This is a genomic window from Balneola sp. (genome assembly GCA_003712055.1).
GTDB lineage: Bacteria > Bacteroidota > Rhodothermia > Balneolales > Balneolaceae > RHLJ01.
In genome coordinates this window covers 1-115,343 of sequence record RHLJ01000004.1, presented here as the reverse complement: position 1 = coordinate 115,343, position 115,343 = coordinate 1, and the positions used below count along the sequence as shown (strand labels likewise).

Below are 115,343 nucleotides of genomic sequence, written 5' to 3'. Positions count from 1 at the left end.
TGCCCAAGCTCATTCTTTCCGAGAACATAAATTTCCCCTCCTATTATTCGAATCCCACTACTTGACTCCTGATCTTTCCCATCCAAAAAGATAATATCAAATGTCTCATTATTAGTTTGTTCCGATGACGATACTTTTATATCGAACGTAGTTCTATAAGATGCGAATGGAAGTGAGCCTAAAAATGGACCAAAAATAGTTTTTGACCCTCCAGTTCCTGTGCTTAAAAGTCGTAAATGCTGATCTGCTTGAGATGCAAACTCATTAGATATTGTAATATCTGTTCCTCCAAACGTTCTCCAGGAACTAATTGCTTCAAAGCTGGATAAGAAAAAGCCTACCCCGCTTTCAAAGCCTGTCCCAAAAAGTCGGGTATTAGCCGCAGAAGGAACGTTTGATGATGTACTTAATGCCTGCTTTGAAAGAATGTTTCTTCCCATTTCAAAATCCACATCATATTCCAACAAAGAAGCTCCTGTATTTTCAATCGTTACCGAAATATTTGCTGTTTCCTCCGGAGATAAATTAACCTCAATGCTATTTGTTGAGACCGAGCTTGTAGGGGCATCAATTGTAGTTTTTCGATAGGAGGCTATCGCATTTTTTATCCTCTTTAAACTTAATGAGGCATCTGTTATGAGTACCGTACTATTTATCCCTAGGGGGGTGGTTCCTACTGAGCGCGTAGAGCTTGAGAAATAAGGGATTCTTGTTAATCCTCCTGTTGTATAAGCCATAACTGTAGCAACACTATCAACCAAATCTTGATAACCAACCGACTCCTGAAAAACGCCCCCTGTAACAGGTGCTGTTTGAACTGCTTGGGTTCTTGAATGAAAGTTCCCCATGTTATGCCCAAGCTCATGAACCACTGTATAAGAATTGTGCGCTTGCCTCACTCGATTTAAAGAAAAGCCGAAATCAGGTGACCCATTCCTGTTGGTGCCAACCCATGCAATTCCTCCAGTATCACTTACGTCAGCATATAGGGTAACAAGGTCGGCCCCATACTGATCTCTTAATGTATGTACCTCATCAAGTATACCATCCTGAATTCCAAAAGGATTGAATGTCGGGGAAGCCGTTAATAACCGTAATTGATCCCCGGAAGACTGGGTAACATTTTCCTCTGTTTTATAGGTGTGAACTAATCTTAGCGTAATAGGAATACCGCTGTTATCTAGAGCTGTCTGTGACAAATTCATTGATTGTGCGATTACAAATTCAATTCCTTCTGATTCCAGAAATGCAGCAACTTCTGCATTTGCGGTATAGACAATCATAACGTCAATGGTAGTAGAAGACCCCGTAGTCCCGGCCACAAAATTCACTACATCAGATTGGGCCTTATTCTTTTTTTCGAGTGTTTCCTGTCCATTATAATGGTTCCCGAATTCATCATGATCAACAGTACATACATAAGCTTCGGGTTCTGCCTTAGTGAAATAATTGGATTTCTGCTTACTTGAATAATCGAAATGTGTATTGTCTCCAAGAGATTCATGCAAAAGACCAATAAGCCTTCCCTCTTTATAGGTAAAGCTAAATACATTTCCGGGATCGTTTTCAGAAGTAGCGCTGACTGAAATTAAGCCAGGCATATATTCGCTAACCCTGTTAATGGTAACTACACTTTGTTGGGTATGAGTGTTAACCTGAAGCTGGGTTCCTACTTTTAGGTTTTCTTCTGAGAAAATCTCTTCATTAATGCTAATAAATGTTACCGGGGTGCTGGCCTTGCTCTTTTCATCAGGAAGCTCACCATCAACTGTAATAGTATTAAAAGCAATGGGAGTTTGTGCATGCACATCGATACTTACAATGACAACAAAAAGTGCTGCAAATATTCTTCTCTTCATAATTGTATTAATAAGTCACAAAAGGTTTATTTCAGGCGAAGCGATCAGCCAATCTGTTAATCAGATAGCCGGATTCAGTAAGAGCCTGGGTAGCGAATTTACCAAAGAAATCGGTAACACCCTCAAATTCTTTAATAAAGCCATTACGATCATTATTCTTAACGAGCTCCGCGAGTTTTTTATGGTGTTCAAAGAAATTTAAAAGCAATTCTCTCCTTTCTTCGTTCGAAAAAACTATATCTGCATACAGCTCTGCGCTTTGTGCAAATATTCTGCCTGTCATCATGAGCTCTGCTCTATAAATTGGCGAAGAATAGTCCAGCATATCAATCGGCTTTAAATCATAATGCTCCATAAAAGAACCATGAAGAAGTGCAACGAAATGCCTCAATCCCTGAACCAAATGCATAACATGATCATGGTTTTGTGGCTCGGCTGAAATAATACGCATTCCCCATAACCTGCACTGGTCAACAAACCACTCGGCTTTTTCTGATTCCCTAACCGGACATACAACCATTAACTGCTTTGATAAATTCTCAACATCAGGGCCATGCATTGGGTGCAAGCCTACTACAGGTCCATCATGGTACTCCGTCATTGCATGAATTGGCTTCACCTTATTGCTTGTGAAATCAGCAAGAATTGTATTCTTAGATAGCCTTCCCTCCAGTCTTTTGATAACCTGTTCGGTAACATTAATTGGAACTGTAACAACAACCAGATCAAGGCTTTCGCTTAGTTCTTCCAGTTCATGCCAGTTACCTTTGTCAATAGAATACGCTTTATGGCCGGTCTGCTCTGAAATCCTCTTGTAGAGTTTCCCCATCCCGCCTTCTCCTCCGATATAGAGAATGTGCTTCGGCTCCTCTGTGGCCATGGGAAACTTCTCCTGGGATTGACTTGCACGGGATGAGCTCATTATTAAGCGTAAGAAATCTTCTGCCCAGTCCGGATCAATTCCTCGCTCAGTGGCTTTTGCCTTGAAGGATTTACTTTTTTCGATTTCGCGCTCCGGAACAAAAACCGGAAGCTGATTTTCTACCTTAGTTTTGATTACCTCCTGAACTATTTTAGCGCGCTCGGCCAGTAAATCCAGAATCTGTTCATCTATTTCATCAATACGTTGCCTGGAACCTTGTAGCTCCTTATGTCTGTGTGGCATTCCTCGAAAATTTGTGAGTAAGAGCGTGTTAAAATACCTAAAGTTGAATCAAAGTTATTTCTGATTTTTAAGTTCCTTACAATATTCTTTGGTGTTGTTTTATATCTTACTTCTGTTAAATCGTCTATCATGATGTCAAAAAAAACTCTTTCTCTTTCCGTTCTTATACTTTCCCTTTTTTCCCAGTCATTAATAGCACAGCAGATTCTCATTGATGAAGACTTTACAGACTGGGGTAATATTAGTGCTTTATATCAGGACGAGACCAACGATAATGAAGGTATAGACTTCGCATCGATAAAAATGGCCAATGATGACCAATTTCTATACATGTACATGGAAGTAGGTGATGAGATCAACCTTCAGGACCTTAATAGTATTACCCTCTATTTGGATACGGATAACGATCCCGAAACAGGTGTTTCTAATTTTGGCATTGGTTATGAATTTGAATTTTCTTTTGGGAACAGAGGTGGCACTTTTCACGGAGATCAAAACACTTCTTTTGGGCCTTATGATGTTGGATTAATCTCTGCACCCACTATTACTTCAACCATTTTTGAATTTAAGATGGATCTGGATGCTCAGCTTAATGGGCAGCTTGTTTTTCCTTCCCAGTCGATTGGCGTTGTACTTAAGTCAGATGGTGACTCCGGAGATAGTGTCCCTGAAAACGGCGAAACTCTTACATATACCTTTAGTCAACATATTTTTGCTGCGCCCTCCTTTCGAATACGCAAAGAAGATAACTCCGATATACGAGTTCTTTCTTACAATGTGCTTCGGGATAATCTCTTTGATCCTGAGGTTCAGGATGAATTTAGAAGAATTTTCCAGGCCATCCGTCCAGACATAATCGGCCTTTCTGAAGTCTATGAAAATAGCGGCGAGCAGGCAGCAGCTTTGATTGAAACTTTTCTTCCTTCCCAGGAAGGTGAGCAGTGGTATTCCGGAGATACAGGTAATGATAACCTTATGGTTAGTCGATACCCGGTAATAGACCAAAGCTCTATAGATGCAAACGCGGCCTTTTTACTTGATCTTGGAGATCGGGAAATGTTCACTATTGTTGCTCATCCTCCTTGTTGTGCAAACAATGATAGCCGTCAAAACGAATTTGATGCTATGATGGCTTTTTTACGCGATTCGAAAGACGGTCAGGAATTCGATATCGAGGAAATTACTCCAATTATAATTATGGGGGATATGAATCTCGTTGGATTTGCACGCCAACAAACTACTTTGCTGACTGGTGATATTGATGATGAGCAAACTTATGGAAGTGACTTCAACCCGGACTGGGATGACTCTGCTCTGGAAGATTCAAAACCCTCAAATCCCGGCTACCCTACATCATTTACATGGTATAGCCCCAATAGTTCCTTCGGTGCTGGACGGCTGGATTATATAGTGTATTCTGGTTCTGCAATGGAACTTGCCAATAGCTTCTCGTTATTTACTCCTTCTTTACACGCTGATACTCTTGCGGCTTATGGTCTTCAAAGTGATGACACAATTATTGCCTCCGATCACATTCCGGTTGTTGCTGATTTCCGCTTACCAATAATTAACTCAAATGAGGGTGGTTCCGAATCCCCTCAAAAGATTGAGCTGGACCAAAACTATCCCAATCCATTTAATCCTTCTACATCCATTAGCTTTTCTTTGTCAAAACCCACATTGGCTACCTTAACCGTTCACTCTATCTCCGGAAGAAAGGTGGCTACGCTTTTTGAGGATAAAATGCATGCTTCAGGGAATTTTTCCCTCAACTTTGATGCTGGAAACCTGGCTACCGGAGTGTATATTTACAGGTTCACGACCGATACAGAAATCATCACCAAAAAAATGATGTTAGTAAAATAGCTAACCATCAATGTATGTCAGAATTTAAGCTTCACTCCCCTTTTGATCCTGCCGGAGACCAACCAACTGCCATCAAGGAATTAACCGAGGGAGTGCAAGCCGGGGACCAGTTTCAAACCTTACTAGGAATTACCGGATCTGGTAAGACCAGAACAATCGCTAACGTACTAGAAAATGTTCAGAAGCCAACATTGGTGATGAGTCACAACAAAACCTTGGCCGCTCAGCTATTTCGAGAATTAAGTGATTTCTTCCCAGATAACCGGGTTGAGTTCTTTATCTCCTACTATGATTACTATCAGCCCGAGGCTTATATCTCATCCCAGGATAAATACATTGAAAAAGACCTTTCCATAAATGATGAGATTCAACGTCTTCGATTGCGAGCTACCAGCTCGCTTCTTTCTGGTCGTCGTGATGTGGTTATTGTTTCTTCCGTGAGTTGTATCTACGGGATTGGATCGCCTTCTGAGTATGCAAAGCTAATCGTACAGTTAAAGACGGGTATGGAGATTCCCCGGAATAAGCTGCTCTATGATATGGTGGACCTTCACTATACTCGTAATGATCATGATTTTAGACGAGGCGTCTTTAGGGTTCGTGGAGATGTGATAGATGTATATCCGGCCTACTCAGATGAGGGCCTTCGCATTACAATGTGGGGGGATGAAATTGAAACACTCCAGCTCTTTGATACAGATTCGGGAAATGTAATAGAGCAAGTTCAGGAGTTTACGATCTACCCTGCCTCCCATTATGTGACTTCAAAATCTCGCCTGGAGGAATCCATTCAGCAAATCCGGGACGAGCTAACATGGAGAACCCAGGTTCTGATAGATGAGGAGAAATTTTTGGAAGCCAAACGACTTGAGCAACGTACATTGTTTGATCTGGAGATGATCCAGGAGATTGGCTATTGCTCCGGAATTGAAAACTATTCGAGATATCTAAGTGCCCGAAAACCCGGGGAGCGGCCCTTCTGCCTGATCGATTATTTCCCGGATGATTTCATGATTGTTGTGGATGAAAGTCATCAAACCATTCCGCAAATATCCGCTATGTATGGGGGAGACAGGTCTCGAAAAGTACAACTGGTAGAGCATGGGTTTAGATTGCCATCGGCTTTGGATAACCGCCCGCTCACTTTTGATGAATGGGAAACTCTGGTTAACCAGGCTATTTTTGTTAGTGCAACTCCCGGAGATTATGAACTTGAGAAAAGTGGTGGAGTCTACACCGAACAGATTATTCGGCCAACCGGACTCATGGAGCCCGAAGTGGAAGTCCGTCCTCTTTCTAACCAGGTGGATGACTTGCTTGAGGAAATCCGGATTCGAATTGCCAAAAAAGAGCGGGTTCTGGTAATTACACTCACCAAGCGTTTAAGTGAAGAACTAAGTGAGTATCTCAAGAACCTGGGGATTTCAGCTGCCTATATGCACAGTGAATTAGATGCCCTGGAGCGGATTGAAGTAATCTATAAGTATCGACGTGGCGATTTCGACGTATTGGTGGGTATTAACTTACTTCGCGAAGGGATTGATATCCCTGAATTGAGCCTAGTGGCCATTATGGACGCAGATAAAGAGGGCTTCCTGCGATCTGAAACCTCCCTTTTCCAGATTGTGGGGAGGGCAGCACGAAACGTGGAAGGAAAAGCTATTCTCTATGCCGATAAAATCACTGATAGTATGAGAAAAGTGCTGGACGAAACTAACCGGCGCCAGGAGATTCAGGAAGACTACAATCGTCAAAATGGGATTACTCCACAAACCGTACAAAAGGAATTAAAACCATTAGTTGATCCTTCGCTGATCTCTAACCAGAAATTCGATTATCAGAAAGAAGCTGAAAAACAGGCCGAACAGGATTACCTGGAATCCATTAAAGTGGCTGAAGATGGCATTCAATACAAGGCCAGTCCAGCTATGAACGAAGTTACCTTCGAAAGCAAGGATAAACTGATAGAACATCTTAGAGAAACCATGCTCCAGGCCGCAAGAAATATGGAATTTGAAGAGGCTGCCAGGATCAGAGACCAGATTGATAAACTAGAGAAGGAATTATAGCAAATAGTTTTCATGGAGAATACAGATGATCTGATCGTTGTTATTTCTGAGCTAATAAGAGAGCAATTTCCAAATGTGAGCTTTAGTCTCGAAAACGATAATCTAATGGTAATTGAACAGGAGCTTAAAAACGGTTTCAAAATCATAATTGCACAAGGAGAGATAGAAAACACCCTTTATTTAGGGTCATGGCATATGCACTTCGAAAAGGATATCGACGGAAAAAATGAACTTGTAGACTACCTTCATTTTGGAATGTCTCGGTTAGGACGAGTAAAAGCTTTCGCTAGAAAGGGTAAAGAGTATAAATGGGTTTTCGAAACTAAAAATATTGAAGATGGTTTGTGGTATCCAGTGGGTACAATGGGGTTAATAAACCTTAAATTTTGGCAAAAGACTCAAATAGAGTATTACCAAAATGACTTTATTCCATTAGAACAAAACTAATAACTGGCGATAAACCGATGAATTTAAACCAGGTAACTATCCCATCCCTAGATCTGGAAAAATCTGTTCCCTTTTACGAGAAACTTGGATTAAAACCCATCGTGAAGGCACTGCCCCATTATGCCAGATTCGAATGCCCGGATGGTGATTCCACCTTTTCAATTCATCAAGTAAGTGAACTGCCCACGGGAGAAGGCATATTTATCTATTTTGAATGTGAAGAACTTGACGATTTTGTAGAGGAAATAAAGAAAAAGGGAATCTTGTTCACTCTTGAGCCCATTGACCAACCCTGGTTATGGAGGGAAGCAAGACTCAATGATTTAGATGGAAACCAATTGATTCTTTACACCGCAGGCGAAAACAGAAAAAACCCACCCTGGAAAGTCGATGAGTAAAACCCTATCGATCCTTGTCTTTATAGTTATTCCCTATTTACTGGCCATTGACTGTGAAGATGATTGCATGGTCATAGAAAATGTGTATTTAGAAGAGTCCGTCTCGATAATCTCCTTAAGCCCTTTGCAGGGAGCTTATGAAGCCGGTGATGACGTAACGCTTTCCATAAGCGTCCCGTCCTCCAACAACTATTTCGGCGAGTCTGTTAATCTCTTTGAAGAAACGGGAGAAGAATCAGCCACCGTCATAATATCTTTACAGATAATGATTTGAGCTTTGTTACAGGTAGTCAGGGCGAGCATTCTAACTGGGTTATCGCGCCTTATAATCCTCAAACCGGTATGTATGAGGTAGAAATTAATGTCACATTAAATAGAACCGGCGCCTATTCCCACTATAATGGCGGTAAAGTACAATTTGGCGCTTCCGATTGCCCGGATTACGAGCTGAATGTTCTTTTTGATGGAGTGGATGTTGATTTTATTCAGTTTACTGTAAGTGAGTAAACACCCAATCTTTCTCTTTTACTCGTCATCCTGAGCATACTTGCGAAGGATCATCGAAATGCTCAGAAAACAAGCTTAATCTAGAATCGAAACAAGTTTGGAGGCATCGCGTCCACTGCGTGGTATTATATACTGCCAGCCTTGGAAACGTAATTTTTATCACCTCTGCAATAATGAATAGATCAATAATCTCCGCTTTCTTGATCATTATGGTATCATTCTCTTTTGGTTGTAATGATTCTAAAAAGACCGACAACACATTCGAATGGAACTTAGACAGAGAGAGGGAACACAACGCAAACAGAAATGACTCAACAAAGATAAGTCAGGGAAGTTGGGAAGCAGATATTGGGAACATAACTATTTCCGGAGAGCCCTTAATAAATGGCATTTTTCCTGTCCCGGAATATAGCCTTCTTGATAGTACTTTTAATGGAATGGGAAGCTGGGGTGACTGGACGGGTATTGATTTAGAGAGTAAGAAAATCGTTTATCACTCTATATATGTTAATAGAAATAATCTTAACAAAGCGTTTATTGAGGACAAAGAAAACGAAGTGTTCTTTGCCATTGCTGTGCTGACGGATAGTGTTGACCAACAATGGTTCTCTCATACAAGCCTTTCTGTATCATCAAGAAATTATCCCCATTTTGCCGGGCAGGGCTTCGTAAAAACTAAAACCAATAAAGTTGATTTCGTTTCCTTCTTAACCGCCGACAGAAATGCCTATGCGATTGTTAATATGCGGTTATTCGACTTGAGGATTGGGCGTCTTGTACTTATTGCTCCTCAAAAGGATGGAACGTTACGGTCGTTACAACTAGATAGCCCGGTAATGTCTTATGAAGAAATGGATGCGCATATAAAATTGCTGCTAAAACAAGATGAAGAAGTAATTCGGTTTTTTACCCAGGCGAATAATATTTGAATCTCACTTCGCATAAAATCCTCGGGAGATTTTTAAGGTTTATTGTTAGTAATGAACACCTACTCTTTTATCTGTCATCCTGAGGCTACTGCCGAAGGATCAACACAAACTCAAATAATTCGGGTTTTCTGTTGATTCTTCGCTTCGCTCAGAATGACAATGGAAAGGATTGTAGCTTGGAAGCAAAAAGGGGGTAAGCGATCAAGCCCACCCCCTGAGGGATTTATGGAGTTTCATAAATACCGACTAATAACCACCAGCTAAGGCTTTTATTTTTCGGGATTACCAACTTTTTTGGCCAATCGGCCTAACTCCATCAATTCCTCAGAGGAAAGGACTTCAAATTCATTCACTATATGCTGCAAGTGTTTAGGGAAATATTCGGTTATGAATTTCTCCCCTTTTTCCGATAGGGAAATGATTACCGCCCTGCCATCCCTGGGGTCTTTCTCCTTCTTCACATAACCCTGCTTCTCAAGGTTGTCAATTACCAGGGTAATGTTACCTCCGCTTTTTAAGATTCGGGAGCCCAGCTCTTTTTGGCTTTGGGGTCCGATATGCAGCAAGGCTTCAAGAATACCAAACTGGCTGACTGTAAGGTTTACACAGGCCAGGCAGCGGCTTAACCGGTTGTTAATGCTTTCAGAAGCACGAGTCAGCTTGATGAATGCATTCAGGGTTTCTATTTCTCTTTTTGAGCCTTGGTACTTAGTGGGCATAGGTAAAAGAATTTTTTATCTGAATTCGAGATTAAGAAAATGCTGTAGGGCACCTAAATGATATCACTTCATTCCCGTGAAAGCGGGAATCTAACTTTAGAAAAAGAAGATTGCTCTTAGCATCAATTTAGATTCCGGCTTTCGCTGCGGAATGACCTTGTATTATCTAATCTAAGGGTTCTTTTTAATTCGAATTCCTAATTTGTTTAATGTTAAACAAACTTAGTCAGACGCTCAACCGTTCGTTATAACTCATATTCAATCGTTACGGGAGCGTGGTCGGAGATATCCCATTTCTTTTCGATGGTAGCTGTTGTCGCCTTCTCCGCTAGTTCAGGCGAAGCAAAATGATAGTCAATTCTCCAGCCTTTATTTCTCTCTTTGGATGCTGCCCTATAACTCCACCAGGAGTACAAATCCTTTTCTCCGGGACGTAGTTTCCGGAATACATCTACGTATCCCTGTTCTATAAAACTACTAATCCAAGCCCTTTCTTCGGGTAAAAACCCAGAGTTCTTATGTTGTTGACTGGGATTATGAATATCGATTTCCTCATGACAAATGTTGAAATCTCCACAAATCAGGATGGGCTTGTTATTGTTCAGCCTCTCTTTTCCATAAACCATAAAGTCATCCAGGAAGCTCATTTTCATATCCTGGCGAATATCTCCTGTGGTACCACTTGGCACATATACAGATACCAAATTGAACGCGTCAAACTCTGTTAGCAACACTCGCGCTTCACTATCTATCCAATCAATCCCTATTCCCTGAGAAATATTGAGGGGTTCTTCTTTACTGAATATTGCTACCCCGGAGTAGCCTTTCTTTTCTGCCAGATAATAGGATTGATGGTAATCTAACTCTTTAAGTTCCTCAGGGACCTGATCTATGTCTGCTCTTATTTCCTGAAAACAAACGATATCAGGATCGGATTCGCTTAGCCAATCAAGAATCCCTTTTCTGTGAGCTGCCCTTACCCCGTTAATATTGTATGAGCTGATTTTGAGCATCAAACCCCTTTCAGTATAGCGTACTTTCGCTTACCCACTTTGAGAACTTTTTCGTCTCCGGCTTCAAGAACAACCTCAAGGCCAAAATCCTGCACTTTTTCATCATCAATACTTACACCGCCTTGTTTAATGAGGCGCTTTGACTCGCCATTGCTTGGAGAAAAATTAAGCTCAGAAATGATTTCAAGAATACGCTTGGCTTCTCCAGTAGTAATTTCAAATTCGGGCACATCATCAGGGACCTGCTTGTTGATCACTGTTTTTTCGAAGTGTTCTCTTGCTGATGAAGCCTCTTCCTCTCCGTGATATAGCTTTGTGATAGCAAATGCCAAATCATGCTTAGCATTACGCGGATCAGATTCTGCTTTTGCCTTCATCGCAGGTAAATCATCCACAGAAACATCGGTTACCAATTCAAAATAAGTATAGATCAAATCATCAGGTATGGAAAGCGACTTCCCATACATGTCATTTGGCGATTCGTCAATTCCGATATAGTTATCATAGGATTTAGACATCTTCGCAGAACCGTCCGTCCCTACAAGTAGAGGCATCATCAAACAAATTTGTGGCTCAATCCCGCTGTCCTTTTGAAGCTGGCGTCCTACTAATAAATTGAACTTTTGATCGGTTCCTCCAAGCTCTACATCATTTTCGAGATGTACTGAATCCTGGCCTTGAGCTAGTGGATATAGAAACTCATGAAGAGAAATAGGCTCATTGTTCTGAAATCTTTTGGAGAAATCATCCCGTTCGATCATTCGGGCAACAGTGGTTTTTGAGCTTAAGCGAATCACATCGATAAAACTCATAGAGCCAAGCCAATCATTGTTATTCACAATGGAAAGTCGGTCGGTATCCAAAATCTTTTTTGCCTGATCGATATACGACTGGGCATTGTCCATTACTTCTTCTGCAGTAAGTGGGGGTCTAGTTGAGTTTTGGCCTGTAGGGTCTCCAATCATTGCAGTAAATCCGCCTATAATTAGTACTGCTTCATGACCCAGGTCCTGGAACTGGCGCATTTTTCGAAGTACTACCGAATGGCCCAGATGCAAATCTGGACGGGTAGGATCAACTCCTAGCTTAATCCTTAGTGGCGTATTCTTTTTATAAGATCTTTCAAGTTTTTCCTTTAACTCATTTAGAGGAACTATTTCTGTTGTTCCTCTTTGAATAATTTTGAGTTGCTCGTCTACAGGCAAAAACGACATTTAATTATCAGATGTATCTTCGTTGTTGTTATTTAGAAAAGGCAGGTTCTCTACCGGGTTGTACTTGCTTAAGTTCTCTTTTACCGTTTCGGTATATCCCTCAGCACCGGGATAAATTACAGCGACAGCTTCATAAGTCCATGGGCCTAAATAGATAATGTACGGGTACAAGATAGAGGAGTCTCGCACTTCTTCTTTCGGAACATTAAAACCCGCCAGCAATAAAAGAATGGTGCTAACTATAATGCCACTTTTAAGGATCCCAAAAACGGCCCCTAAGATCCTGTTCACCAAACTAAGTTTGGCAGCTTTCAGCAGCTCTTTTGTTAGATAAGCGACTATCGCCACTACAGTAAGTGTACCCAGGAAAAGAAGTGCAGCTGAAAGAAACGGTATGTACGCAGCAGCAGAATCTTCAAAGAATGGAGCGATAATGATGCTCAGCGCGTCCATATATTTGAAGGTCAAAAATACCGCGAGGGTTATTCCAACAATATTCAGGATCTCTTTAACTATTCCATTTACTGCACCTTTGTATGCAAAGTACAATAAAGGAACGGCTATGATGAGATCCAGAATATCCATTTTAGCCCACTAACTCCTCTTTCACTATTCGGCTTACCAGACTTCCATCGGCTTTACCTTTGAGCTTCCCCATAATAGGGCCCATAACCTTGCCCATGTCTTGCGGCTCGGAAGCGCCCATTGCTGAAATTTTCTCCTTAACAATGGCGCGAACTTCTTCTTCGCTCATCATTTCAGGTAGATAAGCCTCAATGATCCCAAGCTCTAGCTTTTCGTTCTCGGCAAGATCATTTCTTCCACCTTCTTCAAACTGAGTAATGGATTCCTTTCTTTGTTTGGCCGCTTTGGTCAAAACCTGGAGAGCTTGCTCATCAGACAGTTCGGCTTCTCCTCCTTGTCTTTCCGAGATCTCTTTTTCCATAAGCTTTGCCTTTATTGACCGGAGAACCCTGAGTCGGTCTTGGTCTTTGGCCTTCATGGCATCTTTTAAATCTGAGAAAATTTGGTCTTTAATTGACATGCTAAATCCTAATTGGGTGAAATTTAAGCAAAAAAAAAGGTTACGCAATCAGCTTGCATAACCTTTAATTCCTTGTAGGTTCTTATCAAGCCTTATTCTTCTGAATAAAATCTTTAACCTGATCCTGATCAACCATTGCTTCGCGATAAGAATACTTGCCGCTATCATTTTTGGTTGAAATAATCACTTTAGCCATCCTTCTTTGAGAGGCTCTCGCTTGTAATGCTTCTGAACCGAATACTTGTTTCTTAGCCATTGCTCAACCTTATTTGATTTCTTTGTGAACGGTGTGTTTACGAAGAACAGGATTATATTTTTTGAGCTCCATGCGCTCAGTATGTGTTCTTCTGTTTTTTGTAGTTACGTATCGAGAAGAACCTGGCTTCTCGGTGCATTCTAAAATAACTTGAACTCTATTGCCTTTAGCCATTTACTTATACCTTTTTTAGCAGGGTTCCTTTACGACGAGCATCTTTAAGCACTTCAGTAATCCCTTTCTTATTGATGGTTCTAAGTGTTTTAGCAGACACTTTTAGTGTAATCCATTCATCTTGTTCAGGAATATAAAATCGTCGTTTTTGTAAATTCAGATGAAAGCGATGCTTTGTCTTATTATTCGACTTAGAAGAACGATAACCGTTCATCGCCTTTCTTCCTGTAATATCGTCTCTTCGCGACATTGGTCTTCTGATTATTTCGATTTTGAGATAGACTCCAAAGATAGGGGTATCGCGTTCAAAATACAATGTTCAGAAAGCCAAAAATTCTACAAAAAGTTAGTTTTCCACGAAATCTGAAATTATCCACATTAGAAACAGGAGTTAAACTCTCCCAAATTTTCCCGCTAACCCCCGATCTCACTTTTTTTCGATATTAACCTTGCCTTTTTTTGTTTTTGCCCCTAATAGCTCTATTTTCTGGCGTTAAAAAACTCATCTAACTTAGCTATTACCCATATTTATGGCGAAAAAACAAAATTCCGACTACAAGGCATCAAATATACAAGTTTTAGAGGGTCTTGAAGCGGTAAGAAAGCGCCCTGCGATGTACATCGGAGATACCGGGCAACGGGGACTTCACCACCTTATTAACGAAGTAGTTGACAATTCCATTGATGAAGCGCTGGCAGGACACTGTGATCACATTGTAGTACAGATTAATACGGACGGATCCATGACCATTGAAGATAATGGTCGGGGCATTCCGGTAGACATGCACCCTAAGCTTGGGCTTCCTGCGGTAGAGGTAGTACTTACTAAACTTCATGCCGGAGGTAAGTTTGATAAAGATACTTATAAAGTATCTGGAGGCCTTCATGGTGTGGGTGTAAGTTGTGTAAACGCATTATCAACGGTCTTTAAGGCTGAAATTCATCGCGGAGGAAAAATCCATACGATGAGTTTTGAGCAGGGAATTACTAAAGACAAACTAAAATCAGAAGGAAAAACGGATCGCACGGGTACCATTATCACCTTCCTTCCTGATCCTACCATTTTTACTCAAACCGTCGAGTTCAAATTTAACATCATTGCAGAAAGGATGAGGGAACTAGCCTTCCTGAATCCCGAAGTAACTATCGAACTTATTGACCAGCGCGAGGAAGACGAAGAGCTTGGTAAAGAAGTGTATCACTATGAAGGTGGTGTAAAAGATTTTGTCCAATATTTGGATGCGTCAAGGGATTCGGCTATGCCGATTCCTATATATATAAGGGGAGAAGTTGAAGGAGTGCCTGTTGAACTGGCGATGCAATACAACAGCTCTTATGCCGAGAATGTGCATTCGTATGTGAACAACATCAATACCCGAGAGGGTGGAACTCATGTTTCCGGATTTAGAAGAGCACTTACCCGATCTCTGAAAAATTATGCGGACAAGAATAACCTCATCAAGTCGAATAGCAAGGTGAGTATTTCCGGGGAAGACTTTAGAGAAGGCCTAACCGCAGTGTTAAGTGTGAAGGTAGCTGAGCCTCAATTTGAAGGTCAGACTAAAACAAAACTGGGTAACTCAGAAGTTCAAAGTGCTGTTGAGATTACGGTTTATGATCAGCTGAACGAATACCTGGAGCAAAATCCAAAGATTGCTAAAAAGGTAATCGAAAAGGTTGTGTTGGCGGCTGAAGCCCGAGAAGCTGCCAGAAAAGCAAAGCAATTGGTTCAGCGAAAAAGCGTGATGAGCGGTGGCGGACTTCCTGGTAAACTGGCTGATTGCTCCATCAAAGATCCTGAGCATTGCGAAATATACTTAGTGGAGGGTGATTCTGCGGGTGGTTCTGCTAAAATGGGCCGAAACAGAAGCTTCCAAGCTATTCTTCCTCTTCGTGGTAAGATTTTGAATGTGGAGAAAGCAAAGATCAACAAGATCCTGGAGAACAAAGAAATCCAGGCGATGATTACAGCTTTTGGTTCCGGCATTGGCCATAGTGAAGAAGAATTTGAGTTAGAAAAACTTCGATATCATAAAATCATCATTATGACAGATGCAGATATCGATGGATCTCATATTCGCACATTGCTGCTCACTTTCTTCTACAGATATATGAGGCCACTTATCGAAAGTGGGTACGTGTACATCGCGACCCCCCCTCTTTATAGAGTTACAGCCGGTAAAAATATCGAATATGCCTGGGATGACGACACCAGGGATAAGCTCATCAAAGAGTTTAAAAAAGGTAAGAGAAAATTTGATGTATCAAGGTATAAGGGTCTGGGTGAGATGAACCCGGAACAGCTATGGGAAACTACGATGGATCCGGAAACCCGAACTTTGCAGCAGGTTTCTATTGAAAGTGCTGCCGGTGCTGATAAAATGTTCTCCATGCTGATGGGAGACGATGTTGCACCAAGAAGGGAATTCATCGAGCGCAATGCCAAGTACGCAAAACTTGATATCTAACAACACCTCATTTTTTACAAAACTAATTCATGGCTAGAGAAAAGATTATACCTATTACCATAGAAGACGAAATGCAGTCATCGTACATCGATTATTCGATGTCGGTAATTGTCTCTCGTGCACTTCCGGATGTTCGTGATGGATTGAAGCCGGTTCACCGAAGAGCACTTTATGGTATGAGCGAACTGGGAATGCTTCATAACCGTGGGTACAAGAAAAGTGCCCGTATTGTGGGTGAAGTACTTGGTAAGTATCACCCTCACGGTGATTCTGCCGTTTATGATACCATTGTAAGAATGGTTCAGACCTTCTCATTGAGATATCCTTTGGTGGATGGACAAGGAAACTTTGGTTCGGTTGATGGCGACTCTGCTGCCGCAATGCGATATACCGAAGTCCGCATGGACCGAATTGCTGAAGAACTGCTAACGGATATCAACAAAGAGACGGTTGATTACCAGCCCAACTTCGATGACACCCTCCAGGAACCAACGGTCCTTCCGGGCGCTCTTCCAAACCTATTGGTTAATGGGTCTTCAGGTATTGCTGTAGGTATGGCCACGAATATGGCTCCTCATAACCTCACTGAGGTTATTAATGGTATCACCGAGTTTATTGACAATCCTGATATAGAAATTCCGGAATTGATGAAGCTCATCACTGCTCCTGATTTCCCAACTGGTGGTATTATCTATGGGTATGAAGGAGTTAAAGATGCTTACGAAACGGGTCGCGGTAAAGTAGTGCTCCGCGCACGAGCCAGTACAGAGGAGCTTCGTGGTGGAAGGGAGCAGATTGTGGTTACAGAAATCCCTTATCAGGTAAATAAAAGTTCGCTCATCGAAAAAATTGCTGAGCTGGTTTCTAATGAGAAAATCACCGAGATCTCTGAGGTTCGGGACGAATCGGATCGAGAGGGAATGAGAGTTGTGATCATCCTGAAAAGATCAGCAAATGCTGGCGTGGTACTGAACCAGCTTTATAAGTACACCCAGATGCAGAACACCTTCGGTATCATCAACCTGGCACTTGTCCAGGGCCGACCTAAGATTATGAATTTAAAAGAGTTGATCTATCACTATGTAGAGCATAGAATTGAGATCATTATCCGAAGAACGATCCATGATCTTGAAGCTGCTGAAGCTCGTGCCCACATTCTTGAGGGGCTGAAGATCGCTCTTGATAACCTTGACGAAGTGATTAAAACAATCCGGGCTTCTAAGAATCCTCAGATTGCTAATGTTGAGCTTCGTAAGAAATTTGCGTTAACCGACATCCAGGCTAAAGCAATTCTTGAAATGAGATTGCAAAAACTGACTGGTCTTGAGCGTGATAAGATCGATACTGAATACAATGAGATTGTTGGAAAAATCGCTGAGTTCAGAGTTATTCTTTCAGATAGAGATCGACAAACGAGCATTATTAAGGAAGAGCTTGAGGATTTAAAAGCTCGTTATGGTGATGAGCGTCGATCTCAGATCGTGTATTCTGCAGAGGACTTCAATGTGGAAGACATGATCGCGGATGAGGATGTGGTGGTAACCATTTCCAACAAAGGCTTCATCAAGCGAATGCCCGTGAGTGGATATCGAAGACAGCGTCGTGGCGGTAAAGGAATGAAGGGGACCACCACTCGTGACGAGGAATATGTAGAACATTTGTTTGTAGCCACCAATCATAACTACATCCTCTTCTTTACCGAGAAGGGACAATGTTACTGGTTGAAGGTATATGAGATTCCTGAAGGTGGCCGACTCGCAAGAGGGCGAGCGATTGTCAACCTTATTGAAATCGATAAGGATGATGCTATTAAAGCCTTTGTTCCGGTTAAAACACTTAGTGATGAAGAGTATGTAAAAGCACAATCCATCGTGATGTGTACAAAAGAAGGTCAAATCAAAAAGACCTCTTTGGAAGCATACAGCCGCCCACGAAGAGATGGTATCATCGCCATCAATATTAAAGAAGGTGATAGCCTGCTTGGCGCTGAGCTTACCGATGGTGATTGCAATATCATTCTGGCAAACAGAAATGGTAGAGCCATTCGCTTCCACGAGAGCGATGTTCGTGAGATGGGCCGAAACACTTCTGGTGTTCGCGGAATGACGGTTGCCAAGGAAGACGAAATCGTTGACATGGTAGTCATCAAAAATGCACACGAAGCAACCGTTTTGGCTATCTCAGAAAATGGTTACGGCAAGCGCTCACTGGTTGATGACTACAGGGAGCAATCTCGTGGCGGAAAGGGAGTCATTACTCTTAAGGTTACTCCAAAAACGGGCCAACTAATTGCCCTAAAAGAAGTAACCGACCAGGATGATCTCATGATCATTACCGAGCGTGGAAAAGTCATTCGAATGAGCTGTGGCGGAATCCGAACCATGGGAAGAAATACCCAGGGCGTTCGAATTATGCGACTAGATTCCGATGGGGCCATTGCTGCAGTTACACGAGTTGTTAATGAAGATGAGGAAGAGGAGATTTAGATTAACATTCCTTATTTAGGAATTGAAACCCTGATTAGTTTACTGATCAGGGTTTTTTATTTTCACTTATTCCTTTTCTATTAATCCTTTATTAGTATAGGCATATCATCTCACAAATTTTACTCAAGAAGAATATTACATGACGCGGGCATCAATAATCTTACTAGTTTCAGCTGGGCTTTTATTAAGTATATCGGCTAATGCTCAAGAAGCTATTAACAACACTAAGTCAGACGATCACAAACAAGTAATTGGAACTGGATTTTTTTTGGTCCCTCCTCCGGGTTTTAGTTCAGCCACTAATTTTCAGGGCTTTCAACAAGAGTCAAGTGGGGGATCTATAATTCTTACTGTACTTCCAGCTCCTTTTTCAGAAATCTCTGGTACTCTAACGGCAGAAGCTTTTTTAGCTGGGGGTATGGAGCTACAAACTTCGGAAGATGTTAAAGTTAATGGGGATCAGGGATATTTTATTACCCTAAAGCAGAATGCATACGGAATTACATTTTCAAAATATATGCTCGTTTTTGGTGATGAAGAAACTATTTATATGGTTACTGGGAGTTTTCCACTTGAGGCTGAAGAAACGGGCAAAAATATTCGTAGATCAATGTTTTCTGTAGTTTATGAAAAAGACTTGATGGTTGACCCTCTTGCTTCTGCTCCGTTTTCAATAAATACGGACAATACTAAATTAAAATTTGCTCAAAATATGTCCGGGAGCTTTCTATATACAGTCGATGGTAAAGTTCCAACAGAATCAAATGATAAAACAAGTCTGTTTATTGGAATGTCGTATTCAAAAATTCAGCCATTGAATATGAAAGCGACTGCTCTTCAGAGGATTAATACTTTGCCCTATGATAAAATTGATGTTGATGAAAGCTCTATTAATAAAATTGAAATCGGGGGTATTTCTGGTTATGAAATTATAGGAGAAGGTTTAGATAATACAACAGGAGAATCTGAGCTAATTTATCAAGCAATGCTATTTTCCAACGACGATTACTTCATTATCCTTGGAACAACAAACAATGACCAAGAAGAAAATCTTGACTTGTTTAAAAGAATAACTAATACTTTTAGAAAGAATTGAATAGAACTCTAATTCCTATTCTTTCTAATTTTGGGTCCGGAGCATTTAATTGATCCGTAGTTTTTATTAGGAAAGCCTTTGTTATAACTATACATCAAATGCGTGGTTATCTTCAATCAGAGATGAATATTTCGGAGGAGGTTTATCAAATTTTACAGGAAAATTCCAGGAAAAAGGAATTAGGTAAGAATAAACTATTATTTCAACCGCCTTCATCTGCTCGCAAAATTTTATTCCTGGAAACAGGATTAATGCGCGGCTACAAAATTGCTGACGGTAAAGATTATACTCATCATTTCTTCACTCCGAATTGGTTCGCTACAGATTTTGAAAGTTTTCTGACCAGTAGTCCTGGCTCGCTTTTTATAGAATCATTAACCCCGGTCAGCTACCTTGAAATCGATAAAGAAGTTCTTTATAGGTTGTATGAAGAACACCATCAGCTTGAGAAGCTCGGGCGTGAAATTGCAGAAATAGCTTATTTGATAACTGTAGAAAAAGTGTCGGATTTACAGATGCTGAATCTGAAAGAGCGATACAAGAGCTTAATCAGGAAAAACCCTCAACTATTTATTAATGTACCTCAGAAATATATCGCATCATATCTGGGTGTTTCTGAACAAAGTTTAAGTAGAATTAAAGGGAAGTAAGTTCTTAACAAATGTGAATGCCTTAAGGTTTTCATTTCTGTTATTTACCTGCTGAACTAACAAGTACAAATGAAGTTTATTTTTTCAGTTGGATTGATGCTGATTTCTTCTGTTGCTTTCGGACAAGACCACCGGGGCTTTGTTCCAAAATTTACAGTTTCAGAAAAAACTACCCACAAGATTCCAAATGGGCAGGAATTCACCTTCGGATATTTAGAAGTCCTTGAAAACAGGAACTCTCCCAATAGCCGCACTATTCAAATTCCCGTTTATGTTTTTAAAAGCAGAAGCCCCAATCCTAAGCAAGACCCGATAGTTTATACTGTTGGGGGCCCTGGTTCAACCACTATGCCGTCAGCCCAATACATGAACTACTATAAATACTTGGATGACAGGGATTTCATTTTAGTTGAGCAAAGAGGAACCCTCTATGCCAAACCCCACTTGGATTGTCCTGAATGGTCAAATGCTACTCATAAGGCAATCCTTACAAATCTTGACACTGAAACCTCAAAAAGTCTGTTTGAAGAAGCTGCCCAGGCTTGTAAATCGCGCCTGGAAAAAAGTGGTATTGATTTGGATAGCTATAATACACTAGAAAGTGCAGCAGATATACATGAATTAGTAGATGTCTTAGGTATTGAAGAATATAATTTGCTCACAATTTCATACAGCACAAAAATAGCCCAGGTACTTTTGAGGGATTACCCTGAGAAAATCAGAAGTGTTGTGATGGACTCGCCGCTACCTTTAGAGGCCAATTACGATGAGGAAAGTGTCATAAACCTTTTGACAGTCTTGTACAAACTACTTTCTGATTGTGAAGATCAGGAGCCTTGTAACAATGCTTTTCCAGATATAAAAAATCATTTTCGAAATTATCTTATCAGTAAAACTGAATCTCCTGTTGAAATAACTATAACCGATCCGGCTACAGGTAATCCCAGAACCTTCCGGCTTTCGGGAAAAGATTTGATAGCGGTTTTTACCTTGGCGTCTTCAGGGGCTATTAGGAATGTTCCATTTGAGATAAATAAGCTCATAAATGGTGATTTGAGTTCAGTAGAAAAACAGTTGTCCTATTTGTTTGAGGAACCGGCAACCGGAGCAGGTATTGGAATGCGCCTTTCCGTTTGGTGTTCAGAAGAATCTCCTTTTGTCGATCCCCTTATTGTTGAAAAGGAAAAATCTATACATCCGGAGGTAAAAGGTTTATCTCCTGCTGTTTTCGAATCCTCCATTTGTAATATTTGGGACGTTTCAGGCATGCCCATAGAAGAAAATGAAGCTATAGAAAGTGCCACTCCTGTATTATTGATTAGCGGAGAATATGATAACGAAACCCCTACTAAATGGGCTGAACAAATGAGTGAAAACCTGAGTAATAGTTTTCATTTCGTATTTAAAGGCTGGAAACATACTCCGACCACCAACTGGGCTAATCGATGTGCAATGAATGTGGCTAACGATTTTTTCAATAATCCGAACGTTAGACCAAATCCAGATTGTCTTAAGGAAATTGAAAGTCCTATTTTTAAAACTAATAGTCCTTAACATTAGTCCATACTTAGCAAGGTAGCCCGATCTTTGGGCAGTAGTAGGCAAAAAAGAACGCTAAAATGAAATGTATCAATTGCGGGTTCGAGCACGGCGATAAATTTTGTCCTAATTGTGGAGAAAGGTCAGAGCTACGTAAAATTACTTTTAATTCCGTTTTTTGCGAATCTTTCTCAACACTAACAAATATGGATCGAGGATTCTTATTCAATGTTAAGAATCTATTTTTAAATCCTAGTGGAACAGTACATGATTATATAAATGGGAAAAGGAAAAATATATTTAACCCGCTTTCATTTCTGATCATAGCAATATCAATTTACCTGTTAATCGACTCTCTCTTTGTAACGGAATCAGTCAGTGATGGGGATGATTCAAAATTTTATTCTATAGGATATGAAGCGGGGCGGTTTATCGCACTCTATTATAAATACTTCTGGATCTCTTCCATTTTATGGCTGAGTATTTCAACAAGGTTACTCTTCCGGAAATACAATTTTGCTGAACACCTGGCGATAAACTCTTTTGTAGTTGGCCAGTCTACGCTGGTAGGGATAATTAGCTTTCTGATTTTTAGAAACGAATTGATATTCGATCCCCTGGTCTATATTTCAATTTTTTGGATTACTTATGAAATATTTAAGGAGAGGAAACGAGATTCTAGTGCGTTTGTTCTTGTGCTAATTTCGATGTTCTTTTTTTTCGTTCAGATGATTATAGTTATTACTCTTATAGGAGTAATCAGAAGCTGGGAATACATCAGCTGAGAACAATATGAATTCCTTCTAGATTCTTTTGTTGTTTCGATTGTAGAAATGAAATAAAGCGAAACACTTATAGCATCTTTGCGATAATACCTCCTTGCTGATTGTCCTTTAACCTATGCTTATATACTTAGTGCCATGACGAAAATATTTAGATCAACTTTGCTCATCATCACGCTGATGAGTTTATCTCATACGTCTTTTTCCCAACAATCAGGAGAGCTTTATGATGAAATTGTAAGAATGGATAGCTTGTATTTCTCAGCTCAGAATGAATGTAACCTGGACAAATATGCTTCTTTTTTATCCGAAGACTTTGAATTCTTCCATGACAAGGGTGGCTTTACCGCCTCTAAGGATGATGAAATGAAAGGTATGGCTATTTTTTGTGGGGATGAACAGCGCTCCAGGCAGCCCTTAAGAAGAGAGTTGATTGAAGGAACGCTTAAGGTTTTTCCGATGAATAATTACGGAGCCCTGGAGTTTTGTGATCACATCTTCTATTTGCAGATTAATGATGGTACGGAAAAGGTCGTTGGTTCGAGTAGGATGACTGCTCTATGGAAATTGATAGATGATGAATGGAAACTTACCAGGGTTATAAGCTATGATCATCAACCCTTAGCAGAAATTGAATTGCCCGGAGAAACCCTGGATCAATATGTGGGGGATTATATTCTTCCCGACAGAGTCGTCAACATTGTTAGAGAAGGAAAGCTGCTCAGAGCCACTGACATTACCAACGGCGTTCCAGGATGGAATACAGAACTTTTCCCGGAATCAGAGAACTAATTTTACTTCAAGTACGAAAATGTGGTCTATGAATTTGTAAAGAATGGCCCATCCGTTTCAATGCTTAACATCTATGAAAACGGTGAGCTTATTGAAGAGGCAAAACGGACAAACTAAATGCAGAGTAACAGCGCTGACTAAAATTTACTTCCCCAACATTTCTTCCAGGAGTTTCTTTCTCTTCGAAACTAATTCCCCCGGTCCCAAAACTTCTACTCCTTTGCCAAATTGGAGCAGCCACTCATTAATGAAATCCAAATTATCGAAGTAAAAGCTGACACTAATTTTATTAGGATTTTTTTCTCCCTTCCTAAAAATTTTAGCCGGTAAATTTGCCCGGAAACGCTCTAAATATTTTTTTTCAATTAATAGCTCGACCAATTCTGATCGTTCGCTATTTCTAAAAATAAGTGCCTCTACGTTCAAATTTGATTTTTTTGAAATCTGTTCATCCAAAATTCGGATCTCCCTCATACTTTCGAGGATAAAATTCCGGACTTCACCTCTTCGATGAGATTTTCCGATCACATTCCAATGGTCTTCATAAAAAACCAATAAGTAGGGGTCAATTTTTCGCCGGGATTCTTCTCCACTTTTTGTTCGATATATAAAATCCATTCTCTTGTTTTGAGAAATCGCGCTGCTAATCAAATACCAATCGCCGCCCTCCTTTTTCTCTGCTCCAAATTTTAAATAGGGATCTACAATAGTCTTTGTTTCAAGGGAAGCCATGAACTCTTTCAATTCTACCGGGAGCACATTTTTGATCTTAATTTCCACCCCTTCCGCGTCTTCTACCAGCTGCTTGTCTACTTGTGATTTCACAAAGTTCAAGCCAACCATGACCGTAGCTAGTTCTTTGGAGGTAAACATCAATGGAGGAATTTTATATCCTGGCATTACTCCATAGCCGGCATATCTATCCCAGGTTATAGGCACATTTATTTCTTGTAAAGTATTGAAATCTCTGAAGATAGTTCGTCTGCTTACTCCAAATTTTTCAGCTAGCTGATCTACGGTAAGCTTATTCCCTGGCTGCTGGAGAATAAGCATTAGTTTCAATCTTCGTTCCGAACTATTCATGAGCCTCCGCCATTCTTTTGACCCTTACGATAGCCTTTCCTTGGTAAAACTCATCCGTTATTACTTTATCCAGGCTTATGACTTCTGCCTTCAGGGGTAGCGAAGTTTTACTTAATTCTCCCCCCACTTCTTCTTCCCCTTTTAGAAAAAGGATTTCTGCCCATGGTTTTCCTTCCAGAAAACCAACCAGGTCAGAAATTTTAAACGCATGCTTTGTAATAACCAACTCTCCTATATCCATCTTTTCATTGGCAATTGACCCTGCACCAAATGAGGTATTGTCCAATCCTAGAGTCTTACTCATTTGCTTCACCGCCATGATCTTCTTCTGAACAATGTCATTAAAATGAAAAGTAATAGCTGGCATACAAACCGCCAAGGGTAGCCCAGGTAATCCTCCTCCTGTTCCTGTGTCTATTACTTTCTTTGGAGATAATCGTTCAATAAGAGGATATAAAAGGAGAGAATGGTGAACATGACTCATCAATGTTTCATGTGAAACATCTCTACTAACAAGGTTTATTTTCTCATTCCACCACAGAAGTCGCTCAGTATATTTACCTAAAACTTCGTTGTTCGATTGAATAATAGTTTCAGTACTCTTTAAGTCTTCGACTGAATAGATGATATGTGAAATAGAATGTTTCACATGAAACATTATCGCTTAAGGTAAACCATAAGCACGGAAAGATCGCTGGCGGAGACACCGCTAATTCTGCTGGCCTGACCAATAGTTTCTGGCCTTATTTTGGAGAGTTTTTGGCGACCTTCGGTAGAAAGGCTTCTTATGAGATCATAATTAAGGCTTTCCGGAATAGAGGTGTTCTCCTTCGTTGAAAGCTCTTCAACCATCTCGAATTCCTTTTTTATATATCCAGAGTACTTTATTTGTATCTCCACCTCCTCGATTACCAGGTCGTTCTGAGTAATCTCCTGCACTTTTGCCTTTAGCTTTTCATCTGCTTCAATAATATCGATGGCAGATATTTGTGGTCTGGACAACACTGTATGAGCTTTTACTGGTTGAGAAAGTGTATTAGTCCCCTTTTCCAACAGCATCGGGTCCATTTGCTCAGGGCGTACAGTGTAGCTCATTAAAAGATCATGGAGCTGATCAATTTCTTCCTTTTTTTTCTCAAATAGCTTCATTCTCTCTTCGGAAACAAGACCAATTTTATGCCCTAGCTCTGTGAGCCTTAAATCAGCATTGTCCTGGCGAAGCAGAATTCGATGCTCAGCCCTTGAAGTAAACATTCGATACGGTTCTTCTGTGCCTTTATTAATTAAGTCATCAATTAAGACCCCAATGTATGCCTCTGATCTTTTTAAAATAAACGGCTCTTTATCCTGAACCTTCAACCCGGCATTAATCCCTGCCATCAGGCCCTGGCATGCTGCTTCTTCATAACCTGTTGTTCCGTTAATTTGACCTGCAAAGTAAAGTCCATCTACCAACTTGGTTTCCAGCGTTCTCTTAATTTGATGGGGAGGGAAATAGTCATACTCAATCGCATATCCCGGCCGAATCATAACTACATTTTCAAAACCAGGAATAGTTTTTAGTGCTTCGTATTGTGTTTCTTCAGGAAGTGAGGTTGAGAAACCGTTCAAATACATTTCATAAGTATTCCAGCCCTCAGGCTCCAGAAACAGCTGATGCCGGTCTTTATCAGCAAATCGATTGATTTTGTCCTCTATACTAGGACAATACCTTGGACCAATGGATTTGATCCTCCCATTAAACATGGGGCTTCTATCAAAGCCGGTTTTAAGAACTTCATGCACTTCTTCATTAGTGTACCCAATCCAGCAGGTAAGTTGTTTATCAGCTTTGGGCAATTCCTTTGGGTTTGTAAGAAATGAGAACGGAGTTGCATCATCATCACCATACTGAATCTCGAGCTTGGAATAATCTATAGACCTTCCATCTACTCGAGGAGGTGTTCCCGTCTTAAGCCTTCCAATCTCAAATCCCAGTTCCTCAAGCGCTGCTGAGATACCTACTGATGCCCTTTCTCCAGATCGCCCTCCGCCATATTGGTTTTCACCTATATGGATTAAGCCATTCAAAAAGGTTCCGCTTGTAAGTACTACGGCTTTGGAGTAAAAAACCTGGCCGGTTTGAGTGACTACTCCTTTTATTTTTCCACCTTCAGTTACCAGGTCAACCACATTGTCCTGGCGAAACGTAAGATTTTGTTTTTCCTCAAGATACTCTCTCATTTTCTGCGCGTAAAGCATCCGATCGCTTTGGCACCTCGGACTCCACATTGCCGGGCCTTTACTTCTGTTTAGCATCCTAAACTGCACACCACTTTCATCACTTACAATCCCCGAAAGCCCGCCTAATGCATCAATTTCTCTAACAAGCTGGCCTTTAGCTACTCCTCCCATCGCTGGGTTGCAGGACATTTTTGCTATCGCCTCAAGGTTCATTGTAATAAGCAGCGTATTTGCGCCCAGTTGGGCTGCAGCCCCTGCAGCTTCGCTACCCGCGTGGCCTGCTCCAACAACAATTACATCATATGAAGGATAAATAGATGACATTTCTTTAGAAAAGGATTTTAAAATCGATCGGCAAAAGATATAAAAAGAAAAAGCCCCGCACACCATGTAGTGTTGTGCGGGGCTTTGCGATCCGGAAGGGACTCGAACCCTCGACCTCCTGCGTGACAGGCAGGCGTTCTAACCAACTGAACTACCGGACCTTTTTGAGAGCCTCAAATATAAAGAGGCTCTTCAAAGGAAGTCAATAGCTTCCAATAATAATAATTTTGTTCTTAGAGCAGCTCCTTAATAGCAGAAGTAAGCTCTGCACTTTCAGGCTTAACCTTGCTTCTGAATCTTCTAATAAGGTTTCCTTCCTTATCAACAAGAAATTTCTCAAAATTCCACTTAATCTCACCTTCAAAGTCTTCGTTTGGCAATGAGGTTAGATAAGTAAAAAGCGGAGCCTGATCTTCTCCTTTAACCGAAACCTTTGAAGACATCGGAAAAGTAACTCCATAGTTGAGCGAGCAAAACTGCTTTATATCCTCTTCTGTGCCCGGCTCCTGCCCGTTAAAGTTGTTAGCCGGAAAACCTACAATCTCGAGACCCTGATCCTTATACTCTTCGTAAATAGCCTGAAGGCCTTCGTACTGTGGAGTATAACCACATTTTGAGGCGACATTTACAATAAGTAATACCTTGCCCTTATATTGATCCATTGATAATTCATTCCCGTCAATATCTTTAAACGGGAAATCGTAAATCGAATCATTCTTTTCTATACTAGTGCCCATGATAAATAGACTTAAAATTGCTGTAAATAGTATCTTCATAACAATGAGTTTAAAATTTGCGTTAGTGTTGAAACCGTAACCTATCAGTATTTCATTTCATGAAAAGATATTTAGCCCTTTTCTTTATTGCATCACCTTTACTTTTTTTCACACCCCTTCATGCACAGATGTTTTCGGTAGGTGAGGTGAACAGAACTACTCCCATCCCAAACTCCTATCTAAGAATTGGCTTGGCCCCTACTGAGTTTGAGTTCATGGGGGACCGAACAGCTAACCCCAATTCTGTAGGACTTGAATCATCTTCAACCGCTTTTGTACTGCACCTAGACACACCAAGCCTTAACCTGAATCTGTTGCTTGCAAATTCTATCACCGGCCTTGATGACAAAAGCCTTCTGGATCTTAGCCTTAGCTTATCCAATCAGTTTACGCTAATACGGAGGCCCAGAATATCTGCAGGAATACCTCTTCAGCTGTCTAGCGTTTTGACTAATGCTAATAATGATCAGGATCAGGAAAACTTCAACCAGGGTAGTTTTGCTATAGGCGCTGGCGCTTTTACCAGTCTTCGATTTGCAAGAAGAGCCGGGTTTGTAGCGGAATTTATACCAAGCTATGGATTTAGTAATTCCAGCGGTGGGTTTTTTGGTGGATCTGTTTTTATGATGAACGGAAAAGCTAAATTTGATATTCACAATGTAATCAGGGGGCGCTCTTTAAGCTTTGGCTATGATTTTATGTATCGCTCATTTGATGTTGATGATGATTTCCTGGATTTCGATCTTACTTCACATCAAATAACCCTTGGAATTTCTTTTTGAAACCGGAAAAAGTCCTTTTAGAGCTTGAGCATTTACTTGAACAAAACGGATATCGTTTAAGAAAAGAGCGGGGCGCATTCAGAGGAGCCGATTGTGTTATAGAAGGAGATCGCCTTGTTATGATCAACAAAAACAAACCCGTTGAATCACAGCTTGGAACTATTGCCCGGGTACTTAGCCAAATAGAGCTTGAAGAAACGTATATAAAACCGGCCGTTAGAAAAGAATTGGAGAAGCTTTGGGACCGACTTGAAGTTAGTCCAATAGAAGAACAAGACTGGGATACTGATTAAAATGAAAGTAACCTTCCTTGGAACCGGTACTTCAATGGGCGTACCCGTAGCTGGTGGGTTTAAAAGGAAGGACTTAGCTCATGACCCCAGAAATGAGCGAACCCGGTGCTCTGTCTGGATAAAAACAAATGAAACCTCTCTTCTTATTGATGTAGGGCCTGAGTTTCGTATTCAAAGTATTCGGTCTGAGATAGAGATGGTTGATTATGTGCTTCTAACTCATGAGCACATGGATCACGTGGCTGGACTTGATGATCTGAGGATGTATTCCTATTTGAAAAAAGGCCCGCTTCCGTTGTACTCTACTTCCTCGGCTTTGGAGTCCATTAAAAAGCGATTTGATTATCTTTTTGGGCCTGATAAATATCCGGGGTCTGCCTCGATAGATTTAAGAATAGCAGATGAGCCCTTTCTTTTAAACGACCTTTCCATCACCCCGCTGCCTGTAATGCATGGGGATCTTGAGATTTTGGGGTTTAGGGTTAACGATTTTTCTTATCTAACGGATGTAAAGGAAATACCTTCTTCTACAAAAGAGCTTATAAAAGGGAGTAAGGCCATTGTTATTAGTGCGCTTAGATGGGAGCCCTCACATCCAACTCATCTCACCATTCCTGAAGCAGTAGATATTATCAATGATTTGGGTGTTCCTGAGGCTTACCTAATACATATGAATAGCTACGTGGATCATGAGCCGACAAATAAACGGCTTCCCAAGCACATAAGGCTAGCTTATGATCTGCTGACTATTGAGATGTAGATTTAATCACGATCTAGATAAGCTCATTTCTTGTCATTTCGAACCTGTCTGCCGATGCAGACAGTGTGAGAAATCTAAAACTCCCCTCAAAAGCTATTCCTAGATTTCTCGGTCGCTCACTCTCTTGAAATGACAAGCAAAGAACTAGAGAAACTTCTCGAAATCTGATGTAGATTTAAGCTGTTCTACGATTTCCTTTACTCCTTGCGCTTTCTCCAGATTGCAGATAAGGATTGCATCATCTGTTTCAACAACGGCTACGTTATCCAAGCCTACGACAGAAATCATCTTTTCTCCCTTACTAAGAATCAGATTATTCTCAGAGTCAGCAAATGTTGTATTCAGAGCCTGAACTGAATTTCCTGCTCTGTCTTTTTCTGCAAGTTCATAAACAGCAGTCCAGCTTCCTACATCATTCCAGCCAAACTCTCCTGGGACTACAAATACTGATTGAGCCTTCTCCATGATTCCATAGTCAATAGAAATAGATTCACAGGCGTGGTAAAAATCATTAATCGCCAACTCATGATTGCTTGTGTACAATTCTTCAGAGGCTTCTTTAACCTCCTCATACATATCGGGAAGGTGACTTTTAATTTCATTTAAGACGGTTTCTGCCTTCCATATGAACATTCCTGAATTCCAGAAATACTCTCCAGATTCTAAAAACCTTTGCGCAGTAATACTGTCCGGCTTTTCTGTAAAAGCCTTAACAGGATGAACGCTCTTGCCTGCAAACTCTTCGTCAGAACTCGTGTCTCCATATATATATCCAAAGCCTGTTTCAGGTCTGCTTGGGTTTATCCCAATAGTAACCAGGTTTTCTCCCGTTTTAGCCTTCTCAACTGCTGAGCTTAATATGTTTCTGAACTCCTCTGGGTTTGTAATATGATGATCTGCTGGGAGTACAACCATAACAGCATCAGGATCTTTTTTATGAAGAAGCTCAGCTGCAATAGCAACACAAGGGGCGGTATTTTTAGCCACGGGCTCGCCTACAATATTCTCAGCAGGAACTCTTGGTAATTGCTCCTGAACTATGGAAACATAGCTACTATTAGTAACTACCAAGATCCTTTCTTGAGGAATTATTTCCTTAATTCGATCTGCTGTATTTTGAATCATAGTCCCATCACCAAAAAGGTTATGGAACTGCTTCGGGAATGATTTTGTGCTTTTTGGCCAAAATCGTGTGCCGGAGCCCCCGGCCATAATTACTGCATAAACCATGTAAAGCTAATACTTAGTTATTCTAGGATTTCAGGAACATTTACAAGGGTAAGTGTAAAGCTAAATGTAGAGCCTCTATTTGGCTCACTCTTAATCTTTAGTTGTTCTCCGTGGGCTTCAATAATATGCTTAACTATAGCCAAACCCAACCCTGTGCCTCCTCTTTCTCTTGATCTGGATTTATCTACTCTAAAAAAACGTTCTGTAACCCGTGGTAGGTCTGCCTGATCAATCCCCATTCCGGTATCGGTTACATAAAGCCTTACTTTAGATGGTTCTTTCGATAGATCTTTTAATCCGATTTCTACATTTCCACCTTTACTATTGTACTTGATCCCGTTTTCGATAAGATTTATAAGAACCTGCCTGATCTGGTTCTTATCTACTCTCACCTGGAGGTTCTTATCAAAATCAATAACCGTTAGGCTAACCTCTTCTTTATCTGCTTTGTAATTGAGGCTTTCTACCGTTTCCTGAACAACCTCATACAAATAAATATCTTCCACCTCCGATTTCAGCTCTCCGGTTTCCAGCTTAGATATTTCCATCAAATCTTTGGTGAGATAAATAAGTCGGTTTACATTCCTCATTGCTTTCTGCAGGAAAGATCGATTTACCTCTTCATCTTCTAAGGCTCCGTTAAGGAGCGTTTCTATAAAGCCCTGAATTGCGAAAATGGGAGTTTTTAATTCATGTGAGATATCACCGATAAACTCTTTACGATAATTCTCAATACGATTTAGCCGTTGAATTTCACGCTCTACGGTTCGGCTTGATTTAATCAGGTGTTTAATGATGTAATCGAGTTCGTCATCATAAAGAGTTCGAACATCCTCTATTTCTTCGAAACGCTTTTTAGAGATATTCTTCGATACCTGCTCTAAAACCTGAATGCGCCTAAACTCCAGAGAAAAAATAACACCATAGGAAACTAAAAAGGTGCCAACTAAAGCGATTACAGATGTTGTGGCTGCAGTTGTAAGTTCAATCTCGCTTACCAACCATAACAACAAAAAGATCACTACCGCTGAAGCAGCGGAGGTATATAATGCTACGCGAAGCCCAAGTCTGAATATCCTGGACTTCCTTCGATTTTTACTCATTCTTTAAATCTATACCCTACACCTTTTACTGTCTCGATGTAGTGGTCTCCCAGTTTTTCTCGGATTTTTCGCACGTGTACATCAACCGTTCTATCAACTACGTAAATATTGTCTCCCCAAACTTTATTTAGCAAGGTTTGGCGATCGAGTACTTTTCCTTTTCTGCTCGCCAGAAAGAATAAGAGCTCAAATTCTTTTCTTGGCAATTGAAACTCTTGATCCCCCCTCTTAACAATGTACCTATCCTTATCAACTTCCAAATCGTGAACATCCAATTTGTTCTGTGCTTCCTGGGTTTCATCAAATCGGCGCATTACGGCCTTAATTCTTGAAATCAGCTTGGTGGTACTAATTGGCTTGGTAATATAATCGTCCCCACCTTTGTTTAAGCCCTCAACCTCCGTTTTCTCATCGCTTCGGGCAGTGAGAAAAATAATAGGAATACGCTTTAGTTCGTCATCTTTCCGCATTATTTCAACTGCTTCCAGACCGTCCATTTTGGGCATCATGATATCCAGCAGAACCAAATCCGGCTTACTTTCTTTGGCCAAGTTAATTCCTTGTTCTCCGTTTTCTGCTTTTAAGACCTGGAATCCTTCCTTTTTAAGATTGTACTCGATGAGATCCAATAAATCCTTTTCATCATCTACAACCAGAATGGTTTTCTTTGCCACGAGACTTTAATTTAGTTATATGCTTACAATTTTATAATGGTACTAATGTAACCGGCCAATAAAAAATGAACAAATTGTTACCTATCGGTTCAGAATAGCGAGACTTCTTCGTATCGCTGTAGATACATCTGAGTCCGGGCCCACTTTCAACACCTCCATTGCCGCTTGCTCAGACTCCCTTTCTGAAAAACCGAGCGCCACTAACGCTTGGATTGTTTCTTTCATTACCTGCCCATTGCTTTCTAAAGAAATAGAGCCTGATCCAGCTGAAGAAGGTGCTGGTAGCTTTTCTTTAAGTTCGAGGGTTATACGTTCTGCTGTTTTCTTTCCAATTCCCGGAACCCGGGAAAGAGTCGCAATATCACCCGAAGCTATTGCTGTAATAAGATGATTCGCCGGGAGCCCGCTAAGAATTGTTAGTCCAAGTTTTGGGCCCACCCCTTTTACGGTAATCAACTTTTCGAATAAGGCCTTTTCCTCTAAAGAAATAAAGCCAAATAATCGTTGATCATTTTCTGTGATGTGATGGTAAATAAGCAGTTTTATCTCCGACCCTAATGCCTCCATGTGCTCCAGGGTTTGAGAAGATATCTCTACCCCATAACCCACCCCCTGTACATCTAGCAATACTTTGCCTTCCGATTTTTCTTCAACAAACCCTTTTAGAAATGCAATCATGATTTATGGACTCTGTCCGGGTTCTCGGCTACAAAAGCGGCCCAATCTCCCTTCTTATTATTTTGGTGGGTCTTACTTTTTCCTGATAATGGAATTCCTTTTCCATTCATGAGATGACACCAGGCAACCGCTAAGGCATCTGTAGCGTCATTTGAAAGCTTTTCATCAGGAAGGGTCACCATCTTTTGTAGCATATAAGCTACTTGTTCTTTGCTGGCATTTCCATTTCCAGTAATGGATTTTTTAACCACTTTCGGAAAGTACTCTGTCACTTCCAGTCCTGCATTTTTAATGGCTAGTATTGCGGCAGCCTGTGCCCTCCCAAGTTTAAGCATGGCCTGGGGGTCCACTCCATAAATTGGAGTCTCAACCGCACATTGGGTGGGCTGGATGGATTTTATAATGCCCGATATTTTATCAAAAATAAACTGGAGGCGGTCGGAATGCTCTTCAATATGTGCCATTTTCAACACATCACAACGAAGCGCAATCAATTTGCCATTTTCCTCGGTAAGTACCGCATACCCGGTAAACCGGGAGCCAGGATCAATACCGAGGATAATTTCAGGCATATGCTTATTCGTCTTCTGCGTAAAGTTTAGCGAGGTCGTTCATCATTTCCTCTGAAATACCGTTAGTTACAAACCCTCCATCATGGAATAGGTTCTGCATGGTCACCTTTCTGGTTAGGTCTGAGAACAAGGTCACACAGTAATCTGCACAATCATCCGCGGAAGGATTACCAAGAGGAGAAAGTTTTTCAGCGAATGTATACATCCCATCAAAGCCTTTGATACCAGATCCGGCTGAAGTTTTAGTTGGCGCTTGTGATACTGTGTTCACTCGAATTCCACGAGAACCTAAGCGGCTACCATAGTTTCTTGCGATGCTTTCGAGCAGTGCTTTCGCATCGTTCATATCTGAGTACTTACTAAAAATTCTCTGTGCTCCAATGTAAGAAAGGGCAACAATGCTACCGCCATCGTTTAATGTTCCTGTCTGCTCAGCATGGTGTAATACCCTGTGCAAAGAAATGGCTGAAATATCCAGTGATTGCTGGTACCAGTTGTAATTTAAATCGGTGTATTCCTTTTTCTTTCGAATATTTGGAGACATCCCAATTGCATGAAGAATAAAGTCCACTCCTCCCCCAAAATGTTCTTTCGTTTTCTCCATTAGTTCAACAATCTCATCGTCTTTAGTAACATCAGCAGGGATGATGGGCGCGCCGGTTTCCTCCGACAGACCGTTAAGCGTTCCAAGCCTTAGCGCAATAGGGGCATTAGAGAGTACAAAATCAGCTCCTTCTCTTTTACATGCTAGCGCAATTCTCCAGGCAATGCTTCGCTCATCCAGCGCTCCGAAAATAATTCCTTTTTTTCCTTTTAGTAGTCCGTAGCCTTCGCTCATTGTAATATTGTATTGAGTATGTAATAATTAATTTCGTTCGGCAGAAGATAAGCAAAATATCAACGTAGTCATCCTGAACTTGATAGCGAACTTTTTAGATGTGTTCGTTTTGTTAGTTGCTCTTCTAACTCAATTAGGAGGAGTACTTTTGATAAAACAATTTTGGTTTTAAGTGTTATTTATAAATAAATACTTTAGGTTAAGCTTAACCAAAATATATTCAATATCTCATGAACAAACTTATCCCTCTTTTTACCCTTTTAGTGTTTGCCTATGCTTGTAGTGATAGCACTTCCGTAAACAATGACGAATCTCTTGAAAATGAAGCCGCCTCATATACGGTAGGAAAAACTCCTCTTCCCGTTATTGAAGGAATCAAAGATTATGGAATAGATGAGATTAGTGAGATGGTTGGGGAATCGAAAGCCAAATCGATAGCCATTAATGAAGAAGAGTTTACCCAATTACTCGATTCATATAGAGATCAGGCGAACTCTGAATACTATGGCGTCTTCAGTTTCAGAAGAAAAGTAAATGATGAATATGTTTACCACTACTATGTGAGAGATATCAACTTTTCAGAGGAAATCCTGGAAGAAGCTAGCGGAGAGAAGGCTTTATTTGTGGTAGTTCCGGGAAAGGATATGGCAGGAATTCATAGAACCTATGTTGCATGGATTCCGAACAGTCAAAAAGCAAAAGATCAGATGGCACTTTGGGCTCTTCCTACTGAAACACAGCCAAACCCTCTTGATGTAGGTACCATCCCCGATAACATGAAGTCTATGGGTTGTGATTGGGTTGAAACCGTACCAGGAGGATATGTAATAATTGGAGGCAGCGTTACTTATTGGCCGCCCATTGTAGAATGGATATGCGAAAACCCGGATACTCCTGTTGAATATGAAGAACCTGATATGGGCGGGGGAGGAAGCGGAGTATGCCCTACTCCGGGAGGTTGCGGTTTTGCTGATGATTGCCCGGATGGTGAAGATTGTTCCGTGGATAAACCCTGCCCCGGAGACCCGGTTATGAATCCAGAAATAGCCCCAACGGACGGACAAGGAGTTAATGGAGGGCGGTATGGCGCTCATAGATATAATAGTGTTGGGTACCATCAAGGACTTGATATAAAAGCAGATGTAAATTCTCCAGTACATGCAATGCACTCTGGAAATGCATCTAGTGGATATAGCTCAGACTTCGGACATTATATCATAATTACTACAGTGATAAACGGAAAAACGTATTTTGTGCTTTATGCCCACCTTAACCTAACTATGGTAAATAGTGGATATGTTAATCAGGGAGATCAAATAGGTTTATCTGGGCGAACGGGAAATGCTAATAATGCCCCTCATGCACATGTTCATATAGAGACCAGAACCGCTGATCAAGGAGATTCCAGTTATAATGACTATACTGCTCATGACCCGGAAAGCTTGATGGGAACTAAATTTGACGCTCAAGGTAATCCTTCTAACTCAGGATGTACTATCTAAATATTATGTCTAAAAAAATCCTCTTATTTATTGGAGTCCTTTTTTTTCCTTTGTCATGTTTTTCTCAGGATTCAACTCTCTTTTATGATTCCGAATCTGAAAAATGGGGTTTATCGTTTGAAACGTACAAACAACTACGAATTAATGAAGGCATCCTGTTAAATAGTTTACGAGCTGAAGAAACCCCCTGGGCATTGCTAGAGACTCAATTTCCGGATGAGTATAGTACACGAACTGATACGACCTTTATAGAAACCTTAAGAACAGATAATCTAGATGGATTGCGCGTTTTTTATACAAACTATGAAGACTCAAAAAAGCTACGCGCTTCTAGACTAGAAATTGATAGCAAAAAATTTTTCTTGAGTACATATCTATTTGAGCTTCGTATTGGAACTCCTATCAATGGCCTGTTTCCTAATACGGATAAAGCTTTGTATTCGAACAGAAACTTTATTGTTTTGTATCCAAGGACATCCTCTAATAAATACAGAAGCGCTCCTGCAATTGGGCTTAGCTTAGATTCAGAAACAAAAAAAATCACTAAAATTACTGTGACTTTTTGGAGCTTATGAAAGCAAAACGTGTAACCTGGGTTGTACTATTTTTTAAGCTTATCTGTTTTTTTAATATTAGCGCCCAAGGGACTAAAATCTCTTACAATGGAGAAAATACTTTTTATATAAGCTCATCTTTGTACAGCGAGCTAAAAGTAAACGGTAAAATCTCCTTTGAGGATATTCTACAGGAAGGGAGCTGGAACCTGCTCATCAAAGAATTTGGTGAACCAGAAAACACAGACTTGGTCTCTGACTCTTTGTTTGGAAAATCCAGAAGCGATGACTTTGACGGTCTGAGAATTTACTATTCTGAAATTGAGGACCCAGGCAAACTATTAGCAAATCGAGTAGAAATCGATAGCACATCTTTTTCGTTAATTGCTAATGACTTTGAGCTTTCCATAAGAAAACCCATAAATGACCTCTTTCCGGCAGAACTGAAGAATAAGTTGTCCGGTAAAAATCGCTTAGTTCTATTTATTGAGTATGAAGAGAATAAATATGCGGATATTGAAACTATTGGTTTGGAAATCGACCCATACACAGGAATAATTAAATCAATGCTAATTATTTTATGGAGACCATAAAGAACCTGTGTCTCTTCTTATAAGGTATTTAACAACCCAATATAATTTTCCACATCACTGTTGATAAGCCTTGTTTAATCCCGTATTTTTGCAGGCTCCGTAACTGGCGGAGATAATCCTGTTTTTCCATGTTTGATAATCTATCCTCAAATCTAGAGCGAGCCTTTAAGAATATTAAAGGTGAAGCACGTCTTACCGATGTAAACATCGCGGAGACGGTACGTGAGATTCGTCGCGCCCTTTTGGATGCCGATGTGAATCTTGAGGTAGCCCGCCAGTTCACAGCAGATATTAAGGATAAGGTCCTTGGCTCTGATGTTCTCACCAGTGTTAATCCAGGTCAGCAGTTCACAAAAATTGTGTACGATGAGTTGGTTGCAACCTTTGGTGGCGAAAAATCAGATATCGCCCAGGCACACACTCCCCCTACTGTCATTCTCATAGCCGGTTTGCAAGGTTCTGGTAAAACCACCTTCACAGGTAAGCTTGCCCGATACCTTAAGCAGGAGCATAAACGGAACCCGCTTCTTGCTGCCGCCGATGTTTATCGCCCTGCTGCAGTAAACCAGCTAAAAACACTCGCATCGCAAATTGATGTGCCTGTGTATTCGATTGAACAAAAAGACGCTGTTCGTGTTGCTAAAGAAGCCGTTTCGATGGCAAAAAGCTTAGCAATGGACACTGTTATCATCGATACCGCGGGCCGTTTGCATGTGGATGAAGAGATGATGAAAGAGGTCGCGGAAATTAAAAAAGCCGTTAATCCTCATGAGATTTTGTTTGTAGTTGACTCCATGACTGGACAGGATGCAGTTAACACAGCAAAAGATTTCAATGACCGATTAAACTTTGATGGCGTTGTTCTTACCAAGCTAGATGGTGACACCCGCGGTGGTGCTGCCCTATCTATCAAATCGGTAGTAGACAAGCCAATCAAGTTTGCGAGTACCGGCGAAAAGCTGGATGCCCTTACCCCTTTCTACCCAGACCGAATGGCTCAACGCATTTTGGGGATGGGAGATGTGGTATCGCTTGTTGAAAAAGCTCAAAAAGAATTTGATGAAAAAGAAGCCCAGCGTCTTCAAAAACGGATCACTTCTGACAAGTTTGATCTGGAAGACTTCCTGGCTCAGATTCAAAAAATCAAAAAGATGGGAGATCTTGGTGATCTCGTATCTATGATTCCCGGCGCCAGCAAAGCAATAGAAGATGCAGATATCAATGATGACGCTTTTAAGCCCATCGAAGCAATAATCTATTCTATGACGCCGGAAGAGCGTCGGAACCCCAGCATTTTAAATGGAAGCCGTCGAAGACGGATTGCACAAGGTTCCGGCACAACTGTTCGTGAGATTAATGATCTCATCAAACAGTTTGAACAGATGAAGAAAATGATGAAGACCATGTCCAAAATGGGAAAAATGGGACGGGCTCTTCATGGACTTAAAAATCTGCCTCTAGGCCGATAAGAACACTAGTGATATGATTTCAAAATGAAAAGCAGTCATCCTGAGGATACTTCCGAAGGATCTGCACAACCAAGAACTTGCTAGAAAATTGTGCCGACTCATCGCTTTGCTCTGAGTGACTTATTCTAGTTTTTTATTTGAGAATTCATATCAACAACGATTTAGATAACTAAAACTCAACTGAGGAAACATCATTGATTAAGATTAGACTTCAACGCAAGGGACGTATTCGTCGTCCTATCTATCATATCGTAGTTGCTGATAGCCGCTCTCCAAGAGACGGTCGTATTATTGAGCAAGTAGGTCGTTATGATGGCGTTACCGAAAAGAAAGAGACGGTTCTTAATGAAGACCGTATTATGTACTGGTTAGATACCGGTGCACAGCCTACCGATTCCGTTCGTAAAATCCTTCGCCAGGAAGGTTTGCTATATAAGCGCCACCTTGTTATGTGGGGCAAAAGCGAAGAAGAAATTGATGCTGCTCTAGCAGAATGGAAAGCATACCGTGACTCTAAGAAAGAGACCGAAGTAACCAGAAAAGAACAAGTTCAGGCTTCTCTTGCTGCTGAAGAAAAAGCAGTAAAAGAGAACGTAGCCAAGAAAGCTGCAAAAGCCGCTGCTGAACTAGCAGAAGAAGCAACAGCAGAGGCTGAGGCTACAGAAGCTACCGAAGAGGTTGCAGAAGAAGCGACGGCCGAGACTACGGAAGAAGCTGTAGCAGAAACAGTTGAAGAAACAACCGATGAAGTAGTGGAAGAGCCCGCTGAAACTACCGAAGAGGTAGTAGTAGAAGCAGTAGCTGAAGAACCTGTTGCAGAAGTAGAAGAAACAGAAGAAGCTACTGAGGAAGAGGTTGTTGCGGAAGCAAGTACTGATACTCAAGTTTCTAGTGACTTAACGGCAAAAGAAGCTATTGATCACATCAATAATACCGACCTTGCTGACTTAGCTGGTTTTGTTACTGATGCTGAAGATCGTAAAACTGTACTAGCTGCCTGGGAAGCCAAGCAAGCTGGATAAATTTGAGGCTCCTATGAATCAGGACGCCCTTACATCACCGTTTGTCCAGGTTGGGCATGTTGTTAAATCGCAGGGTTTGAAAGGAGAATTAAAGGTTCACTTTGATTCCATAAATCCCAACGCGATAGAACAGATTTCGATGGTGTATATGCGAAATGATCGTGGAGACTTTTTTCCCTCTCGACTTTCCGGGTTCCGGATAGAAGAAAAGGGAAACAAACCTTCGTTCTTTGTACAATTTGACCAAATCGCTGATCGCTCTTCTGCTGATGCGATGAAAAACAAAGCTCTTTTTATTGAAAGAAAAGAAGCTGAAAAGTTCTTCAATGAACATATTGAAGAGCCTTCATTCATCGACTTTGAAGTAGTACATGAAGATAATGCTATTGGCTATGTAGATGAGGTAATAGATAATGGAGCGCAGCAACTTCTTTCTATAGCATCAAGTAAAGGAGCTTTGTTGGTTCCTATTGTTGATGAATATATAGTGAACATTGATGCTGAATCCGGAACCATCTATTGTAAAAACCTTGGGCGACTGATTGAATTATGATGAGAATAGACATCATATCAGGAGTTCCTGCCCTGTTAGACGGGCCACTAAATCATAGCATAGTAAGGAGAGCTGTAGATAAAGGACTAGTTGAGATTCGTGTGCATGATCTTCGGGATTATACCGACGACAAACACAAAAAAATCGATGACTATCCTTATGGTGGAGACCCGGGAATGGTGTTAACTCCACAGCCTATCTTCAGCTGCATAGAACACCTCTTAAAGCAACGAGATTATGATGAATTGATCTTTACTGCTGCCGACGGTGATGTTTTTGATCAACAAGCGGCTAACGCGCTTTCATTGAAAAAAAACATTCTTATTCTTTGCGGACATTATAAAGGGGTAGATCAGCGAGTACGTGATGAGTTAATCACCAAAGAATACACTATTGGTGATTACGTGCTTTCGGGAGGAGAACTTCCCGCCATGGTTATTACCGACGCTATAGTTCGTTTATTGCCAGGCGCTATTGGAGACGCCGGAAGTGCGCTTAATGACTCATTTCAAAATGGATTGCTTGAAGCGCCGGTTTATACTCGACCAGCAGAGTTTCGGGGGCTCAAAGTTCCTGAAGTACTACGATCAGGTGATCCTAAAAAAATCGAAGCATGGCAACAGGAGCAATCCCTAGAACGCACCAAAGAACGAAGAAACGATTTGTACGAAAAACTTTAGAAAGAATATTAACATCTTATCCCGACCGCTGTCGGGACGAGATCAAGACATAAAAAAATGGACAAGCTAAAATTAGTTGAACAAACTCTGGTAAATGATGACATCCCTGAATTTACTGCAGGTGACACCGTAAACGTTCACTACCGTGTACGTGAAGGTGAGAAGGAAAGAATTCAGCAGTACGAAGGTGTTGTAATTTCTGAGCGAGGAAGCGGCCCAAACAAGACATTCACCGTTCGAAAAATGAGTGGAAGTATTGGCGTTGAGCGTATTTTCCCACTCAACTCTCCTTTTATTGCTCAAATTGATGTGAAAAGAAAAGGTAAAGTTAGACGTTCGAAGTTGTTCTATCTTCGTGAGCTTCGTGGTAAGGCTGCCCGTATCAAGGAAAAAGAAAGCCAGAACCGAAAGAAGTAATCGTTTCTTAACTATTTGTTGAAACTAATCCCGGATCATTCTTTGTAATAATCCGGGTATTTCTTTTTTGTCTCACTCACTTATTCGAACATAAATCTTCAGGTATGAACATAATTCTCTTTGGTCCTCCTGGTGCAGGAAAAGGTACTCAGGCGGAGTTACTTATTAACGAATACTCTATTCCTCACCTTTCTACAGGAAATATTTTCCGGGCTGCCATTAAGAATCAGACCCCTCTTGGTCAAAAGGTAACCGCAATTCTTGATGCCGGTGAACTAGTACCTGACCAGCTTACTATTGACCTGGTTGCTGAAGAGCTTAATGATGAGAAATATAATAATGGAGCTGTATTTGATGGCTTTCCAAGAACAGTAGTTCAGGCCGAAGCTTTTGACAAACTCCTGGAGAGCAAAGGGCAAAAACTAGATGCCTTTATATCTCTTGAGGCTCCTGAAGAAGAACTGGTTAAGAGAATTTTATCCAGGGGTCAGGGCCGTTCTGATGATACAGAAGAAGGGGCAAAGCACCGCATTAGTGTATATAACAAAGAGACCGCACCAGTCCAGGCTTATTATGAAGGCAAAGGACAAGTCAAAAAGATTGACGGTATCGGTAGTATTGAAGAGATTTTCGACCGAATTAAGTCTATTCTTTCTTAGTCTTTCTTTTCTCTAGGTAAATACTCCTGGAATCGTAGACCCGAAATACTTTCAGTTTTCGGTAGTAATCCCAATTCTTTATAAGCATCCAGTATTTGCCCCCACTTTTCCGTTGAAGAGCTTCCAATATTGACCCTATTTGGATATATCAGATCCATCATCTGCTCTGCTTCATATAACAAATGCTCTTTGCTATGGCGTGTAGAGTACTTTTCATAGATAATATCCACTGTCTCTTCAATATTACTCATCGCGTATTCCCACCCTTTTAAAGACGCTTCTCTGAATTGTAATACAACATCTTGATTGTTTTCTATCATCTCTTCAGTAGTAAATAACACATCTCCATAAAACCCATAGCCCATCCCTTCTGGTTGGATAATCACGTAATCTACACCTGCTTCTTGTAGTAAAAAGGGTTCATCTGAGATATAGGCAGTAATTGCATCTACCTCATCATCAATAAGCTCTGAAATAGAATAGGAATGGCCCGTTTGAATAAAATCAGATTTGGTAACCCCATTCATTTCAAGATAGGCCAAAATATCTGCTGCATAAGCCTCTACTGCTACTCTCTTTCCTTGTATATCTGATACCTTTTCAATTCCTGATTCCCTTTTAGCTACCAGAACCTGGGCTGATCTTTGAAATATTGGAGCCAATAGTACCAGCTTTCTCCCCCGGCTTCGAAGTAATAAGATATCCGATGTAGTTACACCAAATTGAGCCTCTCCTTCAAATACAGAAGCCAATGTTTCTCCCTCATCCGGAGCCTCAAGTAGCGTGACTTCGAGACCTAAATCATGATAATACCCTTTTTCAATAGCCATGTAATACCCGGCAAACTGAAACTGATGCTTCCATTTTAGTTGGAGTGTAACCTGTTCAGTTTTTTTCTCTGTTTGAGCATGAACATGTGTAGCAGCTAAGAGCACTGTAATAAGCAGTATTAATTTTATCACCTTCATCTTTTCTTTCCTTTTTAAGTCATCCTGAGCACCCCTGCGAAGGATCATCAAAAAAATAAACTACATCATACTTTGCTTTTAGGTTCATTTGATAATTATCCCGTTAACTACAACAAGGCTTAATCCTTTTAATGTTTGATCCTTCGCAGGGGTGCTCAGGATGACTGTATTAACTAAACGGCAATAGCCCATAAACTAATGCCGCCAAAGCCCCACCTAAAAGAGGGCCAATCACTGGTACCCAGGAATATTCCCAGTTGCTAGACCCTTTTCCTTTGATTGGAAGGATAAAGTGAGCAATTCTTGGGCCTAAATCCCGCGCCGGATTAATTGCATAACCCGTTGTTCCACCTAATGACATCCCGATTCCAAATACTAACAACCCTACAGGTAGGGCACTTATAGATCCAAGTCCTACTTCTGGTTCGGCAAGGAATAACACCCCAAAAACAAGAATGAATGTACCAAACACCTCGGAGTATACATTATCAGTTGTACTCTTTATTGCAGGCCCGGTACTAAATACTCCCAGCTTGGTTCCCTGGTCTTCGGTTTCTTCAAAATGCTTTCGGTAATGAAACCATACTAATGTAGCACCAAGAATAGCTCCAATCATTTGCGCTATTATATATCCCCCAACCAGGCTCCAGGAAAACTTTCCTGCCATCGCTAATCCTACCGTTACTGCAGGGTTAATATGGGCTCCACTAATTGAAGCTGAAACATAAACAGCAACAAATACGGCTATTCCCCAGCCCCAGTTTATAAGTATCCAACTTCCTCCGCTAGCATAGGTCTTTTTGAGTGATGCATTAGCGTTTACTCCCAGCCCTAACACCATGAGTAAGAATGTTCCCAGTACTTCTCCTAAATATGCTTCCATTGTTTTCTCCTAATAGTCATCCTGAGCATACTTGCGAAGGATCTGAACGAATATTCGACTAGATCCTTCGGCGGTAGCCTCAGGATGACAATAAAATTGTATTGTTAGTTTATAATGTAATTCCTTGCCATTGCTTCGTATTCCTTTACTTCCTGAATGACCCAGGCCTCATCGAACCCAAACTCATCCGCTAGCATGCGTCCAACCAACGGAGCTGCTTCAACTGATGCTTCAGCATCAAGCAATAAGGCCCGTGTTCTCCTAGATAATACGTCGTCAATAGTAACTGCAAGCTCGTTTCTGATTGCCCAAATCACTTCTGCTTTTATATAAGGCAGATCAGGATGAACCTTCTCGGAAAGATCGGACTGCTCCTTCAATAATCTATTTATTCCAACAATATCCGATCCATATACATGGAGATGATCGTTCCTGTCCACGCTTTTTAGCCAACCGTGAATATGAAGCTCTTCGGTTTTACAGGGCCTTTCCTGCAATCCTGCAATTATGATCGCCTGGTTGATCGTATCCTCGGCCATTTTTCGATACGTAGTCCACTTCCCCCCTGTAATGGTTACCAGACCCGACTCTGATACTTGTAAATGGTGACTCCTTGAAATTTCCGATGTAGAAGTTGTATCGGCAGGCTTTACTAACGGACGAAGTCCTGCAAATACACTTTTCACATCTGTACGTACTGGGTCTTTTGAGAGATATTGCTTGGCATGCCTGAGGATGAATTCGATTTCTTCTTCAAGAGCAACGGGCTCAAGGCTTGGGCTTTCTATTGGAGTATCGGTCGTTCCTACCAGGGCCTTTCCATGCCATGGTACCGCGAACAAGACCCTTCCATCATCTGTATGGGGAACCATGATAGCAGCATCTCCCGGGAGAAATTCTTTGTCTAACACCAAATGAACGCCCTGGGCACATTGTATGATTTTCTGATGGTTCTCTTCATCCATTTCCAGAATATCATCCGTAAATATTCCTGTAGCATTTATGATCACATGGGCATTAATCTCGTGAGCATCTCCATTGAGCATATCCATTACCTGAACCCCGTGAACTAATCCATCTAACCTTTTTTGGAGGCCGGTTACCTTCATATAATTTAAAACGGTTGCACCATGATCAACGGCTGTTTGAGCCAGGTTAATAGCTAAACGCGAATCATCAAATTGCCCGTCATAATAGATGGTGCCCCCTAATAACCCTTCTTCTTCAAGTGTGGGAATCTTTTCCATCACCTCTTCTTTGGAAAGAGAGCGCGACTTTTTGATTCCCAGTTTCCCGGCGAGCATATCATACACTTTTAGTCCGACCCCATAAAAAGGTCCACTCCACCATTTATAACTTGGGACAATAAACGATTGATGGCTCACCAGGTGTGGCGCATTTTGAATCAACAGTCCCCGTTCTTTTAGTGCTTCAATAACTAATGAAACATCTCCTTGCTGCAAATACCGAACCCCACCATGAACCAGCTTCGTACTTCGACTGGATGTACCCTTTGAGAAATCATGCATATCCAGCAGAAGCGTTTTATAGCCTCTTGAAGCTGCATCAACTGCACAACCAAGACCCGTTGCTCCGCCCCCAATAATGAGAATGTCCCAATAGTCATTGAATTGGTTGAGGGTTTGTATGAAGTGGTTTCTGTTCATTTCGTTTTATGTCATCCCGGGCTTGACCAGGGATCTGTGAAGTTTGATTATCGGTTATTGATTTACAATTAGATCCTTCGGAAGTATCCTCAGGATGACTACGAGATCCACCCTTTACTTTTTTCCACGGCTTTATTCCATTTTGAGAGGAGACTTTGAACTTCATTTGAGCCCATTTTTGGTTCAAATCGCTTTTCCTCCTGCCATTGTTTTCCAATTTCGTCTGCGTCCTTCCAAAACCCTACTGCCAGCCCGGCCAGGTACGCTGCTCCAAGTGCCGTTGTCTCCAGTATTTTTGGACGGACAATGGGAATTTGCAGAATATCTGACTGGAATTGCATTAATGTATTATTAACTGTTGCCCCTCCGTCTACTCGAAGTTCCTGGATATCGATACCGGAATCGGCTTCCATGGCATCTAACACATCTTTTACCTGAAAAGCGATTCCCTCTAACGCGGCCCGTGCTATATGTCCCGCAGTTGATCCCCGGGTTAATCCAAACAAAGAACCCCGGGCTCGCTGGTCCCAGTGTGGAGCTCCTAATCCGGCAAATGCCGGTACCAGGTAAACTCCTCCATTATCCTCTTCTGATAGGGCGAGTTTTTCTATTTCAGAAGAAGACTTAATAATTCCAAGCCCGTCGCGTAGCCATTGAACAACGGCGCCGGCTATGAAAATACTTCCTTCTAACGCATAGATCGTCTCATCATTAACCTGATAACCTATTGTAGTGAGTAGGTTGTTTTTAGATTCAACGGCTTCTGTTCCTGTATTAAACATAATAAAGGAACCTGTTCCGTAGGTATTCTTCAACATTCCCGGCCGCGTGCACATTTGTCCAAACATGGCTGCTTGCTGATCTCCTGCAATTCCAGCAATAGGCACTTCATGAGCAAAAATAGTGGTTTTAGTATGACAGTAAACTTCACTTGATGACTTAACTTCGGGCAGCATGCTTTGAGGGATTCCCATTAACTGGAGCAGCTCTTCATCCCATTTTCCTTCGCATATATTATAAAGCATTGTTCGAGATGCGTTGGTCACATCGGTTACATGTGTTTCTCCTTTAGTAAGATTCCAGACTAGCCAGGAATCAATGGTTCCAAAGGCGAGTTTGCCTTGTTCTGCTTTTGTTCGGGCTCCATCTACGTTTTCTAAAATCCATCTCACTTTTGTTCCGGAGAAATAGCTATCTATTACAAGTCCAGTCTTTTCTTTGATTTTCTCTTCCCAGCCTTCTGCTTTTAATTGATCACAATAGTCGGATGTTCTCCTATCCTGCCATACAATAGCGTTATATACCGGCTCTCCGGTTTCTCTATCCCACACAACCGTGGTTTCTCTTTGGTTTGTAATTCCTATAGCCGCTATGTTCTTTCCATTTGCTCCACATTCGGTAATAGCTTCGGCAATCACTCCTGCCTGGGTTTTCCATATCTCGTTTGGGTTATGTTCTACCCATCCTTCATTCGGAAAATGCTGTTTGAATTCTTTTTGAGCTACGGCTCTGATTTCTCCATCATGATCAAAAATAATCGCCCTGGAACTGGTTGTCCCCTGGTCGATTGCAAGTACAAATTTTTTCTCCATTCAGACTCCTTTTTTCCTGTTGAATATGTTTTAAAAAGTTGGGAAAAGGAAATGCTTCGATTACATTCAAAGCGATTTTTAATTCACTCGATATCGATGACTAAATTCGTTTCCCTCCTTGTTGCTATGCTGATCTCTTCTTCTTCTTTTGCCCAGGATCTTCGACTTCCACTTCTTTTTTCGGATCATATGGTTCTCCAACGAGAAGAGAATCTTAAGTTTTGGGGATGGGATACCCCGAGGCAAAACATAACCGTTACTCTTAATGGCTCTTCCGAAATCACCACTACAAATATGGATGGCTATTGGCAGGTTTTTCTTCCTAAACAGAACGCAGGGGGGCCTTATGAAGTAAGCATTTCCGGTAGTACAAAAATTTTGATTCAGGATGTTTATATCGGTGATGTTTGGATTGCGGGCGGACAAAGCAATATGGAATGGAAGCTGAATCAGCGAGTAAACAATTGGGAAGAAGAAATCGCCAATAGTGATCTTCCTGAAATTCGGTTCTTCGAAGTTCCGAATGTAATTTCTTATAAACCTGAAGATCATTTAAGTGGAGGAGAGTGGAAAATTTCCAATCCAGAAAATAGTCCTGAATTTTCTGCTGTCGCCTGGCATTTTGCAAAACTCAATCATTCTGAAAAAGGAGTTCCTGTTGGGATTATTGATTCTAATTGGGGAGGGACACCAGCACAGGCATGGACACCAGCTAAGCGATTACAATCCGTTGAAGGGTATGAAGAAGAAGCGATTGAAGTTCTTTCAGAACCCAACTGGGAACAGAAGCTTACGAGAGCACAGAAAGAAAATGAAATCCGTTGGTCAAGGCTCATTGACCAAACGGAACTCTTAAAATATGGAGTCCATGAAGAAGAGTTTGATGATTCAGAGTGGAATACCATCGAACTTCCAAACTTAGAAGCACTTCAAGATTATGTTTGGTTTAGAAAAACTTTTTCAGTTGAGTCAGTTGATGATGCTGTGCTTTCGTTTGGAAATCCGGGTAAATTTACCGTTGCTTTTTTGAATGGGCAGCAGATTTACTATAAAATTTGGAGTGACGAACCAAAGCTTATAGATATTGACAAAAAACTACTTAATGAAGGAGAAAATGTATTAGCTATAAGAACAGTTGAAGACTGGGACAACAGAGTTTTCATTGGCAGTGAAAATGATTTTTGGATTAGCATTGGAAATCAAAAAATTGATCTTTCTGACACATGGATGTTCAGCAACACTGTTGAGCCCGAACTTGGAGATTATATATTATATGAACACTCTCCCGGTTTTTTATATAATTCTATGATCCATCCAATGGCAGGTTTTGGAATAAAAGGAGCTATTTGGTACCAGGGAGAAAGTAATGTGGGTCACTATTATTGGTATCGTGAATTGTTTTCTTCCATGATTGAAGAATGGAGAGCAATATGGGGTTTGGGAGATTTTCCTTTTCTATTTGTACAGTTGGCAAATTTTTTAGAGAGAGCAGAGCAGCCTCAGGACTCCTACTGGGCTGGACTCCGTGATGCGCAAACTCAAACTTTGTCGGTACCAAACACAGGCATGGCTACCATTATTGATATCGGGGAGGCAGATGATATTCATCCAAGAAATAAAGAAGATGTTGGTTATCGTTTGTGGCAATCTGCTAAACGCATAGCATACGGGGAAGAAATTGTACACTCAGGCCCAATGTATAAGGAGCATATCATTAATGGATCGAGCATAGAGCTGAGTTTTGATTTTATCGGAGAAGGTTTTGTGCTGAAAGGAGCCAACAAACCTCTCAGTTTTGAAATTGCCGGTGATGATAAAACCTTTTATTGGGCAGATGCCAGAATTGAGGGGGATAAAATTATCGTTTCTTCTGAGTTTGTAGCTAATCCAGTTGCTGTTCGGTATGCCTGGGCAGATAATCCAGAGGTCTCTTTGTATAATTCAGAAGATTTGCCCGCAGTGCCTTTCAGGACGGATGATTGGTCTTTGGTCAGAAACTAGGAATCAACCTTATTTATAAGAATTAGCACTTTCTCTTGCCAATTTCACCATTTCCCAATAAGGAGGAAAGTATCTTTCCTTTTCTTCAAACTCTTTCACTTTCCGATCGGTTAGCATTTTAATTTTTTCATGACGGGTAATAAAAGCATCACTTTTTAATGCTTGTGTTGCACTCATTCCCTCAGGTACAGGGCCCTCTTTCCCAAATTGGTTTTTCATCCAGCTGTAACTTTTCAATATTCTCCCAAACGGAAGCATTAACGGATTGAATCCTATTTTTTCTCCTCTATCTGCTTGCTCCAGCATTGCATCGATTACGGCATTATATAAATGATCATCATATAGAGCTTCCGTATTTCTCCACTCACCTACTACCGAAAGTTGAGGGTCATATTCTAAATCGGAAGGCATTTGGGTGACAAAATTCTCAACACCAAAAGTATTTAGCAACGTTACAACTCCAAATGATGAAATTGTGGATTCTGACTGCCAAAGCTGGATCCCATTATTTTTGTATGCATATGATCCAACCTCAGAGCAAAACATTGCTTCCGAGTCGAAGAAATTCATTTTAAAATCATATGGAATATGCCTCTGTAGAACTTCTTCATATACTTCTTTTGCTGCGATATGAGGAAGCATGGGGTTTGCCTCCATCTGAGGTAAATCTGCTCTTGGCCGTAAAACCATAAACCTGATTTTTCCATCACTTACATATTCCTGAGCAGATGCTATTGCTACTCCTCGTTCGATATGGGCTTCTATTAAATATGCTGCATTTGTTTCTTCGTCTATATAAATAAGCGCTACGTGTGAAAAATTTCCTGGAAAATCATTTCCTCTTGAAATCAATGCCGATACTTCTGCTCCTCCTCTGGAAACGAGCAAATCCCCACTATGAACCTTAATACCAAAAAGCATGGTAGATGGTGTTACTGATTCTTCCTCTTTCACATATAACACAGGGTCAATTTCTTCTTTCGATTGAAGAAGCACCTCTTCTACTGTAGCCCTCATCCCATATAAAACCTTATACAAAGCAACTCTTGTTTCATGGTTTTCGATATCCCAGTTAGCAGATTCTGCTTTTAATATTCTCCGTGCCCGATTATACAGTTCAATGAAGTCTTTATTCTGAACTTCCTGGGCAGCTATAAGTGGTGCTATTTCGAAGAATCTATTTAATAACTCTTCCAGTCTTGGATCTGAATACTCAAAAGGTTCTTTTTCTAACTCGTCTAGTAATGAGATTAGATTATTAATAGATACTTCAATTAGCTCGATATCACTTTCTGATCTGTTTTCCTTTGCTCTTAAAAATTCTACTTCCAATTGATCCCATCTTGAATCCTGGTTCCAAACGAAAGGTGTTGAATTTCCTTCGCTTTCAATATTTATGGAAGAATTATCCGGGATTAACAGAAGTCCATAGATAACCACCAGGGCTAGAAGAGTATAAATCAGGATTTTTTTCATGGACTGAATGTACTGATTTAATAGATCTAACTAGTCATCATGAGCCCTAATGCACTCAGGATATGAATCAAAAAATTTTGTAAGTGTTTCTATTTTTAGAGGTCTTACCATATGTGAAACAATACTATACTTATATAATTACAAATTATTCCAAAACTGTACTGTACACGGGGATGACAAATAATCTGGAAAATCGATTACTATTCCACTATAAAAATAGAGGTGCTGCTAACTCATACGCTTCTAAATATTCCTGTTTTTATTTGGTTTGGTATGAATCTTTTTCTAATGCTTATGACGCAATACAATCAGAGAAATACATTAAAGGGAAAACTCGTCGATGGAAAGAAAATTTGATTAATGAGTTTAACACAGAGTGGAGATTTATGAATGAGGAGATTTTTGGTTACTGGCCACCAAAACAAGAGTTTCTTAATTCCATAAATGGCTGATCCTTCGGCGGTAGCCTCAGGATGACATTAAAAATTCATTCTGAGCATACTTGCGAAGAATCAGCAATTATAACTGTACACTCCTCAATATTGCTTCCTTCACTTCCATCAGACTTTCAACCTCATTGAAGTGCTCTATTCCTTCGCCTAAAACAAATAACGGAACTGCGTTTCTGGTATGAGTTCTGACTGAAAGATCTTCCAGATTTCCATGATCACTGGTAATTACAAGAGTATCACTTCTTCGTTTATTAGATATAATGTGAAGTAGAAACTGATCTAGTGTACCTAATACATTTCTTGAATCTTCAAGACTTTTATTATGACCAGCCTTATCAGTGAGGTAATATTCATAGAATACAACATCAAAGCTTCCTGCCATATTTAATAAACGCTGAGCTGCTTCTTTCGCATTAATTTTAGGAATATCAATTCCCAGTCTTTCTCTCCAGGCATTTTGTACAATTTCAGCTGTGATTGCTTCTCCTTTAAGAACTTCATCTGTTGAATTAAGTTTAACTCCGGCACTTTTTACCATTAGTGTGGAACAACTCCATCGATTTCTTTTCTCGGAATGTTCAAAAAATATGGGAGGGTAGGCATTCATGAAGTATGGTTTCTTCCCTTCCTCTTTAACCTCATGAAAAATGCTTCGCTCTCTTAACAAATGTTTGATCCCTGTATGAGGGTATGGACCAAAATGCTTTCCTATAATTTCTGATGCATTCTCCCCGGTAAATAATGTGGTTTGTCCGGTACCACTTTGAGGAAGGCCTTCTACTCCCAGGTTAGCATCAATAGGTTTATAAATATGATTCATTGATGATCTGGGCTCACCATTTAACGTAAAATTCCCACCGGATAGCACCTCAAAGCTTTCATAGCTATCTACATAAAATGGATTTTCATCTGACGCATTCCCAATCCCAACCCCATCAATAAAAATGAAAATAACAGCCAATTTACTTCTCCAAAACCAGGGTTACTGGCCCATCATTTACTAACGATACATCCATCATTGCTCCAAATTCTCCGGTTTGAATATCTAAAGAAGAGTGATCCTTAAAATACTGAACCATTTCTTCATACATAGGTTCTGCTTTTTCTGGCCGTGCTGCTTCAATAAAACTTGGGCGCGTTCCCTTCTTTGTATCTCCATAAAGAGTGAATTGCGAAACTACCAGGATTCCCCCTTCAACATCTGATACCGATTTATTCATTTTCCCTTCCTCATCTTCAAAAATCCGAAGCTTTAGAATCTTTTCGCACATCCATTTCATCTTTTCAATACCATCCTCCTGATGAACACCAACCAGTAACAATAACCCTTTACTAATTACTCCCGTTACTCTTTCCTCAACAGTTACAGAAGCTGATTTCACGCGCTGAATAACAACTCTCATTCTGGTCTTTTATGTGGATTAATATGTGGATAGCGATTTCATAACATTTGGAAAACAAAAATCGCTTCGAATTATAAACAAGTTTCCACAAAGCAGCGACTCTATTCACAGTTCGAAAGAATAACTTTTCATGTTAATTGAATATTGATGTATTTACTGTGTGATTTTTGTGCAGCTGTGGAGAACTCAAATACGCTTCCTTTAAATCACTAATAATATTACTCATTTTCTCCACATCACTATCCACAAAGCATTGTCAAGCGTTGTTGGAAAAAATGAAAAGTTTGTTTTCAACATTTCCACATGAACTACAAATAACTATTAAATATTTAAATTTCATTTTGTTTGTCTTTTAGAGTGTGGAAAAGAATTGGAAAATGAAATCCTTTCACTTTAGGAAAGATGGTATATTTGTTTGAGCTAAATAAGGAGACTTAATGGATAGAAGATACCCGATCGGAAATTTTGATTTAAATGCTATCTACAGCATGGATGATGTTCCTGGTTTTATAGCAGAAATCAAGGCATTACCAGGTAAAATCAAGAATGAAATCTACTATGCAGAAGTAGAACAATTAAATACTCCATATCGGGAAGGTGGATGGACAGTTAAGCAAGTAGTTCATCATATTGGTGATAGTCATCTAAATGCGTTGGTTCGATTTAAGCTGGCACTAACTGAAGACAATCCAACCATAAAACCATACAACGAAGCGGAATGGGCAAAAACAGCTGAGTATGTAAAACTCACTCTCCAGGAAGCCATCGATTTTCTTGAGATCATTCACAAAAAATTAGCTCTTATTCTTGAAGATATGAGTGAAGAAGATTTCTCCAGGACTTTTGTTCATCCAGAAGGTGGATATCCTTCCGATTTACTTACTACCCTGGCCATGTATGTTTGGCATGGAAACCATCATTTAGCACATATCCGACTTATAACAAATCCAACAAGTTAATTTTGATACACATTAAAGTCCCTTCTTAGGAGGGGATTTAGGGGTGGGTTAAACAATTACCATTTATGAGCAAAAAACCAATTACTTACAAAGATGCCGGTGTTGATATAAAAGCCGGAGAAGAATTAGTTAACTCAATCAAAGGCATTGTAAAAGAAACTCATAGTGATGCGGTTTTATCCAATATTGGGGGTTTTGGAGGGTTCTTTCGTCCTGATCTTGGAGCCTATAATAAACCCGTATTTGTAAGCTCGGTAGATGGAGTTGGAACCAAGCTTATTGTGGCTTTCAAGGCTGGAAAATATGATACCGTTGGTCAGGATTTGGTTAACCACTGTATTAATGATATTGCTGTTTGCGGAGCAACCCCTCTCTTCTTCCTGGATTATTTCTCAACTGGAAAACTAGAGCAAAATGTTGGTTATGAGGTAATCAAAGGATTTGCAACAGCCTGTAAAGAAAATGGAGTAGCTCTTATTGGTGGCGAAACGGCAGAAATGCCGGATATTTATGGAGAAGGAGAATTTGATTTAGCCGGAACCATTGTTGGAATTGTAGATGAAGAGAAAGTGATTAATGGGGCTGCTATCCAACAAGGAGATGTACTATTAGGATTCAAGAGCACTGGTCTCCATACGAATGGATATTCCCTGGCAAGGAAAGTTTTATTCAGTGAATATGACGTTCATGACCATATAGAAGAATTAGGATGTACGGTAGCGGAAGAATTGCTAAAGGTGCATAAATCTTATTTACCTCTCATTACTGCTCTAAAAGAAATAGATGGGGTAAATGGTTTTTCTCATATCACAGGTGGCGGTTTGGTAGGAAATACTAAACGTATTCTTCCGGAAGGACTGGTTTTGGATGTAAATTGGAATGGTTGGGAGCGTCCAGCGGTGTACAAACTTATCCAGGAAATTGGAAACGTTCCTGAAGAAGATATGCAGGCAACCTTTAATCTGGGAATTGGACTTGTGGTGGTTATTTCGCAAGATTCTGTTGAAGAAGTAAGAACAAAGAGCGAAGAATTAGGAGAAGAAGTTTTTGAGGTGGGGAGAGTTGTATAGATAGATTTGGACCTTGATAAAGAAATAAAGTCCAGTTTTTCCTTTCTAAACAAGAGGTATGGATTTGAAGATCCTATTTTTGAAAATTGGAAGAACGAAGAATTTTGTTATTACTGGAAAAAAGAGAATATAAAGTTCTATATGTATTCATCATGGGTTACTTTTTCCAACAGAAATTTCGATTTGCCAATATTTATTTTTGAGATACCTAATAGGAGAAAACCAGCTTTTTCTAGAACAGAAAGTGTGAGCTTAGATAAAATTCTTGAAAATGAATATGGAATTCCTAGTGTAGATATTGAGAGATATGATAGAATAAGAAAAATCAGGAGTTGTAAGAAAAGAGTTAGGAGAAAAAGAAATGAACTATTAGATAAACTTTTTTTAAAGCGTTTAAATCAAGTATCTAATCACTTAGAAAGAAACTATTATGAAATTATAAATCTTCTAAAGGAGTAGAATCACTCATCCAGCTTAATTCTACCTCATCTAAAAACCATTCAAAGGCTTCAAGGTCGTTTACTCCCCAGTCTTTCATTTCTTTCAGGCTTTGAAAAAGAATTTCTGAGTTAGCGGAGTTTGGCTCTTTTAGAACCGCGTTGATCTTATCAATGAATCCTTCCGGTTTTTCCTCACACCGTTCCAGGTATTGGATAAACCATTTATGGTAAGGAAATAAGACCCGGTTATGAGCCAGGATTAATCTTCCGGAAAACAAAGCAAGCTGAGAAGCAGCACGGGATTTGGTATATAAATTATCATGACGGTTGGCCTCACCCATCAACCAGTTCTGGATAAAAGCCATAGAGTAAAAAGACTTTATTCGATTCTCCCTTCCTTCTTCCGGATAGGTATGTATTCGTAGGATCAAATCTTCCAGTCCATCTATATGGGAATAAGCAAGAAAAGCTCCATCAAAAGCAGCACGAGTAGGTTCATTACCTTTTTCGGCTACTTTGTTTAGATACTCAAGGTTGATCACTTTACCATCCACAAAGCCATGTTTATAGTCGGTTAGATCGGTTCGGTTTATAAACAGGTTATCCTCAGTAATGCGACGATTAAATTCTTCATCTGTAGCAAGGATCATAAAATCCACATCGGAATCGTCTCTGGCTAAACCTTTTGCTACAGAGCCTCCAATAATAAGAGCGGGATAGCGAGGATCATCTTTGTATTCATTGACAAGATTATCAATACCTCGCTGGTGATGAGCTTTAATGTTCAAATTACTTAACAGCGAAAATTACGTCTGTGATATGATCCTTCTCTTCCGTCTCCTTAGGATTAGTGACATAGTGCTCGAAAGGATGAAAACCTTTTTTGTAATCGATTTCTTTTCCTCGAATCATTCCCTGCATAGTACTCCAGGCGTTTCCTAAATGATCATAAGCACCAATATGACGAAGTGTATATGCTCGTGTAGCAGGAATTTCTCCGCTAATAAAGTCACCTGGTAAATTGTCCGGGATAGTAGTAACGCCTACACATCCTGTATAGGAAGCTTTTTGTTTAACCATATCGAATTTATGATAAATGGAAAAAGCCTGGCCAGTAGCTATATCACTATGCTCTTGCATAAAGGCCTCTATTTTTCCGAAATCGGCTTGCATCACTTCTCCCATTTCATGAATTCCGCAGGTAGTTTTTATACCGATATACTTAGAGCCAGGGAAGTCAGACACCCCCTTAAATTCCAGCTTGGACTTTACTTCCCCATCTTCAATATGTTCTTTCAGCATCCTGAGGCCTCGTTCATAATCCATTCCGATGAAGGCCATCATCATTTTTTTCATCCAGAACATAAACCACGGAAGAGAGCTATCCATATTCCAGATAACTTCCGTTTCATTTTCCTCAGTTTTTTTGAATTTGAAATTTACTTTGGCCTCCGATTTCCATGGCTTTAGAAAGGTCAGGTCATAAAAAATAGTATCATTAACCAATTCTCCGGTTACTTTCATATTTCCGGATCCAACCCTGTTTCCTTCCCACTCATAATATCGGGCGTCTTCAGATATCGTAACGTTAGCTTCCGGCTCCATAATTAACCAGGGAGACCATGCCACCCATTCATTAAAGTTATGGAGGGTATTAAATACAGTATCGATTGAAGAATTAATAGTAATGGAACGACTTACAGAGAATGCTGGCATGAGTAGAGAATTAGTTCAGGGTTCCCAAAAGAAATAAATCACACCCAAAAAATCAAAAAACGAATATGCTTACTGATTGATTTTATACCTAAACACTTCTTCAAGAGGTAGTTCGAAAGTAGCAGCAATTTTAAAAGCCAATTCTAAGGAAGGAGAGTACTTAGCCGCTTCGATAGCATTAATCGTTTGACGGGTAACCCCCACTTTGTCAGCCAGCTCCTGCTGCGTCATTTCTCCATTTAGAAATCGAAGTTTTCGTATTTGGTTTACAATGGCCCCTTCTTCCATTTCAGTAATCCTTTCGATAATTGTAGATCATTGTAGCACGTTTGCCCGCGCTTGCGGTAAACAGGGCAATAAACAAAAAGTGAAAAATACTGCTTATCTCCATTACGAAAGAAGGGTTTGGCATAAAATTATTGGTGAAGTTAGAAATGAACACTTGAATTAACGCAATCATCAAGGAGACGACAAGGATATTATAACCCACCTTTAGGCCTTTTGCTTCAATAATAAAATCCCGTTCGTCTTTTTGAACTTTCTTATTTCCTTCGCTGATTCCCACAATGATTTCAATAATTACTGCAATCCAGAATACATTGAAGAAAATCTTGATAAAGCTTCCGGAGAAATCAGGAAAAAGGCCCGGCCAGCCAAAGTTGATGAGAATGTAGAAAACCAACACAGAGAAGGAGGTCGCTAATGAGGTCCAGGATAGAATTTCTTGTTTAGACATAATTGAGAAATTTTGTTCAAAGTCGAAAATCCTTTACGTGATGTAAAAAATTTGTTACATAATGTCGTAAATTTTTTTCATCAATCTCCATAAAGGTCAATAAACTTCTGTTCGGACTCTGTTTCTCCTATCAAAATAATCTCGCCATCTTCAGGGATAGGATCTGAAGGATTGGGATTGATCACCTGGATACCGTTCTTGGTATAGGAGATAATACTACATCCCGTTTTATGACGAACGTCTGTTTCAATAATGGTTTTGCCCCGAAGCTTTTTTGGAGTTTTCATGCTGAATACATTCAGCCCTTCTGCAATCATGATGATGTCATTTTGCTCAAAAATATTGAAGATGGCATTAGCACCCATGGAGGCATAAGACATCACAAAATCAGCCCCAGCCCTATGTAGGGGTTTAACATTTCGTTCAACCGTTGATCGGGCTACAATATGAATGTTTGGTCGTAAATGACGTGCGTAAATAGTGAGGAATATGTTTACATCATCCTGGTTGGTGCTAATAAGTATGGAGTGTGCGTTTTCTATTCCGGCTTTTTTTAGGGTCTTCATATCAGCGGCATCTCCGTGAATGAAGTTATCAGATAAAATCCTGTCCGGGTTTTTATCTACAATCTTAAACTGAATGTTTCGGCGCTTTAGATGATAAGCCGCAGCACGCCCTACCCTTCCGCCTCCAATAATAATTACCGGGTCATCACTTAACCCATAAATACCAAACATTTCATCATATTTGCGGAGCTGATTAATAGATCCGGCAAGCATGAGTACGCTATGACTTTCTATTACCGTGTCCGGATGTGAACTCAGGAAATGCCCTCTGTTCCAAATGCCAACCACATGAATGCCTAGCTTTTCACGGAGTTGGCTCTCACGTATCGTTTTTCCAACCAGAGGAGTTTCATAGGCCGTAGCTTCAGCTATGATGAGTTCATCAAGGCGGCCAATGGTATGAACCCGGGCATCTTGCCCCAGGGTACGCGCAGAAAGAGCTCTACCAAGCATATTCCCCATATGAAGTACGTGATCACAGCCAGCCAGTTTGAGGATATCAATGGAGTCATGAGAGTTTACTGTAGAAACAATTTTAATCTCCTTGTTGAACTCTCGAACCGTATGGGCCACATTGGTATTAAACATATCATTACTAGCGGTTACTACCATAGCCGCGTTATGAATACGAATTTTTTCGTAGGTAGCCGGATCATTGGGGTCGCCAAGCATTACCTGGTATCCGTCATCGTATAAATCCAGCGCTTCCTGCAAATCCTGAACCAACAATACATAGTCGTGATTGTATTGACGGAGTTTCTCGATGAGGGCTTTTGTGATAGGGTCGAATGAAGTGATAACGATATGGTCTTTTTTGTCCTCTGGTAATTCCCTTGGGGCCCTAGCCCTGGATTGAGCCTCCATCCATGGGGCATAAAAGAACTCGATAAAAGTAAAAGGTAGCATGATTAGTAGTACAACCACTCCAGAACCCAATACAACAACGGAAAAGAACCTTCCAAGATCTGAGGTAAAGGTTATGTCACCAAAACCAAGAGTGCTCATGGTTACCATTGTCCAATAAAAACCGGTTAGCCAGCTATGCTCCTGGCCTTCATATTCCATGATTAAATGGAAGAGCACGCCATATACAATGATGATCCCAACAAGAATGCCGATAAATCTAAAAAGGCGATTTATGTTTGTCTTAGCAGAGCGGTTCGCAATGAAGTAACTGATTTGGGAAGTAAAGAACTTCATGGACAGATTTTCCTCCGGAATTCTCTTTTAATAGGGATCAGAATATCATCTAGCCCATTTGTTTTAATCTCAAACATGGTGGAAATATATTGCCCAAGCTGTCCAGAAGGATACCCCTCTCTGTTGAACCACTCCAGATAATAGACCGGGAGCTCGGTTACATAATGACCTTCATATTTACCAAAAGGCATTTTGGCCTGTACCATTTTTATTAGGAAAGAAGAGTCGTACATAATTGGCTCTATAATAAATACTAGAACAGAAACATTAAATAACGAAATGAAGAGACTCGAATCTCTTTATATTGTTTAGTGTTAATTAAAAAGAGTCTGGAATGAAATTAATTTATAGTGCACTAATAGCCCTGTTTCTACTAACAGGATGTTCCATTTTTGAGAATGATGATGATGTAAATGTTTCTTTTACAAGGAATGAACTACTTGTTCAAAATGGAACCAATAGCCCGGTATATATCTTTGCTGTGGACCAGTCCACAGCAGCGACAATTTTTTGGGTACCCATATCAAGTGATGAAAACAGGGTGAGTGCGAATAACTCTCGAAGTTTTGACAAGGAATCTATTACTGGTTTCGAAGAAGGCCAGCCTGTGATTGTATACTACTGGTTTGATCCCGAAGACGAGATCTTTAACTTTGTGCTGGATTAATTAAGGAATATACATGCCTGTAGTAAAGCTCTTAAAAATTGCTCATGGAAGAAGCGGCGATAAAGGAAATGGAAGCAATGTTGGAATCATTGCCCGACACCCGGAAATTTATCCTTTTTTGAAGGAGAACCTTACCTCTGAAAAGGTAAAAAATCACATGAAGTATGTGTGCAAGGGAGAAGTAGAGCGATATGAGCTTCCGAATATCGGAGCGCTGAATTTCATCCTTAATGAAAGCTTAGGTGGTGGAGGAACAGTTTCCCTAAAGTTGGATGCCCAGGGAAAAACACATGCCTCCCAGGTATTACGAATGGATATTGATGTTCCGGAAGAGCTGCTCCAGCTGGTAGATTAATCTAAGTGAAAGGAGAAGGGTGATGAGTGAAATTGCCTCTCCTTTCTCCTCTCACTTATCTTCTTATCTAGCCCTGCTCATAAAAACGAATAGGGATTTCTACTTTTACCCTATCCCAGGTCATTATCATGGTTGTGAGGGAGAGATTTACCTCAGTGAATTCGATAGAAAAAGCTTCTACAGGGGATTCAAGATTAATTACAGGCACATCGAATCGGGTATAGTCTCTTTCATTAGAGTATTCAAAAGCGCCCCATTGTCCCAGGTCATTATTAAGGATAATAGTCCATTTTTCCTGATCCGGAATAGTAAATAAGGCATAGGTTCCGGCTTCAATTACTTGTTCACCCATAAATACAGGCATTGAAAAAGTGATTTCGGTGGCCTCATTAGCCCCGGTTCTCCAAACTTCTCCATAAGGTTCCCACTCACCAAAAATATTCCTGCTATTTCGGTAAGGCTGGCCATAAACCACTTTAATATAAGTTCCGCTATGCTTAATGGATGATATTGCAATAGGGCTTTTTCTATTACCTATTGGGGCGGGTTGTTCGGGTGAGTCAGATTTCTGAGGTGTACAGCTAATCAGGATAAAGAAAACAGTAAATAGAGAAAGAGATATGCGGTCTAATGACATTTTTTGAATTCACAATCTTACAGAACAAGAAGAATATACTCGGCTTTGAGCAATTTGAGAAATCGGATTTATGGGAAAGCGGGCAAATATCTATAATTAGCCCAAAAATGAGAAAAAGCGCCTGCCATTACGAACAAGTGCCAAAGCTCATGAAACCGAAAGCGCTCGGAAAAGTTGGGCTTCTCTAAAATGTATATAACAGCGCCTATCGAATAAAAAAGTCCTCCTATCACAATCCAGTATGAAAACCAATGGGGAAGCTCTCTCCAGATAATTGGGAAGATGAGTACGGCTAGCCAACCCATTAGGAGGTATAGTCCGGTAGAAAACCACCTTGGGGCATTCAGCCAAAAGATCTTTTTAAGGGTGCCAATTATGGCAAAAGACCATATCCCAATAAGCATTCCCAGTTGCCAACCTCCTTCCAAAACAATGATACAAATAGGCGTATAGCTGCCTGCGATTACCAGGTAGATCATTATGTGATCCAAAAGCCTGAAAAACTCTTCCTTTGCAAAAGAAACATTTATGGAATGGTACACAGCGCTGGAAAAGAACATCAGGAAAACAGTAAGTCCATAAACACCAAAGGAAAGAAGGTACCCCGGATCTTGATCTGGCGCTTCAAAGAGGAGAAGAAAAGTCCAGCCAATAGCTATAATCGCACCAATCAAATGAGAAATTGCATTGAAGGGTTCACGAAAAGGAAAAATGTATTTCATCAGAAAAAAAGAAGTTTTCTATCCATAAATAAGCTTCCAATACAGGAACACCAAAGCAAAGCCGGTAATGAAAATCATCCCTCCCCAACTCATTATTTTAAGCCAGAATGGGGGCTTATGTTCTTCAGGAAAATGTTTTGAGTAGATGAGCTTATAATTGATAAATGCAAAAACAGGAGCGGTTAAAAAGGAAATAGTAGTAGCCAGATCTACCATAAAAATAAACCGTGTCCCGGTTATATAAAGAACCCCAATCGATAGCACAGAGATAACGAAAAGAAGAAACTTATAGCTCTTGAATAAAGGCGGCTTTTCCTTTTCTTCCTCAGGCGCATTCAAAGACAATAAATGGGCGCAGATGCGAGGATAACCATCGGTAACAGTTAGAATAGTGCTGAACATGGCACTGAACGCACATACAATAATAATCCAGTATGCCCAGTCGCCAAGAGTAGAGGTGTATAAGCTCACAAACTGGGTGGCAAATACAGAGCCGCTGGAAGCAAAGTTAATACCTGTACCAAACATGATTAATGCACCCAGGGAAAGAAAGCCTATAGCCATAACACCAGCGCCTATATAACCAATATTGAAATCCGTGAGGCTTTCTCTTAAGGAAGGAAAATGACCGGTTTGCTTAACTCGCTCCAGTATCCAGAGCGAATGCCAGGTAGAGCCATCAATAAGGATAGGCATCCAACCCATGAGCGCGATCAGAAAAAAGACACCTTGCTCCGTCCAAATAGAAGGGGGATCTGGTCTGGGAGCACCTCCTTTATAAACAATGGCTATAATTAGAGCTACTATGGTGGAAATAGAGAGCACCACAATAATCACCTTAATGGCCCCATCAAGGGCGCTATATTGCCCCCGGCTTAGGATTAGGAAACAGATGGTTAACAGGATAATACTCCAAATCAACGGAGTTAATTCAAGGTCGGTAAGCTCGGCCGCCAAACTCGCAGTTACAATGGTAACTGCAGCCTGAACAATACACATGGTAACAACCGTAAATCCCCCAAAAGTCCAAATAGCCCATTTACCCAAGCGTTGATATCCCTGAACAAGGCTTTCTTTAGCGGTTATGGTGTATCGGGGACCAAACTCTATGAAAGGATACTTGGATGCATTAGCCAGAATAACTGCCCAAATTAAAAGAAATCCATATTCAGCCCCAGCCCTTGTTGATTGTACCAAATGGGAAACCCCAATGGCTGCAGCCGCTAAAATGAGCCCTGGTCCAAGAGCATATCTGAGCGTGGATTTAGTTTTATTGGTCGTTTCTTCCATTCGATAAAGGTTGGTTTGATCGTTGAGAGTACAGATTTTTTAGGTGAAGTAGAAAAGGAGATGCACCAAATAGACGTAAATCATTCTTACATTGGAGTCTTAGGAGCAAAAAAATAATGGAAAGAAAAAACTTTGAACAGAAGACCTTATTTGAGAAGCGGGTTATGATTCTGCATTATGACAGGGTAGAACAGATTATGTCCGAAAGAAATCTCGAACAGTCAAAGTTTTTCAGATATGAAGATATTACTAATGATAAAATTTTCAGGAGAGAGAAAAGTCAGCCGAATTATGGCCTTCATGTAATTACCAGGAATATCTCAATAATCCTTTTTTTCTGTGGGTTATTTGGTGCAATTGAAGACTGGTCTTGGTTCTTTGCCTTTTTTAGTTCATCCACAGTCTTTTTCTTCATTCACCTATTTACATTTAAAAACTATATCGAGATAAAAGTAGAGGGAGGAGAGAATCTAATGTTATTTAAAGATAAGCCTGGTGAGAATGAGGTGGACAATTTTTTAGGATCGCTTTATCTGGAACGAAATAAATACCTTAAGGAACATTACTATACAACAAGTGACCCAAGTACTGATCAGGGTAAGTCAGTACTAAAGTGGTTGTTGAACATTAACGCCATTACAAAGCCAGAATTTGATAAACGAATTGAGATAGGAGAAAGAACCGACCCCAATATGAATTAGAATATCGAAGTAATTATTGAGAAGCTTTTTTCAGCATTTTTCAATTTGAAAAACTACTATTAGCCTCAATTTAGGGAACACTAACTATATACCATGAAAAAACTGCTCGTCTTATTCTCAATTTTTGTTTTCTCCGGCTCCTTGACTGCCCAGCAAACGCTGGATTATTTCTTAGTTGATGGAGTAAGCTATGATCAAAATATTCCTACACCAAAATCTGTATTGGGTGCAGAACTGGGTGAATGGCATGTGCGCCATGACCAACTTGTTCAGTACATGTATGCGGTAGCAGAAGCATCAGATCGGGTTACTATTTCTGAATACGCCAGAAGTCACGGAAACAGGGCGTTACTTTCGTTGGTGATTACCTCTCCCGAAAATCAACGAAATATCGATGAGATAAAACGACGGCACGTAAGCCTTTCAGATCCCGAAGCATCTGAAGATTTAGATATTTCTTCCATGCCTGTGGTAGTGCAGTTAAGTTACAGTGTTCATGGAAATGAGCCGAGTGGTGCCAACGCCTCGTTAGCCGTTGTTTATCATTTAGCAGCAGCTCAAGGAAGAGAAATAGACGAACTGTTGGATAATGCAATTGTTCTTGTGGATCCAAACATTAACCCTGACGGACTAAACAGGTTTGCACATTGGGCGAATATGCACAAGAGTAAAAATGTATTGGTTACCGACCCTGATAGTAGAGAGTATAGTGAAGTTTGGCCCGGAGGAAGAACCAATCATTACTGGTTTGATTTAAACCGTGATTGGATGCTGGTTCAGCATCCTGAAAGTAAAGGTAGAATTGCCAAGTTCCAGGAATGGAAGCCAAATATCCTTACTGATCATCATGAAATGGGAAGTAACTCTACGTTCTTTTTCCAACCTGGTATTCCGAGCAGAACACATCCACTTACTCCTCAGCGAAACCAGGATTTGACAGCAAATATTGCAGAGTATCATGCAGATGAGCTGGATCAAATTCAGTCCCTGTACTACACAAGGGAAAGCTTTGATGATTTCTATTATGGAAAGGGCTCAACCTATCCTGATGTACAAGGCTCCATTGGAATTTTATTTGAGCAGGCCAGCTCCAGGGGGCACGCCCAGGAGACGATCCATGGTGTGTTGGAGTTTCCGTTTACGATCAGAAATCAGGTAAAAGCATCTCATTCTACCCTAAAAGCAGCACTTGATTTACGGGAAGAGTTACTTGAACATCAACGATTATTCTACCTGGAAGCTCAGAGAGAGGCGCTTCGTTCGCCCGTTAAAGCCTATGTATTCGGTGAAGAAGCGGATCAGGCGCGGACTTTCCACCTGGCTGAAATGCTAAATCATCACAAGATTGAAGTATATGAACTCGATCAGGACGTTTCGAAAGGCGGGGAAAGTTTTGCAGAAGGAACTGCATTTGTTGTGCCAACGAATCAGCCTCAATTCAAATTGATTACGGCCATGTTTGAACGAAGAACAGAGTTCACGGACAGCCTATTTTATGATGTTTCTGCCTGGACGATGCCTTACGCTTTCAATCTTCCGTTTGCAGAGCTGAATTCAAGAGATTTTAATGAAGATATCCTTGGAGGCCGGTTCGAAGGGGAGATGAAATCAACAGGAGAGCTAATTGGTGGTGAGTCTAACTACGCCTATGTATTTGAGTGGGACGAATACTACACTCCTCGTGCGCTATATCGATTATTAGATGCTGGTGTTAGAGCAAAAGTGGCTTCTCGCCAATTCTCCGGAGTGACCCAGGAAGGCCAAAAGATTTTTGATTTTGGTACCATCATGATCCCTCTAGGATTTCAGGAGGACAAGGAAAAAGTTCATGAGCTGGTTCAAACCATTGCTGAAGAAGACGGGATCAAAGTGTATTCCTTATCAACAGGACTTTCCACAAGTGGAATTGACCTTGGAAGCAACAATTTCAGAAACCTGGAAAAGCCAAGCGTAGCCATACTTGCAGGAAGCGGAACCAATCAGTACGAAATCGGAGAGGCATGGCATCTATTTGACCAGCGATACCACATGCCGCTTACCATTCTGGATAAGAGTGATTTTGGGGGAGCAGACCTGGCGAGATACAATGTGCTTATTATGACAGGATATAATTATTCTGATTTATCCGGTGGGCAGGTTGATGAAATTAAAGACTGGGTACGAGAAGGTGGTGTGCTACTGGCATACAAGCAAGGAATCTATTGGGCAAAAAGCCAGGAATTGGCTGATGTTGAATATGTGGACAGAGGAAATGGTGATGATGGCGAGGAACTATCAACCCGCCCATATATTTCTCAAAGTAGTAACTCAGGTGCCCAGGTAATCGGTGGAGCGATTTTCAATGCAAAACTGGATCGGACTCACCCATTGGGATACGGCTATAATGATGACGAAATCACAGTATTCCGAAACAGCACCATCTTCCTTCAAAAAGGAGAGAACAGATATTCAACGCCGCTATATTACACCGACTCTCCACTGGCAGCGGGCTATATCTCTGATGAAAACATCGAATTCTTAAAAGGCTCGGCTGCTATAGTAGTAAGCAGATACGGCGGAGGAAGGGTTATTGCGATGACTGATAATCCGAATTTCCGAGCGTTCTGGTATGGAACGAATAAGCTGTTTGCCAATGCAATTTTCTTTGGTCAAACCATCAGCGCCAGTACGGCCAATTAATGGCTATAGCTTTTGATATAGATGAAGCTATCACGCTTTTGAGGAGGACACCAGCAGTTTTAAAAGAGCTGCTGGGTAACCTTCCTGAAAAGTGGACACATAACAATGAGGGTGGAGATTCCTGGAGCCCTCACCAGGTGTTAGGACATTTAGTTTATGGAGAAGACGCCGACTGGCTGGGTCGAACAAAAATCATTCTTGATAAAGGGACAGACCAGGTTTTTGAACCTTTTGATCGATTAGCACAAGAGCGTTTGTATTCCAAAACATCTATTGAAGAATTGCTGACTCTGTTTGAAGAAAAGCGAATCCAAAACCTAAAAGAACTGGAGAGTTTTGGGTTAACTGAGTCGGATTTAGAGAAAAAAGGGGTTCACCCAGAATTTTGGGAGATCGAGCTTAAGCAAATGCTCTCTGCATGGGTAGTTCATGATATGGGCCACATTGTTCAAATAAATCGAACGATGGCTAAGAACTATGTGGATGAAGTAGGTCCCTGGAAAAAATACCTGACGGTAGTTCGCTCTACTCCAGCGCCGGAAGAATGAAGAACATCGAACGTTGAACGTTCAACATTGAACTTCGAAGTTCCTTGTTCGGAGTTCAATGTTCTTCAATCTTCTTCTGGTGGCATTCCCAGTATATGCCGATGATTAAACGGGCCTTCCGGCATAGTTTTTAGGTTTTCAATCATCATGATGGCCCGGTCAATCCTTTTCTGGATAGATTTTACCCCATCTACATAGCCGATGATAAATCGTTGTTGTCCGGGAGTTATTTTTTCAAAGGCTGTGAGTCCCCCTCTATCCTGCTCCAGTAATGCTTCCAGTTCTTCGGGCATTTCTGCTCCATACTTCGAATGATCAAGCTCAATGGTGGCTTCTACCTCATCACCTATGGAAATTTCCCAGGCTTTCTGCCTTTTTTGATTTACAATGATAAGCCCGCGCCCATCCCCTTTGCCCATTAAACCTGAATGCATTTTTTTGTTGCCATTTATGGAGCACAACAGGCGAGCACCAAAACCACCTACCGTTTCCACTATTTCTTTTGGAACGGTTATATGACAGTATCCTACTTTGGTCTTCGGTTCCAGATAGGTTTTAAAGGTGATGGGTTTCATTCGAGTAGCTGCTAAAGACCCAATTAGATCCTTCGCAGGCATGCTCAGGATGACTTATATGTTGTCATTCTGAGGCTACTGCCGAAGAATCTAACCGGATGAAAGTTGAAATCAGTTATTCAGCAAATTCCCGTCTTCGTCCCACTCGGCGATATCTGTTCGTCGATCCTGGTTCACGCATTTAGATAGCCATTCTTCATCATAATCCACATCATGATCGGCTAGCACATCCTCAGGAACTCCATCCCAGATATTTGGGCGGTTACCGACATAACCCAAATCCTCATACCCCATTTGGGTAGTGTAGTACCCCGTTAGTGTGAAATTCCGAATTTGCCGGAAGAAGTCAACGCCGGGTTGTGTTTCTTCAGTAGCTTTATCTGGATATGCTATTTCATCCAGAATAGCGGCTTGATTTTCAGCAGTAGCAAAGATGAAGTCTTTCCCGTTTTTATCTTTGGAATACCTGTCCAGCCATTTAATTCCATCCCGGAATCCATCCTGCTGGTTGGGCGATTCTTTCACAGCAAAATCAATGAACTCCGGTACAAAAGCCTCCGATGCAGCTCCGGCAGTTGCGGTTGCAGGAAGGATTAAATCACAAAGAACCGCAACGGTCTCATATTCATGATTAGTGAAGAAATTGTCGCTGAAAATCTTTTCGTCTCGAGCCTTTTCTTCAGGTGTTCGGCCATACTCGCTAAAATCATACACATCTTGCAGGCGCCTGCGATCAGGAGTGCCGGGCGCACACCCGTTTATCAACATTCCGGTACCTAAGGCACCCAGCAACATAGTTTTGATTGATTCTCTTCTATCCATAATCAGAGGTTTTGCTTTTTAAGTTGATCAACAATGTATTCGGATGTCCTGATGGACAATGCCATAATCGTCCAGGTAGGATTCTTATCTGCTTGGGAAACAAATACACCTCCATCAACCACAAATACATTCTCAGCATCATGCAGTTGCTGGTAGCTATTCGTAACCGATGTTCTTCTGTCATCACCCATTCTTGTAGTTCCCACTTCGTGGATAATTACACCAGGAGCCGCGAGACCATAATCGGAATCAGCGCCAGCTTTGTTTCCTAAAGGAATCGCCCCCATCGCATCAAAAATCTGCTCGAAGGTTTCCTGGGAGTGACGTGCCTGTAACCGCTCATAATCAGTCCATTTGTAATGGAATTTCAATACAGGAATACCCCATTTGTCCTTAACATCCGGATCGATTTCACAGTAGTTGTCATATTGAGGAACGCTTTCCCCTCGCATGGAAATACCCATAACCGACCCGAAGAATCGCTTTACATCATCTCGAAGTTTATCTCCATAACCACCTACAACCCCGTCGAAATGTTCATTCAGGTTGGTTGTATCGAAACCGAAGCCGTAGCCAGGCTGGCCGAGCCCACCCCAAATCTCAAGGTGGTAACCTCGAGGGAAATCCAGATTAGCGTCATTCAACCACCATGGAGTATACACGTGCATTCCACCTACCCCATCTTCGTTGTAGGTTTTTCGGTTCAGCAGTTCAGGAACAATAGCTGCCCGGCTGGTTCCGGTAGAGTCATGGAGGTAATGACCCATCACTCCACTGCTATTTCCCAACCCATTAGGGTGCTGAGAGCTTTTAGAATTCAACAGAATACGAGCAGTACTACAAGCAGATGCTCCCATCACTACTACCTTTCCTTTAATTTCCTGCTCAGTTCCATCATCTTTATTGATGTAGGAAACTCCGGTAGCCCTTCCTTCGCCATCAGTAAGTACTTCACGAACCATAGCATTTACGAACAGGTCAATTCTTCCGGTAGATTTTTGAGCTGGGAAGATGAGGCAGGTTCCAGCCGAGAAATCGGCATAAATCTGGCAGGCTCGATTACATTGGTTACAATAGAAGCAAACGCCCCGGTCGTTATTCAATCGTTTAGTCAGGATAGACAATCTGGATGGAATAACTGGAATTCCAGCTTTTCTTGCACCTTTGATATAGTATAATTCATGAAGGCGTGGTTTTGGCGGAGGAAGAAAGAAACCATCAGGCTCATTGAAAATGCCCTCCTTACTACCAAATACCCCGATCATTTTATCTACGCGATCATAGTAAGGCTTTACATCGTCGTAGCTTATTGGCCAGTTGTCTCCAAGGCCATCAAAGTCCTTACGCTTGAAATCTAAAGGGCCAAAACGGAGTGAGATTCTCCCCCAGTGATTGGTTCTTCCTCCTAGCATTCGGGATCGGAACCATCCAAAGTCGGTGCCCTCAGCCTTAGTGTAAGGCTCTCCATCAAGCTCCCACCCACCATAGGCGGCATCCCAGTCTCCAAAATTTCTAAGGGGGGTACTTGCCCCGCGACGAGGAGATTCCCAGGAAGGTCTCAGCTGGCTGCGATTTTCATTTAAAGCCGGATCGAAATAAGGCCCCGCTTCCAGTACGGCCACATGAAGGCCATTTTCTGAGAGTATTTTAGCGGCCATCCCTCCGCCAGCTCCTGAGCCAACAATTACGGCATCATATTCTTTTCTTTTTTTGATGATCTCCATACTTATTCCGTTACAAGTTCTCCGTTTATGATTACATGGGTTACATGGGTGAGGTATTCAAAAGGGTCTCCATCATATAAAACCAGGTCGGCATCTTTACCTCGTTCAATCGATCCTACTTGCCCATCGATTCCCAGAAGCTTTGCCGATTCGATGGTCAATGCGTCGACCGCAGCTTCATATTCTAATCCCTGGGCAACTGCTACCGCTGCTTCAAACAGTATAACACGTGTTTTGGGAACATAGCCCTCAAAACCACTTTGGAAAGCGAAAGGAATGCCAGATTCATGAAGTTTGACAGCTAGAGTCATCGTTGCATTTTTTGCCTCACCTGAAGCGCGCAGCATAGGCGGGTGGATGAATACCGGAATGCCCGATTCTTTAATTTCATCGAGAACCAGATAAGCTTCTGCTACCCCATCCAATACCATAGGAAAGCCAAATTCTTCCTGAAGTCGTAAGGCAGTCATGATATCATTGGCTTTATGAACGGTAACCATAGCCGTAAGCTTCCCTTCTAGCAAATCAGCAAGGGCGTCCATGCCCAGATCTTTGACTGCAGGATTATCGCTATTTCTTTTATCAAGATAAGTTTGAGCCTTAACCAGATTCTGACGAAGCATAGCGATGCCTTTGGATCGGGTTCCAGGAGTTCTAATGCCGCTATTCATCATATTTCCCAGTGTGAAAGCCAGCATCTTGGACGGATGTAACACACCCTCATCAACAGTGGTCGCAGAGGTTTTTACGATCATAGTTTGACCGCTAATTAAAGCTCCTGGCCCGTGTCCGGTATGAATGGTAGTAACTCCATTGTTTCTCAAATGTCCAACCAGTGGTTCCAGAGCATTGTAGGCGTCAATAGCCCTAAGTTCAGGCTGAATAGCTGAAGAGGTTTCAATTTGATCCTGGTCGTGAGGTTGGTTTAAATACCCTGCTAGCCCAACTACGGTATGAGCGTCGATTAGGCCAGGGGTAACCACTTTAGCTTCGTAAACGGTATAGTCTCCGGGGATTCTGACCCTGGACTCAGTTCCAACCCGGTCGATCTTTCCATCTTTGATGAGTACAACACCATTTTCAATAGGATCACCGGCGCTGGTATAAATCAATTCTGCTTTAACGGCTATTTGAGCATTACCAAGCTGAGTAACACCAACAGAAAAAAGAGCAAGAAGAAGAATTCGTAAGTATTTCATGGCTTAGTGTCCTTCTATATGATGGTGATAGGTAGTACCACGGAAAATCTCATATCCGCCAGTGGCATATTTTAGATCCTCAGGATTATCCCGGTCCCAAACACGGCTTCCTTCGATCCATGTTTCTTCTACTAAAGTGTATACACTCAAGGGGTCTCCACTAAGTATGATGAAGTCTGCGTCTTTACCTGGATCTAAAGAACCCGCCCGGTGATCGATATCCATCATAATGGCATTAGCTATTGTAACTGCCTCAAGGGCTTTTTCTCTGCTCATGCCTTCTTTAGCGCCCATAGCTGCTGAACGAAGGAATAATCTGGAATCCGTTATGTAGTCATCAGTATGAAAGCCTACAAGAACTCCGGCATCTTCTAAGGCCGCTGCATTTACGTTACTAAATTCAGATGCCTCCAGCTTTCCACCAAAAGAGTCTAGGGTGATAATAGAAGCAGGGACTCCCGCCTCAGCTATTTCTTCAGCCACTTTATAGGCCTCTGAAACGTGCTGCAATACAAGTTTATACCCGAATTCCTGCGATAGGCGGATGGTAGTTAAAATATCATCATGGCGATGGCTGTGGTTATGAACGGTTCTCTTTCCCTCCAGAACCTCTACAAGTGTTTCCATTTGAAGATCACGTGGAGGCATTTTGCTTTCATCTCCATCCGCTTCTGCTATTTTCTTCTGGTAGTTTTGTGCCTTGATGAAGAGCTCCCGCACCATGGCGGCAGATTTTGCTCGTGTTCCCGGTCGAGGAGGAGCCGCGTTTCCAATAGGGTTGGTTCCATTCGCCATCTTTAAGCCACCATAGATGGTTTCTTCTTCATCGATATAGAGAAGCATCTCCTCGATGGTATTCGCCTTTCGAAGTTTAAGATACACGGTTTGTCCACTCATTAAATGACCAGAACCAGGCATAACATTCGCAGCAGTGATCCCTCCTGCTAGAGCTTTTTTGAAGGTATCGCTTCGCGGGTCTATGGCATCCATAATGCGCACGTCCGGATGAAGACTGGAAGACCGATCTCCCCCGTCTCCTTCACCAATATGTGAATGAGTGTCCACTAACCCGGGCATAATTACTTTCCCGGAAACATCTATTACTGTAGCTCCGGAAGGGATTTCAAGAGAGGCGTCACCAACGGCAAGGATCTTGTCATTTTCAATAATTAGTACTCCGTTGTCGATGGGCTCACCGGAGATAGGAATAAGATGAGCCCCTTTAAAAACAGTGACTGAAGATTGAGCGAGGCTGGTTTGGGCGACCAGCGAAAAAACGATGATCAACAAGCCACAAAGCCGGGTTTTAGTCATAAAAGAAGGTTTGGTTAAAGGCTCTTCAATTTATCAAAAAGTTTGTGCTATCAAAGAAGGATTTTATACCAGGTATATATAGAAAAAGGTTATTCAGAGAGAAGAATATTCAGAAGGAAAAGAGTGGCAAATTCTAAAAAGACCAGGAGTCGCAATACACGAATACGGGTACCCAATTTTAATAGCTTTTTATCCTCTAAATGAAGGTGCTCACCCCTTCTTAAGTAGTTCATGAGCTTTTTTCCTGCTCGATATCTCTTGATAGAAAAGAACCCAAACTCGGGTTCGCCAAGGTCTTTATATATACCAGGAGCTACTTTTTTCATTCTTTCTGTGAACCAGACGATATGAAGAAAAAAAGCCCCTACTAATACAAAGCCTACATAGAATAGAATCGTCTGAATAGTCATTCTAATAAATGATCTAAATCAATTATAAGATGCCTCAATTTCCTTCAATTTTTCATCAATCATTTCACGGGAAAGCCAGTTTCCCATCACCATTACTCCTGAATGGTTTTGGATATTTGCTATATCCTCAAGAGGATTTGAATTAACAAGGATGAGATCAGCTCTTTTACCATCTTCAATAGTTCCAAAATTTGCCCGGTCATCAAAATAGTCACCCACATTTTTAGTGCCAGAATGAATGATTTCATAAGGACTCATTCCTGCTTCAACCATTTTTGGAAGTTCTCTATGGATTGAGAACCCCGGAACACTGAAAAGTTGAGGCGCATCGGTACCCATTAGAATAAAGACCCCGGCCTCATTCATTTTTTCTAAAAGTACCCGTCGCAGCTCGGCGTGCTCGAGCGCATCTTCCACATTTAGGTTGGGATTATTCTTGATGTTATTGTTTACCCAGTTATTGTACCCGTTTCGAACGGCCTGAGGAATATATTTGAGCTCGTCATATTGTTGCATGGCTTCATAGTCTCCCGCTCCGATAATGGTTTCCCAGAGGGCTTGCGTTGGCACTATCCAAACGTCGTTATCCAGTGTTTTTTGAATGATTTCAGCCATTTTAGTTTCACGCTCTGCGCCTTCAAAAGCACTTAAATAGGCTACGTATCCATCCGTGTGGTCCATGGTTAACTGCCCGGCATCGATTGCTCTTACAATACCGACATCAGCAGGTACATGACCCCCAAAGGCGATACCAAGTTCATTCGCTTTCTCAGCCATTGCATTATATTCATCAAGGGTAAGCCCAGGATGTATTTTCAATAAATCCCAGCCTTCCTCAACCTGCTGGATTACTTTTTCTTCGGCTTGTTCCGGGGAGCTAACTGTATTTCCATTAAAACTGGGGCCAGCTAAATATAAATTTGGCCCAATAAGCTCTCCTTTATTCACCCGGTCTTTTAATTCTAGTTGATGGTCATAACCCAGCATACCCCGAACAGTAGTTATTCCAGCGGATACATATAGAAAAAGGGTATGCTCTACATATTCGTTGTTAAAGTAAGAGGGCGCATTAGGAGACGGGTGAGTTGGAGGGACATGGCCGTGCATTTCTGCCAGGCCTGGCATCAGGTACTTTCCGGTACCATCAATAATTTCGGTGTCAGGAGTAAACTTGATCCTGTCTGAATCGGTAACGGTAGTGATAACTCCATCTTTTACAATCACTGTATGATTTTCTAAAACCAGACCCTCCTCAGTCATTGGAATAACATTTACATTGGTAAATGCAAAAGTACCTTTATACGGATAGTCGGATTCGTACGAAACACCACCTTCATCAAGAAGGGATCTGTCGGGCAGGAGGAAAAAAGCTACGAGAGCAATAGCTGTTACAGAAAGAAGAGTAAGGGGCTTTTTCATGGCACAATTAGTTAGTTCTCTGCCAATAAACTCAGTTTTCATAAAAACGGGAAGGAGTCGATCCTATTTTTATGAACTTTTACTCTCCGTATCTGACTCAGGCCCAAGTCTTTTTGGGTGATTATCCCCTTCCTGCAATTCATTAAATGCCTGTTGGAAATTCTTCATTAGCTCCATGTATTCCTGAGAGTTGTTTACCTTTGAAAGCATATTCCTGCTCTTTAGGCTTTCGTTACGGGCATATTTGATGAATCTGAAAAAATGAAATTCGACAATATGCTCATCATCATCCGTGAGGTAAATCTTTCCGTGCTCATCAACACTTTTATAAGTAAAGATGTATTGACCATGTGCATTATCAGCATTTGAGTACTTTCTAAACGTACCCCAGTCAAATTTCCAGCCTACGGCAATGGCCTGGGCAATATTCCAACAATTTATCTTGTCCCCCTCCTGCCAGTGGAGTATTTCGGGATACCAGGTATGAGGAGGGACTCCCTTCTTCTTATTTTTGAACCATCCCATCTTTATTAAATAAAGCTTTTACTGTTTGTGTGAATGTAGGTTGTTTATCCAGAATATCTTCTGGTTTCATCACCTCAAGAATAAGAGTTCCGCGATAAAAACAATACATACTGATAGCCATTACCGTGTGGGCAACATCCAGATGATTGAACCATGTGTGAATACCAATTTTGCTTGTATAGAAAAAGGCGGCCAGGGTAGCAAAGAGAACCGTCAACACAAAAATCCTACTGGCAGGGTTTTCCGTTTTTTTAAAGACAAGGAAATGAAGTGGGAGTACAACAAGCCCCAAACCATAGGCAGAATGCACTTTGATATAGAAGAAATCCAGCGTGATGAAGGTGATGACAGCGAAAGTCAGGAGCTCAAGTACATTGGTAACCTCTAAAAAGCGACCAAATCTCTCATTAATAATAGGCTGAGCGTGCATAATAGAAGCCCGTTCAACCGCCATTACAGCAATCATGCTTATTAACCAGCCCGGCAGCTTCCATTCCAACCCAACGGCATACTGAAAGGCGTGTCCTAAAATACCCCCAAGAAAAGTAGCCAAGCCCATAATGAGGAAATACCATCTCATATATTGATGGACTTTACCGGGCTTATTTAATTTTCTTAACCGGACAAAAGCATACACACACACTGCGGTAATCCACAGATCGGTAAAGGTAACCATCGGTTCCATGATGGTTATCCCAAAGAGTTCTATCGAAGGCTGTCCGCTTGGAGATTCCATAGTAGTGTGTTCGGTACTCCATAAACCGAAAAACTACATCTCCGTTCCGGCAAAGGAGCTTATTCTGTTTCCGTTAGCGCTCTTAATAGCTCAACATCCCAGCTTCCGTCATTTGGATTATAAATTCCAAACCCGGAGGCAAACTCCCAATAATGATAGCTCATGTCGTTCTCCAAAGCAAAACTGACGATAGCTTCTGTCCAGCGGCCTCTGGATGGGGAGTCTGCAGCACTAAAAGCCCCAAACTCTCCAATGTTTATAGGGACGCCACGGTCTTCTCCCCAATCCACAATAGTCTGAAAGTGATTTTCTACTGCTGCAACCTCAGCCGCGGTCCCGTCCCAGCTTGTTCCAAGCCATGCATTTGCTCCGTCAACCCAGCTTGCCCCTTGATGAGTAAATTGGAAAGGCTCGTAATAATGAACTGTCACGATCAGGTTACCATCATCAGGAATATCCAATTTGAGTAGCCCCGGTACACCGCCCCACTCTGCGGCTCCAATAACAACCGTTCGATAAGGGTTGTGCTCCCGGATTTTTTCTAGTCCAAGAGGAAGCAAATCATTCCAAAGTTCTGCAGTAAGCTCATTATGGGGTTCATTAAGAATTTCGAAAAGGACTTCTTTAGGCTGATCTTTGTATCTCTCGGAAATCTGCTCCCAAATCGAAAGGAATTTGTCGCGTTCCTGGGCAGGCTGCTCAAAGATTTCTTCATAGTGGTGGATATTAATCATTACCATGAGATCATTGTTTAACGCTTGCTGTATAGCCCAATCTACCCGAAGGAAGAAATCTTCATCAATGGTGTAGGGAGCTTCTTCTGAAGTATGCGCTGACCAGCGAATAGGAATTCGGACACTGTTAAAGCCAGCTTCCTTAATAAGTCGGAACCATTCTGACTGAAGAACAATACCCCACTCACCTTCGCTAGGTGCCTCCAGGGCATTACCTAAATTAATACCCCTTCCGAGAGCCGCGTTTTGAGCATAAGGGTCCAAAGGCCCATCAATGCCAGTATTAGTGGCGTCTTCACCGGAAGAGCTTTTGCAGGATACTAAAAGAAAAACAGCAAGTAGTGGGTATAAAATTCGTTTCATGGCAATTAAATCAATTTGTTTGACGAATGTTAACCAGAACGAATGAAAAGATCAGGTTAGAAAAAAATTCTCATGGGATTCAATTAAGAATTATTCAATTGCCAATTGAATAATTCTCAATTGAAAACCTTATTCAGCAGCCTTTCGGTACAGCATCCCCGAAATCAGAAAAAGAATACCAAAGAAGGCCGTGAGTATAGGAACGAAGCCCCATCCAGCTATTAAGGTAATTAGACCAATTATCACCATAGTAACAGACATGGCGTAAGCAGTATAGGACATCCCCGTTGCATCAAAACGAGAAATAAAAGTCCCCAAAGTGCCTACCACATGAACCGCATAAAAGATCAGATTGACAGGGTTTTCTTCATTCCCGATGATTCCAACCGCGAGATTAACCCAGACAATCAAGAGAAGCCCAACAACAGCAAGGCCAGTAGCTATTTTATATTGAACACTTTGTGACATCTTTAGAGAGATTAGTTTATAGGTTATACCTGTACCAAACAGCATGATCCAGGCGATTAGAAAGTCAACCAGGCCCCAATCTACCTCTTCGGTAAAGAACATGGCGATCAATGGAATTAGTAAAATACTGGCAGCGCCAAGGGCAATCAGCATAGTTGATTTGTAGGATGGGTTTTGAGCATTCATAGGAGTAGAGGTGTTATTTAGTATTAGCTAAGTCACTTTGTATTTCAAAGTAAAAGAGTAAAATTTTTTATTTCTGAGAGTTAATGATGGATTCCAATGCTTTTAGGTGATCCTCAAAAGCTTCTTTTCCTTCTTGAGTGATGAAGTATCTGGTATTGGGTTTTCGGTCTACAAAACTTTTCTCAATGCCAATAAAGCCTGCTTGCTCCAGTTTTTTGATGTGGGTGGCCAGGTTTCCATCCGTGACATCCAGAAACTCCTTTAGCGCATTAAAGTCCAGGGTGTCATTTACCGCAAGTGCCGACATAATGCCTAGCCTGATCCGGCTTTCGAACGCCTTATGTAATTCTACAAAGCTTCCCTTCACTATTAATCACCGCTTGAAGTTGAAATGCATATATATGCCATATACAATATGAACTACGCCAAAGCCAAGCACCCACAAGATGAGGCCATACTCAACAAACCATGCTGCCAGTAGACCCAGGCCCAACTGTACAAAGCCCATCCACCTTACTTCACTAATGGTAAAGTTCCCCGCGATAACTAGAGAGAGCCCATAGAAGATGAGCATCATAGGAGCCACAAGCCCGATTAGATCAATCGAAACCAGCATGGAAATAACAAATCCTCCCACGATTAATGGAATGGCCATATTCCCTAATAATCTTCTTGAAGTAGCATTCCAGATCTTCTCCTCCTTTTTTCGAGCCTGGCTTCTAGAAAATAGGATGGCAGTAACTAATGCCAGCAACAAGACGCCAAGTGCAATAAGTATCACTTCATTTTGGGAATCGGAAGTATAGAAGAGCTCATCCGGGAAGAAGTCGAAAAAAGAGTAAGCGGCCCAGGCTCCAGTTATTGCATATAAGCCGGCCATAATGCCCGCCCAACCCGAAAGGGAAAGAAATTTAGAGGAGCGCTCCATCATCGAGCGGATATCAGAAAGGTCCTGTGTATAATCTCTTTTTTCTTCCATGAAAAGTACTTTTAATTTCAAAGTACATTATATGCAGTTTTTATGCAAGGGTTCCCAGTAAATCACAAAAGTATTAAAACTCCACCTATTTTAGTGCTTATAATTAAGCTCAAAGTCATCAGTTGTGATTTCAACTAGTTCATTTTTTTCGTTGTAGTATTCTATTTTGCAAAAATCGACTATGGTACTTGGCTTGTACCAAGATTTTCTCCAAATACTTCCATCTTTTCTATAGATAGTTTCACTGATGGGGTAACCGTTATAATAAAGTCCCTTCATCCGGATAGCGCCGTTTCTTTAATGAGCAGTTAGTTCTCCATCTGCAATTTTACAACAATGTGTGATGTAGTAATTTTTTGTATGAAGGACTCCGTCCGATGATAAATCAATCTCATATATATCAAGGGTATCTGATAGATCTTCATAAGAATCAACACGAAGATTTTTGCTGGCTCCGATATAAAAGTCTCCTCTCCAAAAATCAGCAAGAAGCAAATAGCTACCTAAAGGAACATTTATCTGAAAATTTTCTGAGTCATAAAAGACTTCACTCTCCAAATCAACGAGTTGGTATTCAAGTTGTATCAATGAATCAGTACATAAATCAAATCTACATTAACTTGCGCCGAAGCATTGAGAGCAAAAAGAAGGCTAACCAAAAGGAGAAGTGTACTGTAATTGTATTTCATATTCATGAAGTCGAGTTAAATTCCTTCTCCCGAGTAAGCCTAAAAACAAGGATTCCTACTATTCCTCCCAGAATAAACCCAGGACTCATGAAGGTAATGCAATAGAGGAAACCTACAATAATCAGTAAAAAAGCTCCCTGTATAGCCTGTTTATCCAATATAAAACCGGATCCCTCAAGCATTTCAAATAGAGAAAAGCTTATACCAAACAAAACCGATCCTAATAAATAGCTGAGCAGGGTTATTAAAACCCCAAGGCCAAAAGGAAGCGATAAGCGACTCTCTAATGACTGATAATTATAGATTCTTGGGGATATTTTGTAGCTCACTATTAAAGAAGCAGAAAGAGCTGAAAGCAAGCCTCCAAGAATAAATGGATCCCCACCCCAGAATTCTCTCCCATACATAAAAAAGACAAATAAGCCCCAAACGATTAATGCCGAGAAAGTGAATAGGACTACAGATAGAAGCCGCTTTTTATTTATAAAAGAATCAATGGGCTTCATTCCAATCTAACTTAGTTATGCCATTTTCATTGATAATTATCACGGAAGTTTCCCGATCATATGCGGTTCCATAATGAGTAAGGTTTATGAGAATATTCTCTCCATACTTTCTGGTTATAGGGTCATGAGTATATAAATCGCTATTAAAAAGCGGGTGAACAATCTGGAATTCTGAACCCAATATCTCTATTAAAAAAGTAAGTTCTTTAATATGTGCAATATAAAGCTGCCTGTCCTTTAAATAGAAAGTGGAGAATAGTTGAAGGTCGAAAAACTCAAAGACTTCCTGTCTCTCACTTGTAGTATCTTTATGTCCAATCGCTATATGACTTTCTTCTTTATTTACATCAAAATCCTTTCTATTTGAAAGTTTTGAGGGGTCATTGATTGAACTGTAAACGGCTCGCCCAAACAAATGCCCAAGGTTACTCAAAACGAAGTAACTATTTTCCTTCCAGAAGACCGAAGTAGTACAGGTAGATTCCGTAAAAAAGATGTCATGAGTTTCTCTTTCATAGAAATATATCGAGCCGCCCCACTCCCCAAAACAGTCACCAAAAATGATATAGTCCTTAGTATCATAAAAAGTGGGCTGGTTTTTTACCGGGATTCGGATCTTAGCTTTGGTCCATCGGTTATTTTCCCAAACTAATAAGCGTCCAAAAAACCGGTTCTTTGTTCTTGCATATAGTTTTCCATCTATAAACCAGTGATAGGAAAACTTCTTCGTATTAAGTTGCTTCTCAAAGCTTTTGTCCCGTTCAAAATTCGTTAACGAATGAACTAGAAAACGGCCATTTCTAAATAATGAGATAAGCTTGTTTTCATAAATGGTGGAATACGAGATCGGGTAATTGATGTCCCTATTTTTGAAATAACCAAAGTCATCAGAGTAGAACGGATTTGAAAGAACTTTTTGCTTTGTGGAAAGTTCTATAGGATGATCGCTTATGGAAAGGTGGAAGTCTCTAGTTTTTGCTAAAGTATCAAAATTAACAGAGTCTATTTCTTGGAAATGAAGACCTGAGAAATTTTCCTTTTCAAAATAGTCGAGGATGAATGCATAAGGGGCGGCTTGTTTTAGTGAATCATGCTGAGCATAAACAAAAATCGAATAGAGAGAAAAGGTTAATATGGAGATAATTTTTTTAATCAAAGGTCCAAATTAAGGAGACGTCAATAAGCATAAGTGATTTCTTAAAAAAAGGTATATGACAATCAGTATATATTCACATACATCTATCCTTTGAGGTAGCTTTTGCTGATCGAAAGAAATCAAGATGAGCATCCAGTTCATCCAGATTTTTCATAGAGGAATAGAAATTTATGTTATCACCAGCTGGAAAGAAATCGCGGTCGTTTATTGACAAAAGATTCACTCTAAGAGTAATGTGCTGATATTCTAAAAACCCCAGTTCTTTTTTTTCTGCACTTACTAAGTAAGTGAAAGGAATCCCAAACCTGGAAGTATCTGAAACCACTTCTGTTAGTAATACGATTTCTTCTAAGTAAGTACTTACTTCTCGCTCGTATTCTACATAATTACCAGCCATCAAAAAGGAATCTGTATGGAAAAACAAGTTGTTTCTAAGGTCGAACACATATCCATACATCGAATCAATACCAAAATCCTGTCCTGACAACACAACTCCCGGAGTTGAAAAAGCAAGCCCCCCACATACAGTTACATTACCATAAGTAAAAGTAGGAGGAGGGCCCAAAAAAAGGTACCAGGCCAAAATCAGAAGAATAGAAGTACTTATAAAAAATATAATGAGCTTCTTTTTCATAGTGCTAAATATGATGATCTAAGACTGACAGCATATTGATTTAAGTACAAATAAAAAAGGCAGCCATGGGCTGCCTTGATTCATTATAGAGGTTCTAAAAATTTACATTAGCCAGGCGCTATGTAAATTATACTGGCTATCTAAAACAAAAATATTTCTATACTTCGTAGATTTGACGGTATACCAAGAAACTATGAAATAGTAGTTATTAACCTGATAATAGGTATAGTCGGTATTTGGGGTAAGGTTGATATTTTGAGATTTAAACCCATTCAATTTGTAGCAACTATAGCTACTTCCTTGTAATGTTTGAATCGAATAATATTTAAGATGCCCGATATTCTGCGTATTTCTTTGATCTGAGTAGTCATCAGATTTAATTAGCAGGTTCATTTTCTCGCTCGAGTCATTAAGAGCATTCGAAGAATTACTTGGGCAGGAATAGGGGCTTTGAGCATATGCAAAAATAGGAACCGCTAAAAAAAGCAAAACTGATGCGAGTAGATATTTTATCTTTTTCATAGTATTAAAATGTTTAATAACAGGTTCTATTGTGTCGGGGGTTATTACCAATTTCTAAAGGAGAAGAATTTTCATCAAATTCTGTTATTCCATTTTTATCTACTACATAAGCTTTCAAATTTAGCCCTGTCTGAGATTCAATTTCAGCGTGGAAATTTATATCGTTTACAGAGGGGACACCATTATAAATGTATGTAGAAAGACCACTTTGTATCAATAAATCTATAGTTGCTTTAGGCATATTATAACAAGAATACATTACTTCACCTACCTCGAATGGTTGAGTATGTACCCATCCAACAGTATTTCCTGGGACAGAAAGGTTGCCTGTTGTTAAATCGAAACCGCATTGAGAGAAATTAGCAAAGCCAGTATCAAATTTTGAAATACCATATTCACCGGTTGCTGGGTCTCGAACAACCCACATTGCCTGCTCTTTACTGTTACTCGAATTACTGGCATCTCCATTACTATCTGCCCAGAGGTTAAATATTTGAACCTTTACCTCAAGATCATCCAAAATAGTATCATTTGTATCGGTACAATTGCACCATACTGGCGGATTTGGTAGATCGCAAGGATCATCAGGGTTCGCCGGAGGTGTACTTCCCCCACCATCTTCAAAGCAAGGCTCTGTACTTAGAGGGTCACATTCTCCTGGTCCATCTGAAGGAAAACCATCATCTTCTCCGGCTCCTCCCCCGCCTTCATTGTCCTCTTCTACATAAGTCCATTTTGCACAGGCTTCTCCAACCTTCCTACAATCATAATACGTGTCTGTATTTGAATTATATCTACACTCATATACATCATACCATCCACCGGTACATTCCCAGTCCATTTTGCTTTTCTCTCTGTTATTAAGCCTTTTTCCGCCCAGCTTCCTTTGGTAAATCTCTTAAACTGTTTTTCTAGCTTTTCTTTTACTTTCTCCGAGTTAGGGATTTTGCATTGAGCAACTCGAACTACCTGTTCTTGATTTAGAAAAGCTCCAGATTTTTCTCCTGCATTAGGATCACTAAATACAAAAACTTCAAGCACTGTTTCCTCTCCATCTTCAATCATTGAATTTGGGATTTTTATCCAGAATGCCTGGTTCCAATAGTTATACTCCTTCTCTTCATCTGCGAGGGTACTGATCAGACAGGAATAGGGAGACTCTTTCGAATTATTAAAAGACTTGGTTTTGGAATCGTAGGTTTTGGGAATGAATATAATATCCTCTTCCTCAGAAATAGTGGGAGGCTCACTACAGGCCGAAAAGCCAATAACAAATAGAGCGAGGATGAATAGAGCGTGTTTAAATCTCCTCATATAACATTGTATTACATGTTCTTCGAGAAAGAACTAATTAATACAATAGAATGCAAGTAAAACCAAATTTGGTTTATATAGTTTTAGAGTCTAAACATTCATTATTCCACAAACAAAAAAGGCAACCCATTGGGCTGCCTTCAAAAAAGAAGAGATAGATCAGGAAAGCTGATCTACAAAATCGAGTTTTTCCCAGGGGAATGCTTCCCGACCAAAATGCCCATAGGCCGCGGTAGGTCTATAGATTGGGGAGCGAAGATTAAAGCGCTCGATAATTCCGTTAGGTGTGCAATCAAATGTGCTAGCAACTAAAGCGGCTAACTCAGTATCTGACTTAGCGCCGGTTCCATACGAATTCACATTAATGGAAACAGGTTCTGCAACACCAATAGCATAAGCCAATTGAACAAGGCACTCCTCTGCTAGTCCGGCCGCTACCAGATTTTTAGCGATGTGCCTGGAAGCATAAGCAGCACTACGATCCACTTTTGAAGGATCTTTTCCGGAAAAGGCTCCACCACCATGGGCGCCAAAACCGCCATAAGTATCCACAATAATTTTACGACCGGTCAGGCCTGCGTCCCCATGAGGTCCGCCAATCACAAATTTACCGGTTGGGTTAATGTGGTATTTGGTTTCCGCATCAATTAGCTCAGCTGGAATAACATTTTTGATAAGAATATTCTTGATGTCTTCATGAATTTGTGGCTGATCTACGTCATCATCATGCTGAGTGGAAAGAACGATGGTATCAATACGGGCAGGTTTGCCGTCATCACCGTATTCAATAGTTACCTGGCTTTTGCTATCGGGCCCAAGGTAAGGCATCAGGTCAGTCTCTTTTCTGATGCGAGCCAATTCTTTCAACAGGCTGTGAGAAAACTGAAGCGGCATGGGCATAAGCTCGGGAGTCTCTTTAGTTGCATAACCAAACATCATGCCCTGGTCACCGGCGCCATCGCGATCAACGCCCATGGCAATGTCAGGGCTTTGAGTATGAATGGTTGAAAGTACCCCGCAGCTGTCAGCATCAAAACGGTAGGAAGCTTTGGTATATCCAATGTCGCGGATAACCCCTCTTACCACATCCTGCACATCAATATGAGCGTTAGTAGTTACTTCACCACCAACAACAGCGAGCCCGGTAGTTACAAAGGTCTCAACGGCTACTCGGGATTTAGAATCCTGGGCAAGAAGAGCGTCTAGAATAGCATCTGAAATTTGATCGGCTACTTTGTCCGGATGCCCTTCGGAAACAGATTCAGAGGTAAATAATTTCTTCATGAATATAAATTAGTAAGGTACTTTCGGTTGCGAAAGACAACAAAGGTAAGAAGAAGAGAGCAAATATTATCAAAGAATTAACTAATTATTGTCCCCTTGGAGAGATGGTTATAGGTATATATATTAACGTCTTTAACTTTAATCAAATTTAAATAATATGAAAAAGAGAAATACTATTAGAATATTATTTTTAACTCTATCAATAATATTAATTGATTTTTATTCGTACTCATTTGCTGTTGAGCCGAAAGAAGAGACGGAATCATCTGCTACAATAGATTTGAAAGTGTTTTATAGATCTGGGATCCCGTATTCAACAGGCGTTCTTACGTCTTTAATGAACGGAGCAGTAGCGGATCTGAACCAGTCAATTATCCAAACTCCTGAATTGGGTAGTGGAATAGCAACATTTTCATGGGATGGTTCACTTACCTCTATTCCTCTCTCTACTTACAACAACGCCACTGCACTAGATAACTTCTTAAAGTTAAATAGAGGAGATGCCGATATAGTAGTTGTTCTTTTTGAAAGCACCACAACATGTGGGTCAGCTGGAGTAACATCCATTGGAACACTTAACTCTGAAGAGGCTAATGTTTTTATAAATGCAGGGTTCTTTCAAGGATACAGATGTTTAGATAATCACTCGTTAGCACATGAGATAGGGCACATTTTTGGCGCAGGTCATGGAATCGGGCAGGGTTACTCAAGCAGTGTAAGTTATGCCCATGGACAGGTAATACAAGTGGATCAATCATTAAGCGGTACTTTATCTCATTTGAATGGCAAACTCTCAATTATGTATGCGACTAACAATGCAGATGATGATAGGGTAAATTATTGGTCAAACTCTCTTTTTGATGGTTCAAATAGTAATACCAACCAACCAAAACTGGCTACAGATAATACCGATGTAGCAAGACTAATTTTAGAAAGAGCGGATGACGTAGCTGCATTCCGCCCTCTTCCACAATTGAATGCTTCAATAAGTGGGAGATGGTCGGTACAAGCGAATACTTATGATGTTTGGACATCTAATGTATCTGGTGGGTTACCCCCGTATGATTATTACTGGTATAGAAAAAATTCTGGTTCTTCCAGCTACACATATGTTGGTAACGGAACTTCCTACGGGCAAACGGTTACCGTTGATATGGATTTAAAGTTGGTTGTTATTGATGATGTGAATAATTCATTTACTGATTACCACAGCGTTGATGCAATATCATCAGGCGGATCGGGTTGTGGGCCGTTCACTTGCCCTCAGCCAAAGTTGGTTGGAGAAACCATCCCCGAATCATATTCCTTATCGAATAACTACCCAAATCCGTTTAATCCAAGTACGAAAATCTCATTTGCACTTCCAGAGCAGTCGAATGTGGAACTAACTATCTATAATACAATGGGGCAATTAGTTTCCACCTTGCAAAATGGGAGTTTAGGAGAAGGTAGTTATGAAATTACCTTTGACGCAGGCGCCCTTCCAAGCGGCTTGTATATTGCACGATTATCAGCTATAGGCTCTTCTGGCGAAAGCTTTATAAATGAAATAAAAATGCAATTAGTAAAATAATCCACTCAAAAAGCCACATAATTTAATGTGGCTTTTCTTTTTTCTATCCAAACAAATCTGAAGAATCTCCTTGCTGAGAAACACCCAAATACTGATACGCTTTTTGTGTAGCTACCCGCCCCTTAGGTGTGCGCTGTAAAAACCCTTCTTTGATTAGGTAAGGCTCATATACTTCCTCAATGGTTCCTTTGTCTTCACCCACAGCTACGCCAAGAGTGCTTAGACCTACCGGCCCACCTTTATAGTTTTCTATAATAGATCGGAGCATGCGGATATCCATTTCATCCAGGCCATTGGCATCTACATCCAGGGCATTCAAGGCTTTGTCTGCAATTTTTTGATCGATACTAGTCAGGCCATCCACTTGGGCAAAGTCTCTTGTTCGGCGGAGAAGTTTATTCACAATTCTTGGTGTTCCACGGCTTCGACTGGCAACTTCATGAGCCCCCTCTTCTGTAATACCAAAGCCCATAATATGTGCAGAGCGAAGGGCGATGCGCTGTAGTAACTCGACATCATAATAATCCAGGCGCATATCGATACCGAAGCGAGCTCTAAGAGGGGCTGTAAGCATTCCCTTTCGGGTGGTTGCCCCAACAAGAGTAAAGTGGTTCAGGTCAATTTGAATGCTTCGGGCATTTGGACCAGAGTCAATCACAATATCCAGCTTGAAATCCTCCATTGCTGAGTACAAGTATTCTTCAATCACAGGATTGAGCCGATGTATTTCATCGATAAAAAGAACATCCCCCTGTTCCAGATTGGTAAGCATGCCCGCTAAATCACCGGGCTTTTCAAGCACAGGGCCAGTTGTAGGGCGGATATTAACTCCCATTTCTTGTGCAATGATATAAGAGAGCGTGGTTTTACCAAGTCCGGGAGGCCCGGATAAAATCACATGATCCAGTGCATCGCCTCTCTGTTTAGCTGCCTTAATAAATACATTAAGATTAGAAATGGCTTTTTGCTGACCTATAAACTCAGAGAGAGAAGAAGGTCGTACCGATTGTTCAAAAGCTTCTTCTTTTTCACTGGGATTTAACAAGGGATTTTGCACGAAATAGTTGCTGACTTGTTTACTTTAACTTAAAAGAATTATACTTAGTTTTGTCACGAAATGCGCATCCAAGTTTAGCCACTCATGAAATCATCACTCTCTCCAGACGAACTCGACTATGATCCTATTGAAGAGCAAAAGAAGAGGAGAGGGGTAAAATCTAAGAATAAAAAGAAAAACCAGATCCTAAAGGAAAAAGGACTGCACAAAGATCAAAGCTCAAGCAGCTTACGCATTTTTGGGGATGAATACTTTTTCAACTACGAGCTTAGCTGGCTCAAATTTAACGACCGGGTTCTTGCGGAGGCTAAAAGAGAAAGGAATAAACTACTTGAGCGGGTAAAATTCATCGGAATTGTTTGTTCTAACCTGGATGAGTTTTTTCAGAAAAGAGTGGGTGGTCTCAAGCGCCAGTTGCATGCTGGTGTGAAGTCTCTTTCTGTAGATGGAATGTCTGCCTCTGATCAGCTGAAGTCCATTCGAAATGATGTGCTTTCGATGATCGAGGATTATCGAAGCTGTTTTTTTAATGATCTAATTCCAGCCTTGCAAGAAGCGGGCATAAGCATTAAGCATTATAACGAGCTTACTGATTATCAAAAAAAAGTGAGCGATCGGTTCTTTCAAAAGCAGCTGTACCCTATTATTACTCCACTTGCTGTAGATGAGTCTCATCCTTTCCCTTTTATTTCCAACCAGAGCCTTTCTTTTGCTATCGAGCTTCAAAATCCCTCTTCAAAAGAGAAGTTTTTTGCCCGAATAAAAATTCCTGCGAACCGTCCCCGGTTTATCCAGGTACATCGAAGGGGAAATAAAGTGGTACTGGTTCCGATAGAAGATTTGATAGCGAGTAAAATAGGTACCTTTTTTCCGGGCATGAGAGTGCTTTCAGCTCATTTGTTTAGAGTAACCCGAAATGCGTCTGTTGAAAGGCAGGAAGAAGAGGCGGATGACCTGCTGGAAGTAATTGAAGATGAACTTAGGGAGAGGAAGTTTGCAGAGATTGTACGGCTGGAGCTTGATAAGGACATGCCTCGCCATATAAAGAAATACCTGATCAAAAACCTCTATATCAACTGGAACGATGTGTATGAGATGGAGGGGACCATTGGGTTGGTAGATGCATTCCAGATTGCAGGTTTGCAAGGGTTTTCAAGGCTGAAATCAAGGGGCTGGATTCCTGTCCTTCATCCTTCACTCAAACATGAAGTTGACGAAGAAATCCCAAGTATTTTTTCGGTAATTCGTGAAGGGGATTTCATGGTTCATCACCCCTATCATAGTTTTGCTTTATCTACGCAGCGATTTATTTCTGAAGCGGCCAGAGACCCAAAAGTTTTGGCGATAAAACAAACACTTTACCGAACCTCTAAAGACTCTCCTTTGATGCATTCCATTATGGAAGCTGCTGAAGATGGAAAGCAGGTAGCTGTACTGGTTGAAATTAAAGCACGCTTTGATGAGGAGAGAAATATCAATTGGGCTCAGCAACTGGAAAATGTTGGAGTTCATGTTTCCTATGGCATACCAGGCTTAAAAATCCATACCAAAGTTACCATGGTCGTTCGTGAAGAAGAAGACGGACTTAGAACGTATTGCCATATCGGAACCGGGAACTACCATCCTGATACAGCCACACTTTATGAGGACCTGGGTTTATTTACTTGTGATGAAACCATAGCCTCAGATGTAACGGATATTTTTAACCTGTTAACAGGCTATGCACCAGATCAGACTTTCGAGAAATTGTTTGTGGCCCCTAAGCATATGCGTAATCAAATGACTGAGCTTATTGAATTCGAAACGAATGAGGCTAAAAATGGCAGGCCCTCTCGAATTATCGCCAAAATGAATAGCCTTGAAGACCCGATTATTATTCAGAAATTATATGAAGCCTCTAATGCCGGAGTAAAGATCGATCTGATAGTACGAGGAGTATGTAGGTTAATACCAGGAAAAGAAGGTTTAAGTGAAAACATTACCGTTCACTCAGTAATAGGACGATTCCTGGAACATTCGCGCATTTACTATTTCCACAATGCTGGAAATCACATTTATACCATGGGATCTGCTGACTGGATGCACCGGAACCTGGATGCAAGGGTTGAAGCTATCGTACCTATAGAGAAGGAGCCATTGAAGAAGTATCTTCAGTTTATGCTCAATATTTACCTGAATGATAATCAGCAAAGATGGGAATTAAACACAGATGGAACGTATACTCGTATCGAAAAGCAGAAGGGAACAAGAAAGATAGCAACCCATAAAGTGCTTATGAATCACATAAAGGATTCAGCCTCTCCTATCCCAATGGAAAATCATAAGGAAGATTGAACATAATTTGTGCGGTGCTTTATGCTGGTCCAGCTTAAACGTTCGCTAATTTGCATCCGTCTCTTCGGATTCAAAGTAGCCTAAATCATAGTTAAGCTTTTGAAGAAGGAGGAAGGCAGGCTTTCTGAAAATACCATCCATTGAGTATGCATTATAGACCGACATCCGGGCCTCCTCAAGGCGGTTAAGATTTGCAAGGGCATTTCCTTTATACCAATGTGCCTTTTCTTCAATCATTCGGCTCTCTTCTATACGTTCTAAAGCAGAATCAAATGATTCGACCGATGCTTCATAATCACCCTGATTGTAGAGTATAATGCCCTTATTAGTAAAAGCCTTCGAACCATAAGGCTCAATATCGTAGTTATTGATTACCTCATCATAAAGTGAAAGAGCCTGACTGATATTTCCTGAAACCAGTGCGCTAAAGCCGAGATTCAACAGAGAATCAGCAGTAGTGATGATCCTATCTTTAGCCCGTACTCCGTCACCTGTTTCTGCCTGGTCAGCGGAAATTTCTGAAATCACAAACTGATCCAGCCTGGTTTTAGAATCAACCTGAAAAAGTTGAATAGAGAGAACAAGCAGGATAACCGCTGCAGCTGAAGCATGCCAGGTCCATGAAGGAAGTTGGAAGGTTTTCGCCTTTTTTACTCCTTTAACCTCATCTTCAATAATCTTCTGTACCCCAACCTCAAGCTCTAATAGATCCAAAAGCTCAGGGTTCTTGGCAAACTCTACCCAAAGCTGATCAATTTCATTGTCTGATAGAGTTCCTTTAAGGTAGGCGTCGATTTTTTTTAGTATGTCTGATTCGTTCTCTTTCATAAAATTTTGTGCCTCTCAGAATGTATAATGTCTATACATTCTGACCTGTAAGACCGCTGAGAAAACAACTCCTTACATTAAAATTTTAATTTTTTTTCACAGCAATCCTTAAGCAGTTTTAAAATACGGTGTTTCTTAGTCCACGCGTTGCTTACCGAGATACCAAAATGATCGGCAACAACGGAAGTATCATCATTAGGGTTTCTAAACCAATATGAAATGAACTCTTTAAAATCTGATTTCAATTCTGATAGACAGGATTTTAAAACGCCCATTTTTTCCTTATCCAGTAACCGGGTTAATTGATCTCCTTCCTGAGAGTGAGTTTCCGGAGTTTCGTCAAACGTAGGCTCCTTTATCTTAGCAATAGCCTTCAGGTAGTCGTTTTTTGCAGTAGTAAACAGATAGTAAATAATAGAGTCGGGGTTATTCAGCTTATCAGTTTTTATCTTTTCAGTAACCAGCAAAAGCGTGTTCTGAGCGGCATCTTCTGCATCATGGTGTGATGCCCCCATTCGAACTTTCAAAAATTTTATAAGAACAGCGGTAATCACAGACACCATCGAAGCCAGTTCTTTAGCGTCGTCATTTTGTACAGCATATACAAAACGGGAGTAATCCATGTCCTTATTTTTTCTCTTTTATAGGGTTGCCTAAAATAACATTCAATGTGCAAAAGAAAATAAGGAAATTGTGTTTATATCAATGTAGCTTTGAGCATGTATCGTGTTCAGTTACATAACTTTGAAGGCCCCCTGGATTTATTGCTTTTCTTTATCAAGCGGGACGAGTTAGACATCTATGATATTCCCATTTCATATATCACGAATCAGTTCCTGGAATACATTCACTTAATGGAAGAATTGGATCTTGATGTTGCAAGTGAGTTTATGCTCATGGCCAGCATGTTGATGTCGATAAAAGCTAAAATGATGCTTCCAAGGGAAGATGCTGATGAAGAAATTCTTGACGAAACAGATCCTCGTTATGAGCTGGTTCAGCGGTTGCTTGAGTACAAGCGATACAAAGAAATGTCTATTAAGATGTCTGAAATTGATGAGGAAACAAGAAAGAGGTATACCAGGGGTTTTATAGATGCTGATACGGTTGAAAAACAAGCCACAGGGGAAGCCCTTAAAGACGTTACCCTTTTTGATTTAATAGCGGCCTTCAAGAAAGTATTAACCGATATAGAACGAAAAAATATCGTTCATAAAGTCGAGAGAGTAGAGACCACGATAGAAGCACAGTCAGAATTTGTATTAACGACCTTGCAAAAAAGTGGAGGTCAAAGCTTCAAGCAGCTTTGCTCAACAATTACGAGTAGAGTGGTATTGGTAGTTACTTTTTTAGCTGTGCTGGAAATGATTAAAGAGCAACAAATAAATTTGTTTATCGAAGAAGACCCCACTGAATTTTTTATAGACCTTAAGCCGGTAGACGAGATCATCAATGCATAAAAAAGTATTAAGTCCACAAAATATTCTACTGCTTTTAGTAGCGGTAACTCTGGCCTGCAGTGGATCCAAAAAAACAATAACTGCACCAGCTCCATCAGTATTAGAATTCTCCCGAACCATAACTGCTGAAGGGTTAAGAACAGACCTTTCCGTATTAGCCCACGACTCATTAAGAGGGCGAAGGACTGGAGACATAGGGCTTGATATGGCCGCAAACTATTTAGCAAAACGCTATGCAAGTATAGGGCTTGAAGCTGTTGGGGACGATGGCACTTATTTCCAACACTTTGATTTAAACCGCCCGATCACAAATGGATACGAATACAGGGTTTATGACTCTGAAGGTGAGTTAGTTGATGAATCATCGCACAATGCTACATCGCTAGGAAATTTCAGAACATGGAGAGCTGGCGAGCCTGATTTACAAGGAGAAATTGTATTTGCAGGTTATGGTATAAAAAATGAAACCATAGATCAGTATCCGGAAGATGGTGCTGGAAAGTGGTTCATGGTATTTTACGACAGAGCTAATTTTACAACAATGCAGCAGCAAGTGGCCGAAAAAGGTGCGCTTGGGATAATTTTAATCATGAGCACTGAAGACAGCTACTTCGCTACTCAGGCAACCAATATGCAGAGCGGTTTTGGAAACCCCGGGGGATTCTCTTTGAAATACCTGGAAAGTGAAGCAGAATTACCATCAGCTATTCATATGATTAAGCCAAGTTTTGCGGGCACTCTTCTTGGCCTGGATAGTACGGACGAGCTCGCTGCTTTATCGGAAGACATAACATCAGCGCCAGAAAATTTTTCAGCAAGTGCAACCGGCTATGAATTCGGTTACGATCACGATCAGGAGAAAAATATAGTAGGCTCTAAAAATGTGGTCGCTTTTATTGAGGGAACGGATCCAGAATTGAAGGACGAAGTAGTAGTATTAAGCTCTCATTATGACCATGTGGGAATTGGTCAGCCAGATTCTACCGGAGATGCTTTGTACAACGGAGCTGATGATGATGGAAGTGGAACGGTAGGATTGCTTCATGTTGCTCAGGCATTGGTTTCGGCAAAGAAAAGCGGTGCGGAATTAAAGAGAAGCGTACTCATATTGCATGTTTCAGCCGAAGAAGAAGGGCTTCTGGGTTCACGTTATTATTCTGATCACCCCATCTATGATATTGAGAATACCGTGGCGAACCTGAATGTAGATATGATTGGGCGTCGGGATCCCGAATTCGGAGATAATGGAAACTATGTGTACATCATTGGAGGTAAGATCATTTCTTCGGGATTGAATGACATGCTTGTAGAGGCTAATCTTGAAAGCGTAAACCTTGAGTTAAGCGATCGATATAATGATTTAAATGATCCGAACCAGTTTTACAGGAGAAGTGACCACTGGAATTTTGGCCGACTAGGAGTTCCATTTATTTTCTTCTTCAATGGAACTCATGCAGACTATCATCGCCCGTCCGATGAAATTGACAAAATCGATTTTGATGCACTAACCAAGCGATCAAAGCTGCTGTTTTATACTACCGCAAAAGTAGCTAATGCCGAAGCCAGACCAGAGGTAGATAACCAGACATTCATAGAAAGAACCCAGCAACAGCCCAGGTAATTTTACTCTTCGTATTTCTATTTTAAGTCGTCCTGAGGCTACTGCCGAAGGATCAACAAATTCATGAACACCTCTTAATGTGATGTTGATTCTTCGCTTTCGCTCAGAATGACTGAGAAAGTGTCACTTCCCGGTAATCACAAAAGAAGCCCAATGCACCGGATGATCGTAATAAGGATGATCAAGCATTTCTAGCTTGGTCTCACGAAGAGCCTTAGTTTTATAATCAAACAGCTCTGGTTCATAATTATTAAACCAAAGAGAAATCCTATCGAAGAAACCAATCTCTTCACTCTCCATCTCTACCAAGTTCTTATAGAACTTATTCATAAATACAGGAGTGCTACGATCATAAATACTCCACAAGCTGGCTACAACCGATGAGGCTCCAGCTACCAGGAAAGAGCGCTGTAGTCCCATTAATCCCTCTCCAGTTATAACTTTTCCTGTAGCTGTATTACATGCACTAAGAACAACCAGGTCAGCAGAAATATCAAACGAGCTTATTTCAACGGCATTTAGATACCCATCCTCTCCAAAAAGCCGCTCCATCTCTGACTTTTTAGATAGTATAAGTCCGCTTTGTCTGGGAGAGGCTTCGTCAATGTTTCCGTGTGTGGCAAAATGAAGGTAACGGTACTCCGATATATCCACATTTTTAATGCCCGCTTCAGTTACTGCATCATTTTTTAGGACATAACTTTCTTCGAAATGAGACGAAACAGAATCAGCTTCGATAAGAGTAAAAGGAAGGGCAGCAAAGGCATTTTGAGTTTTTGAGCGAAGGAAGGGATCTCCCTCCTCGAAGCCAGAACCAGCAACTGCAAAAATATCTTTTTCTGTTTTACGATATGGGTCACTCAGTTTTAGGTAGCTGGTTACAGAGGGTAAAGACTTAATAGTAAATCGATTGACAAGGAAGGAACCGTCATTCATTAAAGCATCAAGAGGAAGCAGAGCTATAGGTCCATCAGGAACGACAGCTAAATTTGAAATCGACTCCAACTGATTTTCGAAAGGAGCAAATAATTGTCCATATAATGGCCCCGATAATGAATCGAGTATAACTTCCTCTTCTACATTAATAATTGCATCTCTAAAAGCATTTATTTCTTTGGCCAATTTACTCTTGTACCTATACTCCCCATCAATTTGATGGTAATAAACCTCATCTTTGGTTATAAGCATCACGGCCAAGCCATTTTTTATAAACGAGTAGTAAAGGATCCCGGAATCACTATCCAGAAGTTTTTGAGTATCGCTTAAACCAACTCGTTCCGGATATAAAAAAGAACTCCAAACCGGGTGAGCATCTCTGATTCTTTCAAGTGCTACTTCATATTCAAATTTTGCATCTGTGATCTCATGGTTCAAGCTCTCAATTTCCTCCTGAGACCGAGCGCTTTCTTTTTGTCTAAATAGTTGATCGATCTGTTTTTGGTGCTGTTTTAGCTGAATTTGATTCTCCGGGCTAAGCTCTAATTCAGGAGCATTTTTTTCAGCTAGCTCATCTAATAAGACCCTGGATTTAGATGACTCAAATAAATCAAAGGCTGATTCATAATCTTCATTCATAGAAGAATGCCAGGAACCAACGGTATTATAAAAGGTGGCGTGACCAGCAAAAATATCTGCTCTGAGAATCCCATCTGTTGTACCCAATCGCTGTTGTTCAATTTTCTCAAAAGCCTGATTTGCATAATAAAAAGCACTATCTAAGCTTGAAGTAGCGTGTATTTCAGAAAGATATCTCAATGATCGCAATTGATGACGCAAGTCTAAAGTCTCTGAAGACGAGAACATATACTTAGCGATTGCCTTTCTTTCTAATGGGGAGAGGTATCCTTCTGGTAGAAGCAGCATGAATGCAAGAGCGTTTTGCTCAATCCTTTTGAAACTGTGTTTTTTAGCAAGTTCCGAGGACTCTTTTAAATTGGTGTAAGCCTTATCGAAATTTCCAGAATAAAATGCGTTTCCGCCTATAGACTCCAAAACAAAAGCGATATCATAATTCCGTTTTTTGTCTCTATAATATTCAAGTGCCTTAAACAGAACTTCTTCCGCTTCTTCATACTCACCTTTTTCACGAAAGCAATACCCAATGCTTATAAATAGCTCTGCAACTCTATCGGTATTACCAATCGATTGAAAAAAGCTTAATACTCTGTCGTAATAACTTAATGCACGATCAATTTCGCCTACCAAGCGGTAAGTATTAGCCAGCTGTTCGTAGTATCTGGCAACGTATTCGCCCTGTCCCATTTCTTCTGATATTTGAAGTCCAAATTCAGCATACGAAATAGCAGTAGAGAGCTCTCCCTTTCTATTGTAGTAATCACTTAAATATTGATAAATGTTTCTTAATGCTTCAGGCTCACTGGAGGCCTTTGCCTGCGTAAAACTTTCAAATAGATAGGATGTACCTTTATCCAAATCTCCCATATATAAGTAAGCCAGATAAATAGATAGGTTTGCCTTACTTATGGAGGAAATACTTTCTGTTTCGGAAAAAACGACTAATCCTTTTTCAAAAAGTTCCAGTGCTAATTCATAATTAGCAAGCCTGATTTCTCCATATCCGGAATTGAGAAGTAAATTTCCATAAGTAATGGGTTCTTTTTCAGGGCTACCAATACTAAGAGCTTCTTTATAGACACTTAACATCACCTCTGTTTGTCCGAACCGTTGGTAACATCCACCTTTAATTTCCAGAAATAAGACTTTCTTTGAGGGTGGTGTATTTGAGGAGAAGTAAGCCTCTAAATTGGAAAGAAAATCTAGGGTCTCATCAGGTTTCTCGGCTTGGAGAAGGCTCCTGGAAGCCTTTAATCCAGAGTCAATAACTCGGAGAGTGTCTTTACTGCTTTTACTAATCCGGTAAGCCTTTTCATATTCAGCAGCCGCTTCTTCATAATTCAATGCTTCCCACAACTCCTCTCCTTGCCCCATAAAGAAGTCGTATTCACTTATCCAGGATTGAGGAAGAGCTAGTGTTTTGAAACACAAAGAGATAAGAAATAGCAGGATAGGCTTTTTTATAAAGGCCATTTAAAAAAGTGAAGCTCGTTTTGTATTTAAGGAGAATATGCTGTTTTTTTGGCAAAAACTTAAACTCAAAACAAGGAGTTACTATGCGTTGGGACTTGCATAATAGATACGTGGTTTTTTCAAGACCAGATGATAATGGAGGGGGAGATCCGCCACCACCACCGCCGCCTGGAGGCGGACCAGGGGAAGGAGGTGGAGGAATCGCACCTACTGACCCAAAAGAAGATGGCTAGGTTTATAATGACCCCGATTTTAGAATCGGGGTTTTTTTATTCCCCAAATAGAGCATTTACAAAATCTGCTTTATCAAAAACCTGTAGATCTTCGATCTTTTCTCCGAGCCCGATATACTTTACGGGAACATTCAGTTCGTGAGAGATACCGATTACAATCCCTCCTTTCGCTGTTCCATCTAATTTAGTTAGTGCCAACCCAGTAATATCTACTGCCTCAGTAAAAGCCTTGGCTTGTTGCATAGCGTTTTGTCCGGTAGAAGCATCCAGTACCAAAATCACTTCATGTGGAGCATCGTCAATCACCTTGCTCATTACCCTCTTAATTTTAGAGAGCTCATCCATCAAAGCTTTTTTGTTGTGAAGTCTTCCGGCAGTGTCAATTAGGGCAATATCTGCAGCTCGGGCTTTAGCCGCTGAGGCAGTATCAAAAGCAACAGCAGCAGGATCAGCATCCTGGCCTTGTTCGATTATCGGAACATCTGCCCGCTCGCTCCAGATTTTAAGTTGATCTACCGCCGCCGCTCTAAAGGTATCGGCAGCACCAAGCAGCACATTCTTACCGGCAGAATTATACATATAAGATAACTTTCCAATAGTAGTGGTTTTTCCAACCCCATTTACTCCCACCACCAAAACAATGTGTGGTTTTGAAGGGAATTCAGCATCAAACTCCGCAGGTTTTTCGGTTGGGTTTTCCTGGAGGAGAGCAACAATTTCCTCACGGAGCATTTTCTGAAGTTCACTCTGGTTTACATACTTATCACGAGCTACTCGTTTTTCAATGCGCTTTATGATCTCGATGGTAGTTTTCACCCCAACATCAGAGGTGATTAAAATCTCTTCTAACTCATCAAGAATTTCATCGTCAACAGTATCTTTTCCGGCTAGCGCTTTTCCTAGCTTATTTAAAATCCCTGCACGGCTTTTTTCCACGCCTTGTTCAAGCGTTTCCTTTTTCTTGATGCCTAGTTTTTCTAAAAATCCCATGTATAGTCTTAATTAAAATCTGAGTCGCCGTTCATTATGGCTCGATACCTGAAAAGGTACGCAAAAAAGGAGACAACCATCATTGCAGTAGAAATATAGAGCAGGTAATTGTGTGCGGTTGTGGCATCTCTAAAAAAGAAGACGGCGATCCAGTAGAAGGCTAGAATGTTTACATACACTTTGCCAGTTAAAGTGGACATAGCCACCTTTCCATACTTTACTTTAATTATAGACGAGCCCGCCATAATCAGAGAGTCACGTACCACATTAATAAGCAGGAACCAAAGAGGTACCCAGCCCAGCCAAACGGTATAAATAAACAATATCACCGCACAAATTTTGTCTGAAATAGGATCTATGACCTTACCCAATTCCGAGATGGTATTTGTTTTTCGCGCAACCAGCCCGTCCAGGTAATCGGATATAACGGCATAAACAATAAGCCCAATAATCCAGGCATTGTAATTGAGATCATTGTAGTAGTGAAGTAATACTACTGGGAAAGCAACGAAGAAACGGGAAAAAGAGATGATGTTGGAGAAGGTGAGCACCTTTCCGGAAACCTCTACGGTTTTGCCATCAATGTTCTTAGAAATTGCCAAGTTAATTCCCGTTCTTTAGCGCAAAGTTAAAGCCAATCTGACGATAAAACCACTATGAAAGATTCTGAGCTTCTTGTAGAGAAAAAAGTGTCTTCTGAGGAAGTTTTCAATGGTAAGCTGCTGCACGTTTTTTATGACGAAGCCCGGCTTCCGAATGGAGAAACCAGTTCCAGGGAATGGATAAAGCACCCAGGAGCCTGTGCAGTAGTCCCTGTTTTTGAAAACGGGGATATCATGTTGATCAAACAATTCCGATATCCGATGAGTCAGATATTTTGGGAAGTTCCTGCTGGAAAGATTGATACAGGAGAGCCACAGGATATAACAGCAACAAGAGAATTGAGAGAAGAAGCAGGGTTAAAGGCCGAAAAACTAGAATATGTGGGACATTTTTATCCTGGGATAGGCTATAGTGATGAGGTAATACATATTTATCTTGCCTATGGGTTGTCAATTACTGATAAGGAGACCGATGAAGATGAGTTTGTGCTGAGTACGCGCATTCCATTTGAAGAAGCAGTAAAAATGGTTCACTCAGGGGAAATCAATGATGGAAAGACTGTGATTTGTTTATTAAGGGCGTGGCATCATTTCAACTCAGACTAAATTGATTTGAACAGAAGTGAGAGATATTCTTGTTCAATGTTCAAAGAATTCCCTCAGTCTTCGCCAAGCTGAATAACGATTCATGCAGGTTTCTAGGGTCTAAAGCTCCCCGGCTTGTAAGTTCTTTTATTTCATCTTCTCCCAGCATTAGCAAACATCCCATCTCATTTAATACAGCATCGAATCGTCTGGGGTCGGCCATAGCCAGTTTGGTGAGGTTAATCCCTTCCGGATTTTTTTTAATATCAATGAGGATATAGAATTCATCCGACCCATCATCATTGAAGGAATAGGTTTCAAGTTTGGTTTCTTCAAGTTTTAGCATGGCGTTCAATAAAATCTCTGGCTTTAACTACTTCAATTATTTCGTTGGTTTCACGGCTTACTACTTTAATCTGGAACAGGCTTATGATCGCCTGCTCATTTAGCACCTCAAGTACCTCATCTGCATTTTCGCATTCCTCCGTTTCGCTAACCAGATCATTTACTCCCTGAACGATATAGCGAACACCTGAGTCTTTTATGGGGGCAGCGGGTACTTGCGGGGTTTCAAAATACTCTCGAATTGCATCTTCGGTAACATACCAGCTAACACCCAATTTGCGGGCTCTGATTTTACCCTCTCTCAGGTAAGCCCGAAGAGTCAATTTTGAGATGCCAAGCATTTCATGAAGGTCATCAATAGAATAAAGTGTTAAAGAACCGATTTTTTTGGGCATTTTTAATGATTATTACTTTTATATAAAAATATTAATAATAAGTATTAATTATATGTAAACCATCATTAGTTATATAAAACAAAATAGATTTGGTCGAGGCATCATCCCTGCCTTATATTGGTTCTAGTTATTCAAAAATCAGAGCCCTTCAAGGGCTTTTTTCATTTCAGCCCACCTCACTTTCCTTTCTGTTATTTTTAGTTTTCTTTTCACGAATAGCTACATTCTAGCTGATTTGTATTGAACTAACCCGAAAGATGCGACTCCTACTGGCTCTATTTGCCTTATTGTTTATTTCCTGCTCAGGGTCTGAGCTTTTTATCGATTCACAGAACGAGCAATGGGAAAGCAAAAGCCCTCCGATAGACGACGGGCTTATCTATAAGGTTTTTTTAATTGGGGATGCCGGCGCTCCCACATTGGATAAACAGGAGCCCACGTTAAGACTTCTTCAGCAATTCCTTTCCGAGTCGGGAGAAAGAAGTGCAGCCGTTTTTCTTGGTGATAATTTATACACCAGCGGTTTACCAGATTCATTGCATCCGGATAGGGCTAAAGCCGAAGCCCGGTTGAATGAACAGTTAAAGACCGTGAAGGATTTTGAAGGAAGGATAATCTTTATACCAGGGAATCATGATTGGGCTGACGGTAGTCGAGATGGCCTGGAAGCTGTTCAAAGACAAGAGAGATATATTGAAGCATATTTAGACAGGGGGAATACTTTTTTACCGGACAATGGTTATCCGGGCCCAGTTGATCTGGAACTCCTTGATGATGACGAAGACCCAAGGCTAAGCGATGACATTCGTTTAATAATCCTGGATACTCAATGGTGGCTTCATAAACATAAGAAACCGTATGGAGACACCGGAGATTATGACCTTGCTGATGGTGGAGATTTCCTGATTGAATTGCGAGATATACTAAAGAAGAGAGAAAAAGATTATCTGTTATTTGCCGCACACCACCCATTAATCACTCATGATAACCATGGAGGGTATTTACCTCCTTCTACCCATTTGAAGCCCCCGGTTTTTGGTAGCCTGTACGCCATTTATAGAAGGGCATTCGGCTTTGAGCAAGACGTTCCACACTTCAAGTACAAGGAACTTTCAAATACATTACAAGAAATGTTTTTGCTTTCGGATCATCTGATTTATGCTTCCGGGCACTCGCACAATTTGCAATACATTAAGAAAGAAGGGACTCGCGAAACTCAGCATTATCTAGTTTCCGGCTCGGGCACGAAAGAAAGCTATGTAGCAAAAGGAAGAGGAGCAGAATTTAATTATGCTGGTCATGGCTTTATGACAGTTAACTATTATGGTGATGGATCGGTTTGGATGGAAGCCTGGGCTCCAGTCGGAGATGGGTCAAATGGACGACTACTTTACAGAACGGAATTAGAGCCACCGAGTTCAGATCCTTTGCAAGGGAAAGAAGAAGATGAGCTACCAGACTATGATTTCACAGATAGTACCATAGTAATTGCGCCAAATAAGAAATACGATGAACGAAGTAAAGCTTTTAGAGTAATTGCAGGAAATCATAATCGGGATTTATGGTCCATAGAATCAGAATATCCTGTTTTTGATGTGACAGAGCAAAAAGGAGGCCTAGAACTGGTAAGAATGGGAGGTAAAGGCCAATCCAATACTCTACATCTTGAAGCAGAAGACGGGCGTGAATATGTGCTCAGGTCGGTGGATAAACAAGCAGGAAAAATCTGGGATGAAAATCTCAAGAAAACCTTTGCCCTTGATTTGGCGCAGGATCAATTCTCAATACTAAACCCTTATGCTGCTCTTATAGTACCAACATTAGCAAATGCCGTAGGTGTATATCATACAAATCCAAAAATTTACTATGTACCGAATGATCCACAACTAGGACAGTATGCCGAAGAAATTGGAGGTCAACTCGCTTTATTTGAAGAGAAACCCGATGGAGACATGAGCGATGTAGCCAGTGTAGGGTTTTCAGAAGAAGTGGTGGCATATCGTGATATGATCCGTGAAGTGGATAATGACATTGATCACCGGGTAGACCAGGAACTATTTGCCCGTTCCAGATTGCTGGATATGTTAATTGGTGACTGGGATCGCCATAGTGACCAGTGGCGTTGGGCCACCTTTGAACCCGAGGATAAACAGGGAAAGATATATAGGCCAATTCCCCGAGATCGGGATGTGGCGTTTATGAATATGAATGGGATTGGTCCGAGTATTGCCAAGTTTGGTGAGTTTTTCCAGTACCAGAATTTTGGGAAATCTTATGGAAACCTAGTGGGATTGAATTATAATTCACTACCACTTACCAGGAGGTTCACCAATCAACTTACCAAAGAACAATGGCTGAGTATTGCTGACGAAATGCAGCAGGTGCTTACCGATGAGTTAATTGAGCAAGCAGTAAGAGAATATCCCCCCGAAGTATTCGAAGTAAAGGGCCAGGAAACAATAGAGGGTTTAAAAGCCAGACGCGATGATCTTGTTAAAGTAACCGAGACCTACTACAAGATGATCTCAATAGTGATTTCCGTTCCAGCCAGTAATAAAAGAGAACGCTTTGTAGTAGAAGTGATAGATGGAAACCGAACCAGGGTTCAGGTGTTTAAACTTTCGGGTAAAGGTAATCTTAGAGAAAAATATTTCGATCGTGTTTTCCAGAAAAGTGAAACCAAAGAACTTCGTTTGTATGGTCTTGGAGGAGATGACGAATTCATTTTCAAAGGAGAGAGAAGAAGCGGGATCAAGCTTCTTGTATCAGGAGGTCCGGGTGAAGATCTTTATAGAGATGAATCGCCCAACCAGGTTGTAAGCAAAAGCCTGCCGGGTATTTTTGAGACGAGGAACGGAAACAGCTACGATGTTTCCCGAAAAGCACATCGGCATTTGGCCAAAAACCCTATCGATAATTACTACGATTACGAGAGAGACTTTATCTGGAATCGATATTTTCCGGGTTACTTCTTTAACTACAACAATGATGAAGGACTTTTTATTGGCGGAGGTCCAAAAGCCCTCAGAAATGGATTTAGGAAATTCCCTGCAGTTACTCATTATCTGAGGTTTAACTTTGCTCCGACTTCTGGTGCGGCGAATCTTCTTTACTCCGGAGTTTGGTATGAACGAGTAGGTGTTTGGGATCTTGAGCTGGAGTCTGCGTTTTTATTCCCTAAGAGTTTTAGAAACTTCTTTGGCTTAGGGAATGAAACAGAACTACAGGACAGGGAGCAAAATTTTTATCGAGCCAGATTAACGAGATATACTTTTTCACCCAGCCTTACTACGAATATAAATCAAACACTAAGTGTAACAGTAGGGAATACTTTCAGCATTACTCAGGTAGATGACAATCGTGATGAAGACAATGTGGTAAGCCTTCCGGAATTAGGTTTTACGAATAAGACATTTAAGGACCAATGGTATAATACCTCTTTTATTCATGCATCTGTTACAGATATAGATACCCCTTTAAACCCAACTCAAGGATATAAACTAAATCTCAGCGCGGATTTAAATCTCGGGATTCATAATTCGCCACAATCGTTTACCAGGCTGACCTCAGAGCTTCGGATGTATTTTCCCATTAGTTTTTCGCCTCAGTTAACACTAGCTCACCGAAGTGGTGGAGCACATAATATTGGGTCTTTTCCTTTCTATGAAGCGAATGGAATCGGCGGAACTACATCAGTAAGAGGCTTTAGAGGTAACAGGTTTTCAGGGCGCAGTTCTATGTACAATAATACAGAGTTGCGCTTCGAGCTTTTTGATTTCTATCAATACTTGTTAGGAGGAAAGGTTGGAATCCTCGCCTTTTTTGATAATGGCAGGGTATGGGCAGATAACGAATCCTCTGGTAAATGGCACCAAGGCTATGGAGGCGGTGTCTGGTTCAACGTATTTGATGCATTTGTGCTCAATTCATCACTTGGTCAATCGGTTGAAGGAAGCTATTTCGAGATACGCGCAGGCTTTTTCTTCTGACACAGAAGCACTCTGGCTCGATTATTGATATATTCTCGGAAATTGGTATTACAATATTCCGCATAAATGGCTGAAAACAATTTTCGTTTACTAGCCGCTATCATGTTTGCTGATATGGTGGGTTATACCCGCATGATGCAGGCAGATGAACAGCAAGCAAAAGAACTAAGGGATAGGCAACGCCGGGTTATTGACGATAGAATTTTAAAATATCGAGGCCAGGTGATGCAGTATTATGGGGATGGTACGCTAAGCATGTTTGCAAGCGCTCTTGATGCTGTAAATTCAGCAAGAGAAATCCAACAAGAGCTGGATAAAGACCCACAAGTTCCGCTTAGAGTGGGCATCCATATTGGGGATGTAGTTTACGATGACGAAGGGATTTATGGAGATGCTGTTAATGTGGCAGCTCGAGTTCAGGGTTTAGGTATCCCTGGTTCTGTGATGATTTCAGGTAAAGTATTTGATGAAATAAAAAATCATCCGGGGATAAAAGTCCAGGCCTTTGGTGAACACGAACTAAAAAATGTATTCAATCCCGTTAGTATTTTTGCTATTGCCAACGATGGGGTCAAAGTTCCGAATCATGAACATATCCGGGATTTAACCGGGAGTAACGAGAATAGTGTAGCGGTTCTTCCTTTTGCCAATTTCAGTTCTAACCCCGATAATGAGTATTTCAGCGATGGGATTACCGAGGAGATTATCAACTCGCTGGTGAAGGTGAACGGCTTACAGGTGGCATCCCGAACCTCTGTTTTTGCTTTCAAGAATACCCAAAAAGATATTCGCCAAATTGGAAAAGAGTTAAATGTAGCAACGGTTTTGGAAGGCAGTGTACGTCTTGCTGGAGAGCGAGTTAGAGTTACTGCACAGCTTATAAATACGGATGATGGATTTCATATATGGTCAGAGAATTTTGATCGTGAAATGAAAGATATTTTTGCTGTTCAGGACGAGATTGCACAAAAGATAGCCGATAAGCTCGAAGCTAATTTCACCTTTGATGCCGATAAAAAACTTTACGAGGCTTCCACCGATAGCATTGTAGCTTATAATGCCTATTTACAAGGTCTGTTTTACTGGAATAAGCGAAATCCTGAATCCATTCGTAAAGCCATTGAGTTTTATGAGCAGGCGATCAATAAATGTACTACCTACACGGCGGCGTATTCAGGGTTAGCCAACGCCTATACGTTTTTGGGTGCTATTGGGCATATGCATGGCGAAGAAGCATTTCCAAAAGCCGAAGAGTATGCACTTAAATCAATAGAGCTAAATAACGCCTGGGCAGACTCTTATACTGCATTAGGGTATGTGAATTTATTCTACCACTGGAATTTTGATGCAGCAGATTCCAACTTCAGGAAGGCAATCACTCTTGAGCCCGAAAACGAAGAGGCGAGGACAGCTTTTGCTCTTCACAATCGAATTATTGGCAGGTATGATAAAATGCTTACTCAGGCTAAGGCAGCTGTAAAGATAGCACCGATTTCTCTTCCGGCTATGGTAGATCTAGGGAGGGCATATACTCTGGTTAAAGAATATGACAAGGCGCTGGAGCTTTTTGATAAGGTGATAGAGCTGGATTCAAATCATCGTGCTGCCTATGAAGGAAAGTCATTTCTATATACAGAGATGCAGGACTTTGACAAAGCGTTGAAATATGCCAACAAGTACATTGGCAAAATTAAAGGGAAAAATGTGGGCGGAACCCAGCTGGGATATATAAAAGCACAAATGGGTGATCTTGAAGGAGCCACCGAAAACCTCAAACTAATTCAGAAGAGACAAGAAGAAGCCCCGGAACTAAATCTTTCCCTCGATTTTGCAGTGGTATATGCTAGCATGAATGAAGAAGAAAAAATGTTTGAATACTTGAATAAAGCGGTTGAGGATAAAATGGGCGCGGTATTATTTATAAACTCAATTACCGTGTTTTCGAAATTTGCCCATGATGACCGATACATAGCTATCTTGGAAAAAATTGGGCTTCCCAATCAATCGTTAGTTGCCTGATGAGAAAAGAGATCGGCATCTACATAGATCGAACGTACAAAGTGGTTCGGCAAGATTTAATAACTCGTTTTAACAACGCCGATGTGGATATCACCCCGGAACAATGGGTACTCCTTTCAAAACTGGAACAGGGTTCCCGGCATCAAACGGAGCTGGTAAATCATAGTTTTAAAGACAAGCACACGGTTTCAAGGATTATAAACTTGCTTGTGCAGAAAGGCTTTGTTGAACGAACCAGTGACCCGGAAGATGGCCGGCGCTTTATCATTTCTCTTACCGATTCTGGACGAAATGAAGTAGATCGAGCGAAGCCCCATGTATATGCTTCCAGAGAAAAGGGGTGGGAGAACCTTTCAGAAGAGGAGTACAAGCAGCTTCTTTACTTATTGGACAAGGTGTTTTCAGGGTATATATAAGCTGGAGTAAGAATAAAGAATATTCATTGAAGAAGTAAGAATGTTAATTCATTGATCAATTATCAATTTTTCAATGCTCAATTACTTCTCACTTCTTTATTCCTTGATGAATATTCTTAACTGTCATCCCTTGTAGAAGTCAGGTAATTCGATGACAGTTTTGGTTAAACTCAGTGAGTCATAATTCATTTCTAACCACTTTTTAATGAAGTCATCCCGAACTTGTTTCGGGATCTTATGGAATGGCTGGAAATGTACTATTCATCGCTACCCTTACACCAAGAAGAATACTCTTTCGATACATTCTATTTTTATTCTCTTGATCCATTTATTACTCAGAGGTAGAGCCGAATGCTCTTACGGTGTTGATTAACCAGAGATATATTCCTTGTTGTTTTTTTGAGGTGCTTTATAGTTCCAATCCTCGCAAAAATCCCGAAACACGTTCGGGATGACTCTGAAATAGAACATGTTGTATGGATTCATGAAATCAAGTATTCAGAGTTGTCAACGAATTACCTGACTTCTACAAGAATGACATTTAAAAAAAAGAAAACTAAACCTCACTATCGGGCATATTAATGATGCGTCGAATTTCATCCGATTTAAACCCAATAGACATCGGCCTTACTACATTAGGAATAGAAACTACATCATAAAGCTCTTCCACAATTCCTTCCATCTTAATCCAGTGCACAATATCGCCCGTAGTTAAGTCGATAATATGTAACATGCATTTTGCCTCGGTTCCCTTTTCAGTAAGTCTATTATCCAAAGCTAAGCCAGTAAAAGTTTTATTCTCCCTGCTTTTTGAAGTACCAACAATAGCAAAATTTCCATGAAAGGCCATACCCCGTAAATATCCCGGGCAAAAAGAAATAGGTTCAAAAGTACCGGAGTCGAAATTAATCTTTCCAAATTCCCCGGTTCCGGAATTCAATACATACAGGGTATCGTTATACCATCTAGGAGAATGGGGCATGCTCATTCCTGAGGCCACTACTTCTTCTGTTTCTACGTCCATAATCAAGCCGCCACTTGAGCGGTGATCTCTCCATCCATCTGCTACATCCGATTTCCCCACAATTGATACATACTTTGGGCTTCCATCCTTCATAGCCAACCCATTCATGTGGCATCGATCTTCGGCAGCCAATTTTGAAATAAAAGGAGGTTTCCAAATAGGCTCGAAACTATGAGTAGCGCTGGGCTTAGCCAGGCAGCCAAATAAGGTGCTCACAAATATAATTTCCCCGTTCTTATCCATTACCACATCATGAATATCGATATCAGCAGTGTTATACCCTACAGTGGGCACATACATTTTATCATAACCATTGTGGCTTTGACCCACCGGAACCACATTTTCGAATCTCCATAATTGATATAAAGAGCTCAGAAGAAGGGTTTGCTCACTTGCCCACATTCCCATAGCGCGGTTAAAAGTTCGTTCAAATATGGACATTCTTCCATCTGGCTGAAGGCCAATTAAAAACATCTTTCCGGATTGGTAGGTAGAGAAGCCCAGGCTTACTCGATGTTCTGCCATCCAGGAGGTTACTTGTCTTGAGCCAGATATTTCTAACTGAACAGGTTGCTTTTGAGAGATAGGTTGATTCATAAAGTGTTTGTTTTACAGAATTCTTTCCAAAGAGATCTAAGTACGTGTTCAAAATTTCGTGAAAATTGAACACCATCACAAAGAGGAGAGACCTTCATTTTTTCACGCAGTCCCAGCCGGATGGTATTCAATAAATCTACATCTGAAGCCAGAGCAATTGCTTTGTTAATATATTCTTTTTCATTAGAGGCAATCCATTCCGGATAGCCGATATTGTGCAAAATAGAAACCCCAAACCTGCTAACATATTGGTTTCCTTCCAAAGAGATCATAGGAACCCCCATCCAGAGCAAGTCATGCGAAGTTGTGCCCCCATTATGAGGGAAAGGATCAAGCGCGATATCGATTTTATTATAGGTGGCCAGATAATCATAGATTTCACTTGAGCCCTCAAAAAGCAATTGCTCTTCATTAACTCCCTGCTTGAGAAATTGAGATTTAAATCGCTCAATGGTAAGCTGATCATTTAAATGAGAGGATTTAAGTAACAGCTTTGCAGAAGGGAGTCGCTTTAATAATTCAGACCACACCCTTATGGTACTGGGAGTAAGTTTATTCGTGTTATTGAAACATCCAAAAGTGATGTATCCATTAGTCAATCCGGGTGTTTCCTCAACAAGAGGGCTTGGATTAATAGGCTCATAGCAGGTAAAGCTATTAGGCAGGTGGACCAGCTGTTCGGTATAATACTGTTGAGTTTCCGGAGGATTTACATAAGCATCACAAAACCGGTAATCAATTTCCTGCAACCCAGTGGTGTTTATATATCCTAAATATGAAGCCTGAACAGGTGCTGGTTTCATGGAGAATATTTTCAATCGGTTTCCTGCTGTATGACCAGCCAAATCTATAAGTATATCAATGCAGTCACTTTTTATGGTGCGATAGACCTCCTGATCCGAAACACCAATAGTAGATCGCCATCCATCAAGTAGTTTCATAAATGATGATGTATATCCATCTGGTTTCTCTACTTCAGCATAGCCGTAAAACTCGAATTGATTCTTATCATAATTCTTGAACAACTGCTGAATAAATAAAGCTACCACATGGGCCTTGAAGTCAGGAGATACAAATCCAACCCTCAATTTCTTATCAGGTACCCTCTCAACCCAGGGCCAGCCTTCTTCCTGAACCCCAACACTATGCTGCAGTCCCCATTGTTTATGTTCCTCGAAAATTTCATGCTGGCTAGGCTCTTCAATATAATTCAGTGCATATACAAGGCTGGAGTGAGGTTGATAAAATTCAGGGTCGATTTCTACCGCTCTTCGTAGGTGTTCGGCGGCGTCTTTGTGCCGGTTACTAAACAACAGCGCTGCCCCCAAATGATATAGAACTTTAGCTTGTTTAGGGTCTAGCGTTAATGCTTCCTTAAAATGGGCGATCGCTTTTTCATAATTTCCCTGGTTCTTATATACATTGCCCAGATTGCCGTGTGCCTCAATCAAGTTAGGGCTCAATTCAAGGGTCTTTCGAGCCATAACCTCGGCTTCTTCATATTTTTGTTGCCGATTCAACACATCGGTCAGATTATTAAGAACCCGTACATCACCAGGCTTTAAATAAAAGGCCTTTTTATAACAAAAAACGGAATCGTCCAGTCTTCCAGCTTCAGAAAACAAAGTACCCAATCTAAAATAAGCCTCGGCATTTTGTGGGTTTAACCGGATGACTTCTCTGAACTCCTGTACAGCTTTTTCCCTAAATCCATGCCTTTGAAGTAGATTACCAAGGTTGAAATGTACAGAGCTATTCTCGGGGTCGATTTTTCGGGCAGTTCGGAGAAGGTTAAGGGATTCTTGAGGGTTTTTATTGTAAACGATAGCGGCCAGGTTGACGAGACTATCAATATGTGACGGGTTCTGATTTAAGATATCACGATAGATGGCGGCTGCTTTTGACAGCTCTCCACTTTGATGAAATGTTACCGCTTGTTGAAACTGGGAATCCATTTCTAAAGGTAAAAAAGCGAGCAGGAAATCTCACATTTAATCTTTTACAAAGCAGAAAGGGTGCGATCAAGCAGCTTTTCAAAAGGCATTAGTTTATTATGGTCTAATAGGACAAACTTCTCGTCATTATTTGTCTAGGGTATTATGAAATGGAAATTTTGAATTATGAAATTATGGATTATGAATTGTCCCTGAGACTAATTTTATAATCCATAATTCCAAATTCTTTCAGAGACGAATTAAGGTTCTATATCATTTTTATTTTTATCCCTCAGCTTTTTGAGTGCATAAGCTCCGCCCGCAGCGGCTAGCAGCCCAAGCCCGCCGTCGATAGGTGCCTGGTCAGGGGCTCCGGGTAGTCCGGGCTGGGCCATAGCTAGTTCGGTGATGAATACTGCGATTGTGAAAAGGGTGAATACTACTCGTGATTTCATGTCTATGTTTTTTTTGATAAGAGATAGGTGAAAGGTGAGAGCTCCCTCACTTATCACTGTTCTCTTATTCTTTTATTTATTGAATAAATCGTCTGTTTACCACTAAACAGGTCTTGCAGATGTCCACTTCTTTTCCTTTCACTCTGCGTTGCACCAACACTACATAGCCGCGACCTCCAGGCTGCATGCCCTTACGCCGGCCACATAACTGGCATTGCTTTGTATAGGAAGAAGAAGGGTTCATGCTGGGCTAACTATGCTTTTAATAACTAAGAAAATATTTGGTGTCATTGCGATTCTGGCGAATGCCAGGAGAAGCAATCTCAGCGAGGTTGCCACGGTCGCGCTCCGCAGGCCCCCTCGCAATGACTGCTTATTTAATTAGGGTCATCTTTCGGGTTAATTGTTGTCCGCCCGTGGTAAGCCGGTACACATACACCCCACTGGAAAGTGAGGATGCATCGAAGGTCACTTCATAGCGGCCTGCGGGCTTCTGCTCATCCACCAGCTGGGCTACCTTTTGCCCCACCAGGTTAAAGACCTCCAGGGAAACCCGGCCTGCGCGGGGCACCTCAAACAGAATCCTCGTACCAGGGTTGAAGGGGTTCGGATAGTTCTGCGCAAGGGTAATTTGCTCCGGCAGGCTTGGGTCGGGTTGTGTGTTTGTTACTCCAATTACCGGAGTAAGGACAAGTTCAAAGCGGTGTCCGGTCTCGGTGGCTTTCGCCTTTAGGGTAACCGGTGAACCTGGGGCTCCAAGGGCTTTGGCTGCCACGCTACGAATGGCTAAGGAAAGGGTATCGTCCTGGGAAAGCTCAAAGACCTCTTCGGTCTCTAAATCTTTGATGGAAATCTCCCAGTCGTCAAAGTCCTCCAGGCCCTCGAAGCTCACCTGGGCAAAGGAGGAATCTACGATCCCGGACAGGTCCAGTGGGAAACGCAGTTCTTCTCCATAATCAACCGGTAAGGCATTGATCTGGAGCTGGTCGTCATTCTCGATGATCGTGGTCAGGCGTAGGTAACTGGAAGACAGCGGTGTTAAGGAGAGCCCATCGAAGGCGTCTCTTCCTAGTTCTCCCCCCTCCTGGAAGGAAAGCCAGGCGTCGGCAGAAAAGCTGCCGGCCTCAGCATGAATTTTTAACGCTTTAGGGTCGGTGGTTACCGTCTTGAGCAGGCTTACGGAGTTGGAGGTGATGTCTGCCTCCTCTATGGTGAGTGAGCCACTGCCCCCAAAGCCCTCAATAAAGAAGCCCTGGAAGGCGGAAAGTTCGCCATCGGTAATATTTCCTGTTGAACCGTTCCAGGTCTGCCAGGTGGAGTTGGCATCATCGTAGATATACACGGTTTCGGAGAGCCCGCTCTTGGTAAGCAGGTCCCAGTCAATGGGATAAAAGTAGGGGTTTCCCGCAAAGAAGAAGTCGGAGTCGGCCAGATCACTGACCGGGGTTACACTGCCAGAGTTGACGCTGCCATCCCCACCAAACTGGTTAGCGGCAATGTATTTAGGGAAGCCGGCGTCTCCGGATGTCTTTAGTCCGTTATCATCGGAGAAGATATAAAACAGGAAGCCGTTGCCCGCCGACAGGGAATTCGTTTCTTGATCAGTGAGGGCGGCCCAACCCTGCGTGGCCTGGTCCCAGGTCCACACGTTTGCGGAGCCCACTAGGGAATCGGCGCCAGTAAAGCCCTGGGTCCAGAAGCCTCCAAGGAGCTCATCGAACACGGTGCCATTGCTAGGGGCGGCCAGGGTGCGGAAACCCTCATCTCCGGTGACGGTCTCAGAGATGCTGTTGAAAAACACATGTGTCTTACCATAACCTGAATTTTGATAACCAGGGGCTCCAATAGCGATATCATCAAAGCCATCTCCATTGATATCTCCGGAAGTTAGAGAGTGCCCGGAGTAGGTGCCGTAACCGTAGATAAATTCTCCATTTAAGGCAAAGCCTATATCCCCATCTAAGGAAGATAAGTCAATAGAAGAGCTAAAGGTGGCGGTATCTCCAAATACCACATAGCTTTCTCCGGAACTGGAACCATTCGGGTCCGCAAGGTGTGCGCTGGTAATCACATCCCCAATGCCATCTCCGTTCACATCGCCGAAGGCTACAGCGTATCCACTTCGATCGCCTGTGTCAATGCCATTAAGGGTAAAGCCGCTAATGCCATCTAAGGAGCTGATTTCGAAAGAAGAGGCAAAAGTGGTTTGGCCGAAGACCACATAGGTTGCCCCACCAGTTGTGCCATTCGGAGACGCTGTGATTGCGCCGACAATCACATCGGTAATACCATCCCCATTGATATCTCCAGAGGTCACGGCCCCTCCACTTTGACTTCCGGTGTCAGAACCATTAAGCACAAAACCGGTCGTTCCATCCAGGGAGGATAATTCGATAGAAGAAGACCCTGAAAAACTACTTTGGCCAAATACGACATAGGTTTCCCCTGCATCAGTATTACCATTCGGATCTGCTTTATATGCGCCGATAATTACGTCGTCAATGCCATCTCCGTTCACATCGCCAGAGGCAAGGGCATGTCCGCTTTCATCGTTTGTATCAATCCCATTCAGGGTAAAGCCGGTCGTTCCATCCAGGGAGGATAATTCAATAGAAGAAGCCCCTGAAAAGCTACTTTGGCCAAATATGACATAGGTTTCTCCGGAAGCGGAACCATTTGGATCCGCACTATTTGCGCCGATAATTACGTCGTCCATGCCATCGCCGTTAATATCTCCAGAGGCCAAAGCGGATCCACTTGCATCGTCTCCGCCTACCCCATTCAGAGTAAAGCCGGTCGTTCCATCCAGAGAGGATAAATCGATGGAAGAAGCCCCTGAAAAGCTACTTTGGCCAAATACTACATAGGTTTCCCCGGAACTGAAATCATTCGGGTCCGCAAAGTGTGCGCTGGTAATCACGTCGTCGATGCCATCTCCGTTCACATCGCCGGAGGCTACTGCGTATCCAGATCTATCGTTTGTATCAATCCCGTTAAGTCTAAAACCATTACTGCCATCTACGGAGCTTAGTTCGAAAGAAGAGCCAAAGGTCGTAGACTGGCCAAATACTATGTAGGTTCTTCCTGAATTACGAATGGTGATATTCTCATCCGCATAGGCTGCGCCGATAATGAGATCAGATATTCCATCTCCGTTGATATCACCGGTCGCTATAGATCTACCGGAATAAGAGTAGGAAAAGGAGGAGGCTATCCCAATAAAGGTGGTGCCAGTAGTTCCATCCAATTCAGAAAGGTCAATGGATGTTTGCGCTGTAACTTGGGAGGATAAGAGTAAGGGCGTGAGGAGCAGCGATGCCAGGGTTAGCCTTCTGCTGAATACCGCAAATTTATTTTTGGTTACCCGCTTTATAAAACCCCATAACGGTTGGTTATCTTCATCAATTCCTTCTACCCAACACGCTTTCAAACCAGCTACCCTGGAAAGCCATCTATATAATGAACGCGCTCTTCGATTCGATTCAGTAATCAACGGCGAATGGAACGTATTCTGCTTTATCACATTCATAAATTACCCCTTAAATTAAAAACATTAGAAAAATCTAATGTTGTAAATACTTATAAACCGGACAAAAACGGTTATAGATCGGACAAAAACACTAACAAACCGGACATTTATGGAGCTTTCTGAGCGTCTGTGCCTTGTAGCTTTTTGATAGGAGAAAGGTGATAAGTGAGGGAGCCCTCACCTTTCTCCTATCTCTTATTTATTTAATCACTGTCATTGCGATCCTGGCGAAGGCCAGGAGAAGCAATCTCAGCGAGGTTGCCCGCCTTCAGTAGCCTACTTGCGGAGGACAGGCAATTCGATAACCGTTTTGGTTAAACTCAGTGAGTCATGATTCATTTCCAACCGCTTTTTAATGAGGTCATCCCGAACTAGTTTCGGGATCTTATGGAACGGCTGTAAATCTACTTTTCATCGCTACCCCTTACACCAAGAAGAATACTCTTTCGATACATTCTATTTCTATTCTCTTGATCAATTCATTGCTCAGAGATAGAGCCTTATGCTTTTAGAATGTTGATTAACCAGAGATATATTCCTTGTTATATTTTTTGAGGTACTTTATAGTTCCAATCCTCACAAAGATCCCGAAACACGTTCGGGATGACCCTGAAATAGGACATGTTGTACAGATTCATGAAATCCCAGTATTCGGCGTTGTCATCGAATTATCTAACCATTGACGTTAGAAGCGATTGTTAGATTTCTCACACCGCTTGTCTATCGACACAAGCAGGTTCGAAATGACAAAGTTACGTGGTCTTATTTAATCAATGTCTTTGCGATCCTGGCGAATGCCAGGAGAAGCAATCTCAGTGAGGTTGCCGCGGTCGCGCTCCGCTGGCTCCCTCGCAATGACTGCTTATTTAATAAGCGTCATCTTTCGGGTTAATTGTTGTCCGCCCGTGGTAAGCCGGTACACATACACCCCACTGGAAAGCGCGGAAGCATCAAAGGTCACCTCATAGCGGCCTGCGGGCTTTTGTTCGTCCACCAGCTGGGCTACCTTTTGCCCCATCAGGTTAAAGACCTCCAGGGAAACCCGTCCTGCGCGGGGCACCTCAAACAGAATATTCGTACCAGGGTTGAAGGGGTTCGGATAGTTCTGCGCAAGGGTAATTTGCTCCGGCAGGCTTGGGTCGGGTTGTGTGTTTACTCCAATTACCGGAGTAAGGACAAGTTCAAAGCGGTGCCCGTCAGCCTTTGCTTTAGGGGCAGCCAGGGAAGCGGGCGCCCCCACGGCTTTAGCCTGAACACTGCGAATGGCCAGGGAAAGGGTGTCGCCCTGGGAAAGCTCAACGACGTCTTCTGTCTCGAGGTCTTCGAGGGTGATCGTCCAATCTTCGAACTGCTCCAATCCTTCGAAGGTGACTTCGGCCTGAGAGGCCGCCCCCATCCCGGAAAGATCCAGCGGTACACGAAGTTCTTGCTCATAATCAAGAGGAAGGGCATTGATCTGCAGCTCCTCATTATTACTCGCGTGGGTAGCCAATTTTAGATAACTGGAAGACAGGGGTGTTAAAGACAGCCCATCGAAGGCGTCCCGTCCTAGTTCCCCCCCTTGCTGGAAGGAAAGCCAGGCGTCGGCAGAAAAGCTACCTGCTTCCGCGTGGATCTTTAGTGCTTTAGGCTCGGTGGCCACGCTCTTTAGTAAACTCACCGTGGTAAGCAAGGTATCGGCCTCTTCGATAGTCAGCGAGCCACTGCCCCCAAAGCCCTGGATAAAGAAGCCCTGGAAGGCACCTATTTCCCCGTCGGTAATA

Annotated in this window: 115 protein-coding genes and 1 tRNA gene (1 of these 116 running past the window's edge); 44 read left to right on the top strand and 72 right to left on the bottom strand. The window is 41.2% G+C overall.

Annotated elements, in window-relative coordinates; translation table 11 throughout:
- Both ED557_10275 and ED557_10270 read right to left on the bottom strand, forming a co-directional pair.
- Window positions 1-1,859: the 5' portion of a T9SS C-terminal target domain-containing protein gene (locus ED557_10275; GenBank protein RNC83093.1), read on the bottom strand. It extends 718 nt beyond the left edge of the window; only the first 1,859 of its 2,577 coding nucleotides appear in the window; its start codon is at window positions 1,857-1,859; the stop codon falls past the left edge of the window.
- A gap of 31 nt (window positions 1,860-1,890) precedes the next feature.
- Window positions 1,891-3,024, bottom strand: a complete 1,134-nt coding sequence (locus tag ED557_10270; protein RNC83092.1) for a bifunctional chorismate mutase/prephenate dehydrogenase — start codon at window positions 3,022-3,024, stop codon at window positions 1,891-1,893.
- 129 nt (window positions 3,025-3,153) lie between these two features.
- Here ED557_10270 and ED557_10265 point away from each other — a divergent pair, with 129 nt between their 5' ends.
- The 7 genes from ED557_10265 (at window position 3,154) to ED557_10235 (ending at window position 9,240) form a co-directional block, all read left to right on the top strand.
- Window positions 3,154-4,890: a T9SS C-terminal target domain-containing protein gene (locus tag ED557_10265; protein RNC83091.1), complete on the top strand. Its 1,737-nt coding sequence runs from the start codon at window positions 3,154-3,156 to the stop codon at window positions 4,888-4,890.
- A gap of 14 nt (window positions 4,891-4,904) precedes the next feature.
- The gene (uvrB, locus tag ED557_10260) at window positions 4,905-6,959 is read left to right on the top strand and encodes an excinuclease ABC subunit UvrB (protein ID RNC83090.1); all 2,055 of its coding nucleotides are present in this window, start codon (window positions 4,905-4,907) and stop codon (window positions 6,957-6,959) included.
- Window positions 6,960-6,971: 12 nt separating this feature from the next.
- Window positions 6,972-7,406, top strand: coding sequence for a hypothetical protein (locus tag ED557_10255; protein ID RNC83089.1), 435 nt, complete (start codon window positions 6,972-6,974; stop codon window positions 7,404-7,406).
- A gap of 17 nt (window positions 7,407-7,423) precedes the next feature.
- On the top strand, window positions 7,424-7,804 hold the full coding sequence (locus ED557_10250) for a VOC family protein (GenBank protein ID RNC83088.1): 381 nt from the start codon (window positions 7,424-7,426) through the stop codon (window positions 7,802-7,804).
- Window positions 7,797-8,078 (top strand): hypothetical protein, encoded by a 282-nt coding sequence (locus ED557_10245; GenBank protein ID RNC83087.1) that lies wholly within the window; start codon window positions 7,797-7,799, stop codon window positions 8,076-8,078. The genes ED557_10250 and ED557_10245 overlap by 8 nt, the downstream gene beginning before the upstream one ends.
- Window positions 8,075-8,311, top strand: coding sequence for a hypothetical protein (locus tag ED557_10240; GenBank protein ID RNC83086.1), 237 nt, complete (start codon window positions 8,075-8,077; stop codon window positions 8,309-8,311). The genes ED557_10245 and ED557_10240 overlap by 4 nt, the downstream gene beginning before the upstream one ends.
- Window positions 8,312-8,430: 119 nt before the next feature.
- Window positions 8,431-9,240, top strand: coding sequence for a hypothetical protein (locus ED557_10235; GenBank protein RNC83085.1), 810 nt, complete (start codon window positions 8,431-8,433; stop codon window positions 9,238-9,240).
- Window positions 9,241-9,509: 269 nt separating this feature from the next.
- Here ED557_10235 and ED557_10230 read toward each other — a convergent pair whose 3' ends face one another.
- The 8 genes from ED557_10230 to rpmB form a co-directional block, all read right to left on the bottom strand.
- Window positions 9,510-9,959, bottom strand: a complete 450-nt coding sequence (locus ED557_10230) for a MarR family transcriptional regulator (protein RNC83084.1) — start codon at window positions 9,957-9,959, stop codon at window positions 9,510-9,512.
- A gap of 245 nt (window positions 9,960-10,204) precedes the next feature.
- On the bottom strand, window positions 10,205-10,972 hold the full coding sequence (gene xth / locus ED557_10225; GenBank protein ID RNC83083.1) for an exodeoxyribonuclease III: 768 nt from the start codon (window positions 10,970-10,972) through the stop codon (window positions 10,205-10,207).
- Entirely contained in the window at window positions 10,972-12,186 is a 1,215-nt protein-coding gene (locus tag ED557_10220) for a tyrosine--tRNA ligase (protein RNC83082.1), read from the bottom strand. Before ED557_10220 ends, xth begins: the two co-directional genes overlap by 1 nt.
- Window positions 12,187-12,771: a CvpA family protein gene (locus tag ED557_10215; GenBank protein ID RNC83081.1), complete on the bottom strand. Its 585-nt coding sequence runs from the start codon at window positions 12,769-12,771 to the stop codon at window positions 12,187-12,189.
- Between the two features lies 1 nt (window position 12,772).
- Entirely contained in the window at window positions 12,773-13,231 is a 459-nt protein-coding gene (locus ED557_10210) for a GatB/YqeY domain-containing protein (GenBank protein ID RNC83080.1), read from the bottom strand.
- 85 nt (window positions 13,232-13,316) lie between these two features.
- Window positions 13,317-13,487 (bottom strand): DUF4295 domain-containing protein, encoded by a 171-nt coding sequence (locus ED557_10205; GenBank protein ID RNC83079.1) that lies wholly within the window; start codon window positions 13,485-13,487, stop codon window positions 13,317-13,319.
- A gap of 9 nt (window positions 13,488-13,496) precedes the next feature.
- Complete coding sequence (rpmG, locus tag ED557_10200) at window positions 13,497-13,661, bottom strand: 50S ribosomal protein L33 (protein ID RNC83078.1); 165 nt, start codon at window positions 13,659-13,661, stop codon at window positions 13,497-13,499.
- A 4-nt stretch (window positions 13,662-13,665) separates the two neighbouring features.
- A complete protein-coding gene (gene rpmB / locus ED557_10195) occupies window positions 13,666-13,911 on the bottom strand; it encodes a 50S ribosomal protein L28 (protein ID RNC83077.1) in 246 nt (81 codons plus the stop codon).
- Between the two features lie 280 nt (window positions 13,912-14,191).
- On the opposite strand from rpmB, the gene gyrB reads away from it, so the two are divergent.
- The 7 genes from gyrB to ED557_10160 all read left to right on the top strand — a co-directional run bounded on the left by gyrB (window position 14,192) and on the right by ED557_10160 (window position 23,474).
- Window positions 14,192-16,129 carry a DNA topoisomerase (ATP-hydrolyzing) subunit B gene (gene gyrB, locus ED557_10190; GenBank protein ID RNC83076.1) on the top strand — a complete coding sequence of 646 codons (1,938 nt, stop codon included), beginning with the start codon at window positions 14,192-14,194 and terminating at the stop codon, window positions 16,127-16,129.
- A 29-nt stretch (window positions 16,130-16,158) separates the two neighbouring features.
- Window positions 16,159-18,615: a DNA gyrase subunit A gene (gene gyrA, locus ED557_10185; GenBank protein RNC83075.1), complete on the top strand. Its 2,457-nt coding sequence runs from the start codon at window positions 16,159-16,161 to the stop codon at window positions 18,613-18,615.
- A gap of 139 nt (window positions 18,616-18,754) precedes the next feature.
- A complete protein-coding gene (locus ED557_10180) occupies window positions 18,755-19,711 on the top strand; it encodes a hypothetical protein (protein RNC83074.1) in 957 nt (318 codons plus the stop codon).
- A gap of 122 nt (window positions 19,712-19,833) precedes the next feature.
- Window positions 19,834-20,361 (top strand): Crp/Fnr family transcriptional regulator, encoded by a 528-nt coding sequence (locus tag ED557_10175; protein RNC83073.1) that lies wholly within the window; start codon window positions 19,834-19,836, stop codon window positions 20,359-20,361.
- Between the two features lie 69 nt (window positions 20,362-20,430).
- Window positions 20,431-21,915, top strand: a complete 1,485-nt coding sequence (locus tag ED557_10170) for an alpha/beta fold hydrolase (protein RNC83072.1) — start codon at window positions 20,431-20,433, stop codon at window positions 21,913-21,915.
- A 65-nt stretch (window positions 21,916-21,980) separates the two neighbouring features.
- A complete protein-coding gene (locus tag ED557_10165; GenBank protein RNC83071.1) occupies window positions 21,981-22,685 on the top strand; it encodes a DUF3667 domain-containing protein in 705 nt (234 codons plus the stop codon).
- 135 nt (window positions 22,686-22,820) lie between these two features.
- Window positions 22,821-23,474, top strand: a complete 654-nt coding sequence (locus ED557_10160; GenBank protein ID RNC83070.1) for a nuclear transport factor 2 family protein — start codon at window positions 22,821-22,823, stop codon at window positions 23,472-23,474.
- 144 nt (window positions 23,475-23,618) lie between these two features.
- Here the strand turns inward: ED557_10160 and ED557_10155 are convergent, their stop codons facing one another.
- The 5 genes from ED557_10155 to ED557_10135 form a co-directional block, all read right to left on the bottom strand.
- Window positions 23,619-24,527 carry a YafY family transcriptional regulator gene (locus ED557_10155; GenBank protein ID RNC83409.1) on the bottom strand — a complete coding sequence of 303 codons (909 nt, stop codon included), beginning with the start codon at window positions 24,525-24,527 and terminating at the stop codon, window positions 23,619-23,621.
- A gap of 22 nt (window positions 24,528-24,549) precedes the next feature.
- Window positions 24,550-25,215 (bottom strand): hypothetical protein, encoded by a 666-nt coding sequence (locus ED557_10150; GenBank protein RNC83069.1) that lies wholly within the window; start codon window positions 25,213-25,215, stop codon window positions 24,550-24,552.
- On the bottom strand, window positions 25,215-27,095 hold the full coding sequence (gene mnmG / locus ED557_10145) for a tRNA uridine-5-carboxymethylaminomethyl(34) synthesis enzyme MnmG (GenBank protein RNC83408.1): 1,881 nt from the start codon (window positions 27,093-27,095) through the stop codon (window positions 25,215-25,217). The genes ED557_10150 and mnmG overlap by 1 nt, the downstream gene beginning before the upstream one ends.
- A gap of 93 nt (window positions 27,096-27,188) precedes the next feature.
- Window positions 27,189-27,265: transfer RNA gene (locus tag ED557_10140), tRNA-Asp, on the bottom strand.
- 72 nt (window positions 27,266-27,337) lie between these two features.
- Window positions 27,338-27,880, bottom strand: a complete 543-nt coding sequence (locus tag ED557_10135) for a glutathione peroxidase (protein ID RNC83068.1) — start codon at window positions 27,878-27,880, stop codon at window positions 27,338-27,340.
- 59 nt (window positions 27,881-27,939) lie between these two features.
- Between ED557_10135 and ED557_10130 the strand changes: the two genes are divergently transcribed.
- From ED557_10130 to ED557_10120, 3 genes are read left to right on the top strand one after another with little or no spacing between them, the layout of a single operon-like run.
- Window positions 27,940-28,662 carry a hypothetical protein gene (locus tag ED557_10130; protein ID RNC83067.1) on the top strand — a complete coding sequence of 241 codons (723 nt, stop codon included), beginning with the start codon at window positions 27,940-27,942 and terminating at the stop codon, window positions 28,660-28,662.
- Window positions 28,659-28,955 carry a hypothetical protein gene (locus ED557_10125; GenBank protein RNC83066.1) on the top strand — a complete coding sequence of 99 codons (297 nt, stop codon included), beginning with the start codon at window positions 28,659-28,661 and terminating at the stop codon, window positions 28,953-28,955. Before ED557_10130 ends, ED557_10125 begins: the two co-directional genes overlap by 4 nt.
- A 1-nt stretch (window position 28,956) precedes the next feature.
- Window positions 28,957-29,715 (top strand): MBL fold metallo-hydrolase, encoded by a 759-nt coding sequence (locus tag ED557_10120; protein RNC83065.1) that lies wholly within the window; start codon window positions 28,957-28,959, stop codon window positions 29,713-29,715.
- Between the two features lie 144 nt (window positions 29,716-29,859).
- On the opposite strand, the gene ED557_10115 is transcribed toward ED557_10120, so the two are convergent.
- From ED557_10115 to ED557_10090, 6 genes are all read right to left on the bottom strand, one after another.
- The gene (locus tag ED557_10115; protein ID RNC83064.1) at window positions 29,860-30,945 is read right to left on the bottom strand and encodes a mannose-1-phosphate guanylyltransferase; all 1,086 of its coding nucleotides are present in this window, start codon (window positions 30,943-30,945) and stop codon (window positions 29,860-29,862) included.
- A 17-nt stretch (window positions 30,946-30,962) separates the two neighbouring features.
- Window positions 30,963-32,048, bottom strand: a complete 1,086-nt coding sequence (locus tag ED557_10110) for a hypothetical protein (GenBank protein ID RNC83063.1) — start codon at window positions 32,046-32,048, stop codon at window positions 30,963-30,965.
- Window positions 32,045-32,722: a response regulator gene (locus ED557_10105; protein ID RNC83062.1), complete on the bottom strand. Its 678-nt coding sequence runs from the start codon at window positions 32,720-32,722 to the stop codon at window positions 32,045-32,047. The genes ED557_10110 and ED557_10105 overlap by 4 nt, the downstream gene beginning before the upstream one ends.
- 81 nt (window positions 32,723-32,803) lie before the next feature.
- Window positions 32,804-33,400: a Holliday junction branch migration protein RuvA gene (gene ruvA / locus ED557_10100; GenBank protein RNC83061.1), complete on the bottom strand. Its 597-nt coding sequence runs from the start codon at window positions 33,398-33,400 to the stop codon at window positions 32,804-32,806.
- On the bottom strand, window positions 33,397-33,972 hold the full coding sequence (gene ruvC / locus ED557_10095; GenBank protein RNC83060.1) for a crossover junction endodeoxyribonuclease RuvC: 576 nt from the start codon (window positions 33,970-33,972) through the stop codon (window positions 33,397-33,399). The genes ruvA and ruvC overlap by 4 nt, the downstream gene beginning before the upstream one ends.
- A gap of 4 nt (window positions 33,973-33,976) precedes the next feature.
- Window positions 33,977-34,810, bottom strand: a complete 834-nt coding sequence (locus ED557_10090; protein ID RNC83059.1) for an enoyl-ACP reductase — start codon at window positions 34,808-34,810, stop codon at window positions 33,977-33,979.
- 230 nt (window positions 34,811-35,040) lie between these two features.
- On the opposite strand from ED557_10090, the gene ED557_10085 reads away from it, so the two are divergent.
- The 9 genes from ED557_10085 (at window position 35,041) to ED557_10045 (ending at window position 42,259) form a co-directional block, all read left to right on the top strand.
- The gene (locus ED557_10085) at window positions 35,041-36,312 is read left to right on the top strand and encodes a M23 family metallopeptidase (protein RNC83058.1); all 1,272 of its coding nucleotides are present in this window, start codon (window positions 35,041-35,043) and stop codon (window positions 36,310-36,312) included.
- The gene (locus ED557_10080) at window positions 36,300-36,887 is read left to right on the top strand and encodes a hypothetical protein (protein ID RNC83057.1); all 588 of its coding nucleotides are present in this window, start codon (window positions 36,300-36,302) and stop codon (window positions 36,885-36,887) included. The genes ED557_10085 and ED557_10080 overlap by 13 nt, the downstream gene beginning before the upstream one ends.
- The gene (locus ED557_10075) at window positions 36,884-37,459 is read left to right on the top strand and encodes a hypothetical protein (GenBank protein RNC83056.1); all 576 of its coding nucleotides are present in this window, start codon (window positions 36,884-36,886) and stop codon (window positions 37,457-37,459) included. The genes ED557_10080 and ED557_10075 overlap by 4 nt, the downstream gene beginning before the upstream one ends.
- Before the next feature lie 128 nt (window positions 37,460-37,587).
- Complete coding sequence (locus tag ED557_10070) at window positions 37,588-38,928, top strand: signal recognition particle protein (protein RNC83055.1); 1,341 nt, start codon at window positions 37,588-37,590, stop codon at window positions 38,926-38,928.
- A 194-nt stretch (window positions 38,929-39,122) separates the two neighbouring features.
- Window positions 39,123-39,950, top strand: coding sequence for a 30S ribosomal protein S16 (gene rpsP, locus ED557_10065; protein RNC83054.1), 828 nt, complete (start codon window positions 39,123-39,125; stop codon window positions 39,948-39,950).
- A 13-nt stretch (window positions 39,951-39,963) separates the two neighbouring features.
- Window positions 39,964-40,503 carry a 16S rRNA processing protein RimM gene (gene rimM, locus ED557_10060; GenBank protein RNC83053.1) on the top strand — a complete coding sequence of 180 codons (540 nt, stop codon included), beginning with the start codon at window positions 39,964-39,966 and terminating at the stop codon, window positions 40,501-40,503.
- Complete coding sequence (gene trmD, locus ED557_10055; GenBank protein ID RNC83407.1) at window positions 40,503-41,183, top strand: tRNA (guanosine(37)-N1)-methyltransferase TrmD; 681 nt, start codon at window positions 40,503-40,505, stop codon at window positions 41,181-41,183. The genes rimM and trmD overlap by 1 nt, the downstream gene beginning before the upstream one ends.
- Window positions 41,184-41,240: 57 nt before the next feature.
- On the top strand, window positions 41,241-41,600 hold the full coding sequence (locus tag ED557_10050) for a 50S ribosomal protein L19 (GenBank protein RNC83052.1): 360 nt from the start codon (window positions 41,241-41,243) through the stop codon (window positions 41,598-41,600).
- Between the two features lie 104 nt (window positions 41,601-41,704).
- Window positions 41,705-42,259, top strand: a complete 555-nt coding sequence (locus ED557_10045; GenBank protein RNC83051.1) for an adenylate kinase — start codon at window positions 41,705-41,707, stop codon at window positions 42,257-42,259.
- On the opposite strand, the gene ED557_10040 is transcribed toward ED557_10045, so the two are convergent.
- The 5 genes from ED557_10040 to glpK form a co-directional block, all read right to left on the bottom strand.
- Window positions 42,256-43,275, bottom strand: coding sequence for a hypothetical protein (locus ED557_10040; GenBank protein RNC83050.1), 1,020 nt, complete (start codon window positions 43,273-43,275; stop codon window positions 42,256-42,258). The two genes, ED557_10045 and ED557_10040, sit on opposite strands and share 4 nt — an antisense overlap.
- 121 nt (window positions 43,276-43,396) lie before the next feature.
- Window positions 43,397-44,110 carry an aquaporin family protein gene (locus tag ED557_10035; GenBank protein ID RNC83049.1) on the bottom strand — a complete coding sequence of 238 codons (714 nt, stop codon included), beginning with the start codon at window positions 44,108-44,110 and terminating at the stop codon, window positions 43,397-43,399.
- Window positions 44,111-44,214: 104 nt separating this feature from the next.
- Window positions 44,215-45,777, bottom strand: coding sequence for a glycerol-3-phosphate dehydrogenase/oxidase (locus ED557_10030; protein RNC83048.1), 1,563 nt, complete (start codon window positions 45,775-45,777; stop codon window positions 44,215-44,217).
- The gene (locus ED557_10025; protein RNC83047.1) at window positions 45,734-45,943 is read right to left on the bottom strand and encodes a hypothetical protein; all 210 of its coding nucleotides are present in this window, start codon (window positions 45,941-45,943) and stop codon (window positions 45,734-45,736) included. Before ED557_10025 ends, ED557_10030 begins: the two co-directional genes overlap by 44 nt.
- Window positions 45,876-47,369, bottom strand: a complete 1,494-nt coding sequence (glpK, locus tag ED557_10020) for a glycerol kinase (protein RNC83406.1) — start codon at window positions 47,367-47,369, stop codon at window positions 45,876-45,878. The genes ED557_10025 and glpK overlap by 68 nt, the downstream gene beginning before the upstream one ends.
- On the opposite strand from glpK, the gene ED557_10015 reads away from it, so the two are divergent.
- Window positions 47,229-49,370, top strand: coding sequence for a sialate O-acetylesterase (locus ED557_10015; GenBank protein RNC83046.1), 2,142 nt, complete (start codon window positions 47,229-47,231; stop codon window positions 49,368-49,370). The two genes, glpK and ED557_10015, sit on opposite strands and share 141 nt — an antisense overlap.
- Before the next feature lie 9 nt (window positions 49,371-49,379).
- Here the strand turns inward: ED557_10015 and ED557_10010 are convergent, their stop codons facing one another.
- On the bottom strand, window positions 49,380-50,846 hold the full coding sequence (locus tag ED557_10010; GenBank protein RNC83045.1) for a hypothetical protein: 1,467 nt from the start codon (window positions 50,844-50,846) through the stop codon (window positions 49,380-49,382).
- A gap of 113 nt (window positions 50,847-50,959) precedes the next feature.
- Between ED557_10010 and ED557_10005 the strand changes: the two genes are divergently transcribed.
- Window positions 50,960-51,298 (top strand): GIY-YIG nuclease family protein, encoded by a 339-nt coding sequence (locus ED557_10005; GenBank protein ID RNC83405.1) that lies wholly within the window; start codon window positions 50,960-50,962, stop codon window positions 51,296-51,298.
- Between the two features lie 67 nt (window positions 51,299-51,365).
- On the opposite strand, the gene ED557_10000 is transcribed toward ED557_10005, so the two are convergent.
- Both ED557_10000 and ED557_09995 read right to left on the bottom strand, forming a co-directional pair.
- Complete coding sequence (locus ED557_10000; protein RNC83044.1) at window positions 51,366-52,259, bottom strand: hypothetical protein; 894 nt, start codon at window positions 52,257-52,259, stop codon at window positions 51,366-51,368.
- A gap of 1 nt (window position 52,260) precedes the next feature.
- Entirely contained in the window at window positions 52,261-52,701 is a 441-nt protein-coding gene (locus ED557_09995; protein ID RNC83043.1) for a D-tyrosyl-tRNA(Tyr) deacylase, read from the bottom strand.
- 437 nt (window positions 52,702-53,138) lie between these two features.
- Between ED557_09995 and ED557_09990 the strand changes: the two genes are divergently transcribed.
- The 3 genes from ED557_09990 (at window position 53,139) to ED557_09980 (ending at window position 55,189) form a co-directional block, all read left to right on the top strand.
- Window positions 53,139-53,660, top strand: a complete 522-nt coding sequence (locus ED557_09990; protein RNC83042.1) for a putative metal-dependent hydrolase — start codon at window positions 53,139-53,141, stop codon at window positions 53,658-53,660.
- 65 nt (window positions 53,661-53,725) lie between these two features.
- Window positions 53,726-54,730 carry a phosphoribosylformylglycinamidine cyclo-ligase gene (locus tag ED557_09985; GenBank protein ID RNC83041.1) on the top strand — a complete coding sequence of 335 codons (1,005 nt, stop codon included), beginning with the start codon at window positions 53,726-53,728 and terminating at the stop codon, window positions 54,728-54,730.
- 6 nt (window positions 54,731-54,736) lie between these two features.
- Window positions 54,737-55,189 carry a hypothetical protein gene (locus ED557_09980; GenBank protein ID RNC83040.1) on the top strand — a complete coding sequence of 151 codons (453 nt, stop codon included), beginning with the start codon at window positions 54,737-54,739 and terminating at the stop codon, window positions 55,187-55,189.
- Here ED557_09980 and ED557_09975 read toward each other — a convergent pair.
- From ED557_09975 to ED557_09950, 6 genes are all read right to left on the bottom strand, one after another.
- On the bottom strand, window positions 55,167-55,970 hold the full coding sequence (locus ED557_09975; protein RNC83039.1) for a nucleotidyltransferase domain-containing protein: 804 nt from the start codon (window positions 55,968-55,970) through the stop codon (window positions 55,167-55,169). The genes ED557_09980 and ED557_09975 overlap by 23 nt on opposite strands.
- Complete coding sequence (locus ED557_09970) at window positions 55,960-56,886, bottom strand: hypothetical protein (protein ID RNC83038.1); 927 nt, start codon at window positions 56,884-56,886, stop codon at window positions 55,960-55,962. Before ED557_09970 ends, ED557_09975 begins: the two co-directional genes overlap by 11 nt.
- Window positions 56,887-56,955: 69 nt before the next feature.
- A complete protein-coding gene (locus ED557_09965) occupies window positions 56,956-57,174 on the bottom strand; it encodes a transcriptional regulator (GenBank protein RNC83037.1) in 219 nt (72 codons plus the stop codon).
- Window position 57,175: 1 nt separating this feature from the next.
- Complete coding sequence (locus tag ED557_09960; protein ID RNC83036.1) at window positions 57,176-57,622, bottom strand: hypothetical protein; 447 nt, start codon at window positions 57,620-57,622, stop codon at window positions 57,176-57,178.
- 80 nt (window positions 57,623-57,702) lie between these two features.
- The gene (locus ED557_09955) at window positions 57,703-59,388 is read right to left on the bottom strand and encodes a potassium channel protein (GenBank protein RNC83035.1); all 1,686 of its coding nucleotides are present in this window, start codon (window positions 59,386-59,388) and stop codon (window positions 57,703-57,705) included.
- Window positions 59,385-59,621, bottom strand: a complete 237-nt coding sequence (locus ED557_09950; GenBank protein ID RNC83034.1) for a hypothetical protein — start codon at window positions 59,619-59,621, stop codon at window positions 59,385-59,387. The genes ED557_09955 and ED557_09950 overlap by 4 nt, the downstream gene beginning before the upstream one ends.
- A gap of 101 nt (window positions 59,622-59,722) precedes the next feature.
- Between ED557_09950 and ED557_09945 the strand changes: the two genes are divergently transcribed.
- On the top strand, window positions 59,723-60,055 hold the full coding sequence (locus tag ED557_09945) for a hypothetical protein (GenBank protein RNC83033.1): 333 nt from the start codon (window positions 59,723-59,725) through the stop codon (window positions 60,053-60,055).
- 13 nt (window positions 60,056-60,068) lie between these two features.
- Window positions 60,069-60,410, top strand: coding sequence for a hypothetical protein (locus ED557_09940; GenBank protein ID RNC83032.1), 342 nt, complete (start codon window positions 60,069-60,071; stop codon window positions 60,408-60,410).
- A 67-nt stretch (window positions 60,411-60,477) separates the two neighbouring features.
- Here the strand turns inward: ED557_09940 and ED557_09935 are convergent, their stop codons facing one another.
- From ED557_09935 to ED557_09925, 3 genes are all read right to left on the bottom strand, one after another.
- On the bottom strand, window positions 60,478-61,047 hold the full coding sequence (locus tag ED557_09935) for a DUF2911 domain-containing protein (GenBank protein ID RNC83031.1): 570 nt from the start codon (window positions 61,045-61,047) through the stop codon (window positions 60,478-60,480).
- A 68-nt stretch (window positions 61,048-61,115) separates the two neighbouring features.
- Window positions 61,116-61,769, bottom strand: coding sequence for a hemolysin III family protein (locus ED557_09930; GenBank protein ID RNC83030.1), 654 nt, complete (start codon window positions 61,767-61,769; stop codon window positions 61,116-61,118).
- Between the two features lie 18 nt (window positions 61,770-61,787).
- Entirely contained in the window at window positions 61,788-63,059 is a 1,272-nt protein-coding gene (locus ED557_09925) for a divalent metal cation transporter (protein RNC83029.1), read from the bottom strand.
- A 116-nt stretch (window positions 63,060-63,175) separates the two neighbouring features.
- Here ED557_09925 and ED557_09920 point away from each other — a divergent pair, with 116 nt between their 5' ends.
- The 3 genes from ED557_09920 (at window position 63,176) to ED557_09910 (ending at window position 66,987) form a co-directional block, all read left to right on the top strand.
- Window positions 63,176-63,760, top strand: a complete 585-nt coding sequence (locus ED557_09920; protein ID RNC83028.1) for a hypothetical protein — start codon at window positions 63,176-63,178, stop codon at window positions 63,758-63,760.
- 93 nt (window positions 63,761-63,853) lie between these two features.
- Entirely contained in the window at window positions 63,854-66,439 is a 2,586-nt protein-coding gene (locus tag ED557_09915; protein RNC83027.1) for a zinc carboxypeptidase, read from the top strand.
- 5 nt (window positions 66,440-66,444) lie between these two features.
- A complete protein-coding gene (locus tag ED557_09910) occupies window positions 66,445-66,987 on the top strand; it encodes a DinB family protein (protein RNC83404.1) in 543 nt (180 codons plus the stop codon).
- A 65-nt stretch (window positions 66,988-67,052) separates the two neighbouring features.
- On the opposite strand, the gene ED557_09905 is transcribed toward ED557_09910, so the two are convergent.
- From ED557_09905 to ED557_09805, 21 genes are all read right to left on the bottom strand, one after another.
- A complete protein-coding gene (locus ED557_09905) occupies window positions 67,053-67,604 on the bottom strand; it encodes a DUF1905 domain-containing protein (GenBank protein RNC83026.1) in 552 nt (183 codons plus the stop codon).
- 69 nt (window positions 67,605-67,673) lie between these two features.
- Window positions 67,674-68,384, bottom strand: a complete 711-nt coding sequence (locus tag ED557_09900; GenBank protein RNC83025.1) for a gluconate 2-dehydrogenase subunit 3 family protein — start codon at window positions 68,382-68,384, stop codon at window positions 67,674-67,676.
- 2 nt (window positions 68,385-68,386) lie between these two features.
- Complete coding sequence (locus ED557_09895; GenBank protein RNC83024.1) at window positions 68,387-70,108, bottom strand: GMC family oxidoreductase; 1,722 nt, start codon at window positions 70,106-70,108, stop codon at window positions 68,387-68,389.
- A 2-nt stretch (window positions 70,109-70,110) separates the two neighbouring features.
- A complete protein-coding gene (locus ED557_09890) occupies window positions 70,111-71,307 on the bottom strand; it encodes an amidohydrolase (GenBank protein RNC83023.1) in 1,197 nt (398 codons plus the stop codon).
- Between the two features lie 3 nt (window positions 71,308-71,310).
- A complete protein-coding gene (locus tag ED557_09885; GenBank protein ID RNC83022.1) occupies window positions 71,311-72,621 on the bottom strand; it encodes an amidohydrolase in 1,311 nt (436 codons plus the stop codon).
- 89 nt (window positions 72,622-72,710) lie between these two features.
- Window positions 72,711-73,031, bottom strand: a complete 321-nt coding sequence (locus ED557_09880) for a hypothetical protein (GenBank protein ID RNC83021.1) — start codon at window positions 73,029-73,031, stop codon at window positions 72,711-72,713.
- Between the two features lie 18 nt (window positions 73,032-73,049).
- Complete coding sequence (locus ED557_09875; protein RNC83403.1) at window positions 73,050-74,450, bottom strand: amidohydrolase; 1,401 nt, start codon at window positions 74,448-74,450, stop codon at window positions 73,050-73,052.
- Between the two features lie 69 nt (window positions 74,451-74,519).
- Entirely contained in the window at window positions 74,520-74,975 is a 456-nt protein-coding gene (locus ED557_09870; GenBank protein RNC83020.1) for a hypothetical protein, read from the bottom strand.
- Window positions 74,956-75,711 carry a hypothetical protein gene (locus ED557_09865; protein RNC83019.1) on the bottom strand — a complete coding sequence of 252 codons (756 nt, stop codon included), beginning with the start codon at window positions 75,709-75,711 and terminating at the stop codon, window positions 74,956-74,958. Before ED557_09865 ends, ED557_09870 begins: the two co-directional genes overlap by 20 nt.
- Window positions 75,712-75,770: 59 nt before the next feature.
- Window positions 75,771-76,808 (bottom strand): glycoside hydrolase family 5 protein, encoded by a 1,038-nt coding sequence (locus ED557_09860; protein ID RNC83018.1) that lies wholly within the window; start codon window positions 76,806-76,808, stop codon window positions 75,771-75,773.
- Between the two features lie 129 nt (window positions 76,809-76,937).
- On the bottom strand, window positions 76,938-77,462 hold the full coding sequence (locus tag ED557_09855; protein ID RNC83017.1) for a hypothetical protein: 525 nt from the start codon (window positions 77,460-77,462) through the stop codon (window positions 76,938-76,940).
- Window positions 77,463-77,529: 67 nt separating this feature from the next.
- Window positions 77,530-77,829 (bottom strand): transcriptional regulator, encoded by a 300-nt coding sequence (locus tag ED557_09850; protein ID RNC83016.1) that lies wholly within the window; start codon window positions 77,827-77,829, stop codon window positions 77,530-77,532.
- A 6-nt stretch (window positions 77,830-77,835) separates the two neighbouring features.
- Entirely contained in the window at window positions 77,836-78,441 is a 606-nt protein-coding gene (locus ED557_09845; GenBank protein RNC83015.1) for a hypothetical protein, read from the bottom strand.
- 90 nt (window positions 78,442-78,531) lie between these two features.
- Complete coding sequence (locus ED557_09840; protein RNC83014.1) at window positions 78,532-78,720, bottom strand: hypothetical protein; 189 nt, start codon at window positions 78,718-78,720, stop codon at window positions 78,532-78,534.
- Between the two features lie 18 nt (window positions 78,721-78,738).
- Window positions 78,739-79,029 carry a hypothetical protein gene (locus tag ED557_09835; protein ID RNC83013.1) on the bottom strand — a complete coding sequence of 97 codons (291 nt, stop codon included), beginning with the start codon at window positions 79,027-79,029 and terminating at the stop codon, window positions 78,739-78,741.
- Between the two features lie 103 nt (window positions 79,030-79,132).
- Window positions 79,133-79,636, bottom strand: a complete 504-nt coding sequence (locus tag ED557_09830) for a hypothetical protein (GenBank protein RNC83012.1) — start codon at window positions 79,634-79,636, stop codon at window positions 79,133-79,135.
- Window positions 79,623-80,792 (bottom strand): hypothetical protein, encoded by a 1,170-nt coding sequence (locus ED557_09825; GenBank protein ID RNC83011.1) that lies wholly within the window; start codon window positions 80,790-80,792, stop codon window positions 79,623-79,625. The genes ED557_09830 and ED557_09825 overlap by 14 nt, the downstream gene beginning before the upstream one ends.
- Window positions 80,793-80,865: 73 nt before the next feature.
- Window positions 80,866-81,426, bottom strand: a complete 561-nt coding sequence (locus ED557_09820) for a hypothetical protein (protein ID RNC83010.1) — start codon at window positions 81,424-81,426, stop codon at window positions 80,866-80,868.
- 102 nt (window positions 81,427-81,528) lie between these two features.
- Window positions 81,529-81,948: a hypothetical protein gene (locus ED557_09815; GenBank protein RNC83009.1), complete on the bottom strand. Its 420-nt coding sequence runs from the start codon at window positions 81,946-81,948 to the stop codon at window positions 81,529-81,531.
- 13 nt (window positions 81,949-81,961) lie between these two features.
- Window positions 81,962-82,789, bottom strand: a complete 828-nt coding sequence (locus ED557_09810) for a hypothetical protein (GenBank protein RNC83008.1) — start codon at window positions 82,787-82,789, stop codon at window positions 81,962-81,964.
- A 632-nt stretch (window positions 82,790-83,421) separates the two neighbouring features.
- Entirely contained in the window at window positions 83,422-84,546 is a 1,125-nt protein-coding gene (locus ED557_09805) for a methionine adenosyltransferase (GenBank protein RNC83007.1), read from the bottom strand.
- A 799-nt stretch (window positions 84,547-85,345) separates the two neighbouring features.
- Between ED557_09805 and ED557_09800 the strand changes: the two genes are divergently transcribed.
- Window positions 85,346-86,119, top strand: coding sequence for a T9SS C-terminal target domain-containing protein (locus tag ED557_09800; protein ID RNC83402.1), 774 nt, complete (start codon window positions 85,346-85,348; stop codon window positions 86,117-86,119).
- A gap of 43 nt (window positions 86,120-86,162) precedes the next feature.
- On the opposite strand, the gene ruvB is transcribed toward ED557_09800, so the two are convergent.
- Window positions 86,163-87,176, bottom strand: coding sequence for a Holliday junction branch migration DNA helicase RuvB (gene ruvB / locus ED557_09795; protein ID RNC83006.1), 1,014 nt, complete (start codon window positions 87,174-87,176; stop codon window positions 86,163-86,165).
- Window positions 87,177-87,260: 84 nt separating this feature from the next.
- On the opposite strand from ruvB, the gene ppk1 reads away from it, so the two are divergent.
- Window positions 87,261-89,510 carry a polyphosphate kinase 1 gene (gene ppk1 / locus ED557_09790; GenBank protein ID RNC83005.1) on the top strand — a complete coding sequence of 750 codons (2,250 nt, stop codon included), beginning with the start codon at window positions 87,261-87,263 and terminating at the stop codon, window positions 89,508-89,510.
- A gap of 45 nt (window positions 89,511-89,555) precedes the next feature.
- On the opposite strand, the gene ED557_09785 is transcribed toward ppk1, so the two are convergent.
- Window positions 89,556-90,338, bottom strand: a complete 783-nt coding sequence (locus tag ED557_09785; protein ID RNC83004.1) for a tetratricopeptide repeat protein — start codon at window positions 90,336-90,338, stop codon at window positions 89,556-89,558.
- 77 nt (window positions 90,339-90,415) lie between these two features.
- Window positions 90,416-90,961, bottom strand: a complete 546-nt coding sequence (locus ED557_09780) for a sigma-70 family RNA polymerase sigma factor (GenBank protein ID RNC83003.1) — start codon at window positions 90,959-90,961, stop codon at window positions 90,416-90,418.
- Between the two features lie 96 nt (window positions 90,962-91,057).
- On the opposite strand from ED557_09780, the gene ED557_09775 reads away from it, so the two are divergent.
- Together ED557_09775 and ED557_09770 are read left to right on the top strand one after the other, a co-directional pair.
- Complete coding sequence (locus ED557_09775) at window positions 91,058-91,798, top strand: hypothetical protein (GenBank protein RNC83002.1); 741 nt, start codon at window positions 91,058-91,060, stop codon at window positions 91,796-91,798.
- Window positions 91,791-93,419, top strand: coding sequence for a M28 family peptidase (locus ED557_09770; protein ID RNC83001.1), 1,629 nt, complete (start codon window positions 91,791-91,793; stop codon window positions 93,417-93,419). The genes ED557_09775 and ED557_09770 overlap by 8 nt, the downstream gene beginning before the upstream one ends.
- Before the next feature lie 123 nt (window positions 93,420-93,542).
- On the opposite strand, the gene ED557_09765 is transcribed toward ED557_09770, so the two are convergent.
- The 3 genes from ED557_09765 to ED557_09755 form a co-directional block, all read right to left on the bottom strand.
- On the bottom strand, window positions 93,543-96,467 hold the full coding sequence (locus ED557_09765; protein ID RNC83000.1) for a CHAT domain-containing protein: 2,925 nt from the start codon (window positions 96,465-96,467) through the stop codon (window positions 93,543-93,545).
- A 269-nt stretch (window positions 96,468-96,736) separates the two neighbouring features.
- Window positions 96,737-97,690 (bottom strand): signal recognition particle-docking protein FtsY, encoded by a 954-nt coding sequence (gene ftsY / locus ED557_09760; GenBank protein ID RNC82999.1) that lies wholly within the window; start codon window positions 97,688-97,690, stop codon window positions 96,737-96,739.
- 8 nt (window positions 97,691-97,698) lie between these two features.
- A complete protein-coding gene (locus ED557_09755; protein ID RNC82998.1) occupies window positions 97,699-98,292 on the bottom strand; it encodes a CDP-alcohol phosphatidyltransferase family protein in 594 nt (197 codons plus the stop codon).
- 54 nt (window positions 98,293-98,346) lie between these two features.
- Between ED557_09755 and ED557_09750 the strand changes: the two genes are divergently transcribed.
- A complete protein-coding gene (locus tag ED557_09750) occupies window positions 98,347-98,898 on the top strand; it encodes an NUDIX hydrolase (GenBank protein RNC82997.1) in 552 nt (183 codons plus the stop codon).
- Between the two features lie 40 nt (window positions 98,899-98,938).
- Here ED557_09750 and ED557_09745 read toward each other — a convergent pair whose 3' ends face one another.
- Both ED557_09745 and ED557_09740 read right to left on the bottom strand, forming a co-directional pair.
- Window positions 98,939-99,223, bottom strand: coding sequence for a hypothetical protein (locus tag ED557_09745; protein RNC82996.1), 285 nt, complete (start codon window positions 99,221-99,223; stop codon window positions 98,939-98,941).
- Window positions 99,210-99,617 (bottom strand): DNA-binding protein, encoded by a 408-nt coding sequence (locus ED557_09740; protein ID RNC82995.1) that lies wholly within the window; start codon window positions 99,615-99,617, stop codon window positions 99,210-99,212. The genes ED557_09745 and ED557_09740 overlap by 14 nt, the downstream gene beginning before the upstream one ends.
- Before the next feature lie 257 nt (window positions 99,618-99,874).
- Here ED557_09740 and ED557_09735 point away from each other — a divergent pair, with 257 nt between their 5' ends.
- The 3 genes from ED557_09735 to ED557_09725 all read left to right on the top strand — a co-directional run bounded on the left by ED557_09735 (window position 99,875) and on the right by ED557_09725 (window position 106,041).
- Window positions 99,875-103,606, top strand: a complete 3,732-nt coding sequence (locus tag ED557_09735; protein RNC82994.1) for a hypothetical protein — start codon at window positions 99,875-99,877, stop codon at window positions 103,604-103,606.
- A 66-nt stretch (window positions 103,607-103,672) separates the two neighbouring features.
- Complete coding sequence (locus tag ED557_09730) at window positions 103,673-105,625, top strand: guanylate cyclase (protein ID RNC82993.1); 1,953 nt, start codon at window positions 103,673-103,675, stop codon at window positions 105,623-105,625.
- Window positions 105,625-106,041 (top strand): MarR family transcriptional regulator, encoded by a 417-nt coding sequence (locus ED557_09725; GenBank protein RNC82992.1) that lies wholly within the window; start codon window positions 105,625-105,627, stop codon window positions 106,039-106,041. The genes ED557_09730 and ED557_09725 overlap by 1 nt, the downstream gene beginning before the upstream one ends.
- Before the next feature lie 556 nt (window positions 106,042-106,597).
- On the opposite strand, the gene ED557_09720 is transcribed toward ED557_09725, so the two are convergent.
- The 5 genes from ED557_09720 to ED557_09700 all read right to left on the bottom strand — a co-directional run bounded on the left by ED557_09720 (window position 106,598) and on the right by ED557_09700 (window position 114,976).
- Window positions 106,598-107,650 carry a TIGR03032 family protein gene (locus ED557_09720; GenBank protein ID RNC83401.1) on the bottom strand — a complete coding sequence of 351 codons (1,053 nt, stop codon included), beginning with the start codon at window positions 107,648-107,650 and terminating at the stop codon, window positions 106,598-106,600.
- A gap of 8 nt (window positions 107,651-107,658) precedes the next feature.
- On the bottom strand, window positions 107,659-109,617 hold the full coding sequence (locus ED557_09715; protein RNC82991.1) for a tetratricopeptide repeat protein: 1,959 nt from the start codon (window positions 109,615-109,617) through the stop codon (window positions 107,659-107,661).
- A gap of 239 nt (window positions 109,618-109,856) precedes the next feature.
- A complete protein-coding gene (locus ED557_09710; protein ID RNC83400.1) occupies window positions 109,857-110,051 on the bottom strand; it encodes a hypothetical protein in 195 nt (64 codons plus the stop codon).
- A gap of 373 nt (window positions 110,052-110,424) precedes the next feature.
- Entirely contained in the window at window positions 110,425-113,580 is a 3,156-nt protein-coding gene (locus tag ED557_09705; protein RNC82990.1) for a T9SS C-terminal target domain-containing protein, read from the bottom strand.
- An 862-nt stretch (window positions 113,581-114,442) separates the two neighbouring features.
- Window positions 114,443-114,976: a T9SS C-terminal target domain-containing protein gene (locus ED557_09700; GenBank protein ID RNC83399.1), complete on the bottom strand. Its 534-nt coding sequence runs from the start codon at window positions 114,974-114,976 to the stop codon at window positions 114,443-114,445.
- Between the last annotated feature and the right edge of the window lie 367 nt (window positions 114,977-115,343).

Coding starts and splice junctions, on each gene's coding strand:
- ED557_10270 (RNC83092.1), bottom strand. CDS start 3,024: ATGCCACACAGACATAAGGAGCTACAAGGTTCCAGGCAACGTATTGAT.
- ED557_10265 (RNC83091.1), top strand. CDS start 3,154: ATGATGTCAAAAAAAACTCTTTCTCTTTCCGTTCTTATACTTTCCCTT.
- uvrB (RNC83090.1), top strand. CDS start 4,905: ATGTCAGAATTTAAGCTTCACTCCCCTTTTGATCCTGCCGGAGACCAA.
- ED557_10255 (RNC83089.1), top strand. CDS start 6,972: ATGGAGAATACAGATGATCTGATCGTTGTTATTTCTGAGCTAATAAGA.
- ED557_10250 (RNC83088.1), top strand. CDS start 7,424: ATGAATTTAAACCAGGTAACTATCCCATCCCTAGATCTGGAAAAATCT.
- ED557_10245 (RNC83087.1), top strand. CDS start 7,797: ATGAGTAAAACCCTATCGATCCTTGTCTTTATAGTTATTCCCTATTTA.
- ED557_10230 (RNC83084.1), bottom strand. CDS start 9,959: ATGCCCACTAAGTACCAAGGCTCAAAAAGAGAAATAGAAACCCTGAAT.
- xth (RNC83083.1), bottom strand. CDS start 10,972: ATGCTCAAAATCAGCTCATACAATATTAACGGGGTAAGGGCAGCTCAC.
- ED557_10220 (RNC83082.1), bottom strand. CDS start 12,186: ATGTCGTTTTTGCCTGTAGACGAGCAACTCAAAATTATTCAAAGAGGA.
- ED557_10215 (RNC83081.1), bottom strand. CDS start 12,771: ATGGATATTCTGGATCTCATCATAGCCGTTCCTTTATTGTACTTTGCA.
- ED557_10210 (RNC83080.1), bottom strand. CDS start 13,231: ATGTCAATTAAAGACCAAATTTTCTCAGATTTAAAAGATGCCATGAAG.
- ED557_10205 (RNC83079.1), bottom strand. CDS start 13,487: ATGGCTAAGAAACAAGTATTCGGTTCAGAAGCATTACAAGCGAGAGCC.
- rpmG (RNC83078.1), bottom strand. CDS start 13,661: ATGGCTAAAGGCAATAGAGTTCAAGTTATTTTAGAATGCACCGAGAAG.
- rpmB (RNC83077.1), bottom strand. CDS start 13,911: ATGTCGCGAAGAGACGATATTACAGGAAGAAAGGCGATGAACGGTTAT.
- gyrB (RNC83076.1), top strand. CDS start 14,192: ATGGCGAAAAAACAAAATTCCGACTACAAGGCATCAAATATACAAGTT.
- gyrA (RNC83075.1), top strand. CDS start 16,159: ATGGCTAGAGAAAAGATTATACCTATTACCATAGAAGACGAAATGCAG.
- ED557_10180 (RNC83074.1), top strand. CDS start 18,755: ATGACGCGGGCATCAATAATCTTACTAGTTTCAGCTGGGCTTTTATTA.
- ED557_10175 (RNC83073.1), top strand. CDS start 19,834: ATGAATATTTCGGAGGAGGTTTATCAAATTTTACAGGAAAATTCCAGG.
- ED557_10170 (RNC83072.1), top strand. CDS start 20,431: ATGAAGTTTATTTTTTCAGTTGGATTGATGCTGATTTCTTCTGTTGCT.
- ED557_10165 (RNC83071.1), top strand. CDS start 21,981: ATGAAATGTATCAATTGCGGGTTCGAGCACGGCGATAAATTTTGTCCT.
- ED557_10160 (RNC83070.1), top strand. CDS start 22,821: ATGACGAAAATATTTAGATCAACTTTGCTCATCATCACGCTGATGAGT.
- ED557_10155 (RNC83409.1), bottom strand. CDS start 24,527: ATGCTTATTCTCCAGCAGCCAGGGAATAAGCTTACCGTAGATCAGCTA.
- ED557_10150 (RNC83069.1), bottom strand. CDS start 25,215: ATGTTTCATGTGAAACATTCTATTTCACATATCATCTATTCAGTCGAA.
- ED557_10135 (RNC83068.1), bottom strand. CDS start 27,880: ATGAAGATACTATTTACAGCAATTTTAAGTCTATTTATCATGGGCACT.
- ED557_10130 (RNC83067.1), top strand. CDS start 27,940: ATGAAAAGATATTTAGCCCTTTTCTTTATTGCATCACCTTTACTTTTT.
- ED557_10120 (RNC83065.1), top strand. CDS start 28,957: ATGAAAGTAACCTTCCTTGGAACCGGTACTTCAATGGGCGTACCCGTA.
- ED557_10115 (RNC83064.1), bottom strand. CDS start 30,945: ATGGTTTATGCAGTAATTATGGCCGGGGGCTCCGGCACACGATTTTGG.
- ED557_10110 (RNC83063.1), bottom strand. CDS start 32,048: ATGAGTAAAAATCGAAGGAAGTCCAGGATATTCAGACTTGGGCTTCGC.
- ruvA (RNC83061.1), bottom strand. CDS start 33,400: ATGATTGCATTTCTAAAAGGGTTTGTTGAAGAAAAATCGGAAGGCAAA.
- ruvC (RNC83060.1), bottom strand. CDS start 33,972: ATGCCTGAAATTATCCTCGGTATTGATCCTGGCTCCCGGTTTACCGGG.
- ED557_10090 (RNC83059.1), bottom strand. CDS start 34,810: ATGAGCGAAGGCTACGGACTACTAAAAGGAAAAAAAGGAATTATTTTC.
- ED557_10085 (RNC83058.1), top strand. CDS start 35,041: ATGAACAAACTTATCCCTCTTTTTACCCTTTTAGTGTTTGCCTATGCT.
- ED557_10080 (RNC83057.1), top strand. CDS start 36,300: ATGTACTATCTAAATATTATGTCTAAAAAAATCCTCTTATTTATTGGA.
- ED557_10075 (RNC83056.1), top strand. CDS start 36,884: ATGAAAGCAAAACGTGTAACCTGGGTTGTACTATTTTTTAAGCTTATC.
- ED557_10070 (RNC83055.1), top strand. CDS start 37,588: ATGTTTGATAATCTATCCTCAAATCTAGAGCGAGCCTTTAAGAATATT.
- rimM (RNC83053.1), top strand. CDS start 39,964: ATGAATCAGGACGCCCTTACATCACCGTTTGTCCAGGTTGGGCATGTT.
- trmD (RNC83407.1), top strand. CDS start 40,503: ATGAGAATAGACATCATATCAGGAGTTCCTGCCCTGTTAGACGGGCCA.
- ED557_10050 (RNC83052.1), top strand. CDS start 41,241: ATGGACAAGCTAAAATTAGTTGAACAAACTCTGGTAAATGATGACATC.
- ED557_10045 (RNC83051.1), top strand. CDS start 41,705: ATGAACATAATTCTCTTTGGTCCTCCTGGTGCAGGAAAAGGTACTCAG.
- ED557_10040 (RNC83050.1), bottom strand. CDS start 43,275: ATGATCCTTCGCAGGGGTGCTCAGGATGACTTAAAAAGGAAAGAAAAG.
- ED557_10035 (RNC83049.1), bottom strand. CDS start 44,110: ATGGAAGCATATTTAGGAGAAGTACTGGGAACATTCTTACTCATGGTG.
- ED557_10030 (RNC83048.1), bottom strand. CDS start 45,777: ATGAACAGAAACCACTTCATACAAACCCTCAACCAATTCAATGACTAT.
- ED557_10025 (RNC83047.1), bottom strand. CDS start 45,943: ATGAAGTTCAAAGTCTCCTCTCAAAATGGAATAAAGCCGTGGAAAAAA.
- ED557_10015 (RNC83046.1), top strand. CDS start 47,229: ATGTTCTACCCATCCTTCATTCGGAAAATGCTGTTTGAATTCTTTTTG.
- glpK (RNC83406.1), bottom strand. CDS start 47,369: ATGGAGAAAAAATTTGTACTTGCAATCGACCAGGGGACAACCAGTTCC.
- ED557_10010 (RNC83045.1), bottom strand. CDS start 50,846: ATGAAAAAAATCCTGATTTATACTCTTCTAGCCCTGGTGGTTATCTAT.
- ED557_09995 (RNC83043.1), bottom strand. CDS start 52,701: ATGAGAGTTGTTATTCAGCGCGTGAAATCAGCTTCTGTAACTGTTGAG.
- ED557_09990 (RNC83042.1), top strand. CDS start 53,139: ATGGATAGAAGATACCCGATCGGAAATTTTGATTTAAATGCTATCTAC.
- ED557_09985 (RNC83041.1), top strand. CDS start 53,726: ATGAGCAAAAAACCAATTACTTACAAAGATGCCGGTGTTGATATAAAA.
- ED557_09970 (RNC83038.1), bottom strand. CDS start 56,886: ATGCCAGCATTCTCTGTAAGTCGTTCCATTACTATTAATTCTTCAATC.
- ED557_09965 (RNC83037.1), bottom strand. CDS start 57,174: ATGGAAGAAGGGGCCATTGTAAACCAAATACGAAAACTTCGATTTCTA.
- ED557_09960 (RNC83036.1), bottom strand. CDS start 57,622: ATGTCTAAACAAGAAATTCTATCCTGGACCTCATTAGCGACCTCCTTC.
- ED557_09955 (RNC83035.1), bottom strand. CDS start 59,388: ATGAAGTTCTTTACTTCCCAAATCAGTTACTTCATTGCGAACCGCTCT.
- ED557_09950 (RNC83034.1), bottom strand. CDS start 59,621: ATGTACGACTCTTCTTTCCTAATAAAAATGGTACAGGCCAAAATGCCT.
- ED557_09945 (RNC83033.1), top strand. CDS start 59,723: ATGAAATTAATTTATAGTGCACTAATAGCCCTGTTTCTACTAACAGGA.
- ED557_09940 (RNC83032.1), top strand. CDS start 60,069: ATGCCTGTAGTAAAGCTCTTAAAAATTGCTCATGGAAGAAGCGGCGAT.
- ED557_09935 (RNC83031.1), bottom strand. CDS start 61,047: ATGTCATTAGACCGCATATCTCTTTCTCTATTTACTGTTTTCTTTATC.
- ED557_09930 (RNC83030.1), bottom strand. CDS start 61,769: ATGAAATACATTTTTCCTTTTCGTGAACCCTTCAATGCAATTTCTCAT.
- ED557_09925 (RNC83029.1), bottom strand. CDS start 63,059: ATGGAAGAAACGACCAATAAAACTAAATCCACGCTCAGATATGCTCTT.
- ED557_09920 (RNC83028.1), top strand. CDS start 63,176: ATGGAAAGAAAAAACTTTGAACAGAAGACCTTATTTGAGAAGCGGGTT.
- ED557_09915 (RNC83027.1), top strand. CDS start 63,854: ATGAAAAAACTGCTCGTCTTATTCTCAATTTTTGTTTTCTCCGGCTCC.
- ED557_09905 (RNC83026.1), bottom strand. CDS start 67,604: ATGCCTGCGAAGGATCTAATTGGGTCTTTAGCAGCTACTCGAATGAAA.
- ED557_09900 (RNC83025.1), bottom strand. CDS start 68,384: ATGGATAGAAGAGAATCAATCAAAACTATGTTGCTGGGTGCCTTAGGT.
- ED557_09895 (RNC83024.1), bottom strand. CDS start 70,108: ATGGAGATCATCAAAAAAAGAAAAGAATATGATGCCGTAATTGTTGGC.
- ED557_09890 (RNC83023.1), bottom strand. CDS start 71,307: ATGAAATACTTACGAATTCTTCTTCTTGCTCTTTTTTCTGTTGGTGTT.
- ED557_09885 (RNC83022.1), bottom strand. CDS start 72,621: ATGACTAAAACCCGGCTTTGTGGCTTGTTGATCATCGTTTTTTCGCTG.
- ED557_09880 (RNC83021.1), bottom strand. CDS start 73,031: ATGACTATTCAGACGATTCTATTCTATGTAGGCTTTGTATTAGTAGGG.
- ED557_09875 (RNC83403.1), bottom strand. CDS start 74,450: ATGAAAAAGCCCCTTACTCTTCTTTCTGTAACAGCTATTGCTCTCGTA.
- ED557_09870 (RNC83020.1), bottom strand. CDS start 74,975: ATGGGATGGTTCAAAAATAAGAAGAAGGGAGTCCCTCCTCATACCTGG.
- ED557_09865 (RNC83019.1), bottom strand. CDS start 75,711: ATGGAATCTCCAAGCGGACAGCCTTCGATAGAACTCTTTGGGATAACC.
- ED557_09860 (RNC83018.1), bottom strand. CDS start 76,808: ATGAAACGAATTTTATACCCACTACTTGCTGTTTTTCTTTTAGTATCC.
- ED557_09855 (RNC83017.1), bottom strand. CDS start 77,462: ATGAATGCTCAAAACCCATCCTACAAATCAACTATGCTGATTGCCCTT.
- ED557_09845 (RNC83015.1), bottom strand. CDS start 78,441: ATGGAAGAAAAAAGAGATTATACACAGGACCTTTCTGATATCCGCTCG.
- ED557_09840 (RNC83014.1), bottom strand. CDS start 78,720: ATGAAGGGACTTTATTATAACGGTTACCCCATCAGTGAAACTATCTAT.
- ED557_09830 (RNC83012.1), bottom strand. CDS start 79,636: ATGAAGCCCATTGATTCTTTTATAAATAAAAAGCGGCTTCTATCTGTA.
- ED557_09820 (RNC83010.1), bottom strand. CDS start 81,426: ATGAAAAAGAAGCTCATTATATTTTTTATAAGTACTTCTATTCTTCTG.
- ED557_09815 (RNC83009.1), bottom strand. CDS start 81,948: ATGAAAAAGATAAAATATCTACTCGCATCAGTTTTGCTTTTTTTAGCG.
- ED557_09810 (RNC83008.1), bottom strand. CDS start 82,789: ATGGACTGGGAATGTACCGGTGGATGGTATGATGTATATGAGTGTAGA.
- ED557_09805 (RNC83007.1), bottom strand. CDS start 84,546: ATGAAGAAATTATTTACCTCTGAATCTGTTTCCGAAGGGCATCCGGAC.
- ED557_09800 (RNC83402.1), top strand. CDS start 85,346: ATGTATGCGACTAACAATGCAGATGATGATAGGGTAAATTATTGGTCA.
- ppk1 (RNC83005.1), top strand. CDS start 87,261: ATGAAATCATCACTCTCTCCAGACGAACTCGACTATGATCCTATTGAA.
- ED557_09785 (RNC83004.1), bottom strand. CDS start 90,338: ATGAAAGAGAACGAATCAGACATACTAAAAAAAATCGACGCCTACCTT.
- ED557_09780 (RNC83003.1), bottom strand. CDS start 90,961: ATGGATTACTCCCGTTTTGTATATGCTGTACAAAATGACGACGCTAAA.
- ED557_09775 (RNC83002.1), top strand. CDS start 91,058: ATGTATCGTGTTCAGTTACATAACTTTGAAGGCCCCCTGGATTTATTG.
- ED557_09770 (RNC83001.1), top strand. CDS start 91,791: ATGCATAAAAAAGTATTAAGTCCACAAAATATTCTACTGCTTTTAGTA.
- ED557_09765 (RNC83000.1), bottom strand. CDS start 96,467: ATGGCCTTTATAAAAAAGCCTATCCTGCTATTTCTTATCTCTTTGTGT.
- ftsY (RNC82999.1), bottom strand. CDS start 97,690: ATGGGATTTTTAGAAAAACTAGGCATCAAGAAAAAGGAAACGCTTGAA.
- ED557_09750 (RNC82997.1), top strand. CDS start 98,347: ATGAAAGATTCTGAGCTTCTTGTAGAGAAAAAAGTGTCTTCTGAGGAA.
- ED557_09745 (RNC82996.1), bottom strand. CDS start 99,223: ATGCTAAAACTTGAAGAAACCAAACTTGAAACCTATTCCTTCAATGAT.
- ED557_09740 (RNC82995.1), bottom strand. CDS start 99,617: ATGCCCAAAAAAATCGGTTCTTTAACACTTTATTCTATTGATGACCTT.
- ED557_09735 (RNC82994.1), top strand. CDS start 99,875: ATGCGACTCCTACTGGCTCTATTTGCCTTATTGTTTATTTCCTGCTCA.
- ED557_09730 (RNC82993.1), top strand. CDS start 103,673: ATGGCTGAAAACAATTTTCGTTTACTAGCCGCTATCATGTTTGCTGAT.
- ED557_09725 (RNC82992.1), top strand. CDS start 105,625: ATGAGAAAAGAGATCGGCATCTACATAGATCGAACGTACAAAGTGGTT.
- ED557_09715 (RNC82991.1), bottom strand. CDS start 109,617: ATGGATTCCCAGTTTCAACAAGCGGTAACATTTCATCAAAGTGGAGAG.
- ED557_09710 (RNC83400.1), bottom strand. CDS start 110,051: ATGAAATCACGAGTAGTATTCACCCTTTTCACAATCGCAGTATTCATC.
- ED557_09705 (RNC82990.1), bottom strand. CDS start 113,580: ATGAATGTGATAAAGCAGAATACGTTCCATTCGCCGTTGATTACTGAA.
- ED557_09700 (RNC83399.1), bottom strand. CDS start 114,976: ATGGGGGCGGCCTCTCAGGCCGAAGTCACCTTCGAAGGATTGGAGCAG.